74 protein-coding genes, 1 tRNA gene and 3 pseudogenes are annotated in these 94,720 nt (G+C 63.2%); 43 read left to right on the top strand and 35 right to left on the bottom strand.

Annotated features, from left to right (window positions below; all coding sequences use genetic code 11):
* Positions 1–385: 385 nt before the first annotated feature.
* Together QBJ89_RS14515 and QBJ89_RS14510 are read right to left on the bottom strand one after the other, a co-directional pair.
* Positions 386–1,102: an IS6 family transposase gene (locus tag QBJ89_RS14515; protein ID WP_277981190.1), complete on the bottom strand. Its 717-nt coding sequence runs from the start codon at positions 1,100–1,102 to the stop codon at positions 386–388.
* Positions 1,103–1,597: 495 nt separating this feature from the next.
* Positions 1,598–2,527, bottom strand: a complete 930-nt coding sequence (locus QBJ89_RS14510) for a hypothetical protein (RefSeq protein ID WP_277981189.1) — start codon at positions 2,525–2,527, stop codon at positions 1,598–1,600.
* A 1,146-nt stretch (positions 2,528–3,673) separates the two neighbouring features.
* On the opposite strand from QBJ89_RS14510, the gene QBJ89_RS14505 reads away from it, so the two are divergent.
* Positions 3,674–5,029, top strand: a complete 1,356-nt coding sequence (locus tag QBJ89_RS14505) for a PIN domain-containing protein (RefSeq protein WP_277981188.1) — start codon at positions 3,674–3,676, stop codon at positions 5,027–5,029.
* Between the two features lie 324 nt (positions 5,030–5,353).
* Positions 5,354–5,572, top strand: coding sequence for a hypothetical protein (locus QBJ89_RS14500; RefSeq protein WP_277981187.1), 219 nt, complete (start codon positions 5,354–5,356; stop codon positions 5,570–5,572).
* Positions 5,573–5,962: 390 nt separating this feature from the next.
* Here the strand turns inward: QBJ89_RS14500 and QBJ89_RS14495 are convergent, their stop codons facing one another.
* From QBJ89_RS14495 to add, 8 genes are all read right to left on the bottom strand, one after another.
* Complete coding sequence (locus QBJ89_RS14495; protein ID WP_277981186.1) at positions 5,963–7,003, bottom strand: hypothetical protein; 1,041 nt, start codon at positions 7,001–7,003, stop codon at positions 5,963–5,965.
* A 22-nt stretch (positions 7,004–7,025) separates the two neighbouring features.
* Positions 7,026–8,900: a hypothetical protein gene (locus QBJ89_RS14490; RefSeq protein WP_277981185.1), complete on the bottom strand. Its 1,875-nt coding sequence runs from the start codon at positions 8,898–8,900 to the stop codon at positions 7,026–7,028.
* On the bottom strand, positions 8,897–9,763 hold the full coding sequence (locus QBJ89_RS14485) for a hypothetical protein (protein ID WP_277981184.1): 867 nt from the start codon (positions 9,761–9,763) through the stop codon (positions 8,897–8,899). Before QBJ89_RS14485 ends, QBJ89_RS14490 begins: the two co-directional genes overlap by 4 nt.
* A gap of 523 nt (positions 9,764–10,286) precedes the next feature.
* Positions 10,287–11,879 carry a hypothetical protein gene (locus tag QBJ89_RS14480; RefSeq protein WP_277981183.1) on the bottom strand — a complete coding sequence of 531 codons (1,593 nt, stop codon included), beginning with the start codon at positions 11,877–11,879 and terminating at the stop codon, positions 10,287–10,289.
* Positions 11,880–12,454: 575 nt separating this feature from the next.
* Positions 12,455–12,964 carry a hypothetical protein gene (locus tag QBJ89_RS14475; RefSeq protein ID WP_277981182.1) on the bottom strand — a complete coding sequence of 170 codons (510 nt, stop codon included), beginning with the start codon at positions 12,962–12,964 and terminating at the stop codon, positions 12,455–12,457.
* Positions 12,965–13,367: 403 nt separating this feature from the next.
* On the bottom strand, positions 13,368–14,861 hold the full coding sequence (locus QBJ89_RS14470; protein WP_277981181.1) for a hypothetical protein: 1,494 nt from the start codon (positions 14,859–14,861) through the stop codon (positions 13,368–13,370).
* The gene (locus QBJ89_RS14465) at positions 14,858–17,422 is read right to left on the bottom strand and encodes an SIR2 family protein (RefSeq protein ID WP_277981180.1); all 2,565 of its coding nucleotides are present in this window, start codon (positions 17,420–17,422) and stop codon (positions 14,858–14,860) included. Before QBJ89_RS14465 ends, QBJ89_RS14470 begins: the two co-directional genes overlap by 4 nt.
* Before the next feature lie 427 nt (positions 17,423–17,849).
* Positions 17,850–18,824: an adenosine deaminase gene (add, locus tag QBJ89_RS14460; protein WP_277981179.1), complete on the bottom strand. Its 975-nt coding sequence runs from the start codon at positions 18,822–18,824 to the stop codon at positions 17,850–17,852.
* On the opposite strand from add, the gene QBJ89_RS14455 reads away from it, so the two are divergent.
* Entirely contained in the window at positions 18,823–19,425 is a 603-nt protein-coding gene (locus QBJ89_RS14455; protein WP_277981178.1) for a non-canonical purine NTP pyrophosphatase, read from the top strand. The genes add and QBJ89_RS14455 overlap by 2 nt on opposite strands.
* Positions 19,418–20,233, top strand: coding sequence for an SIR2 family protein (locus tag QBJ89_RS14450; protein WP_277981177.1), 816 nt, complete (start codon positions 19,418–19,420; stop codon positions 20,231–20,233). Before QBJ89_RS14455 ends, QBJ89_RS14450 begins: the two co-directional genes overlap by 8 nt.
* Positions 20,234–20,343: 110 nt before the next feature.
* Here the strand turns inward: QBJ89_RS14450 and QBJ89_RS14445 are convergent, their stop codons facing one another.
* The 4 genes from QBJ89_RS14445 to QBJ89_RS14430 form a co-directional block, all read right to left on the bottom strand.
* A complete protein-coding gene (locus QBJ89_RS14445; protein ID WP_277981176.1) occupies positions 20,344–21,567 on the bottom strand; it encodes a DUF3883 domain-containing protein in 1,224 nt (407 codons plus the stop codon).
* 939 nt (positions 21,568–22,506) lie between these two features.
* The gene (locus tag QBJ89_RS14440) at positions 22,507–22,686 is read right to left on the bottom strand and encodes a DUF3800 domain-containing protein (RefSeq protein ID WP_277981175.1); all 180 of its coding nucleotides are present in this window, start codon (positions 22,684–22,686) and stop codon (positions 22,507–22,509) included.
* Positions 22,687–22,762: 76 nt separating this feature from the next.
* Positions 22,763–23,593, bottom strand: a complete 831-nt coding sequence (locus tag QBJ89_RS14435; RefSeq protein WP_277981174.1) for a hypothetical protein — start codon at positions 23,591–23,593, stop codon at positions 22,763–22,765.
* A complete protein-coding gene (locus QBJ89_RS14430; protein WP_277981173.1) occupies positions 23,593–24,063 on the bottom strand; it encodes a hypothetical protein in 471 nt (156 codons plus the stop codon). Before QBJ89_RS14430 ends, QBJ89_RS14435 begins: the two co-directional genes overlap by 1 nt.
* Positions 24,064–25,307: 1,244 nt before the next feature.
* Between QBJ89_RS14430 and QBJ89_RS14425 the strand changes: the two genes are divergently transcribed.
* The 6 genes from QBJ89_RS14425 (at position 25,308) to QBJ89_RS14400 (ending at position 31,478) form a co-directional block, all read left to right on the top strand.
* Positions 25,308–26,492 (top strand): tyrosine-type recombinase/integrase, encoded by a 1,185-nt coding sequence (locus QBJ89_RS14425; RefSeq protein WP_277981172.1) that lies wholly within the window; start codon positions 25,308–25,310, stop codon positions 26,490–26,492.
* 5 nt (positions 26,493–26,497) lie between these two features.
* A complete protein-coding gene (locus tag QBJ89_RS14420) occupies positions 26,498–27,163 on the top strand; it encodes a hypothetical protein (protein WP_277981171.1) in 666 nt (221 codons plus the stop codon).
* 5 nt (positions 27,164–27,168) lie between these two features.
* Positions 27,169–27,462, top strand: coding sequence for a helix-turn-helix domain-containing protein (locus QBJ89_RS20130; protein WP_347342835.1), 294 nt, complete (start codon positions 27,169–27,171; stop codon positions 27,460–27,462).
* A 128-nt stretch (positions 27,463–27,590) separates the two neighbouring features.
* Positions 27,591–28,691 (top strand): hypothetical protein, encoded by a 1,101-nt coding sequence (locus QBJ89_RS14410; protein ID WP_277981169.1) that lies wholly within the window; start codon positions 27,591–27,593, stop codon positions 28,689–28,691.
* Positions 28,692–30,117: 1,426 nt separating this feature from the next.
* Positions 30,118–30,744, top strand: a complete 627-nt coding sequence (locus tag QBJ89_RS14405) for a hypothetical protein (protein WP_277981168.1) — start codon at positions 30,118–30,120, stop codon at positions 30,742–30,744.
* Positions 30,745–30,902: 158 nt separating this feature from the next.
* Positions 30,903–31,478 carry a YdeI/OmpD-associated family protein gene (locus tag QBJ89_RS14400; protein ID WP_277981167.1) on the top strand — a complete coding sequence of 192 codons (576 nt, stop codon included), beginning with the start codon at positions 30,903–30,905 and terminating at the stop codon, positions 31,476–31,478.
* A 290-nt stretch (positions 31,479–31,768) separates the two neighbouring features.
* Here QBJ89_RS14400 and QBJ89_RS14395 read toward each other — a convergent pair whose 3' ends face one another.
* The 4 genes from QBJ89_RS14395 to QBJ89_RS14380 form a co-directional block, all read right to left on the bottom strand.
* Positions 31,769–32,791, bottom strand: coding sequence for an IS110 family transposase (locus tag QBJ89_RS14395; RefSeq protein WP_277981166.1), 1,023 nt, complete (start codon positions 32,789–32,791; stop codon positions 31,769–31,771).
* A 185-nt stretch (positions 32,792–32,976) separates the two neighbouring features.
* The gene (locus tag QBJ89_RS14390; RefSeq protein ID WP_277981165.1) at positions 32,977–34,110 is read right to left on the bottom strand and encodes a glycoside hydrolase family 130 protein; all 1,134 of its coding nucleotides are present in this window, start codon (positions 34,108–34,110) and stop codon (positions 32,977–32,979) included.
* 37 nt (positions 34,111–34,147) lie between these two features.
* On the bottom strand, positions 34,148–35,026 hold the full coding sequence (locus tag QBJ89_RS14385) for a FecR family protein (RefSeq protein ID WP_277981164.1): 879 nt from the start codon (positions 35,024–35,026) through the stop codon (positions 34,148–34,150).
* An 11-nt stretch (positions 35,027–35,037) separates the two neighbouring features.
* Positions 35,038–35,565: a sigma-70 family RNA polymerase sigma factor gene (locus QBJ89_RS14380; RefSeq protein ID WP_277981163.1), complete on the bottom strand. Its 528-nt coding sequence runs from the start codon at positions 35,563–35,565 to the stop codon at positions 35,038–35,040.
* A 193-nt stretch (positions 35,566–35,758) separates the two neighbouring features.
* On the opposite strand from QBJ89_RS14380, the gene QBJ89_RS14375 reads away from it, so the two are divergent.
* From QBJ89_RS14375 to QBJ89_RS14365, 3 genes are all read left to right on the top strand, one after another.
* The gene (locus tag QBJ89_RS14375; RefSeq protein ID WP_277981162.1) at positions 35,759–39,154 is read left to right on the top strand and encodes a TonB-dependent receptor; all 3,396 of its coding nucleotides are present in this window, start codon (positions 35,759–35,761) and stop codon (positions 39,152–39,154) included.
* Between the two features lie 76 nt (positions 39,155–39,230).
* On the top strand, positions 39,231–40,061 hold the full coding sequence (locus QBJ89_RS14370; RefSeq protein ID WP_277981161.1) for a sugar phosphate isomerase/epimerase family protein: 831 nt from the start codon (positions 39,231–39,233) through the stop codon (positions 40,059–40,061).
* A gap of 1 nt (position 40,062) precedes the next feature.
* On the top strand, positions 40,063–41,742 hold the full coding sequence (locus QBJ89_RS14365; protein ID WP_277981160.1) for a GMC oxidoreductase: 1,680 nt from the start codon (positions 40,063–40,065) through the stop codon (positions 41,740–41,742).
* 637 nt (positions 41,743–42,379) lie between these two features.
* On the opposite strand, the gene QBJ89_RS14360 is transcribed toward QBJ89_RS14365, so the two are convergent.
* Positions 42,380–43,312 carry a hypothetical protein gene (locus tag QBJ89_RS14360; protein ID WP_277981159.1) on the bottom strand — a complete coding sequence of 311 codons (933 nt, stop codon included), beginning with the start codon at positions 43,310–43,312 and terminating at the stop codon, positions 42,380–42,382.
* 54 nt (positions 43,313–43,366) lie between these two features.
* Entirely contained in the window at positions 43,367–44,302 is a 936-nt protein-coding gene (gene tcmP, locus QBJ89_RS14355) for a three-Cys-motif partner protein TcmP (RefSeq protein ID WP_277981158.1), read from the bottom strand.
* A gap of 144 nt (positions 44,303–44,446) precedes the next feature.
* Between tcmP and QBJ89_RS14350 the strand changes: the two genes are divergently transcribed.
* From QBJ89_RS14350 to rpsU, 4 genes are all read left to right on the top strand, one after another.
* The gene (locus QBJ89_RS14350; RefSeq protein ID WP_277981157.1) at positions 44,447–45,178 is read left to right on the top strand and encodes a DUF5131 family protein; all 732 of its coding nucleotides are present in this window, start codon (positions 44,447–44,449) and stop codon (positions 45,176–45,178) included.
* Positions 45,179–45,411: 233 nt separating this feature from the next.
* Positions 45,412–45,846 (top strand): AlbA family DNA-binding domain-containing protein, encoded by a 435-nt coding sequence (locus QBJ89_RS14345; RefSeq protein ID WP_277981156.1) that lies wholly within the window; start codon positions 45,412–45,414, stop codon positions 45,844–45,846.
* A gap of 117 nt (positions 45,847–45,963) precedes the next feature.
* The gene (locus tag QBJ89_RS14340) at positions 45,964–46,137 is read left to right on the top strand and encodes a hypothetical protein (protein ID WP_277981155.1); all 174 of its coding nucleotides are present in this window, start codon (positions 45,964–45,966) and stop codon (positions 46,135–46,137) included.
* Positions 46,138–46,332: 195 nt separating this feature from the next.
* Positions 46,333–46,533: a 30S ribosomal protein S21 gene (gene rpsU / locus QBJ89_RS14335; RefSeq protein WP_277981154.1), complete on the top strand. Its 201-nt coding sequence runs from the start codon at positions 46,333–46,335 to the stop codon at positions 46,531–46,533.
* Between the two features lie 199 nt (positions 46,534–46,732).
* On the opposite strand, the pseudogene QBJ89_RS14330 reads toward rpsU, so the two are convergent.
* Together QBJ89_RS14330 and QBJ89_RS14325 are read right to left on the bottom strand one after the other, a co-directional pair.
* Positions 46,733–47,224 (bottom strand): annotated as a pseudogene (locus QBJ89_RS14330) (SDR family oxidoreductase); the annotation flags it as partial.
* A gap of 232 nt (positions 47,225–47,456) precedes the next feature.
* The gene (locus tag QBJ89_RS14325; protein WP_277981152.1) at positions 47,457–48,176 is read right to left on the bottom strand and encodes a Crp/Fnr family transcriptional regulator; all 720 of its coding nucleotides are present in this window, start codon (positions 48,174–48,176) and stop codon (positions 47,457–47,459) included.
* A 121-nt stretch (positions 48,177–48,297) separates the two neighbouring features.
* Between QBJ89_RS14325 and QBJ89_RS14320 the strand changes: the two genes are divergently transcribed.
* A complete protein-coding gene (locus tag QBJ89_RS14320; protein WP_277981151.1) occupies positions 48,298–48,633 on the top strand; it encodes a hypothetical protein in 336 nt (111 codons plus the stop codon).
* Positions 48,634–48,942: 309 nt separating this feature from the next.
* On the opposite strand, the gene QBJ89_RS14315 is transcribed toward QBJ89_RS14320, so the two are convergent.
* Positions 48,943–49,344: a BLUF domain-containing protein gene (locus tag QBJ89_RS14315; protein ID WP_277981150.1), complete on the bottom strand. Its 402-nt coding sequence runs from the start codon at positions 49,342–49,344 to the stop codon at positions 48,943–48,945.
* Positions 49,345–50,340: 996 nt separating this feature from the next.
* Here QBJ89_RS14315 and QBJ89_RS14310 point away from each other — a divergent pair.
* Complete coding sequence (locus QBJ89_RS14310) at positions 50,341–50,619, top strand: hypothetical protein (RefSeq protein ID WP_277981149.1); 279 nt, start codon at positions 50,341–50,343, stop codon at positions 50,617–50,619.
* Between the two features lie 908 nt (positions 50,620–51,527).
* Here QBJ89_RS14310 and QBJ89_RS20250 read toward each other — a convergent pair.
* Positions 51,528–51,726 (bottom strand): annotated as a pseudogene (locus tag QBJ89_RS20250) (IS6 family transposase); the annotation flags it as partial.
* An 828-nt stretch (positions 51,727–52,554) separates the two neighbouring features.
* Between QBJ89_RS20250 and QBJ89_RS14305 the strand changes: the two are divergent.
* Positions 52,555–52,842: a helix-turn-helix domain-containing protein gene (locus tag QBJ89_RS14305; protein ID WP_277981148.1), complete on the top strand. Its 288-nt coding sequence runs from the start codon at positions 52,555–52,557 to the stop codon at positions 52,840–52,842.
* Positions 52,843–53,099: 257 nt separating this feature from the next.
* Here QBJ89_RS14305 and QBJ89_RS14300 read toward each other — a convergent pair whose 3' ends face one another.
* The gene (locus tag QBJ89_RS14300) at positions 53,100–53,315 is read right to left on the bottom strand and encodes a hypothetical protein (RefSeq protein ID WP_277981147.1); all 216 of its coding nucleotides are present in this window, start codon (positions 53,313–53,315) and stop codon (positions 53,100–53,102) included.
* Between the two features lie 196 nt (positions 53,316–53,511).
* Between QBJ89_RS14300 and QBJ89_RS14295 the strand changes: the two genes are divergently transcribed.
* Positions 53,512–53,763: a hypothetical protein gene (locus QBJ89_RS14295; protein WP_277981146.1), complete on the top strand. Its 252-nt coding sequence runs from the start codon at positions 53,512–53,514 to the stop codon at positions 53,761–53,763.
* A 507-nt stretch (positions 53,764–54,270) separates the two neighbouring features.
* Here the strand turns inward: QBJ89_RS14295 and QBJ89_RS14290 are convergent.
* Positions 54,271–54,501 (bottom strand): hypothetical protein, encoded by a 231-nt coding sequence (locus tag QBJ89_RS14290; RefSeq protein WP_277981145.1) that lies wholly within the window; start codon positions 54,499–54,501, stop codon positions 54,271–54,273.
* A 163-nt stretch (positions 54,502–54,664) separates the two neighbouring features.
* Here QBJ89_RS14290 and QBJ89_RS14285 point away from each other — a divergent pair, with 163 nt between their 5' ends.
* The 6 genes from QBJ89_RS14285 to QBJ89_RS14260 all read left to right on the top strand — a co-directional run bounded on the left by QBJ89_RS14285 (position 54,665) and on the right by QBJ89_RS14260 (position 59,697).
* The gene (locus QBJ89_RS14285) at positions 54,665–54,820 is read left to right on the top strand and encodes a hypothetical protein (protein WP_277981144.1); all 156 of its coding nucleotides are present in this window, start codon (positions 54,665–54,667) and stop codon (positions 54,818–54,820) included.
* Positions 54,821–55,185: 365 nt separating this feature from the next.
* Entirely contained in the window at positions 55,186–56,208 is a 1,023-nt protein-coding gene (locus tag QBJ89_RS14280) for an IS110 family transposase (RefSeq protein ID WP_277981143.1), read from the top strand.
* 690 nt (positions 56,209–56,898) lie between these two features.
* Entirely contained in the window at positions 56,899–57,477 is a 579-nt protein-coding gene (locus QBJ89_RS14275; RefSeq protein WP_277981142.1) for a tyrosine-type recombinase/integrase, read from the top strand.
* Between the two features lie 93 nt (positions 57,478–57,570).
* Positions 57,571–57,879 (top strand): DUF3768 domain-containing protein, encoded by a 309-nt coding sequence (locus tag QBJ89_RS14270; protein ID WP_277981141.1) that lies wholly within the window; start codon positions 57,571–57,573, stop codon positions 57,877–57,879.
* A gap of 59 nt (positions 57,880–57,938) precedes the next feature.
* Positions 57,939–58,682: a hypothetical protein gene (locus QBJ89_RS14265; protein WP_277981140.1), complete on the top strand. Its 744-nt coding sequence runs from the start codon at positions 57,939–57,941 to the stop codon at positions 58,680–58,682.
* A 544-nt stretch (positions 58,683–59,226) separates the two neighbouring features.
* Positions 59,227–59,697 carry a hypothetical protein gene (locus QBJ89_RS14260; RefSeq protein ID WP_277981139.1) on the top strand — a complete coding sequence of 157 codons (471 nt, stop codon included), beginning with the start codon at positions 59,227–59,229 and terminating at the stop codon, positions 59,695–59,697.
* A gap of 83 nt (positions 59,698–59,780) precedes the next feature.
* Here QBJ89_RS14260 and QBJ89_RS14255 read toward each other — a convergent pair whose 3' ends face one another.
* Together QBJ89_RS14255 and QBJ89_RS20245 are read right to left on the bottom strand one after the other, a co-directional pair.
* Positions 59,781–60,668 carry a hypothetical protein gene (locus QBJ89_RS14255; protein WP_277981138.1) on the bottom strand — a complete coding sequence of 296 codons (888 nt, stop codon included), beginning with the start codon at positions 60,666–60,668 and terminating at the stop codon, positions 59,781–59,783.
* The gene (locus QBJ89_RS20245) at positions 60,562–61,359 is read right to left on the bottom strand and encodes a GGDEF domain-containing protein (RefSeq protein ID WP_431522544.1); all 798 of its coding nucleotides are present in this window, start codon (positions 61,357–61,359) and stop codon (positions 60,562–60,564) included. The genes QBJ89_RS14255 and QBJ89_RS20245 overlap by 107 nt, the downstream gene beginning before the upstream one ends.
* Positions 61,360–61,552: 193 nt before the next feature.
* On the opposite strand from QBJ89_RS20245, the gene QBJ89_RS14245 reads away from it, so the two are divergent.
* The 12 genes from QBJ89_RS14245 (at position 61,553) to QBJ89_RS14190 (ending at position 84,150) form a co-directional block, all read left to right on the top strand.
* Positions 61,553–62,107 carry an SOS response-associated peptidase family protein gene (locus QBJ89_RS14245; protein WP_277981136.1) on the top strand — a complete coding sequence of 185 codons (555 nt, stop codon included), beginning with the start codon at positions 61,553–61,555 and terminating at the stop codon, positions 62,105–62,107.
* Positions 62,108–63,013: 906 nt separating this feature from the next.
* Positions 63,014–65,656 carry an ATP-binding domain-containing protein gene (locus QBJ89_RS14240; RefSeq protein WP_277981135.1) on the top strand — a complete coding sequence of 881 codons (2,643 nt, stop codon included), beginning with the start codon at positions 63,014–63,016 and terminating at the stop codon, positions 65,654–65,656.
* Between the two features lie 28 nt (positions 65,657–65,684).
* On the top strand, positions 65,685–66,290 hold the full coding sequence (locus QBJ89_RS14235) for a hypothetical protein (protein WP_277981134.1): 606 nt from the start codon (positions 65,685–65,687) through the stop codon (positions 66,288–66,290).
* Between the two features lie 1,060 nt (positions 66,291–67,350).
* The gene (locus tag QBJ89_RS14230) at positions 67,351–68,562 is read left to right on the top strand and encodes a cysteine desulfurase family protein (protein ID WP_277981133.1); all 1,212 of its coding nucleotides are present in this window, start codon (positions 67,351–67,353) and stop codon (positions 68,560–68,562) included.
* Complete coding sequence (locus tag QBJ89_RS14225) at positions 68,559–69,464, top strand: DUF4007 family protein (RefSeq protein WP_277981132.1); 906 nt, start codon at positions 68,559–68,561, stop codon at positions 69,462–69,464. Before QBJ89_RS14230 ends, QBJ89_RS14225 begins: the two co-directional genes overlap by 4 nt.
* Positions 69,461–72,628 (top strand): hypothetical protein, encoded by a 3,168-nt coding sequence (locus tag QBJ89_RS14220; RefSeq protein WP_277981131.1) that lies wholly within the window; start codon positions 69,461–69,463, stop codon positions 72,626–72,628. Before QBJ89_RS14225 ends, QBJ89_RS14220 begins: the two co-directional genes overlap by 4 nt.
* On the top strand, positions 72,625–73,449 hold the full coding sequence (locus tag QBJ89_RS14215) for a phosphoadenosine phosphosulfate reductase family protein (RefSeq protein ID WP_277981130.1): 825 nt from the start codon (positions 72,625–72,627) through the stop codon (positions 73,447–73,449). Before QBJ89_RS14220 ends, QBJ89_RS14215 begins: the two co-directional genes overlap by 4 nt.
* The gene (locus QBJ89_RS14210; RefSeq protein WP_277981129.1) at positions 73,446–75,290 is read left to right on the top strand and encodes a hypothetical protein; all 1,845 of its coding nucleotides are present in this window, start codon (positions 73,446–73,448) and stop codon (positions 75,288–75,290) included. Before QBJ89_RS14215 ends, QBJ89_RS14210 begins: the two co-directional genes overlap by 4 nt.
* A gap of 4 nt (positions 75,291–75,294) precedes the next feature.
* Positions 75,295–76,926, top strand: coding sequence for a hypothetical protein (locus QBJ89_RS14205; protein ID WP_277981128.1), 1,632 nt, complete (start codon positions 75,295–75,297; stop codon positions 76,924–76,926).
* A complete protein-coding gene (locus QBJ89_RS14200; protein WP_277981127.1) occupies positions 76,907–82,246 on the top strand; it encodes an FtsK/SpoIIIE domain-containing protein in 5,340 nt (1,779 codons plus the stop codon). Before QBJ89_RS14205 ends, QBJ89_RS14200 begins: the two co-directional genes overlap by 20 nt.
* Before the next feature lie 3 nt (positions 82,247–82,249).
* Complete coding sequence (locus QBJ89_RS14195; RefSeq protein ID WP_277981126.1) at positions 82,250–82,714, top strand: hypothetical protein; 465 nt, start codon at positions 82,250–82,252, stop codon at positions 82,712–82,714.
* On the top strand, positions 82,711–84,150 hold the full coding sequence (locus QBJ89_RS14190; protein ID WP_277981125.1) for a DNA phosphorothioation-associated putative methyltransferase: 1,440 nt from the start codon (positions 82,711–82,713) through the stop codon (positions 84,148–84,150). The genes QBJ89_RS14195 and QBJ89_RS14190 overlap by 4 nt, the downstream gene beginning before the upstream one ends.
* Positions 84,151–84,282: 132 nt before the next feature.
* Here the strand turns inward: QBJ89_RS14190 and QBJ89_RS14185 are convergent.
* Positions 84,283–84,585: pseudogene (locus tag QBJ89_RS14185) on the bottom strand (recombinase family protein); the annotation flags it as partial.
* A 148-nt stretch (positions 84,586–84,733) separates the two neighbouring features.
* Between QBJ89_RS14185 and QBJ89_RS14180 the strand changes: the two are divergent.
* Together QBJ89_RS14180 and QBJ89_RS14175 are read left to right on the top strand one after the other, a co-directional pair.
* The gene (locus tag QBJ89_RS14180; protein WP_277981124.1) at positions 84,734–85,744 is read left to right on the top strand and encodes an ion channel; all 1,011 of its coding nucleotides are present in this window, start codon (positions 84,734–84,736) and stop codon (positions 85,742–85,744) included.
* The gene (locus tag QBJ89_RS14175; protein WP_277981123.1) at positions 85,741–87,075 is read left to right on the top strand and encodes a DUF6602 domain-containing protein; all 1,335 of its coding nucleotides are present in this window, start codon (positions 85,741–85,743) and stop codon (positions 87,073–87,075) included. Before QBJ89_RS14180 ends, QBJ89_RS14175 begins: the two co-directional genes overlap by 4 nt.
* 675 nt (positions 87,076–87,750) lie before the next feature.
* Here the strand turns inward: QBJ89_RS14175 and QBJ89_RS14170 are convergent.
* Positions 87,751–87,840 (bottom strand) — tRNA-Ser (locus QBJ89_RS14170).
* Between the two features lie 158 nt (positions 87,841–87,998).
* Here QBJ89_RS14170 and QBJ89_RS14165 point away from each other — a divergent pair.
* Positions 87,999–88,766, top strand: a complete 768-nt coding sequence (locus QBJ89_RS14165; RefSeq protein WP_431522543.1) for a DUF1134 domain-containing protein — start codon at positions 87,999–88,001, stop codon at positions 88,764–88,766.
* Between the two features lie 32 nt (positions 88,767–88,798).
* On the opposite strand, the gene QBJ89_RS14160 is transcribed toward QBJ89_RS14165, so the two are convergent.
* Positions 88,799–88,957 carry a hypothetical protein gene (locus QBJ89_RS14160; RefSeq protein ID WP_277981122.1) on the bottom strand — a complete coding sequence of 53 codons (159 nt, stop codon included), beginning with the start codon at positions 88,955–88,957 and terminating at the stop codon, positions 88,799–88,801.
* Between the two features lie 448 nt (positions 88,958–89,405).
* Positions 89,406–90,740 (bottom strand): dihydroorotase, encoded by a 1,335-nt coding sequence (locus tag QBJ89_RS14155; protein ID WP_277981121.1) that lies wholly within the window; start codon positions 90,738–90,740, stop codon positions 89,406–89,408.
* A 54-nt stretch (positions 90,741–90,794) separates the two neighbouring features.
* On the opposite strand from QBJ89_RS14155, the gene QBJ89_RS14150 reads away from it, so the two are divergent.
* Positions 90,795–91,520, top strand: a complete 726-nt coding sequence (locus tag QBJ89_RS14150; protein WP_277981120.1) for a YgfZ/GcvT domain-containing protein — start codon at positions 90,795–90,797, stop codon at positions 91,518–91,520.
* A 153-nt stretch (positions 91,521–91,673) separates the two neighbouring features.
* Here QBJ89_RS14150 and QBJ89_RS14145 read toward each other — a convergent pair whose 3' ends face one another.
* The 3 genes from QBJ89_RS14145 to hrcA all read right to left on the bottom strand — a co-directional run bounded on the left by QBJ89_RS14145 (position 91,674) and on the right by hrcA (position 94,719).
* Positions 91,674–92,897, bottom strand: a complete 1,224-nt coding sequence (locus QBJ89_RS14145) for a threonine synthase (protein WP_277981119.1) — start codon at positions 92,895–92,897, stop codon at positions 91,674–91,676.
* 210 nt (positions 92,898–93,107) lie between these two features.
* The gene (grpE, locus tag QBJ89_RS14140; protein ID WP_277981118.1) at positions 93,108–93,659 is read right to left on the bottom strand and encodes a nucleotide exchange factor GrpE; all 552 of its coding nucleotides are present in this window, start codon (positions 93,657–93,659) and stop codon (positions 93,108–93,110) included.
* A gap of 43 nt (positions 93,660–93,702) precedes the next feature.
* Positions 93,703–94,719: a heat-inducible transcriptional repressor HrcA gene (hrcA, locus tag QBJ89_RS14135; protein ID WP_277981117.1), complete on the bottom strand. Its 1,017-nt coding sequence runs from the start codon at positions 94,717–94,719 to the stop codon at positions 93,703–93,705.
* Position 94,720 lies beyond the last annotated feature (1 nt).

Raw genomic sequence — 94,720 nt, 5'->3', positions numbered from 1 at the left:
CTGCCTCTCGTTCATGCTCCTGATCGAGCCCGCCTCCTCAAGCACTCCGGTGACGAGGTGACCTCGCGCACGCGGAGCCTGGAGGAACAGCTTAGCTGAACCAGGCGGACGGGAGCGGTCGACGATCCTCGCCCGGGGCGCTTGAGCCGCAGGTCCGCTGCCAACGGGATCCTGGCCTCAGCCGGACATGATCTCCCTGATCTGCCGGTCGATCTCGGCCAACTCCATCTGGTCCGACTCATACAGCCGTATCTCGGCGGTTCCCGCGATCCGGCATCGTATCAGCAGGGCGTGACGGCTGTTCCCGAGATCCGTCACGCGGGTGCTGTCAGTCTAATGCGAACTCGTCTCCACACGATGCGCCTCGCCGCCGGCTCGCGTCGGATCAGCTGGCGAGCGCCCGCCACTCTGCAAGCGCCGCGGAGCGTCGTTGCTTGTAGGTCTGGCGATCGACGAGATGGCGTTCGTGGTTGAAGTGGTTGTGGACGTTGGCGTGAACCGAGGCGAACTTCTGTAACGTTCGCATATGCCGAAACCGCAGCATCGCCCGCTCTCGTCGCCTGAACGGCAGGTGCGAGTTCTCGACCCGGTTATTGGCCCAGCGACCCACCTCCTGCTTCCCTCGGTTGCCGAGCTCGCTCAGAGCAGCACCGTAGGAGCGCAGACCGTCGGTGGTGATCGCCTCAGGCGAGCCGTGACGCTTCAGCGCCTTCTTCATGAAGGCGAGCGCTGCTTTCTTGTCGCGCGTTCGAGTGACATAGCTCTCGAGGAGCTCACCCTCGTGGTCGACGGCGCGCCACAGGTAGACCATCTCGCCGTTCAGCTTCACGTACATTTCGTCCAGGTGCCAGCGCCAATGACGAAAGCCGCGCATGTGGCTCACTCGCTGGCGCCGCACCTCGCCCGCGAACAGCGGACCGAACCTGTTCCACCACAGCCTCACCGTCTCATGGCAGATGTCGATCCCACGCTCGAACAGCAGATCTTCCACGTTCCGCAGCGACAGCGGGAAGCGCACGTACATCAGCACCACCAGCCGGATCACCTCCGGCGACGAGTTGAAGTAGCGGAAGGGCGAGGCTGGCTTGCGCGGGCGGGGCATGGCCCTCCCCTACCCCGCCGGCTGCCGCAGGTGCATTAGCTTTGACAGAGCCAGAAGGAGGGTTCCCCAGCCTAAACAGGATGCTGCGCAAGGGCACAGCCGCGAGCGGGAACGCCCTCAACGGGCGCGGTGTCGAGGGCAGGTTTTAGCGCTTGCCGCCCTCTCCCCCTCGTGCCGAGGACCCACAATCGGTCATTGGGCGGTCGTTTCGCACTCCCCAACTTCGGACGCCCATTCAGCTTCACCCGACACTCCGTCGCGCGATGGTGGACATTGGCGAGAAGTGGGACTTTCCTGCCGTTCACCCGGTGGGTCGGGGCTGACCGCTGCTATCGAAAAGGCGACCTTACGCATAAGTGCGCCAGACGGCCTTGCCGATGATTGACCTTTTATACTACAAAGGTATTAGGCACCACTTTGATTATTTTGCGCCCCTTTATGCTCGAGATCATCACAAGGCAGATTTCCGGCTAAGGGCAACGGGGATTGATATCGCTAGTCCCGAGCGATCTTTACGCTCAAAATCTCTTTAGCGCGCTCTTCCATGGTTTTCTTGATTGACTCGGAAAAGTCAGACCACGAATCTGGATGGTAAATCTTCGCTAGCCTCTTTTTTTCCTTACGCCTTTCTTGCGCCGAAGCGTTAAATGCAACACCGAGCACGTCAAGCTCGCTTACTTTCATCCGGTGCTGAGCAATCTCGTCCGCAGAGATTTCATGACTACCCATCAGAGCCGTTGACACTGCTGCTGGATGTTTCACACTCAGAGTGAATTTGTGCCGAACTTTGAAACGGGTTGAGATCCTCTCTCCCATCTGATCGATCCAGGACAGAGTTTTTTCTCTGCTATGATATTTAAGATCTGCGTCCCCGATGAAGCACTCAACAAAGACGTCAGATAAAAATTCGCCTAATGGCGCCCCTTTGGCGACAGCTAGATTTCCCTTCGCGGCTAACACCTCGTCGATTGCCATGCCGGTAAAGCCGGCTTCACCATATGAGAAAACCGCAGAGGCTTCTCTCCAAGTTGACAATTTGGCACATTGCTCGACCAGCTCCCTCGCTCCTGATGAGCCTTCCATCTTTGACTGGAATAGCATGGACTTTTCCGATTTCCATCCACCGCGATCCACAATCAATTCAAAGACGCCGTCGGCTCCAAGTATCTTCTCGGTCGCCCTTGGACCGCGCCCTCGAAATTTATGATATCTTAGTGACCACGACCAAATACCTGGGGGATCGCCCTCGGGCACCGAAACTTGGCGGCCGGTTGTTGTCAGATTTGCGCCCAGATGTCCGGTGGCCACGTCCTCATCTTCATCAAACGAGTCAAATTCCTCAGTAGTCTTGTCGACTCTCCTCGTAAGTCTTTCTCGAATGTCCTGCCTCACCTCATCAGGAATGTAGAATCTCGTTCTTGCCATTTGATGGGTCCATTCGTGAGGTACGCTATCAAGCTCGCCCCGGTTTAGCTCCGCTTTATCTTCTCACAAGTGGATTGCACAGCTCACGCGGCTAGCTCGGTCGAATCGGGATAAGCTGCAACCCGATTCAATCGGTTGGCTCCTGACGGGGAGCACTTGCGAGCCGCTCGCAAGTGAGAGCTATCTTCTCGTCGGAGTGGACGTTTACACCCTAACCGCGGAACGGCTTTAATTAGTCGGGAGCTGCCCCGCCGCCCTCCTACCTGGGCGGAACCCAGAAGCCGTCACTCCCGGCGCTCTGGCCGGCTCCCAGCTTCGGACGCCCATTTATCTCCGCAGCCGACACGCTTGACGCGCCGCAAAACCGCTCGCCTGATCGGATCTAGGCCGGGTAGCCGACGCCCAACTCTCGCAAAAGCCGGCTACTGCCTAAACTATCGCCGAGCGACGCGGCGCGTAACAACGAACCCAATCGCGGCAACAGCCAAGCACGTGAAGGCGACTGCAAGCACCACCGCGGCCATCAGTAGGTCTGAGCAGGGATCAAGATCGGGGTGAAGGCGGTGGGACGGATTACAGCCCCAGAAAAGCGCGAAGAGGACCCACACTCCCGCCGTGCAAAACACTAGCAGGCCAGCAATGAGTCCGCAGGCCACGCCAATGACATAAGACCAAAGGATTGATGCCGCCTTCATCCCAGCAGTATGGCGTGATCGGCCGAGTCCGCAACAGGGAGGCAGTTCGACCTCAAACGCCCATGATCTGAGAAATGCGGCCTCGCCTCTTTTAAACGGCTTGCGATTCCCTCGCCTCTCGTGTCGAGGACCCACAAGTGGACATTCACGCCGGCTCGCAAACGCCTCAGCTGCGGCCATTCGATCATGCGGGCCGAAGCGTTGATAAAATTCCGTGCCGTTTTCGCCGACCGTGGCATTGCTAAAGCTGACCCGAACCCGAGCATAGCGCTTCATGGTTCCCCGACGGTTCTACCTCCTCGTTAGGCGCCCCATGGAGTCCTCACGGGGATCCGACACCCTTGCGCTCCGCCTTGTTTTTAGAGCTGCTGGAGCGCCCGGGCGGACTGCCTTGCCGCAGCTGATGGACGGGCATCTTGTTCAACGGCCTCACCACCCTCAGGTAAGGGCGATGCACAAGGTCCTCTACCTCGACACCAACAGCTTCCTGCAGTTGCGCGACCTGAAGGACCTCGCTTGGACTGAGCTGATACCCGGCGTGAAGGCCGTAGATCTCGTCGTAGCTCGGGCTGTGATAGATGAACTGGACAAGCACAAAGTAGGAACCAATCAGCGCCGACGTGATCGGTCCCGAGCTGCGCTACGGCTCATCGACGCCGCCTCCGAGGCCGAGTCCCGCTCGATCGTGCTGCGCGAGGCACCCGTACGAGTGGTCCTCTCAATCGCTCCGCGCCGGCGGGTCGATTACGAATCGCTCGGGCTAGATGCCGCTGAGCCGGATGACCGGCTTGTTGGTGCGGCCGCCACGCACGAAGGTGCCGAGATCATGTCGCACGACAGCGGCCCAAGGGTTACCGCCCGCGACTTAAGCATCCTCGCGCACTCGCCTCCCGAAGGGTGGTTGCTCCCACCCGAGCGGTCGGACGATCAGCGCAAGCTTGCGGAGGCGGAGCGGCGCATAAAGCAGCTACAGGATGCCAAGGCCGACGTAAGAATCGAGGTGCTCGGCGCCGAGGACGACGGAAAGGTGGTTGCGCGACGGCTGATCCCTCCTCCGCTACCACCTGCCGTTGCTAACCGGCTGACCGCCCGGTTGATTCGGCTGCATCCGCCTGTCGACTTGCCCTCAGCTGGAACCGGACTCAACGCCCAACTTAGGTTGGCTGGCGGGCAGGCGTTTGGTGAGCCGACGATCCGCCGCTACTACGAGGATCGGAACCAGTGGGAGCTTGAGGTTCAGCGCTGGACGTCGATCCTCGATAGGCACGTCGCGCGTCGTACGTCGGAGGTTAAGGTCCGCTTTGGTCTCGACAATGTGGGCGCGTCCTCCGCTGAAAACTTGATTGTAGAACTAGAGACGGACGAGGAGCTTTCGCTTCTGGCCGACGACGAGGACGCGGACGGGCTACTCGGCAGTCTTACGCCTCCTTCGCCGCCGGAGCCGCCAAAGGTCAGGCCCTCTTTCGACATCACCGATGTCGGCCTCAGCCTCGCTCAGCCGGTTCCGCGCAGGGATCCCACGGCCATGAGTTGGATTGATCGTCCCCGTTTCGGTGCAAGCCGCGCCTCTTATGGCTGCGAGGATTTTCGGCCGGGCAGGAAGTACGAGGACGTCGCACTCGCGTTTCGGTCTACAGAGGCAGGCGGCGGCTTGGTCAGAATTGAGGCTAGCGCCAACCACATGCCCGCGAGGGCCGTCGAGGTTCAAATCAGATTTGAGGACGCCAGCGTTGAGTGGACCGACGAGCGCGTCCTCGCCGCGCTTCCGCCGGACGTGGCTGAAGCCGTACGGGCCGAGTTCTCCTAAGCAGAATTCAATTCCGCACCGAAGTCACGGGGCGAACCTCGAACCTGACAAGCGACCCAGTTGCGGCCATTGCGACCTGTTTCTGCGGTTTCCAACTTCCGACATCCATTCATGTCCAGGTGGACGTCAATTGATGCGTGCAGACAGCCTCGTCGGCGCCGTTCAGTCGATGCCAATCTGGTGAGAAGGGCGGCGCGCTATTTTTGCGCGCGACCGAAAATTGCGAGAGGTCAGATCCGGGTGAGAGCCGCAGCCAAGCCTTGAATCGACGCGCTCACGCGCCTACCTCGTGCTCACGCGGGTTTGACCCGCAACAGGCTCACCATGAGTGGTGCAGCCCTTGGCTGGGAACTGATCGTCCATCACGTCGCCGTCCACGCCTGCTTTCACATCGCCCTCAGGTTCGTCCTGAAGATCGGAGGAGGGCTTATGGATAAGGTGATTAACATGGTAAAATCGATGAAGCTGGTGTCGGGTAAACTGGTTTGCGAGCTCAAAGAACTTTCTTTTCTGGCGCTGGTAACAGCGGCTGCAACGATATGAAGGCCCCGGCATCGCCCGGGGTCTTCTGCGTTCGCTCCTCTGCAATAGGCGGTGGGCAGCTGGCGTGACCCAATCCCGGCCATTCGACCGTGCCTCCCGCCGTCCCGAAAGCGGTCGCTCGTTCATCTGTCGGACGGGTAGGCGACGACGTCCGGGAGCGGAGGAGCGAGTAGGACGCAAACCATCCAATAAGACGCGTGCCCAGAGCCGATCGCCCGTTCGGGTGCGAGTCCGACTTACCGGCCGGCCTTGAGCCCGGAGAGGCACCATCCGCCTGCTTCCAAACGCGAACTCGGATTAGCCTTGTAGCACGCCTCGAGAACATGGACCTTGGATGGTCTCTCGGCTCCGGCGGTTCCCGATCGATCAAGAGCCGCGAGCGCGTCACTCCTAGGGACAAAGACCTTCGAGTTTCAGCGGCGCGAGGCCCTGGAAGTGCCGCCAGAGCACGACCGGGCGCAACATCAGATGACAGCGCCGTTGGTATGCGCTGGGCTTGTATTTGCGATATGCCGCCATCTGGCGACCGAGCCGTGCGGAAACCGAGGAGACGCGGGTCTCGAAAGCCTCGTTTGCCGCACGGCTCTCGGAATTTCTAATCCGCACGTTGACGAGCGCCTCCTCGACCGTCCCGTCGCCCGGGGGCACCTTAGCGATGGTCTTCGCCCAGTATCGCTGCAGCCAACGTGATGCCAACTGGCGCTGGATATCCGCGTCACGCAAGCCGATGCGGCTGAAGGTCCGGAACACGAGCCAGTCACGTGCCGCCAGTTTCGGATTTGCGTATTGCGCGCAGCTGGTTTTCTCGTCGCGATGGTGGAACGGTTCACCCAGGAGGTCCGCGGTGAACTGCTGCGACGAGCATTGGCCGGCGGCACGCAGCTCGTCGTAGCGCACGTAGTGGCGAAGGTAGCGAGCCGGATCGAGGGTCCGGCGAAGCGCGCCCTGGAAACGCAGAGGAACGAGACCACGGCCGATTACCCGATCGATGAAGTCTTGAAGCTCAGTGAGATCGGCGTGAAATAGACCTACGCCGCCTGTGGCGTAGCTCATAAAGTGCTTGCCGCGATTACCCGCCGACAGAGTCCGCCAGCCTTTGCCGGCTGGATCGGATGGCAGTCCGGCGGGATCGGAAATACCCCATTGGGCGATACCCATCGTGAGCGCGAGCAGGCCGATGGCACCGCTTCCATACGCCGTATCAAGGGTCTGTCCGGAAGACATGCGCCGCAGTAGGGCTTGCGGGATCGCCTCCCCGGGCGCGTCGTCGTCAGCCGAAGTCGTCCAATCCCCCTCACGCAGCAGATCGGCGAAGAGATCGTCGGGAAGCGCTGGTGCGGGAGCATTCAGCGCGAGCAGCGGGCTCCCCGCTCCCACAGCCATCGCCGCCAGGACAGAGACGGTGACGTTTCGACGCGACCACGTGTTCATCGTTGCACCCCGCTCGTTGCGATCAGCGTCGCCTCACGGTCAATTGGCGCGCAGAAGCGACACGCATCTTCTCCGGACATGGAACGTCGCTTCTGCCCGCCGCCCGAAACATGGACCAGCCGGAGAAGAAGGAGGGATCGTAGATCGACCAGCAGACGCCGTCGCACGAACTCGACGACTCGAGCATGAGCCAATCGTCGTTCGCACCGTCGAGCTTCAGCGCCGCGCCATACAGCATCACGTGGTGGACGCTGCTGGAGTTCAAGTTGATGGCATCGCCGGGCTGGAGATAGTCCGTGCTCGGCAGGTGTCGCTTGCACAGGAGGTCACTTTCGAAATTTTTAATCGAGTCCGTACTCAATCGGGCGTGTCCATCGCCGTGCCAGGCGAGCTGGACCAGACCGGAGCAGTCGATGCCGAGGTCGCCATCGAACTTGTCGGCGAGGTTGCCGGGCAGATCGACAGCGCGCTGTTTGACTCTCGCCAAAGACTGGCCAAGCTGAGCCGGCGTCAGCGTGGATAGCCGCTTCCATTCGGTGATGCTGTCGGTCTGTGCGTAGGGGACGCCGGCCCGCCTGAAGCTCGTCGGGGAAAGCCTGATACCGCGAATCGGGACGAAATGAGGGGCTTGGTGCCCCGATGGGCAGCCAGCAATGACGCGACACTCTATGGGCAGATCCTTGGTGATGACGTAGAAATCGAGGTCGACGGCGTCAGTCACGGCGGCGAAGATGCTGGCTGCAGTCAAGCCGGATAACGGGGCGGGATCGGCTGTATCGAACGCCTGGACCGCCGGAGCATCCTGACTAACCGGCGCGAGGTCGGCGTTCGAACGCGCGGCGATATCGTTGTCGGTCCGGTCACACACTTGCAAGCGATATTGAGTTTTGCCGACCAGGGTCCCGCAGGAAAAAACCTGAAAGATTGAGGTGTTGCCGGCGGCCGGCTGCTTCCCCATCACTAGAATCTCACCCGTCGAGAGCACCGCCACCGGCTTCAGGCCGAGCTTGCCTTTAATCGTCGCGGGATCGAACCGGAGTTCCGCCTTAGGTTTTCCGGTTGATACATCGAACGCTATGATCCGCTGCGTGATTGAGATCGTCCCGTCGGCCGTTTCCGCGCCCTCGGCAGTCTGGACGTAGCGCTCGCCGCCGGCCGGCTCGAGCTCTCTTGCGCTGATCATGCGCGTCTTGGTGTCGCTCGGCGTGCGTACGATCAACGCATTGGCGGGGGCAAGTGCTGCGGCGGTGTTGGTAAGGATGATGGTCCGGTTTGGATTGCTCTTCCCTCGAATGGCCCGTTCGAGCGCTGCACTATAGACCCGCGCCGGCGCCGACACGGCTCCGCACTGGAATGCCGCGGACGGGTTCCAGTCCTGCGTGTCGACGATCGCGCCGGCGGCCGCTAGGCGTGGACCCGCGATCGACGTGATCGTCCGAGCGAGCTGCAGGTTGGTCGTTCTGAGATCGGCGACCCTCACGCGGTAGCCTGCGGATCCGGGAGTGGGGACCGACTCGATGGTCACCGCATCTCTTGATGCATGCAGGCGCCACGGCCGAAAATCGACGGGAAGCGCGCACGCGCCGAGGGGTTGGATACGGTCGCGCAGCAGAGGAGCCAGCGCGTTCGCATCCTGCACGTCGTAGAAGCGAATGGCGGAAAGCAGCGGGTCGACGATCCCGATCACGTCTCCGGTCGATGCCGCATCGCGGGACAGCCGGAAGAGATGACTGGGCCCTGCGCCGTCCGAGTAGAGCCGGATGGTGTCGAAGCCGGGATGAGATGATGTCGGTTCGGGAGCCTGTTGTGCGCGAGCGGCGCAGACCGGCAGGAGTGCGGCTGAGAAGATCATGAGACTCGGCGCGATGCCAAGAGCCCACTTGCGCCGCACGGTCACAGTGACCTGGTTCGCGCAGGCGTTGCAGAAGCCGCCTTCGGCAGTCTGTAGACCGCCTTCTGCCCCACTAGCGCGCCGCCGTAGCAGACGATCTTCTGATCCGCCGGTGTGAGCGTTAGCTCTGGAATGGGGCTGAAGTTCCGGATCTGATCGATTGACTTCGTTTGGGCAGGCTCCGGAAGCGACGGGGCCTCGGATTTCCAGTAGGCGACCGCGTCTTCGGCGCTGATCCCGCAGAACTGCCGCAGAGCGACTGCCGCCGCAATACCTGAGGCGTGATATCCATTCCAGCAATGCACGAAGACGGGGCGGTGATCGGGGCCAGTGATCTGGTCGTGCAAGATCCGGAGAAACTCGCGGCGGTCGGAGCCCGGCGATTGTGGTCGTAGCCCTCGATAGCTGAGCACGTTCGATCCTCTGTCCCGCGCGCAATTCACCGTCTCATGCAGCGCTCGATTGCCATACGCGAAGAACGCATCGGCGAAGCCTTCCTTACAGAGGTTCTGGAGCGCCCGTGCCTGCAGGGGTCCCTGACGGCGCTTCTGGTCGGCGAGCCGGAAGTCGCCGTACGCGTTGTTGGCACCGCCGCGATAGAGAATGCCGCGCAGCACAACGCGGAAGTTGCGCGTGCCTGCGACGCCCGCGAATCCGGTCCCGCGGTCGTCCATGATCGAGTCGAAGGGCGTGGACAGGCCGGCATAGCGCCGGGAGTACGCATCGACCGATGTCGAGAGGCCGGGTGAAGCAGTTGCAGCCTCCTGCGCAGGCGCCCTTGCCGCAAGCGGCAAGCCGACGACGGCAGCGCCCGAGATTAGGGCGAATGCGGCGCAAATCAGGAAGGCTCGTTCAGCCGGCTTCATCACGATGGCGATCCCCTCGCCTATGACTCGAAAATACTACTACGATGTCCGTTGTTGATCAAGCTCAACCGCTTTCGAAACGGCCGTATTTTTAATGTGGGGACGCAGAAAGTCGAACCGACGGGTGCCGATCTCGCTGCCATTTTCAGTGAGATTGATCGCGACGCTCGGACTACTTCGACCAACGAACCCGTCACTCAGACGCCCCTCCCAGTCTCCCAACTCCGGACGCTCGTTCAGCTCGCCAAAGGAGCGTTCCGGACGTTCGCGCCGCCGTCGGGCTGGCCTGATTGGCAGGAAAGCGGACACCTCGCTGTCGCTCAGTAGCCCGCAGGATCCACCCCAATCATTCATCTCGGCGCTCAGGCAGCAGAAATTTCGCGCAACTATCTGCCTGTTCGAGTGTATGAGGAGAACAGATTTACGGCTCTGGAGCAGTCGACGCAGCTAATACTGCGCTCGAGTCGAGTTCCTGCTGCGGCGAGATCGACCGCATCCAGAAATCAAGCTGTCGCCGCTGCTCGCCTCATTTGACGAGCAGGCTAGAGCATGAGGCGCTGGCGGATGCCTTGGCCTGAGCCGCAGCAAGCCCAGTGGACGCGAGGTCGCCGGTTGAAGCGGCATCGATGTAGGCCTTCTCGAAAGAAGCTGCGTCCGCAAACGTTGTCTGACTTGCTCCGGTTGTCGACCACGGCATGAAATAGCCCGACGCAGCGCTGACCACGCGCTCGCGTTCATCCGACTTGAACTCCTGACCGGTGACCACACCCGCCTTATTCTTGCGCTCGGCGCCTGCGGCCGCCTGATACTCTGCGCGGTAGACCCGTATGGCGTCGCGAGCCTCGCGATCGGCTGCGTCGAGGCGACGCTGAAGCTCCATCGTGGTCACGGCGCAGCCGGTCATGTCGACCTTGGCGAAATCCGAAGCGTAGCGAGAGGAGTATAAGTCCAGACGATTGGTCACCGTGGCCCACTTTAGCAACAGACTATCTCGCCAGTCTGTTGACCGCCCGTCTTCCAACACCCCAACCAAACGCTCCGTGACCTTATCTAAAGGCGCAGCCTTCGCATCCGAAGCCGCTTGCAGCGCATCACGGAACGTCGACCATTCCTTTTGCACGTAGAACTCAGGCTTGGTGCCGTCAGGATAGCGTCTGACATTTAGGACCATGTAGAGGTCGTCCCTTACCTCCTGGTAGGCGCCGTCGGCGCCAGATGCGGCAGACTTTCGATATAGCCGACCTGTGTTGTGGTCGAGGCGGAGCGCGCCCCACCCCATATCGACATCACGCTTCTGCATTCGACGAATCACATAGCGCCCAGGAGCGAAAGTCGCTTGCATGGCACGGGTGTCCTCGCCGCCGGCAGACAGCACAAACCGATACTCGAGTAGCTTGTCGTCCTGGCTGCCCGACAAGAGGCTTTCGCCTAGGTCAAATAAGATGTCCTTCGCCTCGCCAGGGCCTGGCAGCGCCTGCTGGCCGAAGCGAGCAAGCGTTTTCAAAAGTGAGGACACTGGCCCGGCCTGAGCATCGACCTCCATGACGACGAGCTGGATACCGATCGAACCCCCGCCGTAGGCTGTGCGCGCCCGAAGCGGAATGTTGGAAAAGTTCATAGCCTGGTGCCGCTGAACATCGTCGCCAAAGTAGACAAGCTTTAGTTCGACGTCGCTCGGATCATCGGCCTTTCCCGCAAACTCTCCAGATTCAAGAAAGCGTTTGGCCGCTGCGTCTCCGGCTTCTGATGCGAACTCAAAAACGTTGGCAAGTACGGCGATTTCAGCCGTTTTCCCAAATTGCCTGCCCAACACCTTACCCTCGAGAATGTTATCACCTATAACCGCTTGCTCAATCTCGATGGAATAGATCTGGCCATTCTTGAGCGCGTCCCAACCAGTAGTCTTATCGGGCATGTACCGGCGTACCACCCTTGAAGGCAGAAGCGGATCGCATGGTTTTGCTTGATCGTCTGCGCAGCGATTGCCCGCGATCGGCACCATTGTCGCATTGCTAATCGCAGCCGGATTATCCGCCACACGATAGTCGACCTGTCCAGTGTCAACGTGGCTGCAAGCAGCGATGGTCGCAACGGCAGCCAGCAAAGCTAAACACTTCATCCGATCTCCCCCAAGGCTCGGCACGCGGCATACTAGCTCTAACCTTCTGGATGGCGAGTGCGTTCGATGTCAAGCGTCGATTCTTACGAATTATCGTCGCGAATGCGGCGATTAAGCCTCTGCCACTTCAGCCCCTAGCCTTCAGGTCTCGCCGATAATCCGCAACCGGCTGTTCGGTTGCAATTCGTTGACCCGGCTCCGATCCTTCACTCATTCGAGCGCATGGCAGTCTTGCTCGCACGTAAGCTGCTCGGCATGAATAACTGCTAAGTCAAGTAGGTGCTCAGTCGATAAGCTCTGTGCCGTCACCGACTTCCATGGTTGGCCTGTTCTTTGACTGGTCGTTCCGCCTTCAGCAGCGTTAGTCAGCCAGAAGCCCTCCAGGGACGCGCGGCCTTTTGCTGCAGGGATCTGAGCAGCTGAAAGGGCGTGCCGCTGGGTGCGAACCAGCTCGCCGTTGCGAGGTGGCGGCGGCTACCGAGCAGTCGCTGGATCAGCACCAGTGACGGTAGCGGCGATATGAAAAGCATGCGGCCGGTCGCGGTATGCGGCCGGTCTCCCCGGTTCGAGCCGTCTTAAGGCGTGGCGGGGATCGGATTTGGGCAGTTCCGCGACCTCGCCTGATTGTAGACAGGGTCACGCTTGATGCTCACGGTGCAGGCGTACTGGTACTGAGTGCAGTTGAATGGGCCACATGTGGAGCGGCTCTGCTCGCTGCTTGCCACCACCTGGAAGTTGACCGGAGCTGTGTAGCGGCCCTTCAGAGTCTCTTGGAACTCCGCGCAGTAGCGCTCGGGAGACCCGCCGCCACCCCGCCAATCAGACTGCCCGCGCTCGATCGTTTCGGTGCGCCAAGTCTCGACACCATTTTCCGGAATGCGACAGAGCCGGTCGGCGTTGCCCCCGCAATTGACGAATCCACGTCGCGCAACGTCGAGCGCCTGAAGACGGCTGGGGTGATCGGTAGCCTGCTCGTCGCGCAGTCTGTTCAGAAGCGCCTCGGCGGACTCGAACTGCTCCCCCTGCTTAGCCAGCGCGCAGCCGGCGAACTCGTCCGCGTCCGCTTCGCGCGTAACCACGGCCACGTTGATGCGGCTAGGGCCGAAATCGCGGTTCAGCAGGTGGCCGATCTCGTGCCCGAACAGCGCGATTGCCTGCCCCCGATCCTCACCGATGACCTGCCGCGTCGCTCACGGGTTGAAGCTGAACGAAGGTCTGGTTTCAGGCAAGTGGCTCCTGCCTCTGAACGGCTTGAGTTTGGGCGTGTGCGGCCCCCTGCCCGCTCGTGCCGAGGACCCAGGTGCGGACGCTCACAGCCGCTCGCCCGCTTCTCGAAAGCGGACGTCCATTCAGGCGCCCGGCCGAAACTGGGCCGTGGCCGGAATGGCGGATTTCGGATCGCTGGACGCGAAAAGCAGACCCCGGGCCTCGCGGCGCCATACGACCCAACGCCGGTGACGCAAACGGTAAGATGGTCATCGCATCTTATTATACGAAATAACGAAAGGACGTTTCCTCCGGATCTTGTTCGCCGTACTCATTAAGGATGCCGCCGACGCGTCGCGCGAACGAGAGGGTCACGGGCCACTTACCGCGCACGTCCGCCGTGTTCCAATTCATGCGGGTCAGGTGAAAAATGTCCGTCGCTGCGATAATCGGATCCTCTGGCCCCATCGCCTTAATTTCGAATGGCTGGGGCACATGCGGGCCGGGGTAAGTCTCGATCTCTGGGATAAGGCCGGAAGTGTATAGGAAGGTACGCGCGCCATTCACGCTGCAAACTGTGCCCACCTGAGGCGGGTAGAGACCGAAGCGCACAAGCCTGAAGGCACTGGGCACCATAGTGGCGAGCGTGACGATTGGGATGTCGGCGAGGGCCGCGTTGAAGCCGGCCGTCTCGGCAGCGTCGAAGTGACTGGTCTTGTGGATAACCAGCCTTAGCGGCGCACGGCCAGTGCGAAGCGCGTACTCATCCACAATCCTCTGCCCCAAGTCAAACGCCTGCTCCTCCGACAGATGTACGTTTAGGCGCTGACCGGGCGCGACGGGGACGCCCGTGCCGCGAATAGCGAACCCCTCGCCCTCGCTGGAGAATGCTTGGGCGAGGCTGGACTGAACAACGTGACGCTGCTTGGTCCGGAAGTGGTGGAAACTGATGCCCACGAAGCAGCTATCCGGACCCGGTGGCGTCAATCGCCAAGGGATCCCTCCCGCCTTGTAGTAGATACCAACGGAAAAATTCCACGCGCGCGTCGCCGGGTCCTCGCTCTTGGCGCTGTCGTGGACCAGACGGGTAGTGACGATCTGAGCCGGCAGCCTAGCGGCAAGCGCCCGCGCCTTGAGCGCTTGGCGCAGGTCGCGCTTTAGGAGGTCGTCCGCGCCTTCCTCGACGTCGTCCAAGAGATCGAAAAAGTCTCCCTGCCGGTTCGCGCGCGCATTTCGGATCGCTTTGGCGCGTTCCCGCTCCTCGGCCGTCGATTGCCGCTCGACCGTGCGACACCTCTCAACCACCGCGTCGGGTAGGCAGAGGAGCACAACATCGGGACGGTTAGCGTCGCGTCGGGCCAGCCGCTCCATAGCCTCGCCATAAAGATCGACGACCGCCTGGAACCGTTCAAACTCGTCAGCACGTGCCAGAGCGAGCTGTAGCGGATCAGGATTTCCCTCCAAATGGATCGCCATGGATGGAGAATGGACCAATCGCTTGCGGTAGACGGCCGAAAACGGTGGGAATGGCCTGCGCAAGGCTGTGGCGGCGAGCGTGGGGATGCCGGCGGCGACACGATCCAGCCACGCCCGCGTCGCATCGGCAAGGTCGGGAGGTCCGATAATGCCCAGGCCGATCGAGTCCTTTCGCGCTGCGCCGAACCGCAGGTCAAAAGGACCAGCCGCCTCCAGCCCGGCCTTAGGATCCGAAGTGCTTGCGGCACCGCCGAACTGGAGCGGCGGTGAGCGGAGTTCGAGGAGACTGAGCTTAGTCACCTAGTGGGCTCTCCGTCGTCATCGGCGACGTCTGCGTCAAATTCCTCCTGCTCGGCGAGGTGCGCGAGCTCACCTTCAAGTTCGACCATGTCCGCGTCTAGGGCCGCCTCGTCCGGATCGAAGTCGTCGAATGCGGCCGAATTGAGCGTCGCGCCGGCGAGCTGGTCGGAGAGCAGGAGATTGGGGGCGAACGGCTCAAGGTCGGAACCGACGTCTGGGATCAGCGAAAAGATGCCGCTTGCCCCCTCTGTCAGCATCGCAAGCCAGAACGTCAGGTCGTTGTGGACGTTGGCGTTGAAGTCCTTCGCCGCCCGTCGCGTCGACAGGCTGTTGATCTTTTCGCTCCCGATAAGCTTTCCGAAACCGTTACGAGTGAACGCGTAGCCGGGAATTAGCACGACACACCACTCGTCCCCTGCTGGCAGGATCGAAATCGAGACAGCCTTGTGCTCAAAGTAGAGGACATCCTCGCTGTCGCGGCGCGTTCGGACCTTCACAACGGTCCGCGTCGCCCGCTTATACTTGGCTTGGTATGTAACCCGGCGCTCATCTCCGTCTTCTAAGCGCGGGAAGTGCGCGCGTTTACGGCGGTGATCCACCTGCATGCCGAGCGCTTTGCAGTGGCCAAGCACTGCCTCCTGAAGAAGGTAGATGGCGATGTTGGTCCCGTTGGGGAGGTCGAGTAACTCGTCGAATGCCATCGCCTCGACGTCGCCGGGGTCGAACGGGATCGGAAAGTCGTCAGCCAATCCGTCAAGGTCGTAGAGCGTGTAGAAGCGCCCGTCCTGGACGAGCCCCGGTGGAACAAGGCCTTCGTCCGCACTTCGGTATAAGGCACGGTTGTTTGCCGCCGCGGTCCCGGCGTGCCAAACCTTTGCAGGGAGCGACACAACTGGCAGGAGGTTGGTGGTAAACCGGGAGGCATACGTTTCATCCGCGATGGCAGTGTTTGTGATCTCGTCAACTGCCTCGGGGCGCGCGTTCACGCTCACGGAAAACCACTCGTTGCCCTTGTCGGGTCCGAAGTTTACGTCGCCGTTGTTGTTGATGGTCTCGCGCCACATGTCTGAGAGCCCAGACCCTGTGTGGTCCATGTGGCCTCCGCCGTAGAATAAGTCTGCGATGACCGGGTTTCGATAGCCCTTGATGTTCCGGCGTCCGCTCTTGATCAACTTCTCGAGGCCCTCGCCGGAGATCTGGGCAGCTACGGCAGCGATCAGCCCTCCCGGACTTAGCGTCTCAATCCGCGCCGGGGTGACGAGGATCTCAACAAGCGCGTCGGTCTCGTAGTCGCGGTGGACGAGCGCGTTAACCGCCATCTCTTTGAGCGCGAGGGGACTGTAGGAGCGGACCTGGCGCGAAACCTCCTGCTTCAGGCGGAATTGGCGGTTGACGGACGATAGCAGCTCGGTGATCTGGTCCAATTGCGACCAGAGATTGCCGCTGACCTCGCTAAGCAAGGCGGCGTCCTCGCCCACGCCGGTGAGCTCAACGTCTTCGCCAAAACATTCCTTCAGCCACCGCACGGGCCCTTCTACCCTCAAGCTGATTCGGGCCGAGGGCAATGCGTGCGAGGGGTCGCGCGAAAATAGGAGCAGGCCGGCGGCCGTCGGCACCACCGCGCCTTCATTCGGCTGCGCGATCAGGTGAAATGACTTTGCAGTCTCTACCGTCCAGTCGCGGTCGTATGCGTCGGGCGCCCAGCTGCCCAGCACGCCCATGTACCCGACCAGTCGTGTGAACAGTAAAACAAGATCGATGTCGTTCAAGGATCTTTCAGTCACCGGACGCATGTCGAACGGCACCTCGGAGGAGGCCACCACCGCCGGGCGGTCGTCGCGCGGGCGCCTCTCTGCCGCGAGTGGCTTCCACAGCTCGGTCTCCATAAGTTCGTCGAAGTTGCGGATCGGAACCTTGCTGAAGTTGCCGCCGATGCGCATAGACAACTCCGCGACCATGGGCGGGAGCGGGAGTTCGGCCTCGCGTTCCAGCAAGCACCAGTAAACGCCGTTCTGGAAGCTGTTCGCGTAGTCCACGTTGTCGAGAAACAGGCCCCTCGTGATGGAGGGCTCCGCGCCTCGATAGCCGACGACTATGATCGGGTGGTCGCGCAGCATCGGCCGTAGCCTTTCTACCACGCTTGGATCGAGCGTCTGCACGTCAGCATCTAGATTTTTGTCGGTCAGGTGCTCCACGGATCCGTGCAGGTAGAGCAGTTGCGGGTAGGCAGGAGCCGATGAGAACCGAACGAGGTCGGACGGCGTCTTGACCGTGACGAGGTGGTGAGGCCTCGCTACGAGCTCCCGCGCTCGCTGAAGACATTCGTCAAAGTTCGTGGTCAGCAACGTCCTAATGTGGCCTGCGTGCAGGATGTTCGCGAGCGCCCGATAACCGGGACCAGGACCGACGGCCGGGTTGATCATATCCTCCAAAAATTCGCGACGGTCGCTCGCTACGTTGAGCAGGCTCTTGACCGCTGTGGGATAGAGGTCGGCGAGTGCCGCGTCCGGTGTGAACCATGGCAGCTTAGTCAGCCACGGCCTGTAGTCGGCGGGCCGCACGCTGGGATCGTTAGGCGACCGCCCGTTGTCTAAGCACCATCGCCACCTCGCCATGCGCTCAACGGCGGGCCCAGCCGCGGGAACACCAGACGAGACGGAGGCCCCGGCACCGATCAGCAGGATCGGATCGGGCTGTTTGATCAAGAGGGAACGCAACCTGCCCGGCACTGCCAGCGCTTCCGTGTTCACGCTAGCCCTCACCCGATCCGCCTCTCACCTTCCTCGCGAAAGAACGAAATTGGAACAGGGGCACGGGGCGGTCAACCCGCTTTCAGCGAGGCTAAAGTCCGTCGAGTTATCGTTGGTGTCGGCGCGATCCGCCGGACCGGCCGTTTTCCGCGCAAGCCGGCCGGACAAGCAGGCCTGAACGAGCGGCGGCTTTCAAGATCGAAGAAAAGCGCAGCGCGAGCGGCTGACATTGCGGCGTCTATGCGTCACCAAGCTGTCGGCGGGCGAGCATGTCGCCGAGCACAGCTTTGGTGGGTTCGCCACAAAAAGCTGCCGCTATAGCGGCACCTGAAACTCTTCCGATCCCAAGGCTTGGGTGGGCCTTGAGGGCGAGGCCATATTCCTCGGCGAGATCTGTATCAAAGAAGCCCGGATCGTCGGTGCCGAGCACGATGGTGCAGTCGGCATCCGCGAGTCGCCCGATAGGATGTTCGGCGATGGAGGCATAGAGGCCAAGCGCGAGGTTGCTGCGGAGACAGACTTCAAGGGGCATCTGCGCCTCCGCCAGTTGTCTTGTGACGTGGGGCGACTCGATGGCTCTGACACCGTGGCCGACGCGGTCAAGCCCAAGCGTCTCGATGGCCTCAAGCACCGTCTCGGCCGGCCTATGCTCGCCGGCGTGCGCAGTGGTACGGAGGCCCTCTGCCCGAGCGATGCGAAAAGCTTCAGCAAATTCGCCCACCTCGTACCGGTGCTCATCGCCGGTCAAGCCGAAGCCAACGATCATGTCGGAGCGGATCGAGGTAGCCATGTGGGCTGCCGCGATGGCGGCCTTTGGCCCAAGATGGCGGACGGCGGTGGCGATGAGGCGGGAGTGAATACCCCATTCTTCGGCGGCACGGTCGGCTGCGGCCTCCAAAGCCTTCAGTTGCTCGGGGAACGGCACTCCCGTGCGGGCGAGGTCAGGCGGCGAAAGCATGAACTCGACATAGCCGCCGCCCACCGCCGCGCACCGCTGGAGGTATGAGCTCGTCACAATTTCGAGGTCAGCGGCGGATCTCACGACCGACGTGATGAGGTCGTAGGCCTTCAGAAAGGACGCGAAATCGTACCAGCCATATCGCGCCTGGGAGAGAACAGAACTCGGTATCGAGATGGCGTTGCGATCGGCGAGGGCAAGAACGGCCTCACGGACCAGCGTTCCGCGAAGATGGACGTGGAGGTCGACCAGCATGGTCGTCGGCGATAGAGCTTACCGCACGGAAGTGGAAGGCGCGATGCGAATTAGATTCCTCTCGAAAAATGAACACAAAATCGCCGAGGCCCGGAAGATCCTAGAGCCGCTTGGCGCAGAAGTGGTGCCGATCAGCGTAGCGATCGACGAGATCCAGACGGCGGACGTGGAGGCGATCGTAAGGGACAAGGTGCTACGCGCCTTCGGACGAATCGGTCACCGGTTGTTCGTCGAGCAGACGTGTCTCCATCTCGACACGCTCAACGGATTTCCGGGTGGCCTCACGCAGCCGTTCTGGGACTCGCTAAAGGCGGACCGGTTCTGTGAGCTGTTCGGTCGTGGGGAGACGCGCGGCCTCGTGGCAAGGACTTGGATCGGCTACTGCGATGGCCGCCAGATTCATCAGTTTCAGGGGGAGATTCGCGGCACCATCGCGTCCGCGCCTCGCGGCGATCGGTCCTTCCAGTGGGATTGCGTGTTCGTGCCCGATGGCCATGAACGGACGTTCGCGGAGATGGGCGAGGAGAAGAACGACATATCGATGCGCCGGCTCGCCCTGAGCGCACTCGCGGACCATTTGAGGGAGGCGGCCGATGCTTGATATGCTTGCGCGCGAAATCCGCGATCGCAGAGTGATTTTGTTCGCAGGAGCTGGCCTGTCCCAGCCGCTCGGGCTCCCTTCATGGCAGCAGCTGATAAACCATATGGCTCGGGAGCTAGATTTCGACCCCGAAGTGCTCGTTGGACCCAGCGCGGACTATGCCCAAGTGGCGGAGTTCTACAAGCTACAGAAAGGAAGCATCGGCGAGCTCCGCAGCTGGATGGACAAGAGCTGGAACGTCTCCGACGAGAGGTTGCTCGCCTCTACGGTTCACCGCCAAATCGTCGAGCTCAGGTTTCCCCTTGTTTACACGACGAACTACGACAACAATCTCGAACGGGTGTTCAAGCTGCTTGGCCAAGACGTCTCTAAGATCGCGTCGGTTGTCGATATCGCGGATGCCAAGTCAGCCGAAACGCATGTGGTCAAGTTCCACGGCGACTTCTCGGACGACAACTCGCTTGTGATCACGGAATCAGACTATTTCGAGCGGTTGAACTTTGAATCCCCGCTGGACCTGAAACTTAGGTCAGATGTCTTGGGTCGCACGATACTTTTCGTGGGATACAGCCTCAAGGATCTCAACCTCCGGCTGCTTCTGTATAAGCTGAAGCGAACCTGGGATGCGACGGCCTACGCGGAGCGACGACCGCGGTCGTTTATCTTTCTGATCCGGCCCGACGTTGTGCAGGAGGAGGTGCTCGCGAGTCGCGGGGTCATCCCAGTCGTCTCCGACGCTTTGGACCCGAATGCAGCATTGCCAGAGCTCTTCGATCGCCTGTTGGAAATGGTGAGCGGAGCCAGATGAGCGTGCCTCCTTGATCGCCCTTCCGTTGAGTGAAGAAGTGACGGTTTTCGGGATCGCTAGATGGCAAATGCAACGACCGATTAGGGGCACAAAGCTGCCCTGTGCGAGTCTCAGGAGCAGGTCAGCACCGCTCCGGTTTTCTCCGTGATCTTCAGCGTTCTCCCGTCGGCGGTCCGCCAAACGTCACCTTTTTCATGGATAAAGACCGAGGGCAGCGGCGCATCCGGGGCGACGGCCAGCGCGTTGTTTACGACATAAACGATATAGCGAGGCCGGTTCACAAGGGCGCGCATAGCTTTATACTCGTTAGGCGTGAGTTCGCAGATGAGCTCACCGCGCAGCAGGCCCTTCACTTCCACCAGCAGCGGCTCGCCGCCACAGGCGATCTCGAGATCCCATCCTTTCGCTAGCACCTCCACGCTTTCGACCGCCTCCGGGCCGTAGAGCTGACGATAGTATGCCTTTGCGTGATTGATGGCGGCACGTTCGACCTCGCGTCGCAGCTCGGGATCCTGATTGCGCGGCGGGCGCTTGGGTTTGCCCGGCTTGGCTGAGGAAGTCGCTCCGAACTTACGAATATAGTTCCAGACGCGGCGATCGACATCGGGGTGTCCGTACCAGGTCGGTTTTTGACCGAAGCCGATCCCCGGCGCGGTGCGACTGCTCTGCACCCGAAAATCACGGGCGATTACAGGTACCAACACACTCTCGGCGACTCGGCCCTGCACTGACCAGGCGTGGCGTTCGCCGTTCAGTACATGATCGCTCGAGTGTGCGTTGCGCCAGACGCGCGCGTTCCGGTACCAGCCGACGATCACCGAGGTGCCGCTCGAGCGCTCACGCGCAATCCAAACGACGGTTACTCCGTCGATATAGTCATCGCCGGGTGCCGCACCGAGCCGATCAATATTCACGCGCTCGCGGCTACCCGGCGGCCGATAACCATAGAGCAACGCTCCCGGCTCAGGCGCAAAGTTATAGGCTTCGGCGCCATGGGCATGTGAACCAAGATAAGCATGATTGCCGATCGTCGGATCCGAAGCGTTTGGACCAGCATAGTTGCGCATCCAGCCGATATTGAAGTAGATCATCGGCGGCGGGACTGCAGATAGGCCACTAGGGGAACGCGACGGCACTGTGCCGGGCTGCGCATCTTCATCCTGCTCAAGTGCTGCCGCCTCGGTCGCGCCAGGAGTGATCGGCGACGGAGGCTGGAGGGACGTCAGAACATCGCAAATGCGCGCTGAGACGCCGCGACCGACATTCTTGGCGGGGACGTAGCCCGGCAGCGTCGGGCGGCCGAGTTCATCAAGTACGGCGCTGATGTTGCGCATGCGGTATTCTATTGCTTGTTCGCTGCGGGCCGGGAGGTGGCTCGCGATCAGTGCTCGCCGTACCTTCGCCTTAGAATATGGCCGACCGGAACGCGCGTCGCCCAACATCGCGAGATACGCCTCAGCCGTGCGGCGCAGTTCATCATCGGTCCACCCAGCCATCTGCCCTCCGCCGGTTCTGTCGCTAGGATCAGAGCCTAAACTGGGAACCATGATACCGCTACTGCGGCGCTAATGGATCGGTTTTGGATCCACGTTGACCTATAGAGAACGCGATCAGACGGTTCAAAGCTAGCACACCGGCTTGCCTGTCGGAGGAACTCGTTATGCCAACCGGCACCTTGGACCATTCGTGCCGGTTTGTTCGGAATTGCTGGCATTCCGAGCAAGCATAATCAACGTCCGTTTTCGAGCGATGGGCGACGGAGCTACAACGACCCTTATGGGGGCGCTTTGCCGACTGGCTGGTTGTGCCGGAGCGGTCCAGCGGATTTTGGGCCAGTTGCGGCCTCACGGCTTCCCGGATCGCAAGTCGGCAAGGCTGACATCGAGATGCGATTTTGCTGCTCTTGGGTGTCAAACGGTGCGAAACGTCGAGAACGCCGGTCCCTGACTTCTCCAAGCGAGATCTACCAGTCTTCGGCAGTATTCGGGCTGGTGACGACACCGGCGCCGAGCAAGTTTACAAAAGAAGTGCCCTAGCCTCGGTGGATTGACTGACGGGGAGACGAGCACTGCGGCGCCCCCTCTAAATGGTGACGCGAGGTCACAGCGCCGGCGAACTTTCTCTCGCATGGACGATCAGCGAGAGCCAGCGCTAGTCTCCGCTCCTGTCACCATCGAAATAGGGCGCCTGTCCACGATGAACAGGAAAGCCCGATCCGCTAGCGCGGGCAATTTGGCGGCGAATGCGCGAAGTCCGTCGCGGTGCACTTCACGTCAGCGCCAAAGCACCTTGAACTTGAATTCCGGCTCCCGTAAACAAGGAAAGCACCGTCGCATGATCGCTTCCGCCTCCTCGTCCGCGACGAGCGACGAGGCGAGCACGAAGTGCGGCTGCTGATCATGAAGCAGGTCGTCGCCAGTGAAGCAAGATCCATCCAGATAGATCGTCGTCATCACGTCAATATGGGACGACTTTCGGTGGCCGCCACCTTCACAGTCGATCCGCTGCCGTCCATCGGTAGCCGTTCGCTCAGGTCAGGACGTCGAGAATTTGCGTGAACCGTCCGAGAAGATCGCGCATCGATAACGACGTCGGTCGCTGGTAAACGTCGGAGTGGCGGGCGATGTTGTAGTGGTGTCCCACTTGCGATGCGCCGAGTCCGAAGCCGCTGGCACGCACTATCGCAAACTGGCCAGCGGCGAAGAACGGGCGATATTGCGGAACCCGGCCGCCCCAGCCCGCTACGCCCGCCTCGTCGAAGATGCGATGCGGCGCGCCGTCCCAGCTCTGCTGGATGCAGGCTAGATCGAACAGCCGCGCGAGCGTCTGTCGCATCTCGTCCGGGGGAGCGTCCGACGACTTGTCCTTGCACTCAATGGCAACGATAGGCAGCCCGCGAGGATAACCGCCTCCCGTTGTACCGCGGATTGCGATACCGATGTCCGCCGGGAGAAGGGAGATGTCGCACTCGTGCCGGGCGCCGCTGCGGCCTCGCCACTGGATTCCGCCATGCAGCTCAAACGTGTCGCTTGCTGAGGCCGTTGTCCCCATCTGGGATGAAGCGGGTGTTATCGTCGGGGCCGTTAAGGCGATGTAGCCGACCGCCGCAATGCTGGCCTCCTTGATGGGACCTGGCTGAGTGCGGAACAGGAAGTCCGCACCGGAAGGCAACGGATTGCCGTCACCGCCGTGTATACGGACGGTCCACCCATGAGCCGATGCCGCACCGGCCATGCGCATCATGACCCACGCTTCCAGCGCCTTGCCGGTGCCGGACGGCAGCACCGACCATGTATGGGCAGCGCGGAATTGCCGAAGCAGGTTCCTGAGCTCCCTCCGCTCCTTCGTTCCGAACGGCATCAGCCAACCTCCATCGGCGGCTCGTCGCTCAGAATGCGGCCGAGCAGATCATCGAGCTTGACGGCGAAGCGATCGTCCCCTGGGGCGACCAAGTCGCTTCGGGCGCTGATCACCTCGTCATCCTCAATCAGTGCGAAGCGCACCGGCTCGCCGATCGTCAGATCGCCCGCGAGCCGCTCCGCCTCCGCGAGCCTGCGCGCGGGCTCCACCAAGCGGAGCCGTAAAATTCCGATGGCCTCTGCCAGCTGCTCGTCCAGTGGGATAGGTTGGCGACGACAAGGTCGGTCTTCGCTTCTTCCGTCGGGAATGCGGTCGGTCTCGAAAGCCGCTTCCAGCGAAACACCTTCCCCAGCGTCATCGGAGGGCACCAAGCGCCCGCTATCCACCTCGCCTAGGATCTCGCCCGCGAGAAAGCCGTAGCCTTCCGCTTCGAGGATGAGGACTAGGCGTCGAACGTCTCGGCTAATCATCTCGTGGCTTTCACCGCGCTATTCCGTGCCTTTTGCCCGGTGGACGCCGACGATAGTGGATTTGGTCCCCTGCGCAAATTGGTCGCGGCATATCTGCGAACACGGCTCGGCGCACCGAGCGGAAACTCTACAATTAGCGGTCCCCCAGTGCCGAAATTGGCGACGGACGAATGACAGCGTTCGCGGTTGACGACCGACCTGGCGAACGTATCGAGTGGGGCGCTTAGCTGCCATTGCCCGGGGATGAACAAGCGGCCGCTTATCCCGTCTGAGCGCCCGTAAGCGGACAGGCTGCTTTCCACCCTCCACTGGCAATCGAGCCCGCTTCCGGCCCGCTGAACGAACGGTGTAAATCCTACTACCGTCTGCTCGGAGCAGGCAGTTCTCCACGCCGAGCCCGCGATTGCGCACTATCCCTGCGCCGTAAAGAGACTCGATTACGTCGCCAGTCGGAAACGACTAGGCGGTACTTCAGCGGTTTATGCCTAAATTCCCGCCGCTCCTCCACAAGCGGCCATGAAGGCCAAGCCGCGGACCGAAACAGCCGGGCAGCTTTCGCGGTCGCTGTGCGGGCGGCGTACCGGCGTAATTTGGGCCGAGCTCGATGACCGCGGATCACCTTTGTAGACGACAGCCCTAACCCGTGTGGGACGGGTACTCTCAAATCGGACCCGGGGGGCCCGACTGCATCAGGATGGAACCGCTCTAAGCGACGGCGGCTTCGGCCTCACCACGTCCCCGCCCCCCCCTGGAGGGTAGCCTTTTGACAGTCTTGTCAGTGAAGCGCGTAGCGCGTCATTGATGAAGCTATTACCGGAGCACGTGGACGAAATGGGATACAAAAAACGGCCATGCTGCACACAAAGGGCTTGCGACATCGCAAGCTCGGCCTTTCAGTTCAGCGTTCGTAGCGGTTCATCGCTGAACGCCCAAAACCGCATCGGAGTGTGGGAATAAATGTGGGAACAAGGCGACGGCCGTAGCAAAAGCACCAGCTTTCCTGCCGATTTTAGCAGCAGCATTGGCGGAGACGGAGTCTTTAGAACCATAATGACCGCTCACGATCGCACGTGACCGGCAAGGGTCACTTATCCTTGAGTTTCTGCCGGTTTTCGATCACGCCTTCGCCTACACGCTGCGCCCATGACCGCAAATGATCGTTGATGACCACGCCAAAAGTGGGCATCAAAGTGGGTAATAATGGGCACAGAGGCGTGTCCGGCGACCAAGCCCCAAGGAGTGCCATGGCCCGCGCGATCAACAAGCTGAACGTCAAGCAAGTCGCTAGCCTGAAAGAGGGTCGACATTCGGACGGCGGCGGCCTGTACCTGCGCGTGACATCGAGGGGCGCGCGCAGTTGGGTGTTTATGACCGCCGAGTGCGGCAAGCGGGTTGAGATTGGCTTAGGTGGGGCGCAGTCGGTATCGCTGGCGACAGCGAGGCGCCTCGCCGGTGAAATGCGGGAAGCCGTCGCCATGGGCCAGAACCCCCGCACGGTCATCACGCCCAACGAGGAACCACAGCCGAAGCGTGCGCCCGCGTTTGCCGAGTTTGCCGACGACTACATAACCAGTGTCGAGTCAGGTTGGCGAAACCCGGTGCATCGACAGCAATGGCGCAATAGCCTGCGCGATCATGCAGCATCGCTCAACGACAAGCCGGTGGACGAGATCGACACCGACGATGTTCTCGCGGTGCTCCGCCCGATCTGGACCGAGAAGGCCGAGACCGCGAAGCGCGTGCGCGGTCGCATCGAGAAGATCCTCGATGCTGCGAAGGCACGCGGCCACCGACCACGCGACGCCTCTAACCCTGCGATGCTGCGAGGGCACCTCGCGCTACTGCTGCCCAAGCAAGATCGACTGCAACGCGGGCATCACGCCGCACTCCCGTTCAAAGAGGCCCCTGCCTTCTTCGCCAAGTTGCGGCAGCGTGAAGCGGTGGCGGCCCGCTGCCTTGAGTTCGTCATCCTCACTGCCGCGCGTAGCGGGGAAGCGCTGGGCGCATCGTGGGGCGAGATCGACCTCACAGAGCGACTGTGGACGATACCGGCAGCCCGGATGAAGGCCAAAGCCGAACATGTCGTCCCGTTATCCGCCGGGGCGATAGATCTACTCCGTCGAATCGCTCCAGCCGTAGTCACCCCCAACATACCAATCTTTGCCGTCAACGGTGCCACGCGCAGCAACATGGCCATGTCGATGCTGCTGAGGCGAATGGGCTACGGCCATGTCACCACCCACGGCTTTCGGTCAACGTTTCGCGACTGGGCCGGAGACAAAACTGATTTTGCACGAGAAATTGTCGAACAAGCTCTCGCTCACACAATCCAGAACAAAGCGGAACGGGCATATAGGAGAGGAACAGCCGTTGATCGCCGGCGTGAACTGATGGAGAACTGGCTGCTGTTTTTGAACCAGGAAATCTAAAGATCGTGGATCACCAGGACGATAGCGACGGATCTGAGTGGATACTCGCCAACGACGCATACATGCACTTGATCGGGAAAAACGTTGATCCCATAACAGCCAAAAGTAGCATTGCTGACTTTTTAAGAGACGGGTATCTGCAAGCCAGAGCAAAGGGTGTGTGGATCTCCACCGACACAAAGCTGTCTGAAGCATGGCGCTCCCATGCCACGTGCAGCGAGGTCGAACGAGACATTGACGTTCCGACGAAATACTGGCGCAGCGACCTCAATGCGATTCCCGACAGGGCTCGCTGGAGATGGCCCTATAATCAATTCTTTTATACCTTGTCATTAAAGCCGCGAAGGCGTCGAATGTTTCGAGGTGTATCGCTCGAGCGCAAGGGATTGGAGAGGCTGTTCCCGGATATATTTCGCGAAATTCAGAAATCAAAAGTTGGGCGCAAGCACGACGTAAGTGCGCGAGATGCGGGCTGGCTGGTGATTGTGGAGCTATCGCAAGAGGGGCTCCTCGACAAAGACACCTATCCCACCGCCGAGTCTCTTAAGGTCGAAATGCAACACCGTCTTACCATGCCAGACGGGGACACCTTACGACTCGGGCAGAACCAAGTGGGGGAGATCGCAAGGCACACCTGGAGACGCCTGAAGCCTCGGAAGATTATTGTCTAGTTTCAATGGCTTATATTTCAGAACGATTTCCGAATACCGTTTTCGAACGAAGCCGCAGAAAATCATTCTCGTTTGCCGGCGATCACCAAAGGCGAACGAGGAAAAAAATCATGTATCGTAACGTTCTCTCAATCCGACAGGTTAGCTCTGTGCTTCCTGTCGGAAAGACCAAGGTGTATGAGCTGATCAACAGCGGCCACTTGCAATCCACGAAGATCGGCCGCCGCCGCTTCGTGTTTGTTGATAGCATCGATTCATTGATGCGGGCCGGGCAGGAAAATCTTTCCAGTCGCAGCTAGAATTCGTCGCGCGTTAGCAAGTCTCGCTCAAAGCGCTTTGTAATACCCACCACATCGCCACCATTCCCCTCTCGTACACGTCTACCACGTGTGCGGAGGGTAGCGTGCGGCAATTTCGAGCCAACCTTATGATCAAAAAGATTTTTAACTCACCCAGGTCCGTCCACGAAAATCAGCATCATCGCTTTGTTGAAATACGGAAAAAAGTTCGTGCAAGCGTGCGCACCGATGGCCTCTCTGATGATCAAAAAAGCTTCGTCCTCGCCCTAGCTGGGATCAACGGTCACCCTGGGCGCCTTCTCGCCAGCGACACCGAGGCGATCAAACGCGCAAGCCGCTTCTTCGCGGAGGCAATGGCCTCGCACCGGGCAAGCGACCCCAAACTAAAATTCTTTTTGCTTACCTTCACGGATGACGTCGGAATCGTTTCGGACCGCTCGCCCGTCGCGCCCTTGGCGACTCTCGAGGCGAAGGTGCGTCGTCAGCTTGCCAAGCTAAACCTCGACGCCGTCGCCGTGATCGAGGTGCATCCCCTCGTGAATTACCCAGGCGGCGGAGAGGGGCGCAGCCTGCTCTACCATGTTCATGTTCTTGCGTGGACGACGCAGCCTTTCGATCACAATGCGGCGGCAGCCAATCTCAATGCTTCACACGCTTGGAACTGCAAGCTCGGCGCACCGCCCGTCACCATCGAGCCTATTGGGGACAGTGAATTGGATGTGCGCCGAACGGCAGCATATATGATCAAGCCACCGCACTCCGCGAAGAACCGAATGGCATCGAAGACCGATCCCGCCCGGTTTTTGCTCATGGACACGATCGAGGGGTATCGGCCCGAACTCGCATTGCGTGTCATCGAGGGCCTTAGTCAGGTCGAATTCTGCAGTCTGGTGTTTGGCATCGGGGCTGGCCGGAAAATACGGCAGCAGCTTCGTGCCGAGATTGAGGCATGGCATCGGCAGCGACCCCGCACCGGCACGATCGTACCGAGCGCTACCGATGTATGGCAGTTCTGGTTGCAGCTTCGTCAGCAATTCGGCAGCAAGAATTTTCTGCCGTACAGATTCGACAGCGTCATCGTGCCGAAGCCACCGCGGGCGTCGCGCAAGGCTCGTGCCGGCGTCAACGGTAGTCATCCGAAAAAAGCGGTGCGGCGGGAGTCGCGTTGGCAATTAGGCAGTTCTCCACGTTCTCGGAAGACGAAGAAGCCTGGCCAGCGCCTGCTGTAAACATGGGTGCGTCAGGGAGGATCAAGGAGGCCACCCTGACGCATACCATTAAGCCACCCCCTCAGCACCCTCAACTCACTCATCTGGCCCTCCCCCTTTTTCCGGCCCTGTCCCGATGACACGCCGGCGCTCCCATTATGCACAGGGCCTCAACCCAGCGCTACACACACAAAATATCGAGTTGAGCATCATGCGCCTGCCGCTGGTCCCTGACGACACTGGTTACGATCCGATAAAGTGGCACCATCCCGATAGCCGAATGGCACGCTCAATCAGCGCATTTGCGCAATCACTCGACGCCATCATCGACAGCCGACGTATTCCCGGTAGCGCGCAGCGCTCTGCGTGTTGTTTTGGGGTTGAGCACTGACGGGCGGCCGTCGGAGACCCCTTCCCTCGCCAATCTAAAAATTCGAAAACGCGCGTACGAAATCTCATTCGAAGCGGTAAAGCCGCTGTGGAACCCGCCCGGCACGCGTCGCCGCTGGTTTTTCATCACCCCCATTGGGGATGTCGGCACCAGCCCTGAGTACCAGACCGTCATCGAGTTGGCGCGCTGCCGCGTGACTTCGCAAGGGTGCTAGGCCTCACCGGCTTGCATGCCGTTGGCCTGCTTGAGCTTCAGGCAGTCTCCAAGTACCCAGCGGCGGCCACGGTCGCATGATCGAGTTGCACGCTCACACTCTGGGCTACACAGATGACCCCAGCTTGAAGCCGGTCGCAGTTGCCCACCGCCTACGCAGTCGCAAAATACTGACCAGCTGGCTTGGTGCCCCCACCGTGACCATCAAGCCCGTCAACTCGCTGGCACGTTTGCGTGGTCAGTGCGCCTACCTCTTCAAGGCACCAGTAAAGTTCAGTCCGCCCATGAAAGACGGGTACGAGAAGAGCGGGCACCGGTGCGTTCGCGCGTTGATCGATCGCCCATCGCTTGCGCTGCGCTTGGCAGAGGTGCTGTGCGATATCGATTTTTTCTCACGCAGTGTTTTGCACCGGTTTGGGGGGGAAGGCCTTGAAGCGAGATCTGCTGCAGCGATTGCGGGCTTGGCAAGCACGAAGCCCCATTGCTCCTGATGCCAATCTGCGGAGGATAATTCCGAAGATTTGGGCCGGCGGCCGAACCTCATGTCTACGACACCCCGTCGACGTACGACGCGGCGTGGCAGCGGCAGACGATCCTCGGTGGGCACACGCCATCAGCGATTCTCGGGTTGAGCTCGTAGATCAGGGCTAGCTAAGAGCCTGCTGGCACCTACTTCGCCGGCGGCAAAGAAAGCGACATAGTTTGGTCCCGGATGCGAGCCGATCGGTGCTGAAGCTTGTAAATTTCGCATGCCGAGATTGACAGGCTTCAAAGCCACGATAGCCGTTTGATGGCAGTCATGATGGTGGATCTTGCCGCCAGCTGGTCAGCGAGGTTCATGCCGTGATACCTGAGCAACTTGTCAGCCTCTCTGAGCCGATCGAGACGGACCGCACCATTCGCGCAGAAATGCTGCAGGGTCACCGAGGGCGCATCGAAAATGCGCTCTGGGGCCGCTGGATTGAAGCAGCTGCACATCTCACCAATCGATGGTGGTGCGACCTTGAGGACGATCCCTTCGCCTACAATGAGACGGCCAGCGTCAGCCATCTCTGCTCGGCCGCCACAGCCAGCGGACTGCTTGGCTTGGCTGAGTATGCGTCTGTGAAAAAATGGAGCGGCAATCGCCGCTACTCCGCTGGCGGCAGGTGCGATCTCTGGCTATCGGACTCAAGCCGATCATGGGCGTTCGAATTCAAGCAATTATGTTGTGATCGCTACAATTTAGGTGCTCTCGCCGCATCAATGGATGCCGCTCGGGCATGCGCGCGATGCGTGCGGGAGAGCGAGGCCGATCTTCGAGTCGCTGGGCTCGTAGCTTCGATGTGGTGGCAGGATCCAGCTGCGCTGCAATCGGCACGCTCTACAATGCGCACATTCGCGCGGGATCGCGACTATGCCTGGAGGATTGGGGCAGAGGGAGTTGAAGAGCCTGAGACCTACGTGTTCTTTGATATCGTCTGCCGATAGCCGACAGACCCAAGACCGGCCATTTAGCGCCAGCTGCACGCCTCCCCAGAGCCGCCGTTTGTTCATACGACGTTCGCCTCCGTTAACCATTTGACGGCGACATCTGGGAAGGTGCCATGCCGCTTCTCAGCGACATACGCTTACGTTAGCTTCTGGTGATGACCAATCCTCAAGCCGATGCTCTCGCGTTCGAGAGCCCTAAGGATCTGGCGTGCTGGCTCGCTGAGCACCACGCGGACAGTGCGGAGCTCTGGGTCCGCATCTACAAGGCGGGATCGGGCCAGCGCTCGGTCACGTGGGCCGATTGCGTCGTAGAGGCGATCCGCTTCGGCTGGATCGACGGCTTAAAGCGGTCCGGCGACGAGCGCTCCTACCTCCAGCGTCTGACGCCGCGTCGGGCGGGATCGAGCTGGTCAACAAAAAATCGTGAACACGCTGATCGGCTGATCGCTGAAGGGCGCATCACCCCCGCCGGGCTCGCCCATGTCGAGGCCGCGCGCGCCGATGGACGTTGGGATGCCGCCTATGACGGCTCGGCCGAGATGGTCATTCCACAGGACTTTCTGGACGCGTTAGCGTCCTTGCCCGAGGCCGAAGCGTTTTTCCGGACGCTTGACCGCAAGAACCTGTACCCGATCTACTACCGCCTGCAGACGGCCAAACGGCCGGAGACACGCGCGCGCAGAATGGAGCAGATACTCGAGCAGCTCAGTCGAGGTGAACGCTTCCACTGAGACCCAATTTCGGTCACTCAGGGCCACCTGGCGCCGACCCAACATCGGACGCTTGTCGTCTAATCGCGTCGGGCGCAAGGGTCTTCTGAGATGCCGCTGCCGGGAGCATGGTCGTCTTCGCGGTCGGCATGTGCCGCCGCATGATGGGGCTTCGCGGGGCGACCCCTCCGAGGTTCATCACGCATTCTGCTGCCGTTGAGGCAACGGATGCAACAAGCGTCGCGGAGTGGGTCGGCCTACGTCCCGGCAGGACGTCTCGCAGCGCCTTGCGACGCGGACGAGCTCGGGTGTCAGGCTGAGGTGCGTGTCTCCTGGAAGGGTTCGCCGGTGACCAGCATCGCGTGCATGATGACGGCCAGCTTGCGCGCAACGGCGACCGCGGCGCGCTTGAAGCCGAGCCGCTCGCGGAGCTGCAGCCCCCATTTGCGCAGGTCGCACTCGGATCGGCTCCGCACCAGCAGTACGGTCGCAGCTTCGTAGAGCAGCCCGCGCAGATGGCTGTCGCCTCGCCGCGAAATATGGCCGTCATAGTCGATCTCGCCCGACTGGTAGCGCCGGGTGGTCAACCCGACCCAGGCGCCGACAGATCGCGATCGTTTAAAGTTGGTCGGATCCTCGATGGCGGTGATGAAGGAAGTGGCGGTCAAGACGCCGACACCGGGAATGGACATGAGCAGCTGGCAGGCATCGCTGCGCCGGGCGTCCGCCAGCAGTTTGCGTCCCAGCTCCGCGGCGCGAAGGCGAACGGCGTGCCAGGCCTCGAGTAGCGGCCGGATGATCCGGCCGAGGTCGGCGTTACCGGCGAGCAGAGCCTCAACCTGGCGCTCGAACTTGCTGCCCGACGCCGGCGGGACGACCAGCCCGAACGTCTTCATCAAGCCCCGGATCTGGTTCGACAGCTCGGTGCCGATCCGCACCAGGCGAGTCCGCGCCGCAACCAGCGTGCGCGCGAGCATGCTGTCGAAGCCCTTGACCCGTACCTCCTTGTAGAACCCGACCTCTGCCAGGTGAGCCAGGCCGTCGGCGTCGTTCGCATCCGTCTTGTTCGCCGCCATGTCGAGCGCCGCCTTGGCATGGCGCGCGTCGATGCAGATCGCCGGCAGCCCCTCCGCGCTCAGCGCATGAAAGAACCAGACCGACAGCGGTCCTGTCTCGAACACCACGCGCACCACCTCTCGGGCGTGCTTGCGGATCAGCGCGGCGAGCAGCTGCGGATCCGAGGCGCATTTGCCGCGCCACAAACGCTTGCCTTCACGCCGGATCGAAACCGCTGTCTCTTTCAACGATACGTCGAGCCCGATATACTCACCCATGGCTGTTCTCCGTTCCGATGTATGGGCCCGGCTGCCAGTCGTGAGCCCGCACCTTCATCTACCGGGGAACAGCCACCTTCCTCCACGTCATCGCTGATTGAGGTAGCTCGCTCCCGCGATTACCCCATGTTCATCTTGAGACTTGAGGCCCAACGGGCGTCGGCGCCATCAGGCAACGCGGCTGATCAAATCGCTCGTGCTCGTGCAACCCCCACCAGCGAGTCCGCCGAGCCGTAGTAGAGGAACCACTCGCCTCTGAACGGCACCAGACCCTCAATGAAGGTGGTGCCTGCCTGATACTGGCCGGTGCGCTCCCATGGCAAAGCGGGGCTAAAGAACGGCTCGTCGGCCCGCGACAGCACGTGTGTCAGGTCGGCGGGATCAAGCACCGCCATGCCTCCGGCGTACTCGAAGGGCGACCGGGATCGGTCGCCGCCCTCACGCGCGTTCCTGCCGTTGTAAAGCACGACGATGCCAGCCTCGGTGAGTATGGGCGGCGGCCCTACCTCGGCTAACGAACTGTCAAACCGTCCCTTGCGTGGCGCCATGACAATCTTCAGCACGCCTGGCGACGCCTCAAGCGGAGTCCAGCGGACGAGATCGTCGGAATGGGCGGCGTGGATCGCTCCCTCGCCAAACAGCATCCAGTATCGGCCGTTCAGACGCACAGCGACCATGCGGCCGTCCCGCACCTCGTGGACGACGGCGGCCGACTTGGTTCGGAAATCCTCGTACCTCGTGCCCGTGAAGGCAGACCCATGCTTGTGCCAGAACATAAGATCGCGCGACGTCGCGACGCCGATGCGCGTCGTTCGACGGTTGAACTGAGTATAGGTGCAGACGAAGGTGCCGTCGTCACGTGCCGCCAGCCGCGGATCCTCGCACCCGCCATCCCATTCGGCTTCGCGCTGATCGTCCTTCGTCGGAAATAGCACCGGGCTTGGCAGCGCCTCGAACGTCAGCCCATCTACGCTTCGCGCGAGACCCAGCCTTGAAGTGTGCCCTCCGACCTTCATGATACCTGTGTCGTCTTCCGCCCGGAAAATGACGTACACCGCATCATCCATTACGATCGCTGCAGGGTTGAAGGTGTGCAGCGCTCGCCATCGTATCGGGGCGTCGCGCATCGGACAGTGGAACACAGCCGACGGATCGGGACGGAGGATCGGCTGGGCCCCAGCGACGCGTTGGAAGTTGGGGCCGATACCCGCAGTCCCTCGTGACTCCGCGGCGAGGACGCGTGCAGAGGCCAGCAGTGGAAGCGAGGCCATCGCGGTCAGCACCGATCGGCGCCCTAGCCCGTCTGCCGTCAAGGTCATGCCCGCTCCTTTCTTGTTGAATCTGGCCGGCGCGGCGTCAGCTCGCGATTTGCTTGCCGCCGGCAACGGCGGCAGAGCGTCGGCCAAGGACCACCTGGCTCGCGTCGCGCCTGAGCACCTGCAGATCGAAGTAGGTGCTCAGCGCCGCGCTCACGGCGTCGACGTCTCCGGCGCGGAAGACGCCGCTGATCTGAGCGTGCTGCAGCTCGGGCTCTGCCACGACGATCTTGGTGGCCGAATAGCGGTTGACCTCGGCAAGCGCGTCGAAGAGCGTCAGCCCGCTCAGGTCGACGAGCCGGCGCTGCCACGCCAGCGCGGCATCCAGGCGCACGCGGACCGGCCTGCTCAGCGACCCTCCTGCGAGCCTGACCTGCTCCCCAGGAGCCGTAAGTCGCCTGTCCTGCTCGCGGCGGTCATCCGCAGCCTCGACGAGCACCTTCCCGTGCATCAGCGTAACGGCCGTTCGGCCAGGCAGGGCCACCACGTCGAACGCAGTGCCGAGCGCGGTCACGCTCATCCTGTGCGCCGTGACCCGGAACGGTCTGGACGCGTCATGCGCCACGCTGAACTGCGCCTCACCCCTGACCAGGTCCAGCTCGCGTCCGAACCAGCCGAGCCTAACGCGCACCGCGGTACCGGTATTCAGCCGCACCACGCTACCGTCGGCGAGTGCCACCTGGCGCATCTGTCCCACTTGGGTCTCGTACGTCTCGGTGCTCGGCTGCAGCATGAGGACCGCCACGGCAGCCGCTGCGGCAAGCGCGCCGCCCAGCGACCATCGGTTCACGGCAGCGTGTCGCCACCTTGCTGCACGGCGGAGCCTGATCTGCTCCGCAGCGGCGTACTCGCGTGCTTCACGGACGACCGCGCTCCCGCGCAGGCCTTCGAGCGCGTGCCAAATGGGTTCGTTGTCCACAGGTCCTGTGCTCATCGCTGGCCGCCATTCGCTTCGCGCATCCGTCGGCGGCAGTGCTCCAGAGCGGCCCGGATGTGCTTCTCAACCATAGAGACGGACAGGCCGAGCATTTCCGCAATCTCGGCGTGCGATCGGCCATCAAAGCGAAAGAGGACCAGTGCGGCCCTACGCTTCTCGGGCAGCTCCTTTAGCGCCTTCTCCAGCACAGCAAGCTGCTGACGGGAGGAGAGCACCTGCCATGCGTCGGGATCGTCGATGGCCACGTTCTCGTCCATGTCGCCGGCGTACATGGCCCTCGTGAGGGCGGCGCGCCCACGATCGCGCACGAGGTTTGTCGCGACGGTGTGCAGGAACGCGCCCTCGTCTCGGATCGGTGCACGTTCGCTCGCGCTGGCGAGCCGCACGTACGCGTCCTGGACGACGTCCTCCGCGTCCTGCGCGCCCATCTTTCGACGGACGGACGCGAGCAGGCGCTTGTACAGGCCGCGTTCCCCGAACGACGCCGTCGCCATCTCGCGTGCTGTCGGCGCCTTCGCCACAGACGTCCTCTCTCGTTGTGTTTTCGCGGACGGACCACGGCAATCCGCCGGCTGTCAACGGATATCGTAAGATCAATTATTTTTATGGCAGCGATTGCGGGTTGGCTCACGTGGCCCGTCAAACATGTCAGGCGCAACGGCGCACGGCCTGGTCGATCCGCAACCGCGGGAGGCCTGTGGGAGGGGATAGATCATGAGGCGCAATGCAGTGCGGTTGCTCGTAACCGCTTCGGCGATCGTCATTGCCGGAACGAACACGGTATCCGCACAGACGACCAGTACGTCGACTCAGTCTCTCGCTCCGCTCGGCATGATCCTGAAGCAGTTGGCACGGCAGAATGGCCTGCAGATCCTGTTCGCCGACGACGATGTCGCCGGCAAGATGTCACGGCTGCCGGCCTCGCCTGCTGCTCCTGCCGAGGCGCTTGAGCGAGTACTTGCCGGAAGCGGGCTGACCGCCACGTCGGCGGGGCATAACACCTTCGTCATTCGCGGCGCGCCGCGGCGCACCGTCGCCCTGCGCATCAGTCAGCAGGTACCTGCCGCCACGGCTTCCGCACCCGCAGCCCCGATTGCGGCGCCTGCGGAGCAGGTCGGTAGCGTCGTGGAGGACGAGCCCGTCGCCGACATCGTCGTCACCGGCATCCGCGCTTCGCAGGCTCGATCGATCGAGGTGAAGCGGAACGCTGACAGCGTCGTCGAGGCGATCAGCGCGCAGGACATCGGCAAGCTGCCGGACGTGACGATTTCCGACTCTCTCCAGCGCGTGCCGGGGGTCCAGATCAGGCGCGACGCCGGCGAGGGCGCCTCGGTCAACATCCGCGGACTTCCCCAGGTCACGACGCTGCTGAACGGCGAGCAGTTCCTCGGCGCTGCGTCGGTCACCACGGTGCAACCGAACTTCACCGACATCCCGTCGCAGCTCTTCTCGGGAGCGACCGTTTTCAAGTCGCCGACCGCCTCGCTTCAGCAGGCCGGTCTGTCCGGCACGGTCGACCTGCTGACGCGACGGCCGTTCGACCTGAAGAAGGGCCTGACGGTCGCTGCAGCAGCGGAAGGTCAGTATGGTGACCGGACCGAGCGGTGGAACCCGTCCTTCAACGGGCTCGTGTCGTACAACAGCGGCCGTTTCGGCTTCCTCGCATCGGCAGCCTACAGCGACCTGGATCTGTCGAATAGCCTGCAGGGCATCCGGGACGCGGGCGTCAACATACGCAACGAGTTCGGAAGGGACCCGGCCAACGGCTCGCCCGCTCTTCCCGGCGACTTCGCCGTGGGCAACAACGGCGTCAATCGGGGCACTCCGGTCCGCGACGCCAGCGGAGCGCTGCTCGGCTACGACCTGAACGGCGATGGCGATGCCAACGACACCTACCTGACGCCCGGATCGCACGCGTCCTGGACGCGCATCACCAGCCGCCAGCGGTTTGGCGCTAATGCGTCGTTCCAATACCAGTTCAACGACTCGCTGCGGCTGACCGCCGACGGCTTCTACACGCGGCAGCTACAGTATGATCGCACCTCGGGCACGCTGTTCGAGCCGGTGGACTCGCAGACCGCTCCCTTCGTGCCGACCGCCTCGCGCGACACCGGCGCGCAGGTCTCGCAGGTGGTCAACCTGGGCGGAGGCCAGACCGAGCGGCGGCTGTTTAACCTGAACACAATCCAGAGCTACCTCTACGACCAGCCCAACTTCGACAGCTACTCCGAGACGTTCCGCATCAAGACGGAATCGCAGAACTACAATCTCCAACTCGACTGGCAGGGCGACGGCATCAAGGCCACCGCGCGCGCCATCTACGGCAAGGCGACCCGTCGGCTCGATCAGTCCTACGCGCAGTTCAGCCTGACCGACGGCTTTCAGTGGGCGTATCAGGGAGTCGGCAACTACCCGGCGTCGGACGGTGGCGACCGGCGCTTCAACCCGACCGGCTACCGGGTCTACAGCCAGAAGGCGACGATCGACTACACCAGCGGGCTGCCGGTCTACACCTTCCCGCAGACGTTCCTGGATCAGACGCAGGACGCCTCCCGCTACGGCCTGAAGACGCTTACCTCGCAGAACAACCTTCGCCAGAACGGTGACCTGTGGGCACTCCGCGGTGATCTCGAGTGGGAGCCCAGCAGCGAGCTGCGGATCAAGGCCGGCGGTCGTTACGGGGAGCGGAGCGTCGACCAGTTCTCGTTCGAGCGGGTGTCGCCCCGCTACGCCGGGAACACCGACAATCCGCAGAACCCTGCCGCGGGCTGCCTGATCAAGTGGAAGGCGTTCGACGTCAACATGAACAACCCGGCGTGTCGGGTACTCGACGCGCAGGGCAATGCCTACACGGCCGGGCTGACGCGGCAGCTGAACGACCCCGCGTTCCGGGACAACCTCAAGCAGGTCAAGCTGCCGGCCAAGGGCACGCCCACGGTCTGGGTGCTTGACCCCAAGGCTATGGACGACGCAGCGGCCTTCCACGAGGCGCTCTACCCTGGGAGCCGCGAGAACGTGAACCCCGCGGACTCGTTCTCGATCGATCTGCGGCAGATCTCCGGGTACGTCGAAGTAGCCGGAGAGGGCGAGCTCGCCGGCCTGCCGTTCCGGGCGAACGGCGGCATCCGCGTCGTCAACACGCGCTTCAAGGTTCGGCAGAATATCGTCGGCGCACCGCAGCCCTATGGTGTCTCCGGCGTGGACGCCGGCGACATCTTCACGGACCGCGACTTCACCGACATCCTGCCCGCGTTCAACATCGCGCTGGACGTGACGGACAAGCTCCGTGCCCGCGCGGCGTTCGCGAAGACCATGACGCTGCTCGACTTCTCGCAATGGGGTGGCGGGCTCAACGTCAACTACGCGATCGATACGACCTTCAACCCGCCGATCTTCGCGGCAAACGGCGCTACCTCGCGGGGGAACCCGCAGCTCGACCCGTGGCGCGCCGACAATGTCGAGGCCAGCCTCGAATATTACACCGGTCGCTCTAGCCTTGTCGCCGCCGGCGCCTTCTACATCAGCGTGGATAGCTTCATCGCGAACGCCACCATCAACCGCGACGACCTGCCCGACAACGACGGCGTGATACGCCGCACGGTCCCGGTGAACACGGTCGTCCAGGGTGCGGGCGGAACGCTGAAGGGCATCGAGCTGTCCGCGCGCCAGTCGCTGGGCGACTATGGCGTGGACGGACCGCTCGGCGGCTTCGGCCTCGACGCCAACTACACGCTTTCGCTCGGAAGGACCGGCCGGGTCGATCTCGCGGGTGACGATCAGCCGTTCCAGGACAATTCGAAGCACCAGATCAACGCGGCGCTCTGGTACGAGAAGTACGGTTTCCAGGCGCGTCTCGCGTACAACTATCGCTCTAAGCGCCTCGTCTCGTCCGACTACAACGGCATCGTCGGCCTCGCGCTATACCAGCGCCCCACTCAGTACCTCGACGCGTCCGTCTCGTACGACGTGCTGCCCAACATCACGCTGTACGGCCAGGCCTCGAACCTGAGCGGAGAGACCGAGCGCTACTATCTGACCTTCCCGGACCAGGCGATGTACCAGAACATCTACGAGCGCCGCTTCACGGCGGGTGTCAGGGCTCGCTTCTGATGCGTCGGCTGCGAGAGCGACCATTGGCCGCATGCCGGCCCCTTCCAACCTCGACCGCGAGGACGATCGACCTATGATGGACAGACGCACCTTCATCGGCGCCGCGACCGCCCTTGCGGCCGCGCCGGCAGCCGCCCGGAGGGCCGAACATGCGATCGGCCTGCAGCTCTACACTCTGCGGACCCTCTTCGAGCCCGACCCCGTCGGTACGCTCGAGAAGGTTGCGCGGATCGGCTATCGCGAGGTCGAGTATGGCGGCGGCGGGTACGACCGCATGGACCACGCCATGCTTCGGCGGACCATGGACAGGCTGGGTCTGCGCGCGCCATCGATCCACGTCGGCATCGAGGGCATTCGGGAGAACTTCGCCGCCTCGGTGACAATGGCGCGTGCGCTCGGCGCCGACACGCTGATCCTTGCCAGCGTCGACGCCGCCTCCCGAACCGATGAGGGATGGAAGAAGGCGGTCGAACTCATGAACGGTCGCTCCAGTGAGCTGCAGGCGCAGGGGCTGAGCTTCGCCTACCACAACCACGACTGGGAGTTCACCGACCAGTCGGGCGGCATGCCTCTGTTCGACTACCTCGTCGCAAACGGCGACCCGTCGCTCGTCAAGCTGGAGCTCGATGTCTTCTGGGCGATCAAAGCGGGGCGCGAACCGGAGGCGATCGTCCGCCGCGTGCCAGGTCGAATCTACGCATACCACGTCAAGGACATGACCGCCGCAGGCGCGATGACCAGCGTCGGTCTCGGCAAGCTCGACTATGCGACGCTGTTCAGGCTTAATCGAGCGGCCGGCGTCCAGCACTTCTACGTCGAGAATGACCGCAGCCCTGCCCCCTACCTGCCTGACGTCACGACGAGCTACGGCACCGTTCGACGGCTGCTGCGGCAGGCCGGGGCCTGACGTGGCGGTGACCGATCGCTTCGACGCCATCGTCGTCGGATCCGGCGTCAGCGGTGGCTGGGCCGCAAAGGAGCTGACCGAGAAGGGTCTGCGCGTGCTCATGCTCGATCGCGGCCGGATGGTGGAGCATGGCACCGACTATACCTACGACGGCAAGCCGCCGTTCGAGATCCCGGCGCGCGATCACATGCCCGCGCCGCTCGTCGCGAGCGACTATTTCATCGCCACGCACGGCTATGTCTCGCCTGCCAACCAGCACCTCCACAACAACGATCGGCTGAACCCCTACGCCTTTGACGAAGGCGACAAGTTCTACTGGATCCGCCCCGGCGCGGTCGGCGGCAAGTCGCTAATCTGGGGACGCTGGACGTTCCGTTGGGCTCCGCACGACTTCGAGGCGAACAAGCGTGACGGTCACGGCATCGACTGGCCGATCCGCTACGACGACGTTGCGCCATGGTACAGCTATGTCGAGCGCTACATCGGCGTGTCGGGCTCCCGTGAGAACCTGCGCGAGCTGCCCGACAGCGAGTTCATGCCGCCACTATCGATGAACATCGCTGAGGAGTGGGTGAAGCCGCGGCTCGAGGCAGCCTTTCCCGGCCGCAAGCTGATCCACTCGCGCATGAGTAACATCACCGAGGACAAGCCCGACCAGAACCGGAGCAAGTGCCAGTACAGATGGCAATGCGCCCGCGGCTGCTCGTTCGGCGCCTATTTCTCCAGTCAGGCGGTGACGCTCCCCGCAGCACAGGCGACAGGCCGCTTTAGTCTTCGGTCGGATGCGGTGGTCACGAACCTCGAGTACGATCCAGCTGCGAAGCGCGTCACCGGTGTTCGGGTAGTCGACACCACGACGGGGAACGCCGAGGTAATTGCGGCGCGGCTCGTGTTTCTCTGCGCCTCCGCGATGGCCTCCGTCCAGATTCTGCTCAACAGTCGAGCAGCCGACGGCAGGAGCCATTTTGACCGGAGCGGGACACTCGGGCGGTACGTCATGGATCACATTTTCCGGGTCAACATCAGCGGCGATGTCCCCGGCATGACCGAGTACATCGAGTACGGGCGCCGGCCGGGGGGCGTCTACGTACCGCGTTTCCGGAACATCGCCGGCGACGACGGCGTCCCGTTCCGCCGAGGCTACGCCTATCAGGGGCGTGCCTCCCGCAACCCCGCGAAGCCAGTTGGCTTCGGCGCGTCGATGAAGCAGGGGATGCGGCAGTACGATGGTTGGCGTTTCGGGCTGAGCGGCTACGGGGAGTGCCTGCCGTACGAGGACAACAGGGCATCGCTGCACCCGGAAAAGGTCGATCGCTTCGGGGTTCCCCTCATGAAGTTCAACGTCACCTTCCGCGACAACGAGATGAAGATGATGACCGACGCACGCGAGCAGGGTGAGGCCATGCTGCGCGGTGCTGGCGTCCTGAACGTCAGGAGCGAGCGACTGGAGCACGTTCCGGGTGACGGCATCCACGAGATGGGAGGGGCGCGGATGGGGGCTGATCCACGAGCTTCCGTCCTGAACGGCTGGAGCCAGGCGCACGATGCGTCCAATCTCTTCGTCACTGACGGAGCGCAGATGGCCTCGTCGTCGTGCGTCAATCCGTCCCTCACGTTCATGGCGATGAGCGCGCGAGCTGCCGGTTTCGCCGTTAGACAGATGCGAGCCGGGGCACTCTGAGGAGCGCGAAAAGCAGCCCGCTTGCCGCGCAGAAAGGACTAGGAAGGAGCAATCGCCAGCTCGTCGCAGCAAGATCCGTTAGCCCGTCAACCATCAAGATGGCTGCTGACGGGCACAGCTGCAGCTTGGAGCTGCATCCTCCCGACTTGGCCCGGCAGTGTCCCCACGCCGGGCCAACTTTTCTCGCCGACGGAAGCCGTCCGGATAGGCGAGGCTAAGCCGCCAACGGCAAAAGCGGCTGCCGGCGTCGCTATTAGGGTTGGACTGCTGGTGTGCAGCGACCCAGAACTGGTCACTCAGGCCCATCCGCCGGCTGCCCAACTCCGGTCACTCGTTCATATCGGCCCGAGACATTCGACCGGTCCGCGCAGCTGTCTGGCTGGCGTAACCTCACAGAAGATCGGCACGCATTGCCAATATGCCGGAGCTGCGGGATCATCAGCGGACCAGCGGGGGGCCGGGGCGTTATGGCGAGCAGGCAGGGAATCACGCGAGCGTTCCGCGCTTGCTGGGCACCTGCGTCGGGACGCACTACTCCATGCGCTCGAGCCGGCGATCGTCGGCGTTCTTCATTATTTTAGTGGGCGCTGTCAAAGCTAATGAAGCTGCGGCGCTCCCCAGGGTAGAGATTGGCATCTCAGCCCCTTCGTAGAAACGCTAGCACCGCTGCTATCCCGAAGACGATGAGCACGATCGGAACAATGACCGCATTGATGGCCGCGGCCACAGAGAGCAGGAACAGGCCTACGAAACTCCAGAAAATCATCACCGCAGCAACGCCCCCGAGCATGCCAGTGACCTTGATCGTTTTGACGGCTTTCTCGGTCGCGGTCGGCACTGGAGCTGGCTTGGGGGCAACTCCCCAGGTTTGAAGCTGGGTCATGCACGCGCGGTTCACAGATTCGACTCGTGATTTTAGACCTCGCTGAAGAAGTTCTCGCGAGCGACGATACTGGTATCCCGAGTAGTCCGTGTCGTCCGCGCCCTGAGCGTAGAAGAGCGCGAGCGGCAGATAATCCCTGCTGGCGACCTGAGCCTCATCGTCGGCATACTGATCGACGATTTCCCGGTCCTGCACGGAGAGCTCGCGGATCGGGACATGTCGCACCAGATAGGATGCCGCCGACATGCGGGACAGCGATCGGACGCTCACATCCTTTGCCCCGCGCTCCAGTTTGCGAAGGATGCCCAGTGCTCGCTGCGGGTCGGGAGGGAGGACCGAGCGCATCGTGTCGCCATCGAGAAGGTAGGTGGCGAGATACCAGCGAGCGCTCTCGCTTCCACCAGCGACGGCGGCCTCAAGATGCCGAAGCGCGGTTGCCGGATCGGCATCGACAGCCCATCCGCGGCGATAGCAGTCGTGGAGTATCATTAGCGCGGTCGGGACGAACATCGGCCCATCGGCGATTTTTTGGATCGCAGGCAGATGGAAACGTGCCGTCTCTTCGTCAGCACGCATCCGATGCGAGATAATCTTCGTCTGCGTCTCGGTGGCCGAAGGATCACCGGTGCCTCTGGCCCAACCGTCCATTAGCTGCTGACGGAGGCGTTCCTCGTGCTGCATGTCCAACTTCAGATCTTTCGTCCGCGAGGATATTTCTGCTTCGACCAACGGTCGGCTTGATCACCGCCCACCATACTTCTTCACCTGCGCCGCGACGCCCTTCTCAATCAAGTCGATGGCCCGCTGGTTTTTGTTGCCGCTGAGCAGGAAGAGGGAGAACTGCTGGAGCTTGCGGTGGGTCAGGATAGGGATCGGGCGGGATACGAAGCTGAAGATCGTCCGGAGGCGTTCCCCCGCGAACTCCTCCACGCTCCCGGCATTGGCGATCCGCTTCGGACCGGCACGGTTGGCGGCCTCGAAGAGATCAGCTGGCGCCTCCTGCGGCTGCTGGTAGAAACGCTGCTCCCAATCGGCCGTGCCGAAGATCTCGCCGAGGGCCGCCCGCTTGCCGGGATCGAGCATGCGGTGGTCGTGGCTGAGTTGGCGAAGGGCGGCGTGAAGGGGAAAGAGATACCAGACGTCGGCGCGCTCGGTCTCGGCGAGGAAGCGTAGCGTCTCCCAGCGGACGGACATGCCGTAGGGATCGAGGAAGACGACCGCTCGCTGCAGGGTGGTTCGTCCACGCTGCTGCCACGGGCCGTTCTCGAAGATGCTCTTGAGCTCGCCGTTAGCGTCGCCGGGGACGCATCTGATGTCGCGGTGTGGAAATTCGGTTCTGAGGGCCTCCAGGGCGGCGAAGCGACCGGGATCCTTCTCGATGAAGACCAAGTGGCGGAATGGCGGATCGACGGCGATAGCCCGCCGTGCAGAGCCGTCGAGCCGCAACCGCTCGATGGTGGCGTCAGGTTGAGCGAACAACCCACCATCGTCGATCTCGATCGTGCGATCACCCGTTCCGGCGAAGGCGTCGACATACCAGGTCTCGAAGGGGTTGTCGGGCGAAGGTCTGGCCTTCAGCGCCTGGGTGTAGAAGTTGAGGTAGTCCGAGACGGCGTCAAGCTTGATTTCGGTCCATCCGCCTCCGAACTGGTGCTCGGCACGCTCGATCGTCGCCATGTCGCTGACCTCGGGTCGTCATCGACCGGTGAGTTCCAGCCGTCGAACAATAACTTGACTTCGGCGACGAGCCTTGTCCAGCGCCTTGCGATGTGATTCGCGATATGGCACCGTTTGTAGGCTGTTCCTGAGTGGGGATTTGAGATGGCGGACGGCAGTGCGATCGAATGGACGGACGCGACTTGGAACCCCGTGACGGGATGTACCAAGATCACGGCCGGCTGCGACAACTGCTACGCCTCCCGTTTCTCCGAGCGGTTCCGGGGCGTGCCCGGGCATCCCTTCGAGAGCGGCTTCGACCTGACGCTCCGATCCGAACGGCTTGAGCAGCCGCTGGCCTGGCGGCGGTCGCGCATGATCTTCGTCAACTCGATGAGCGACCTGTTCCACAAGCAGGTGCCGACGGCGTTCGTGGATCAGGTGTTCGACACCATGGAGCGGGCTGACTGGCACGTGTTCCAGGTGTTGACAAAGCGTTCTTCGCTGATGCGCGACTATCTGTTGCGCCGTTACGCGGAGCACTCTGCGCCGGCGCACATCTGGTTTGGGGTTTCGGTCGAGGAGGCCGCCGCCAGGTCGCGCATCGATCATCTGCGCCAGGCGCCGGCTGCCGTTCGCTTCCTGTCGCTCGAGCCGCTGATTGGGGCCGTCGGAGAGATGGACCTCGGCGGCATCCACTGGGTCATCGCTGGTGGTGAGAGTGGCCCGGGCGCCCGTCCGATGCATATCGACTGGGCTCGTGAGGTGAGGAACGAATGCGCCCGCCAGGCGGTCCCGTTCTTCTTCAAGCAGTGGGGCGGACCACGACCCAAGTCAGGTGGCCGCGAGCTCGATGGCCGGGAGTGGAATGAGATGCCCGTCAGTGCAGCGGCTTGATGATCGTGTTCGTCCCGCGCTTCCGCTGACGGTTGCATTCAGGATAAGGGTAGGCGCCGCAGTCAGCGAGCAATAGGCTCAAGCACACGCTGGAAGAGTAGGAGATCGTTCTCCACTACAGCCACAACAGACAGGAGATGGACGTGGCGGATGAAGAGAAGCCTATTCACGGGTTCAAGGAAGCCTTGGCCAACGTGTTTCAGGATCCCACGCGCGATAGTGTGAGGTAGCTGTTGAGGCAGAACACGGGCGAAGCCGCGAACCTCGACTTGAAGGTGGATTGGCCGTCGGACGATAAACTAGTCCGACACGTGCTGGCGCTCGGGAACAGTGGGGGCGGCTGCTTGGTCATAGGCGTTGGGGAGCGAGCGGACATGACCCTTGATCTGGTCGGCCTCGTCGCCATGAGGGATAAGGTCGACGTAACGAAGAAGCTGCACGCCCTCGTTCCTGACGCGCTTCGAAAGGATCTGGCGATCCATGATTTCGCCTACGACAGTTCGGACTACGGAGCCCTGCAGGGAAAGAAATTCCAGCTCGTTCTCGTATTGCCAGATTCCGAGCACATGCCGTTCGTTGCGGAGAGCGGCAGTGGGGAGGCCCGCCGAGGCGCCGTCTACGTCCGCCGTGGCACGGAGAGCGTTGAGGCCAGCCAGTCCGAGCTTTAACGCATCATCAATGATCGCCTGGAGACTGGCAGGTCCACTGCCGCGGCCCTGAGCCTCGCAGAACATCTCGATCAGCTCGAGGTTCTTGAAGACCGCATTCCGCGACACATCGCGACCATGAGCGCGTCTAGCATTCTAAAGACGCTTGCCAATCTCAACATGAGCGGCTTGCTCGGCACGGGCGGCAGCGCGCCGAACCCGAATTTCCCGAAAGAGGGCCTGAAGGCTTTTGTCACTCGCATGTTCGAGGCGAAAAAGAGACGTATAGAGCGCGAGCTGGATGTTGATTAGTTGCTGTAGGCTGCAAGGCGTCGCAAAGCCAGTCGCGGATCGGGATGACCGTGTCGCCTTCGCGGATGTGCGGTCCTGCCGAGCCGCTGCGCGGTGAAGACGCGCTCGACAACCGTCCGCCCTCTTGGCGGCCAGTCCGTCCCGGAGTAACGCACGACGCGAACAGCGCCGATCAGAGCTCAGGAAAGAGTCCGTATGCTAATTACCGTTCGGGACAACAACGTCGACCAAGCACTTCGCGCTTTAAAGAAGAAGCTTCAGCGCGAGGGCATATACCGTGAGATGAAGCTGCGCCGCCACTACGAGAAGCCATCTGAGAAGCGGGCGCGTGAGCATGCCGCCGCGATCAGCCGAGCTCGAAAGGCCGATAGGAAGCGCCAAGAGCGGGATCGCTGAGCGGATCCTTCGCCCCCGCGTGATCTAGGCTTACAGGCAGCTTCGGCGTTGGTTACGTAGCAGCGGTAGATGTGTCCCACGCGATGGACCCGGCCAGCCTCGAAGGCCGGCCAGGTCTCGGGACAGGTCCCACTCATGGTTGGGCCATGTGGCTGCGCACCTCGCCTGCGCCGATGATGCCGATGGTGGCCACGCGATCTCAGGCTCCGAACGCACCATCGATGGTGTGCATGGCGCCGGTGACGAAGCTAGCCGCTGGCCCGGCCAGCCATGCCACCAAGCCTGCGATCTCCTCGGGCCGCCCGTGGCGCTTGATCGCCATAAAGCCGTGCATCAGGTACTTCATTGGCCCGCTCTCTGGGTTCGCGTCGGTATTGATCGGGCCGGGTTGCACGACGTTGATCGTAATTCCGTGGGGGCCAAAATCGCGCGCCAGCCCGCGCGCCATGCCTTCCAACGCCGACTTGCTGAGCGCGTAGGAAGCCATGCCAGGCACGGGCATCCTGTCGCCGTTCACCGACCCGATCACGATCATCCGCCCGCCTTCAGGCATGTGCCGGGCTGCCTCGACCGAGGCATGATAGGGGGCGTGCACGTTGACCCTGAACAGGCGATCGACTTCGTCCGGATCTTGCTCAAGCGCATCGCCGGTGAGGGCAAAGCCAGAGTTCACGACCAGCACGGCTAGCGCATCGGCGCGTTGAAGTCCGACGCTCACCCCAGTGAACCCAGGCTGCTAGACATCATGACAATTTGCGGGGCGGCAGAGGCTTTCAGCAGGGGCAGGAAGGGCTGTGTCGCCCGGATCGCGCCAAACACGTTGACCTCGTAGATCGCCCGCATCAGCTTGGTTAGCGGGAACTTCTGAAGGACGTTGAGGGAAGCGAAGCCCGTGCCGAAATCGTCGAATGCGATTTGGGCCCCTAGGCGGGTGAGCGCGCGCGGCGGTGAAGATAATTTTCATCAAAGCCTGCGACTGAGGCGAGAGCTGACGGATTCATAACGGACATCGACCCGCGACGAAGGCTGATGATGTCACGCGTCCGTAGCTCGCGCAGCATGCGGTTTATATGCACCGGTGTCATGCCAAGCGCATCCGCGAGGATAATCTGAGAAAATGGAATTTCAAAGGTCGTTGAGGTAAGATCCCCGCCGCGCGCACGTACGAACAACTCACAGATTAGATGCGCCACACGCTCGATGCTAGAGCGACGTCCCATGCTGACGATCCAGGCACGCAGCGTTCCCTCGTCCGCAAGCTGAGCGATGTACATCGCTTTCGCAATACCGCGATATCTGTCCAGCAGCTCATCCATGTGCGTGCGCGATATGGTCGCGACCCGGGCGGGAGTGATCGTCTGGATGCTGTGATCCATCTGCGCAAGCAAGCCGATGTGCAGGTCGCAGGCGTCGCCCGGCATCAAGAACGCCATGATCTGACGAGAGCCGTTCGGCAGGACCTTGTACCGCATCGCCCAACCTTCGAGCATCACGAAGACGGGTCCGGGCCGATCCCCCTCGCGGATCAGATCGGTCTTCGTGGTTATTTTGCGAGACGTCGACGTCGCACGCGTCAGCGCGTCGACCTCCGCTTCGCTCAACGCGACGTAATGGCCAAGCTTGTCGATAAACCGATTCTGCATCAAGAAAGGCCTACTGGCATACCTAGCTGATGAATATTGCTAGATTTTATTGATTAGGATCAACAAAGGACTGGCTAAATAGGTCCATTCCTGCCATTATCGTTCCATCGTCGACACGTGCATGGGCGCCGACGGCTGGGAGCAGCTTACTCTCGCCTGCTTGCGGAGCGCGACGGACGTGATGGAAGAGGCGACACCAAGAGCCGATATCGTGAACCCGCATGCAGGCGACCAAGGCTTGGGCGAAGCCGCGTTGCTGCTCATTGAAAGCCTGCTTCACGGCCTTATCGCACGCGCCGTGCTCTCCACCGACGAGGCAATCAGGATTGTCGACATTGCCGCTGACACCAGGCGCGAGTTGGCGCACGAGCGCGACGATGATCTCAGCTTGAGCGAGCGATCGATAGGCGCCTTGCTGGCGATCGCCAGCAGCCTCCGCACTGATGTGCCAGATTGAGGCAAGCCAGCCACTGACTAGTACGTCAACAGAGCCACTGCGAAGTCCTTAGTGCGGCCCCAACGACTGCAGCCTTTGCTCAAGGACGTCAGCACGCTCGCTCAACTCACGATCCATGATCAGTAGAGCCATTTGCGCTGACCCATCGTCGATCGCACGTGCGATATTTCGACACTGTAGCGCCATGCGGCGGAGTAGCGCAACATCGCTGTCATCACCGATCTCAACCATGGTGCATCCCACAGCGGCGGCATCGCAGGAAAAGAACTACGTAGACGTCCTCCAACGAGAACGCCATGCTACAAACCATCATCTGAAAAGTTTTGCAAACCCGATGAAGTATGCCCTAGCCTTGATATCCGACAAGCCCGCGACAGAGGACTTCACTACCTCGACGGCGTTGGTGCTGCGTGGATCATCATTGGTCAACGGACAACTCATTGGTAATCGAGCAAACTCTCGATTTCGCACCTCCCTGCTGCTCAGAATCTCAATACCGAAATGTCGTTGATCAGACATGATCCGTGCGAAGGTGTTTTCCAATACCTTCACCTCACCTTCAAGAGCAGATAAAAACCGCGCTCCGTCATATAGGAAAAGTCCGGTAATCTCCTCTACTGCATTCCTGAGCGCCGCTTGATCACATAGGCGTGCCACGTCGTCGCTCGACAGGCTTCGGGCGGCCCTGCTAGTGAAAACGATCTGGTGCAACGCGCCCCGCCCTTTCCGATCCGGTGGGTAGATAGCACCACGCTCCTGCACTTATACGCCAGGATCTATATACTCGATCAATGTTGTAAAAAAGCGTTTCGCCGAGTGGCAGGCAGACGTCTTCCGCACGAAGCGCTGGTGTGAATGACGTTTGCCCGCTTCGGCAAACGTACAAGGTCGTACTAACCCACTTAGGATCAGTGATAGGTAACTACTGCCCGAAAACGGAAGTGCCCGCGACTGGGCCGAAGTAAACAGGAGGGTGTTGCCAAAGCAACCGCACCTGGCGCGAGGCGGACGAATTTTCAAGCCGTTCGCTTGCTCGATGGCAGGCGAACGTAGGCAATCTCGGAACCATCTCGAGTGAGTTCGCGGCACTGACGTCCTTAGCATAGTAGCTGAAGCACCTTAGGATGCACTTGCCTTTGACCGCTCTTGTAGCCGGTGCGTTTGGTCTGACCGAGCCTACGCCAGCGCGGCGCCTAGGCATGTCGCCTACCAGATCCTCACAGCTATCCGCATGAGCGACTTGGATGCCGCGGCGGGACGGGACGAGGTTTGCTAAGCGCTAGATCGCCGGCAGGCTGTCTAATTCGCTTCCATCCTGATGATTGGAGCGGGCATGGCCGCCCATCATCGGCCCCCGCCCGCTAGCTGTGCTATCTGGAGGACGTTATCACGCAGACCGGCGGCAATGCGATATCACGCAGACCGGCGGCAATGCGATCAGTGTGGTGCAGGCGGCCTAGCCGCTGCTCTGGTCCGGAAACGACGTGCAGCAACAAAGCGACTTGATCTCGCTCATACCGTTTGCTTATTATCACGGAGCAATGTTGCAGTAGGTGCGCTTACAATGGTGCGACCGCCAACGAAGCGGCGCTCCCCCGTGACCCGGCGTTCGCGCCCCCCCCCTGCTCGCGCCGGGTCACACCCTCGATGCGTCGCGATGCAGGTTCGCTCGTAGAGTGCTGACGTGCGGCGGCTGATTGGACGCCCATGCCCGAGTATCAATTCGTCATCTACGATCGCTCTGCTGAGATCGGCAGAAAGACCGAGGAGCTACCTGGCCCCGCAGAAGCGAAGTCGCTGGCAGTCGAGATCGCTGGTCAGGTGCTGAAGATCGTGGACGGCGCCTTCTGGGCGGACGGGCTTCTCAAGGTCGTTGTGATCAATCAGGCGGGTACCCTGATCTGCGCCATCCTCATCAACGGCGTCGACACCCCCGCCGTCGGCACATCGCAGCGGCACGCCAACGGAGGTGCAGCCGGCGATTAGGTCGAGGTTGCCGCCGCATGGAGCTAGGGCGGTTCATAAGCGGCGATCACGCTCCCTCAAGTCTTATAGAGAATTCGTTTTCCGCGCCTCATCTTCGTAGAGATCGCGTCCGAATACCTTTCGATCAGTAAGCCCACGCTGAGAGCGCTCGATGGCGAGTGCCCCCGCACCGGCAAGCGTCAGCTGTACGATCGCTTTGTCCTCGACCGTTATGTCGCCGCCTTCAGCGCGGCGACGAGTTCGCAGAAGGACTATGAGGCTGCTTGGCAGGCAGACGCCTGAGGATGCCTATGTCAAGTGGAAGGCGCAGGACCGCATCAATCAAGCCAAATGGTATTAATAATCTTGTGAAAAGGTTGGCCATCGCCGTTGCGCCGCCGCCAGGCTGAGCTATCCTCGCTCCGCCCTGATTATTAAAGTTTCCCAATATAAACGTGGTTTAAGATTAGCGTCCGTTTATTGTGCAACAGCCGTAGTGAGCTCGCCCCAGAGGCTGAGCCCTTTCGGCCGGGGTGCGTAAGCTATGAGTAGCGTAGTGGGGGGTGGCGTGCACACCTCGGCCGAACTGATTGTGCACCGGGCGTTTGCAGAAGGGGCACGAGCCCTTTTCGATGAGGCATATTTGTTCCTAACGCCGCCTCGCGCGCTTGAGCTTAGCGAGTGGTTGGATGAACTTGATGCGTGGGTCAATGGCTTCATGCCAGTGCCGCCTAGCGGTTGGCCGGCTGACGGATCTCGCGGATCGCAAACCTAACGCGGCAAGGCGCACGTTCTTGCTCTCGGGGTGAAGGCACCCGATACTGCCCGATGGGACGTAAATCAGCAACGCCAACCGGATCACCTACGGGCCCTATCAGGCTAACGCAATCGTATCGGCATGACGCACTTTGGCCTTGGTCGGTGGCGTATCAGCTAGCGAGTGTTTGCCACTCTTCCCGCGCCGCGGAGCGGCGCTGCTTGTAAGCTTGCCTCGACGAGATGGCGTTCGTGGTTGAAGTGGTTGCGGACGTTGGCATGGACCGAGGCGAACTTCTGTAAGGTGCGCGTCTGTCGAAATCGCAGCATCGCCCGGTCTCGTCGCCTGAACGGCAGGCGCGAGTTCTCGACCGGGCGTTAGCCCAGCGCATCGCCTACGTCACCGGTCGCGAGGCTGTCGTGAGGACAGCGCATAGCCAAGCGCGTGCCCCACTCAGTGCCTTCAACGAAAGCTAACGGGGACTCCTCCTGGAGATCAGCTCGTGGAAGCTCGACCAGCTCGCAGTGTCAGCGCAGCGGGCAGGTAGCTGACAGACAGGCATAACATCAAATTGTTCCCGAAAGAGATCACCATACCGAGCTGGCAGTCGCGATGCTCAAGCTGCGAATCTATTTTTGGCCAACTGCGCTTCCTGAATCACAATGACATGAAACGGAACGCCACGGCTCTTGCCGCACGGCACGGGCCCCGCGCGCGACGGCAGGTTGTTGACCAGATCACGGCCTCGCCCGCGCGCTCCTCCCTAGCAGCGAGCAGGTGGCCTTCCGCTTCCGCTGCTCAGGGTCGAATAGCTCCAGATTGCGTGTCATCGCGATCGTAGTGCCTATGGCGCTGCCGATGCCGACCACGATCATGCTTGGTATGACCATGCGGCGATCATAACCGGCTCGCTCGGAGAAGTCGCGTTCATCGAGGGTAAGCATGTCGGATGGTGGCTGGATCGTGCTGATGGTTGGCCGTGGCACCGCCGCTCACGAGCCGATGAGCCGGCCCGAGGCAATTTGGCGAATCCTTAAGCTGGTGGCATGCCGGCGCCGCGGTGATGGACGCCGCTGGTCTCAGCTTAGCTGTAGCGGATTAACTTGTAAGGAATGATCGGCACCTTCGTTGATACGGATCAATTCATGTTGCATTCGTGATTATAGCATCCAAGCCAAATCTAAGTTTCGGGGTGCGGCATGGCGGGCGAGAAGCACAACGTGCAGGGAACGCTGGCTTATGCGCAGCGCATAGCAATAGAAGAAGCCTTACGGGGATGCGGCTACAACCTTTCTCAGGCCGCCAAGCGTTTACAGATTGGCAGAACAACCCTTTATAAGTTGATGGAGAAGTACAAAATCGGTGGTGTGGAGCCGGGAAGAGGGCTGCACTGCCGTGGGCCGAAGACTGCCACCAATGATGGGCGCGAAGTGTACTACATAGACGGAAGTTGGTATCTGCGAAACCCATTGGTTAGTTCAACCTAGGTCTGATTAGCCATGTCCGGCCAGATGATTTAACTTATCTCCGCTAACCACAATCTGAACGGTGAACTCTCGTGTTGTTCCCGATTGTTCGTTTGTTACGACGCATTTGGCAACCAGGGGCGCCGTGCTGGATCGTCTCTCCAGCAGGATGTTTACGGCCGATCGTAGGGCTGATTTTCTTGCCTTGGAGTAGGTGGCGTGGCGCTCAACACCTTCACTCGTGGCTTCAGTGTCACCGATGACCACACGGAAGCCAGTCATTGGTCGAAGTCGCATGCCGGATCTTCAAAGGGCACGGGATTGAAGTCGCTCGATGATATCGCGTTGTCGGTCTCGTCAGCATCCATAGCCGCAGCTAGCAACCGCATCGCCAGGTCGATCGCTGCCGAGGGGACTAATCGCACACAGCGGGGGTCGGATGCGGTCACATTGAGGAGGACAAACCCGCCACGCAGGGCCACATCGAGAACCATGCGTGCTTCCTCGTCCCAGGTGTGATCCGACGCGACAGGGGACTGGAGCGCGCCGAATCACGGGGGCGCCGTCTGGGGAACGGCCCGTGCGGCTATACCCCGAACTCACTAGGATTGCTCTCGTATAATAACATTGCAGCTTTTTTTGGGGCACGACGATCTCGAGAGCCGGGCACGCTGATCGCCGGCGCTGCTGATGAACCTGGCGCTGGCGGTGCTTGACGATGCCAGCCGGCGTGCGCGAGACGAGGATGTCTGCGTACCCGCGACCCGCCTAGCCCTGCGCTTGCTGCACCCCTACCTGCCCAATCATGAGATGCTGGTGACCTTCTGGACCGCGGCGGAGACCGCACGCGGCAAGCCGCACGGGCTGGCGCTTAAGGCGATGCGGTGGATCGTCACGAAGCTGGTGGAGGCGGGGCGTTCGATGTGGACGGAGTTTCGGTAATTTAGGTCAGCGTTCCGCTGCGAGTGCCGATGCTGACCTCGACCGTGCCTGGTATGGCCATGCCAGCAAGATAGGAGGATGACGGACTGCGGTCCACAAGAGCTGATCACTTCAGACGTAGTGCTGTTCGCTGCGGACCAGCCGCAAGCGCACCAACATGCGATCTACGTTGTCCAGTGGTCGCTCCATCGAAGCGCTTATCTCTCCGGCTGAGGCGCCCCGCAGTACTAGCCCCCGCAATGCCGTGATGTCGGTTTGAGTCCACCTTCGATGGTGAGGAGGTGTATCGTGATCATTCACCATGGCTGGCCCACTTAGTACGCGAGATCTCGCCTCGCATGATACAACCCGAGAAGATGACACGCATCTGTTCGGCGTCGATCGCGCGCGAAAACACCACCCGAGTACCGCCGGACGGCAGGGGTTCTAACGCGCTGATCGATGCCTGATGATCGGCTGCCAGGCCGCGGACGGTCGCCTCTGTGAGGTTGACGTTTATGGCCCGGCTCACTTGACTTCACCAGATGCGCCATCGGCAGGGACCGGCGCTATTTTCACGACGAGCGGCAGGGTGTCCGGTTCTATAATCAGCTTGCGGTTCGGGAAGGATTGACCCGCAAGAAGGCGACCGTACCCCGCTGCCAGCCCTTCGTGCGCGATCCGCGCGGGCCCGTTTGTCGCGATGCTCGCATTGTAGAGAGACACCTGCTCGCGGGCGAGGATGTAATTGAGGTCCACGGTCATCTCCCACCAGAGCGGGAGCACATAGGTCTCTCAGCCGCCGACGCTTACATTTCAAAGCCGGCGATGGAACGTATGTAGGTACTGGATCCGGAAAAAACCAGCAGTACTCCGCCCCTTTGTTGTGGGTTAAGCAGCTGATGAAGCGTACTATCATCATGTGCCCGACGACTCGCCCCCGCTTACGCCCGAAGCGCTCGCCGAAATGAGCGATCAGGAGCTTATCACCGAGTGGTCGAACACGACCTGGGACGATGGAGATCCCGCGATGGACGCGCTTTCGGCTGAGGTCGAGCGGCGCGGGCTTGATTTTTAAAGAGGCTACGCCGAACGAAACGCACCATCTATCCTGGCGCCGGAGGCTTGCGCTTCGCTGGGCGGTTCAGCTATTATCGTAAGACTGTCAGATGCCGCGAACTCTCTCGAGTTGGTTTCGAGATCGACTTCGTTCGCCTGCTATCGAGCAAGCGAACGGGGAAGAAACTCGCCAGCGTCGGATCAGGTGCGGTTGCTTTGACAACACCTTCACCACCCGTTGGCCGGCGATCGACCCCCTCCCCTGCCTGCTGAACGATCGGCCGGTTTTCTCGACCTTCGCCCAAAAGCGTTGGGGTGGACGCCCCCTGACGGCATCGATGTGCCAGAAGTGGAGGTGTTGAAACACCACTGCAGGAGGCGTCCGTGAGTGAGGTTAGCACAGTCGGCATCGATCTGGCGAAGTCGGTTTTTCAGGTCCACGGCGCGGATGCGAGCGGCGGGGTCGTGTTTCGCAAGAAGCTACGACGGGATCAGGTACTGCCCTTCTTCTCGACCTTGCCGCGGTGCGTCGTCGCGATGGAGGCGTGCGCGAGTGCGCACTACTGGGCGCGGGAGCTCGCCGCGGTCGGGCACGACACCAGGCTGATCCCGCCGGCGTACGTGAAGCCGTTCGTCAAACGGCAGAAGAACGACATGGCCGACGCGGAGGCGATCTGCGAGGCAGCGCAACGACCGACGATGCGGTTTGTTCAAGGTAAGAGCGCTGAAGCGCAGGCTTCGGCGGTCGTGTTCCGCACGCGCGACCTGCTCGTGCGCCAGCGAACCCAGCTGATCAATGCCCTGCGCGGGCACCTCAACGAGTTTGGCTACATTGTCCGTCAGGGTGTCGGTCACGTCGCCAAGCTCGTCGAGATCGTCGCCGACCCGGCGTCCGACGTGCCGGCAGTGGCGCGGCCAGTGCTAGCCGTCATCGCGCAGGGCTTACAGGGGCTGCAGGCGCAGATCGCCCTCCTCGACCGTGAGATCGCGAGCCGGGCGAAGGCGAACCCGGTCGCGAAGCGGCTGATGACGATCCCCGGTGTCGGCCCCGTGACAGCGACCGCGCTGGTGGCGCTAGCGCCGGCCGCCAGCACCTTCCGGCGGGGACGCGACTTCGCAGCCTGGCTCGGCCTCGTTCCGCGGCAGCATTCGAGCGGCGGCAAGGAACGGCTGGGACGTACAACCAAGATGGGCGAGCGCAGCTTGCGACGCCTGCTGATCCTGGGGGCAAGCTCGGCAACCAAGGTCGCGGCGCGCGAGCCCGACAAGGCCAGCGCGTGGTTGGCAGGCATGCTCGCGCGCAAGCCGCGCATGCTGGTCACCGTCGCGTTCGCGAACAAGATGGCACGGATCGTCTGGGCGCTGATGGCGCACGGCGGCACCTACAGAGCTCCTGCCGCGGCGTAACCGCCAAGGCTTGAGGCGTCAGGGACGCAGGGAAGGTCAGCAGAGAGGAATGGCGCAACGGTCAGCAGACGGGGTCGGGATAACCAGTGCACTGTCCAAGCGCCTCGAGCGCGCGAAAGCGGTTTGGACCCGATCCGCGATCTCCATTCAGGCCAGCAGCCGTGATGAAGGCTGCATCAACAGGCCGGACACACGGAAGCAGCTGAACCCGCGCGCTAAAATCTCTCCGCCACCCCCTTGCATCCGGAGGGGCGTCCACACACGGACGGGCAGATATCCACCCTCGGCCGGCGATTGACCCCTGCCCTGCCCGCTAAACGAACGTCCGGTTCTCTCATCCGGCTGCTCGATATCGGACGGGCAGCTATCCACCCCAGCAGGCGATCAAGCCTGTTTCCTGCTTCTGAAACGGACGGCTGGCTTACCTGACCGTCCACCCGAAAGCAGAGAGGCCGCAATCGACCATTAAGTACCCTTGGAAGGAGCGAATCAAACGGTCGGGAGCATCTTGGCGGTCATTGATAATGACAAGCCTCTGAACTCCGATCAATTACTGACCGCATACAGGTAGTTCATCTCCCGAAGCTATGAGCAGCTTGCGATTAAGTCGCTGCTTTTGACCGATTGCCCGTGCTGTGGTATGTTAATGCTGCGGCGGCGGCGTCGTAATTACGAAAGTTGGAGGTTATCATGTCCCACCCTGCTCGGGTGCTGGAGCATGCTGACGTGCGTCGTCTAATCAGGCACGTACGAGCTCTTCGGCATGCGTCACGCAACCATGTCATCGTCCTGCTCAGTTTCAAGGCCGGCCTACGCGCCTGTGAGATCGCCGGGCTCGACTGGTCTATGGTGCTACAGCCAAACGGTCGCGTCGGCGACCAGTTGTTGATAGCTGGAAGCATCGCCAAGAACGGCACAGCACGCCATGTGCCGCTTAACGGTGAGCTGAAAGATGCGCTGCGCATCCTACATACCGAGCTACAGAGGCCACGAAGCGGGCCCGTGATACGATCTGAGCGGGGCACGCACATGCGCCCGCGCAGCATCGTCAACTGGTTTGCGGCCACGTACGCTCAGTTGGACCTCGCGGGCTGCTCCTCACACTCGGGGCGCCGCACCTTCATTACGCGATCGGCGCGGCTGCTGGCACGAAGCGGAGGATCCTTGCGCGACGTGCAGGAACTCGCCGGCCACCGCCACCTGACCACCACTGAGCGCTATATCCAAGGCGATCGCGACGCGCAGCGCCGCCTGGTCCGGCTGGTCTGAGCGCCAACGACCTTCACACCACTGACAAATGGGAGAATTCGCATGACTGCGAAGCCGATTACGCACGCTCCCGGCTCTGAGGCGCCAACGTCGATGGCGCGGCTCAATGATGCCTTTCGTCGCCGGCTGTCCACGGGAACAGTGGTTTGTACCGATGGCGTGTTCGCGTTTGGACAGGAGGCGCTGCCGTACATTCTGAAGCTGGTGCAAGCCTTTGCCGCGTTCACGCCCGACAATGATCCGCATGGCGAGCACGACTTTGGCGCCTTAAACTTCGGGGGCGAGCGCCTGTTCTGGAAAATCGACTACTTCGATCGCGAGATGCGCTTTGCCTCGCCGGATCCGCTCGATCCTTCAGTGACGATGCGGCTGCTGACCATCATGCTGGCAAGCGAGTATTGATGGTGCCCGCCCGTCGGCTCCAGCTCGGCACCCTCTCCTTTGCTCGATGTGGCCCGGACATGATGCTGCCGCCCGGCGACCGCGTTCGCCTCATCCTTGCCGCGGCCGACTGGTACCGCCCTGACGTGCTAGTCACTGCCGGCTACGCCGTGCACTCGCGTAAACAGCTTCACTGGCTAGCGCGGGAGGTGGCCGAAGATCCACGCCAAGGCGTGCTGGTGACCGAGGTGCACTACGATGGCCGCCGCCGCTACGAGCTTGGCCGTTCGCATGCCATGTACGCGATCCTCGGGGACGGCGCGTTGCACCGGTTCGGTCGACAGGCGTTCAGCACCAGCCTTGAAGCGTGTCATCGTGCCAGCCCCGGCCTGGTCGCGTTTCGCCGTAAGATCCCGCGACGCACACTGCGAAGTGAGCACGGCTCAATCTTCGCGTTGATCTGCGGCGAGCTCAACATCGTCCAGGGCCGCTTGCGGCCGGCCTTCGTCGACGAAGAGGCGCGAGCCGCGATGAAGGCGGCAGATATCATCGTCAATCCCACGCACGACCGCATGAGCAATGCCGGCACGCTCGATGCCAAGCGCCGCCTGTTGTCGCTACCACACGAGGATGGTCGCGGCCGCGCCTACGTGTCGGTGTCGAATTGGGAAGCTTGCGGGCTCAACGGCCGGGTACAGCAGCCCTCGCCTACCCTGCATACCGTCTATGTGGCGGGTAAGCCGATCGAGTATGAGGAGCTGGCAGACGGCGCTTTCGGCTTCGTTTACCGGCGCTGGCAGCTCGACCTGAGCGGACGCACGTAGCCGCCTCGCACCAGCTACTCAGTACAAAACGGGTATTTTGTACTGAGTCGAGAACCTGTCCGCCTTCACGAAGCCCGCACAGGTACGGCCTGCGTTGGCCGCATGACCGGAAGCGCTAAAGCAATCAGCAACCGCGACCCCGGCGCAGGTGGTCCAAGCGGGTGTAAGGTGTTGTTTTTTCTTGCTCCACGGGAACGGTGCGGCGTGGGCGAGGTTCTGAGAGTGACCGTAGCCGACCCCGATAGCCGCGGTTCGATTGGCGCCTCGCTGCTCTTCCTCCCCCCCAGATTGGCGGGGCGCCACTCACCCCGCCGTCTCGAGCACGGAGAGGGGATCGAGGGCGGCGAACACAAGGGACTAGACTCTACTCGCTCCCCATTTGTTCCGCTATTCAAGCGCGTCGGTCAAGGACCGAGCACCACGGTTCATCGATTCAGCTTCAACATACCTCAACGATCGCTGCAGCATAAGCTACCCTCATTCGCTGATCCTGTTAATCAGGTGCGTGAGATCAAGTGCAGCACTCTATGAGTGGAAGGTCGATATGCCGGTTGAATGGGGAAGTGTAGCAGACTGGTTTGGCGCAATCGGCGGCCTTTCCGGCGCGGGTACTGCGGCGGCATTCTATTATCTCGACCGTAGGCGCGCGCAGCGCACGCTTAAGGAAGGTCAGCAAGCCAGGTCTAGGTGGGAGGAAGATGTCACAACGCGCACCTACATGCTGATGCAGGACATCGTGGACGCGGCTAGGTATTACCGGTCTCGGGAGGTCGATGGCGGTGACACAAATAAGCTACGTGCGCAGTTTACGGCATACGCCACTACGGCGACGCGCCTTCTACAATTGCCTGGACTACCGATCGAGATTTTTATGGATCTTTCCGATGTTCTAGAGGCAGTCAGTGATCGGAGGCTAGAGGGACGAGACGCTTTGGCCATCAAAGAGGCCGCCGTTCAGGCGCAGGATGTGGCTACGCCTATCGCTGACAGGCTTGCGACTGTCCTTGGTATCTGAGCCTACAAATAGTACGAATGTTGATTTACAGCTAAGCGGCGAGATCTCGAAAGTCGATAGTGTGGGCTACGATGACAATGCTTTTATCTGAAAGCCCTATACTGGCAGCATTTTAGCCACGCTGGCAGAAAGGGTCCGAGCACAGTTGCGTAGTTTGCCGCATATTCCATCAGGTTTGCGAACGGCAGCTTAAACTCCGCCCTTCCCTCGCTTCTCTTCAGCTCCTCAACCAGAGCCAGCATGGCCTGCTGGTCACCTTTATCCGTGATTTCATTTTCGATCTTTCTTTTAAGGTCGTTGAGGACGCCATAGTTCTCTCTTGTCGAAAAATCAGAGCTTACGTTGGTTCGGTTGCCATCTCCTGTCACGTTCGCCTGATGTAACCCGCCGCTTAATGTGCCAATATTGATTGTCATAGCGGCCGTTGCGGCTTTCTCCTTTTCTGCGACTGAGAAGGTGATTCCTTCACCAAGGATCCCTTGTTGCTCGAGCGCTACGGCCCAGTCGAACGCCATATTGCGCAATCGATCGATGATGGAGACCAGTACGCTAGAGGTAAAATGGATATAGATTGGGAAGTGCCTGCCACCATTCGCTTGACCGATGCGGTGGATGACAGCCTCGTCAAGCTTAATCATCAAGGTGCTGGGTTCTTTAGCTGCTACTAAGTCTTCGAGCGAGGCGATCGGCTCACGAAGTTCCTGGGTAGATAGCTTTACGATTGTTTCTGGATCACCGGACAGCTCTCTCTGGCCATGATAGGGCGAATGGCTGAAGATGCTGCCTCGGATGACTCGATACTCGGGGATTTCCGCGTCATAGGCGCAGCCGTTCAGCTCCTGATCTACCCATCCAACTGCATCGCTAAGCTTCAGCTTTACAGCCGCGAGCTTTACCTTCCTCAGCAGGTCCGCAACCGATGCGTTTCGATCGATCGCGTGTGCTTGGATCTCCTCCACTAAGCCGGTCATCCGGAAAAAAGCCTCCGTTCGCTTTTGCAAAGGGTCTATCCCGCCGAGCAGGCAAGGCTCCGTCAATCGCTACGGCAACTAGAAGCTCGTGACATCCCCTTTCACGTAAGATCGGCGTTACAAAAGCCTCCGTTGCGATCCCACGGGGACCTGCCTGCTTGGCGCGTCGAAGCTGTTGCTGCGCCGCCTTAATCAGAGAAGGGGCGTCTCGGCCGCGAGCAGTGACCACGCCAGCTGAGAGCGAGATCCTGCCTAGCGGCTCGTCGCTCTCTCGCACCTTCATCTCGCGCGCTCCAATCATCTCGCATGCCGCGGTGACCATCTCACCCGCCGCGTGCAGGTCCATTCCCTCGCCGAGCAGCGCAACGGTGCCGCCTTCCCAGCGACTGACGAGGTGGCTGCGGCACTGATCAGCGAGCGCGCGCGCCACCACCTTCAAAAGGCGGTCACCGACTGCTGGCGATTGGCTCACGTTGATGCCGCGGAGACCATCTACATCGACGAGAGCGAGGCAGACTGGGCTCGTGAGGTCGCCGGCGAGGCGGTCCTCGAAGCCCTTCCTGTTTGTCAGGCCCGTCAGTGGGTCGTGCTGCCCTGCTGCCTGCAGAGCCGCCAGCTCGGCACGGATCTGGCGCGCGCGGGCCGCAGCCTGCGCTAAACCTGCTTCTGCGCTCTCCGCCCGGCGAAGCATGGTCGCGAGCAGCGGGCCAACCGTCGCTCCTGGTTCATCCAGCAGCGCCGCGGAAGCCGTCGCCAGCTCGCGGCTGAGATCGGTCGTGATCGTCATCGCGCCTCCGACGACGTCGAGCCCAACATACTGCAACATACCACCCTCCGCTCTGCCGGCCCCATGCCGGCCCAGATCACGGTGCGCGTCGAAGAGTGTGAACCGCAATCACCCCATCTATCGGCTCACGGCCAAGCAGGCCGAGGTGATGGCGACGTTTGGCATCCGGCCGCCCTATGAGCCCGACGAGACTTTCTCCGCCGACGGCATCTTTCCCACTTGCAAGAAGACGCCCTTCTATGGCGCTGTGATCGTGAAGGACGGCGACGATCGCCGGCTCGGGCGCATGGAGTGGGGCGTGCCAACCCAGGTGCCCAACAAGCGAGATCCATCGGTCAAGCTGACGAAGTACGTGACCAACGTGCGGAATCTCAGTCCCAGCTTCTGGCGATCAATGCTGACCACGCTGGCGCGTCGCTGCTTGGTGCCCGTTACCTCCTTCTCCGAGTACGGGATTGCTCCTGGCGAGGACGGCAAGAAGCCACTCCACTGGTTTGACGTACCAAGCCGGCCGATCTTCGCGTTCGCTCGCTTTTGGCGGCCGACGGAGCACGGCAACGCGTATGGACTTCTCACGACGGAGCCGAACGCGATCGTAGCTCCGGTTCATCCCAAAGCGATGCCTGTCATTCTCCATGATGACGACTACTAGCAATGGCTATCAAGTCCTTGGGATCAGCTGAGCGGCTTGGCCGCCCCGTACCCATCACAGCTGATGACGGTGTCACAAGACTGAGCTGCCCAAATCTGCTAACGAGTTGGAACTTAGACAGGGCCTTCGCATGATTGCGGCTGATTAGAGAGTAGAAGTTTATCCTTCTTCTTGGTGAAACCCGGAATTGCGCAGCAGCAGGGGGGGCGGTGTCGCGTTAGAGCAGATCCTTGCTGTAGCTGCCACGACCGGACCGGAAGGCTGCCGAGATCGAGGAAACCACGGACGCCAAGGATCCTGATGCAACTTCCGGCGCCTTCGGCATCGCGGTCGCTCGGGCGGCTGGTACCGTCACATCAGTGCGCGGGACAGACTGCTTCGGTGCGGAGCATCCGAAGGTCGTCGCATTAGGTCTGGCACTGTCGCACGACGGTGCTGCCGCCGCAGAACGCGTGGCGAGCGCGTTGCACGAGCCGCGCCCAAACGCCGTCAAGTACGGAGATCCTTTTCGATGGCGCCGATCGGGTCGCAATCTGCCAACTCGTGACGTCTGGTGACGCTGATCGCCCGCGGATGAAATTGAGGGAGAGCGGCGGCCCACTGGTCATCGCCCCTCGACGCGAGTCTTCAGCTCTAAGCCGATCGAACATGCCGTCGCCGCCTAGCTCGAGAGCGCACTCATCATGTACTTTCGTCCGGACGCCGCGGTGCCGGTCATCGAGGCGACGACCTCACAACCGGATCAGCTTGCAGGCACCCAGACGGCAACCGAACGGTTGAGATCGCCGCCAGACACGTAAGTTCTTGCGATCTACGACTGTCTGCGCTCAATTCGCTACAAGGCAACATTGGGGGGGCGGAATGGTGGCGACGAATCCTGCTGATAGAGCAGAGGCAAACCGATCCGTGATCCTGCGAGACCTCGCCGAGGACGCACTCGCGACGTTCGAGCGGATCGTCGGGGCGGCTCTCGCGCTGTCGGGGCAGAGAAGCGCCGGCGTCGAGGCCTTTGCGAGCATTAACGGGATGAACGCCGCCAAGGCCGTCGAGAACCTCGGCCGGGCGCAAGCAGAACTCGCTTCGGCGTACCGCCACCTTCGCGACGAACCCGCGATCGCCCGCGTAGTGGTCGCCGACGAGAACGATAGGCGGGAAACCCTGTACATATGTCGGGCAACGCCGGTGACCTGCCACGGCGTTCAGCTATGCAGCAGCCTTGGGCCCAAAGGCCGCTTGGCCGCACTGCCAGTGGGGGAGTTCGCTCGGATCCGGCTTCCATCCGGATTCGTCGATCTCGAGGTCGTCGAGAAGTCCGTCTTCAAGCCGGCGTGTACCGGGGGTCTATGGGACTCACGGCCTACGGTGTTTCAGTCCGAGGGGCGTGGCCCGCTCACCATTACCTCGTTGCGCGAACTCCTTGCGGCGGCCGGTTACGACGATGACGACCTCGACGCGCTCGAGCGCCAGCTAGCGGATGACGACGAGGCGGCAAACGTCGTGGAGGGCCTGCGTAGGGCCGTGCTCACGGCGATGCAGCTGCGTGACCAGCCAATCCTCGACAAGTTCCAAGACGAGATCTTTCGGCTTCCACTCGACAGCCGTCTTGCGATCCTCGGTCCGCCGGGGACCGGGAAGACCACGACCTTGGTGAGGCGCCTTCGCCAGAAGATCGATTTCGAGTTCCTATCGGAAGAGGAGCAGGAACTGGCGGACGCGGGCAGCAGCGGTGCCCCGCCGCACAATCAGTCCTGGCTCATGTTTACGCCGACGGAGCTGCTTAAGCAGTACGTCAAAGAGGCGTTCGCGCGTGAGGGCGTCGCCGCACCCGAACAGCGCATCCGCACGTGGAGCGATCACCGCCGGGATCTTGCTCGGCGCTCGCTGCCGATCCTGCGATCGGCCTCTGGCGGATCGCTTGTCATCAACGAGCGCGTCGAGGCGCTGCTGCCGGCGACGATCACCGACCAGATTGCGTGGTTCGAGGACTTCGATCTGTTCCAGGCGACCACCTTCCTTGAGCAGGTCCGCTCGCAAGCGGAGACGGTGGCGAGCGCGGCCGATCCGGCGATCGCAAGGATTGGCGGTCGAGCCCTCGCGCTTCTCTCCAGCGGCTCTTCACGCCCGGTGCTGGCCCTCGCCTCCGTCTCGACCGTGTTCGACGATCTGCGCAAGGCCGTCAGCGGGCTCAACGAGGAGGTCCGACAACGTCTGCGGCGCCCTCTCGCCAAGCTCGTCGCCTCCGATCAGACGCTCCTCGACGACCTAGCGCGCTTCATTTCGACCCTCTCACCGGATCTGGATGAGGATGATTCCGAGGACGAGGGCGATGACGAAGATGAGGTGCCACAGCAGGGACGCAGGGCGGCGCAGGACGCGTTCCTGAAGGCGCTCCGCGCCCGTGCGGTCAGCGAGGCAAGGAAAAGGCCTGTCGCACGGACAAGTCGCGCAGGTAAGATCCTGCAGTGGCTCGCCGAGCGAGGGGTAACCATCCCGAACATGGCCGAGGTCGGCGAATTGGTGGTCGTGCAGCGGGCGGCACGACTGCTTCTCGCCGGCCCCACCGCGCTGGTGAAGGGGGTTCCCGCACGCTATCGCGGGTTCCGCAGAGCTCGAATGGCTGAAGGTCGTTGGTACCGCGAGAGTCAGTTGAAGATCGGTGAAGTCACTCCCCTCGAGATCGACGTAATTTTGCTGGGCATGCTGCGCAATGCCGCTGCGATGCATAATGATACTAACCTCATGCGCCGTCTCGGAGATCAAACTCCACAGATCCTCGGAGACGTCACGCGCCTGCAACGCAACCAGATCCTCGTCGACGAAGCTACCGACTTTTCCCCGATACAGCTTGCCTGCATGGCGGCGCTGGGCAGCCCTTGGACCAACTCGTTCTTTGCGTGTGGCGACTTCAACCAGCGACTGACCGTCTGGGGGGCGAGATCGACCGACCATCTCCGCTGGATCTTTCCCGACATTGCGGTGCGAGAGATCGATGTCGCCTACCGCCAGAGCCGCAGGCTGAACGAACTCGCGGGTGCGCTCGCGGCAACGGACGGGAACGCCGCGACCCGAATGCCCGAGCATCTCGAAAATGAGGGCGTGAAGCCGGTCTTCGGGGCGAACCTCTGCGATATGCCGGAGCTGATCGACTGGTTGGCGGCGAGGATCTGCGAAATCGAGGACTTTTCCGGACAACTGCCCTCCATCGCCGTGCTGGTAAACGACCGCACGAGCATGGCCCCGCTCGCGGCTGGCCTGAGCGATGTTCTCGAGGAGCGCAACATCCGTGCGGTCGCATGTCCTGACGGCCAAGTCATGGGACAGGAGAACGACGTCCGAGTATTTGAGGTCGAGCACATCAAGGGACTTGAGTTCGAGGCCGTCTTCTTCATCGACATCGACCGGCTCGAGAAGCGCGAGCCCGACCTCTTCGACAAGTACATTTACGTCGGCGCGACCCGCGCGGCCACTTATCTGGGCATGACCTGCTCGGATCCTGTCGTGCCGGCCTCGCTTTCGCACGTGCAGCACCTCTTCGGAGAACGATGGTGATCTGAGAGGAACGTCGGTGCCCAGAGCTATGACGGTCTCACCAACGATCTACGTCGCGCGGCCACACCGCTTCGCTCTCGGCGACGACATCGATCACGACCAACTAGAGGAGGCTCTCAAGCGGGAGATCGTGAACGCGACAGAAGTCACCATGTTCGGCGACTTCTACAGCGTGGACCCCTTGGTGAAGTTGTGCACCGGCATTCCCAAGCGCTCGCGCAAGAACTGCCGCATCCGTTTCGTCATGGGCTTGGACGCGAAGACGTCGATCCCGAAGCCTTGGGACGACATGCGCCGGGTCCGCTCGCGCCTGCTTGCCGAAAAGTTCGTCGATTTGGTCGTCGCCATCGTCGATAGCAGCCCCGTCCACTTCCACACCAAGCTATTCCGGTTCGTCCATCGGACCCATCCGGTCTGGTTCGTCGGCTCCGCGAACCCCGGAAGCTCCAGGCACGAGCTGATGGTAAGGTTAGCCGGGCGTCATGATGCGCCCTCCGCTTACATACAGGCTGTGCTGGCGAAGGCAGTAGATGTCGGTGGGGTGGTGGTTAGGCACAAGATCGATACGTTCCGCGACTTTTTTTGCGGGGGTTCTCTGCCACCGGCCGCAGCCCCCACGACTCTTCACCTTTGACGCCTTCCAGATCCAACCCGCACATCGGGACCAGCTTTCCGCCGCTCTCGCCGGATCGGCGGGCGTGAGCCACGCCAGCCCGGAGACGAACGGTTTCGGCTTCAGCCTCCTCAGCGCTCTGGAGGGCTCCGTATCCGATCAATCGCGACCATCAAGTGCCAAAATTTATCGTACCTCCCTCTCACCATATTCGATCGACACGGTTTTCGGTCGATAAATGCCGAACGCCTATGCGGATCGCGTAAGGAGCCGCATCGTCAGCAGGGACGAGAAACGAGGCCGACAGCTATTGATGCTGGGTGGTCGGCTTCAAGGCCATGCCGGTCGTCGCGAGGTCCACCGCGCGATCTCGGATCATGTGGCGTCTATGGAGACGTTCCTGTCGACGCACCAATTTGACGCCAGGGAGATCCCGAACCGTACGCAGCGTTTCGAAGCCTTCATCGCCGCGCGCACTCGAAGCCTCACAAATCCTGAAGCGGTGGAGCGGTACCCCGCTCCGTAATGTTGACCGCGATGGCCGGACATATGGGCCGATGATAGCGCGGCTGAGGACTTCGAGACGTCGTTCTTCGACAATCTTGCATTTCGTGCTGACACTAAGAGCCGGCCCGCGATAATCTGAGCTATAGTCGACTGCTCGCCGATCCGATTATCGTTACGAACGAGGACTTTCAGGAGGCAATGAAAGCCAGCCTGATGGAGCCCCCCCCCCTGGACGGAAAGCGACTGGACGTGAGCGTACTGAGGTGACCAATCTCTTTTCCCTTCCAGAAGTCGATCAGGACTGAATCGACGAAACCTTCTCCTCAATCGCATGATTCCTTTGAGCGACTTCGCCTCTGCTCGTATCTTCCAGTCGCGCGTGAGCCGGCGCGGCAGCACAGCGGTAAAGCGGCCAAGCCTGCCGTTCACCCACGTCCAGCGCCGTCATCAGTCGGGCGCCCAGCTGGGCGTGAGGCGCCGCGTGAAACTGGCGGGAAAGCTGTTCATCGCTTGCGCCATATCGCTTGGCGGCCTGCCCCGGTCCAACCTATAAGCGGACCGCAAATGAGGTTTGATGTTCGGCAACGCCATGAGTGAGAAGAAGGGCTGCGCAAGCCCCATCTCTACGCGCCTCGCGGAGATGAAGGGCATCAACCTTGATGCGAACGCCAATGCGCCAGTCACCCGCCGGGTAGTCGACGCCGTGATGGCCGGACTCGCTGCCGGTACGAATCCTTCCAGCGCTCATGCCGGAGGCGCCGAGGCGCGCGAAACGATCACACGCGCGAGAGACGCGGTGGCCGCGTTGGCTGAGGGCGTGTTCGACGACGGCGTGGTGTTCACCTCAGGTTGCACGGAGGCCAACAACACCGTGCTGCACGCGGCCCGCGCATTGCGAGCTACGCTGATCACGACGGCAGTTGAGCATCCATCGGTGCTCTCTCCCTCGGCGGCTCTACAGCGCGACGGGATCTCTGTAATTCGGCTGCCGGTTGGTGGGGATGGCGTCGTCGCATTTGACGAGCTGGAGAGGCATCTCGGCGCGGTTCGCGGCGCAATCGTCCTTTCGGTCCAGACGGCGAACAGCGAGACGGGCGTCGTTCAACCCATACAGGAGATCGCGCGCCTGGTCGCCAACCGCGGTGACATCCTCTTCCATACGGACGCCGCACAATCATTCGGCAAGCTCCCGTTGGTCCTAGGCGACGGAGGCGCGCATGCGGCTAGCGTCTCCGCCCACAAGCTTCACGGCCCGATGGGAACTGGGGCAATCCTACTGTGCGATGGCGAAGACCGTATCCACCCGCTGCTCTATGGCGGCGATCAGGAAGGCCGCAGGCGCGCCGGAACCGAGGCCCTGCCACTGATCGCCGGGATGGGGGCCGCCTGCGCGGAGCGCGCCGATCAGCTGGACGCCGACGTCGGCAGGATGCGGATCCTTCGCGACCGCCTGGAAGCTTCCATTGTTAGCAGCGTGGACGGCGCCGCCGTGAATGGCGTCGGAGCCTCGCGGCTGCCGAACACGACAAGCATCCGCTTCGAGGGCCGGGACGCAATGGAGATCGTGGCGCGTCTGGACGCGCAGGGCATTCTCGTCTCGCAGGGCTCCGCCTGCTCCAGCATGCGCCCGACACCATCGCACGTGCTGGTCGCCATGGGGCTGACCGAAGCCCAGGCATTCTCGACGGTGCGCTTGTCCACCTCCCCGATGAACACCGAGGTCGAGATCGACCGGGCGATCGCCGCCATCGAGCGCGTCTGCCGAGAAGTGAGTAGAGCAGTATGAGCAAGCCCATCCGCTTCCAGTACGGAGGCCACGCCACGTTCCCGGTGCGATACGGGTGGTTCCCGAAAGGCGTTGGGCGGCTGGTGCGCGACGGCACGTTCGTCGCGAACACTGACACCGCGGACGAGCTAGGCCTCGGGTCGAAGATGGTCGACTCGCTCGGCTACTGGCTGGACATGACCGGCCTCGGGGAACAGAACGAGAACGCGCGTGGACCGATGGCCCCAAGCGAACTCGCGCTGTCGATCCAGCAGAACGACCCCTTTTTCGAATACCCAGGCACGTGGTGGTTCCTGCACCTGGCCATGGCGCGACGCGAGGGGACTGTCTGGTCGTGGTTCTTCAACGACTATCACGACCGGATCTTCGACCGCATCGCCTGCACCGACGCCTTCCTCCAGCACACCCGGAGCCACGCGATCCGCCCGGCGACACCGGCCGCGGCCCAGCGCGAAATCGCCTGCCTCATCAGCTCGTACGCGGCGCGCCCTGGCGTCGACGTGGTGGACCCGGATGACGTCGGCGCCTGCCCCCTGCGCGAACTCGGACTCGTCGTCCGCCATGATGCGGTCAACCGGTTCGAGCGGACCAGGAACCCCCACGCCGTCCCCGTGGAGGCGTTCCTGGCGTCGGCCAGCCTGCTGGCGGCCGACATGGAGAAGTCGGCGCTGACACTCAGGGATCTGGCGTCGGCCCGTGGCGGGCCTGGGCGGGTGCTATGCATGGGACTGGACGCCATCGAGGAGATGGTTGGAGAGATCGGGAGAAAGCGGTGGGTCGACGGGATCGGCGTGGAAACGTCCGCGGGCGAGCGGCAGCTGGTCCTCGCTCCGCACGCACCCGCATCCTGGCTCGGCGAGCTCTACGCGCGAATCGAAAAGTCGAAGGCGAAGGCGGCGTGATCGAGGACAGCTTCTTCCGATCGATGAGCCTTGCCGAGGATCTCGGCGACCCTACCCGCTTCAGTCATTACCGCCCGACCCGTCGCGCCGCGGCCGTCCTCGGCGCCGTGCTGCAGCCCAACGCCGCGACGATGGTCATCGCGCCGTATGGCAGCGGGAAAAGCCTTGCCGCAGGCGTCGCGGCTCTCGCCGTTCGCAACGGCGAGGGCGACAGGCAGGTTGTCGCCAGCATGGTCGATGCGGTCGACGAACTCGCGCCCGAGATCGGCCACCAGATCCGAGATAGACTGGACTCACGTCGCAGCGGCCTGGTGGTCGTGCTCTCGGGTTATGAACCCGATCCCTTGGCGGTGATCGCGCGGTCGGCGAGCATGGCCAAGGCACCGCAGACCGTGGAGGGCTTCGGGAAGGCGTTCCGCGAAGGCGGATGGGATCACGTCTCGATCATCTGGGACGAGTTCGGGCGCCATCTCGAGGGCCTGGTCGGCGAAGGCCGGCCTGACGAGCTCGACATCCTCCAGCGGTTGGCCGAGCGATGCGTCCGGGCGAACGGCCCGACGATGAGCCTGACGCTGCTGCTGCACCAGAACCTGCTGGCTTACGCGGCGCGCCTCAACGAGACAACGCGCAGCGAGTGGCGCAAGGTCGAGGGTCGCTTCGCCGCGGTTCGCATGGTCGAGGACAGCCAGGAGATCTACCAGCTGATCGCACATGTCGTTGGAGGTCTCCGCCCGGCGGCGTCGAAGGAGAAGACGCCGCCCGGCATCGTCGACAAGGTGCGCGCGGCGCGCTGGCTCGACGACATGGCCGACGACGCGAAGGTCGCACAGGTGCTCGCGGATGCGCGTCCGCTAACTCCGGGCGCCCTGCAGATCCTGCCCACGCTCGTCGCTCGCGTCGGCCAGAACGAGCGTAGCCTGTTCGCCTTCCTCCGCGAGACGGATCTCAACGAGGCGGTCGGGATCGAGGAAGTCTACACCGCTTTCGCTGACGCGCTGCGCAGCGATGTCGGCATCGGCGGCGTCTACAAACGGTGGTTGGAAACGGAGAGCGCGCGCTCCCGCGCGCATACCCCGCTCCAGCGTGAGGCCCTCGCCGCCGCATGCGTACTCCAGCTGGGGACAAGCGGCGAAAGGCGTCGGCTGCCCCGATCCGTGCTGGAGCTGGCGCTCCTGCGGCCTGGAACCGGGCCGGCAGAAATTTCGAAGGCGATCGACGACCTGCTGGAGGCCAACCTCCTCCTTTGGCGGCGTCACAACGACGACGTGGCGGTGTGGCATGGCGCCGACATCGACGTCTCGCTCCGCGTGAAGGAAGAGCGCGAGCGGCAGGCCATCGGCTTCGACCTCCAGAGCTTTCTTGAGGAGCGCTTCCCGGCGCCGAATCTGCGCACGCCTGGCCATAATGCTCGCTATGGCGTGAACCGCTTCTTTGCGGGTGGCTATGTCGCGGTGGCGGATATCGATGCGCTCCAGGAGAGCGCCGTGCCGCGGGTCGAGTACGTCCTCGCCCGGAACCGGACTGAAATCGGCATCGCAACCGCTGCGGCTCGCAAGATGGATCACGAGGGCACGATCCTCGTGATCCCGTCAAGGCCCGTCGAGATCGAGAGCGCGGCGGTCGAGGTGCTCGCACTGGAGGCGCTGCGCGCGGATCGGGACTTGCTCGCAAGCGACCCCATGGTCTCGACTGAACTGAACGAGCTGGAGTCTGTCGCCTTCGAGCAACTGGCTGCGCTGATGCGGTCGCTTCTCGACCCACGGGGCGGGAGCGCGACCTGGTGGTCGGCAGGCGAGCGGCTTCCTGTCTCCGGGGACCGCCCCGCATCGATGGCGGCCTCGCAGCTGCTGGACGACTGGTATGGCCTGACGCCCGCCATCGCGAACGAGCAGCTGATGCGCGAGCACGCCTCGCGCACGATGCAGACGGCCCGCGTCAGGGTGGTTGGCGCCATCCTGGAGCAGCATGCGCGGGAGCGGCTCGGCTATGGTCCGGACGACAAGAGTGCCGAGGGCTCGATTTACCGCACGGTGCTGGAGCGGACCGGGCTCCACCTGCAGGATGGTGCGAGCTGGCGCTTCGCCGATCCTGACGAGATCGAGGGACAAGGGCTGCACGCCGCTTGGCTGGAGATCGCCCACTTCTTCCGTGACCCCACCACGTCGCGCGGCAAGCCGCTCACCGGACTGATCACCACGCTGACCGGACGGCCGAACGGCGTGCCTAGGGCCGTGCTGCCGCTTCTCATCGCAGCGGGGTACAAGCGCTTCGCGCGGACGGTCGCCCTCTACCAGGACGGGGTCTACCTTCCCGACCTGTTGGGCTTCCAGTTCGACCAGCTCATCACCGCGCCGGATGCAATCGCCGTCCGCGTCGAACAGCCCGAACTGAAGTTGATCAACTACCTGCGCGAGCTGACCTACGCATTCAGCCACGAGCATCCCAACGCCGACGACGAACTCTTCCGCTCCGCCTTCGACGCGATCGCCCGCTGGCGAATGGGGGTTCCCGAAGGGTCCAAGCGCACCCAGAAGCTGGACGCGCCCGCGAAGGCGCTGCTGCGCGCCATCGACGGCAGCAAGGATCCGGTCGACCTACTGTTGACCGGCATTCCGGGGGCCTTCGGCGGCAAGGGGCCGGACGGCGCGATCATCGCAAACTTGGAGCTGGCCCGGAAGCGGATCGACGGTCTCGCCGACGAGTTCGCGGAGGAGGCAATGCAGACGGTCGAGGAGGCGTTTCGCGCCGGAGGTGACCAATCCACCCTGCTCGAGGCGGTACGCGGTTGGGCCGCCTGCTTCGACGCCAAGGCCATGGACGAGCGCGGCGATCTGAGGATCAGCGACAAGGCCGTGCTGCGCAAAGCAGTCGAGACGGCCAACGGCCGCTTCTCACCCAAGTCGTTCGCCGCGTTGCTGAGTTCGATCCTCCTTCAGCGCTCCCTAGACAAGTGGGACGACCGCACCGCCGTGCAGTTCCGCGCGGCGCTCCGGGAAACGCGGGAACGCATCGAGACCGCCGCGCTCGACACGGCGGAGCCGCAGGAGCACCTGCGTCCGATCATCTCGGCGAGGATCAACGAGTTGAGCCTGCTACTTGCCAAGATCGACCGGCTACCCGAGACATCGGGGCCGGGATTCAAGAAGCAGGGGGGAGCGCGATGACCATATCGATTGCCCACACCGACGAAGCCATCGCGGACAAGGACGCGAGGCACATCGTGCCCGTATCCGGAGGGAAGGACTCGTCCGCGCTCGCGGTCTACCTTCGTCAACGCAATCCCGAGGTGAAGTTCGAGTACGTCTTCTCCGACACTGGCGTCGAGCTTCCCGAGACCTACGACTATCTTGACCGGCTTGAGAACGTGCTCGGGATAGAGATCCACCGCGTGTCGGCGATGGATCTCTTCGACGTGCCGGAGAAACCCGGCCGGACTGCCTTCGACATCGCGCTTTTCGAGCACTTCGCCGGCTTCCTTCCCAGCCCGCGCGCGCGCTGGTGCACGCGGGTCATGAAAATCGCCCCGTTCGAGCGGTTCGTGGGGACGGATCGCGCCTATTCCTACATCGGCATCCGCGCCGACGAGAACCGGTCGGGATATCTCGGCACGGGGACGGCGGGCGCGAAGCCGGTGGTCATCTCGGAGCGGCCAAACATCACCCCCGTCTACCCGTATCGAGACGACGCGATCGACATCGCCGAGGTTAGCCGCATCCTGGACAGCGCCGGTATCGGGCTTCCGGACTATTACGAGTGGCGCAGCCGGTCGGGCTGTTACTTCTGCTTCTACCAACAAATCGGGGAATGGCAGGGTCTGAAGGAACGGCACCCGGAACTCTACGAGCGCGCCAAAAAGTACGAGACGTTAAAGCGCGGTCGCCAATACACCTGGGTGGACGGTCGGTCGCTTGATGACGTCGAACAGATGCCGCGCCGCACGGTCCGCGCCAAGAACGAGGACGGCTGCGCCGTGTGCCACCTGTGACTCAGACCGACAACCAGCTCGTCGACTTCCTGCGGACGTTCGGACCGGTCGCCACCTCTGACAGCCTCTGCGACGAGAACGTGCGCCAGGCGGAGCGAACCTACGGGGTCAAAGGCATCACGACGCCGGCGGCGCGGCTCGACGAAGTCAAGCGCACGCTGCTGGATGACGGACTGAACGTCATCCTCACCGGCACCGCTGGCGACGGCAAGACCTTCCACATCCGCCAGTTCTTCATGGAGCGGTTCCCCGGACGAGAGGCGGAATGGCCTGGCGAGGCCGGCGTGCTGTCCCTCGAACTCGCGCCGGGACGAGAGCTCCGCATCATCCGCGACCTCAGCGAGATATCCGATACCGAGAAGGAGGCGGAGCTGGAGGCGCTCTCCGCGGCGCTCCTTGGACAATCGCCCGAACGGCTCTACCTGGTCGCCGCGAACGACGGGCAGTTGCTGAAGTACTTTCGCGACGCCGCCCAGAGGCCGGGCGCAGCCGCGAGTTCACGACGTCTCCAACAGAGCGTCGCCAAGATGCTTCGCGAGGAGCGCGAGGACCTCGCCGAATTATCCTTGCGCCTATTCAACCTGAGCCGGACCTGGAGCGAGAAGGTGGTCGATGGCATCTTCGATGCCGTGCTAGACCATCCGGGCTGGGGAGCGTGCGATGCATGCCCGTCGTCCAACGGCGGCAATCCCTGCCCGATCCAGCTCAATCGCGCGCTGCTGCTCGACGGCGGGGATGCGCGATCACCGTTCAGGAACCGCATCCGCCAGTCGCTCAGGTTGGCCGCAGCGAACGACCAGCACGTGCCCATTCGGCAACTGCTGGTCCTCGTGGTCAACATACTGCTCGGTGACGCCCGGAACCCGGATCGGCCGCTTCTCGACTGCGCCACCGCGCGCAAGCGGGCGGCCAAGAGGGAATACGGGTGCACAAACCCCTACAACAACGCCGCGGGCCTGAACCTGCGTCCCGAGCGTCGGCGCGCGAACCGCGTGTTCAACGTTTTCGAGCTTCTCGGCGTCGGCTACGAGACGAACAACCTGATCGATGCGATGCTCGTGCAGGGGGAGCCCAAGGCGCTCCACGACATGATCTTCGAGCACGAGCCGACGTACGGGATCAACTTGTTCACGCCACAGCGGAAGGCGTACTTCGCGCTGGGCGGGGCCGAGACCGGTGTCGTCCGGGAGTTCCGTGCAGCCCTGGAGACGCAGCGTCGACGCGCGTTCTTCCGGTTGCCAGAGCACCCGCCGCTCGAGGCGGCCAGCCCTTGGAGGCTGACGATCTTCCAGCACGGCGGCGAGTACCTCGATCTGCTCGATGCCCTGATCAGCAAAAAGGGGAAGGAGGTCATCGACCCGTTCACCCGCCAGCTCGTCCGCGGGCTGAACCGGGCGTTCAGCGGCATGATGACGAATGACGAGGACCGGCTCTGGTTCGCGGGCACGATCGGCCGAACCGACGACCCCTCCGGCCGCGTGTCGACGATCAGCGGCGTCGACCGCGTCACCACGTCGGGGGTGAGCGTGCGGCTGACGCTCGATCCGGTGACCTGCCGTCCGACGCTAGGGATCGCGCTCCCGAAGTTCATGTCCGGGCCGCCGATTCGGTCGCTCGAGCTCCGTCCGTTGCTGTTCGAGTACCTCATGCGGGTCGCGAACGGCAGTCTTCCCGCCAGCTTCTCGCGGCAGTGCCAGCAGGAGATCCGGCACTTCGCCCTCAGCACCACATCATCGCTGCGCGCCATGTTCGACGAGGAGGACGAGAACGGGCGCGAGGCCGTGCGCATCCTCGGGCTCGGCAGCAACGGCGAGATCCAGCCCAGCGTGATCGAGGTCTGACGAGATGGCCGCCAAGAACCATCACCTGCAGCTCGCCGAGGGCGCCATGCGCGTTCCCGAGACCCAGAAGATGGGCAGCGTTAAGCTGTGGTGCGAGTACGCGATCTGGGGGCTGCTCTTCTACGACGACCAGTCGCCGTGGCTCACCCTAACCGAGTGCATGCACATCTGCTTTGACCGCAAGCGCCGAAGCCTTCCCATCTTCGAGGGCGTCAAGCAGGCCGAAGCTCCGCAGCACGAGACCGTCGCGTACGGGATCCCGCTCAACAACCAGCTGCGCCACCTGCTCTTCCGGGACAAGGAGATCTCCCGGATCGCCTCTGGCAAGGCCGCCGACGACAAGGCGAAGTGGGCGGCCTGGTTCGCCACCGTCGACCGCGACTACGAGGGTCTGGAACTGCGCAACCTGCAGGGCAGCTTCGACAGCTTCCAGGCGATGGCTCGAAGCGTGGAGCTTCTCCGCACGTCGGAAATCGAGGCGTTCACCAGCAAGCGTTGGACGTCGCGCCACGTGCTGCCGCTGGGCAGCGCCATGGTGTTCCCGGACGTCAACTCGGAGAACTCGCTCGACCGCAAGTTCATGCGTCGCACGGGCGAGATGCTCTACCTGATGCTCAACCGGTCGAGCCGGGCCGGAGAGGTCGAGGCGCTTCTAGATGCGCGGCTCCTCGGCACGAACAGCGTCTGGAACCGTCTCGCGGGACGGCTCGCCGGGCCGGACAGCGACGCGGACGCGAACACTACGATCGGCTACCTGCCGATGCCTACCCATCGCTCATACGACCGACTGGCCGACGACTGGGTCGCGCTGCTGTCGCTGTCGAGCATCCCGGTGGAGAACGTGCTCGATCCGCTGGAGCGGGTCAGCGGGCTGATCCAGGCGCTCTACATTCTCGAGCGCGCCCAGGACACGGTCAGAGATGGCGTGGCCCTGCCTCCCTTCTTCCTCGACGTGGTCGGGGCGACCGGCAACAACGCGATCCGGAAGCTGTCATCCAACCAATACAAGCGTCACCGCACGTTGCCGTTCGAGGCGGCGGAGAGCTTCATCGACGCGTTCGCGGCATCGGACGAGTGGAAGGCGGTGCTGGCCAGCGACGCAGGCCGCAAGGAGGCTGCGGACCTGCTCGCCAAGCGCTTCTTCTGGTCGCCGCAGCGAAACCCCAACCCGGACACCATGCCTTCGCCCGAGAACCAGCTCGCCGAGTTGAGGGCCGATACCCAGAGAGCCAAGGGGCACCACATCGGAGCCACCTTTCACAACCACGTCAAGCAGATCGGCCTGCTCCGCACGGCGCGCCGCGCGGGGACATGGTATGCGCCCAACGACGCATTCCTCGAGGCGCTCGTGCTCTCGAACGTAACCACACCGATGGAGTTCGGCGACTTTCTCGACCTGCTCATGCGTCGCTACAACATCGTGGTCGGTCCTGAGGAAACCCGCACGGCCTTTCAGATCACCTCGGGGGCGCTGCCGGCGCCGCTGGCGGACCTCAAGGAGAACGAGCGACGGCTGGAGGAGCGCCTCCGCGTCCTCGGGTTCGTCGACCGCAAGTCCGACGACTGCGCGTTCGTGGTCAATCCCTTCCACGACGTCGAACAAACGGCAGGAACCGATGAACTTGTCCACGCATGAACTGATTGGCCGCGTGGCGGCCCGACGCCTGCGAGAGGCGACGGAGGACGTGCAGGACCGGGCGTTCTTCTGCGTCGTGGGTCTCGAGAAGCCCGTCGTCAGCGCCATCGCGCGCCACGTGGCGACCTCGACCATGCCTGCTGGTCAGGTGCAGATGTTCATCCATCCGCGTTTGGTCGAGGGCGACGTGTCACCCGCGACCGTCTCCGACCAGACCGCGCCCTGGCACCGCAACCACGCCACGGAGGGCGTGCGGCTCACCGTGTGCACGGTCCCGGCCGACATGGTGAAGGCGACGGAGCCGACCCTCTCGCACAACTCGAAGATCGACGAGGCCTGGCTGCTCCAGGACCCGCTGGCCTGGGCGGTCGAGGGTCTGCCGATGGCGTCAGAGAAAATCCGCGAGCAGGTGGCCACGGCCTTGAAGGGAACGCTCGCCGCCGGCGCCGCGCACGACGTCGTCACGATCGCCGAGTTCATTGAGCGCCTCGGCGTGCAGATCGGCGGGATGCAGGGGCTCGCCCCGGAGAAGGCGGTCCGCGCGGCGCTGCCCGCGCTCCGCCTTCCCCGAAACGGCGGCGATCCCCGGCTCAAGCTCACGGACAGCATCGAGAACGCGACCAAGTTCTTCCGCGGAGCCTTGGACGAGGCGCAGCCCGCGCTGTACCTCAAGGCCCGTGACGGCGATCCGCTGAACAGGACCGAACTGAAGCGACGTCTGGAGCAGATGGAGGCGGAGAACGCCCTGCCATCAGACGTCGTGGTCAAGCTCGGCGCGCTGCTCGCCGACCGGGCGGTTCGCGATGGCGGCTGGACGACCACCCAGGCAGAGGTCGCCGAACTCGGCTGGGACGCGATCGAACCCTTCTTCACCGATGCCAAGCGCAAGGTGAAGCCGAACTTCGGCCTCGAGACGCAGCAATTCCTGGACGCGCAGTTTCCCAACGCCCTGAAGCCGTCGGAGCAGCAGTTGCTGACCGACTTGGTCAAGGATACGGCGAAGCCGTCCGACGACATCGACAGCTTCTTCGCCGACCACCGCGCCCGGCTCGCAACCGACCCAAAGCTGTACAAGCGCTGGGAGCGGCTCGTCTTCCGGGCGCCGGTCGAGGCGAGGGACCTCACCGAGGGTCTGCTGAAGCTGGCGCACAGGGCGGTGCCTGAAGGCGACGACGCCGATCAGGACGACGCCGACCGCGTTCTCGTCGTGCGCCTACGCGGCGGCGAGCAGATGGACTTCTGGCAGCGCGACAAGAACACGCGCGTCCTCCGGTTCCTACGCGATCGATACCGCGGGTTGAAGGAGATGTTGGAACCCGAGGCTATCCTGGACTTCGGCCGCTGCTGGACGGTCGACTGGGACACCGTGAAGGAGGACAACTCCTCGCGCAGTAAGGAGGCCGTCGAGCTCGAGTTCGAGGCCTTCCTCGTGTCCGCGGACAAGCTTAATTCAGTTCTAGGCAGCACCTCAGCCAAGCCGCAGGCGCAGCGCGCGCAACTCGTCTGGAAACCCGCGCCCGAGGCGCTGGGCCTTTCGTTCCCGCAGGATCTGCGCCGCATCCGGCCGCAGCCATCGGACGACGCGACGCGGCTCCTCACCGGGCACATTCAGCAAAACCGTTCGGCGCGCGGCACGATCGGAGCTTCTATTAACCTTGCCGAGCGCGCCAGCATCAATGACGCGTTCAATCAGAGCGATGGCCTTCTAGCCAACGACGGCCGCGCCGAGTTCCGGATCGACCAGACGTGGCCAGCTGCGCTCAACGAGATCCGGGGGAATGGCGTGCTCACCCCCGACCGGGCGGACAGGATCGCTCAGGCATTCGCCACCTTCCACGGCTCATACGGTGCCGCACTGGAGGATCTGCTTCGCGGCGCAGGGGTCGGCTCGGCCGAGCTGATCAGCCAGGCTCAGAGATACGGGGCCCTGCTCGACGCCGTGCTCGACAACGCACCCGAGGAGGTCTCGATCAGAAACCTCCTCGCCCCGCTCACGATCATCGGCGTCATCTCGATCGAAGGGGAACGGCCTGCAGCCCTGCTGACCGCCTGGCACCCGTTGCGCCTCGCCGAGATCGGCGCGAAAGCGCGCCAACTCGCCGATGCGATCAAACAGGTGGTGACCAGCTCGGGCGGCAAGCGCGCCAGCATCGAGGATTTCGTCAACGATCGTGCCGCGTCGCTGACGCGCACCTACTACGGCGACGTCGCCGTGCTGCAGGAACATGACGATCACCTCCTCGCCGAGACGGATTGCCTGGCCGACTGCTCGTTGCTGGAGACCGTGTCGGGCACCTCGCACCACGGCCTGACCGATGAGCCCGCCGACGGGGCCGTGACCGCGTTCGAACGGGTTGGCGACGAGTATCTGAAGCTTCGCCCGCACGAGCGGGCCAACTTCAGCGTCGTCATCTTGAACGCCGATTCCGAGAACCTGCCGCTGGCGATGGCCAATGGCCTGGCGCGCCGGATCGAGGACGATCCCGAGATCCGCTGCGAGCTCGTCGTGACCGACGACGATACGGAAAGGCTGCGCCAAGTCTACGAGCGCCAGAATCGCCGCATCAGCCACGAGATCGACACCAGCCTGGCGAGCGAGGCGGCCCGCAACTTCCTTTCGCGGCTCAGGGTCGGCATCTTCAGCCCGGACACGCTCACCCGGGAGAGCGGGCTCAAGGCCAATGACATCGTACTTCTGCAGGACGTGATCTCGCGAAGCAGCCGTGTGCGGTGGACGCGCGGAGAGACGCCCGACGATCGCATGACCCTCGACACCTATGTTCCTACCTCCCGATCGAAGCGCAGGCCTTTCAAGAAGGGGAACACCACCTCGGCGCTTTACCTCACCGCGCCACGCCAGCCAGCGGCGGGACGCGCGTACGTAGACGCGCTGCGCGCCATCGCTACCCGCGACGCCGTCCGGCATCCGGAGCCCTGGCTCCCGGTTCAGGAGGTCGAGTTCATGTCGGGCGACGTGGCCGATGTTCTCGCAAAGGCTCACGCGCTCGGTCACTGGGTTATGACCTTCGACCGGGTCGCGGATCGCCGCCTCGTGTCGAGTGACGAGCGGCGGATCATCAAGTATTTCAGCGTGCCTGGCTCCACGCACAACGTGATCGTCTCGGCCGAGATCTCCGAGCAGGAACTCGGCGACTGCCTGTCCAGCGGGCTGGATGTGATCCTCCCCGACGCGAACGAGGCGACCCTGGGAAAGCTGCGGAGGGAGATCTTCGTCCGGGCGTCGCGCCTGTCCGGCGGCGTCGTGATGCGCGGCGCGCAGTGGTCGAACTACGCGAGCGAGCTGATGGGGCTGGTGCTGACCCAGCGCGAGATCGAGCGCATGCTCGCGGTTGGACGGGAAAATCGCACCGGATGGTTCTTTCTCGACGACTATAGGGGCTGGCTGGACCTGAGCGGAGAGATTGCGGACATAATCGCCATCGACTTCTCCGTCGGCGGCTCGGGGCCCGAGATCCGGATCGTCGTCGCGGAAGCCAAGTATGTCGGTCAGGACGCCCTCATGGAGCAGCGGAAGAGGTCGGCCGGCCAGCTCGAATCGACCTTCACCGCGCTCAGCCACCGCCTGCTCGACACGGACGCGACGATCGATCCCGCCATCTGGCGCAACAGGCTCGCGGACATGGTCCTGGAGCACATGGACCCGTTCGACCAAGTGGGAGGCATCACGCAGGACCAGTGGCTCGAGGGCCTTCGTTCGGGCGACTATCCGATCACTGTTGACGGTCACTCGGTCGTGTTCAGCCACGAACTGGACGCCGTCTACGAGCAAATGCCCAAGCTGCCGGACGAGGACCGGCCGCAAGCCGACAGGCGCCGGCTCGCACAGTGGGTGTTCGCCCGCCCGACCACGGCATCGGCGCTGCGGAACCTGATGGAGCCCACCGCATCCCCGCTCCTGTCGGTTCCCGACGGATGGCCCAGCCCGAGCGTGAAGGAGCCCGAGTCAACCGAAGCCGGGCAGCAACTGCCCACGGACGACATCGGCGGCACCGAGAACGAGGACCCGGTCGCCGCGTCTGCCGATGATTCGGAGGAGCCGGCCGCCACCCAGACGGTCGAACCGGCGCGAACGGTCGATGCCGCTATTTCGCCGCCTGCCGCGGCGGGCCCCTGGAGCGCGGAGATCCACGCGGTGCTCGCCGCCCAGAGCCAGAGGCGGAACGAGGAGAAGGCGGAGGTCTGGCTTGCGGAGCAGATCGCCGCGCTCCGCAGCGCCCTGCAGGAGGAAGGGGTCGACGCGCCGATCCTCGAGCAGCGGCTGACGCCCAACACCGGCCTCATCTACGTCGGCGGCCGGACCCTCACCGTCGGCTGGCTGGAGCGGAAGCAGACGGATCTGCTGACGCGCTACGGGCTGGACATCATCCGGGTGACGCCAATGCCCGGGCGAATCGCCATCGGCCTTCGTCGCCCTTCGCGAGCAATTCTGCACCTCGCCGACGCATGGCTCAGGCGGGTGGATGCGCCGGGTGGGACCGGGCAGAAGGCAGCGCCGCTCCTGGGGGAAAAGGAGGATGACGGCAGTCTCTGCTATCTGCCGCTCGGCGCCGAATACGACGGCCAGGAACGGGCAGCCCCGCACAGTCTGATCTCGGGCACGACCGGCAGCGGCAAGGGCATCCTGGTCACGAACGTGCTGCTCGACCTCTGCGCCCTGAATGCGCCCGAGGACCTCGAGCTGTACCTGATCGATCCGAAGCGAGGGGTCGACTACGCTTGGGCGCGACGCCTGCCGCACCTGCGCGGCGGCATCATCGACAACCAGGAGGACGCCAAGGCGCTTCTCGCACGTCTCGTCACCGACATGGACGAGCGCTACGAGGAGATCAGCCGCGAGGGCGTCCGCAACATCGATCAATACAACCGGCGAGTCGGATCGAGCCGTCGCATGCCGCGCATCGTCATCTTTTTCGACGAGGTCGCGAACTGGATGCAGGACGACGACTTCAAGAACGTGGTCGATGGCTTGATCAACAAGATCGCGACGAAGTCGCGTGCCGCGGGCTTCCACCTCTTCATGATCTACCAGCGGGCCGACAACCAGGTCATGACAATGCAGCTGAGGACGAACCTAGGCAACAAGCTCATCCTCCGACTGGGTGACGAGGGCAGCTCGAAGATTGCGCTCAACGAGAAGGGTGCGGAGCGCCTACTCGGCAAGGGGCACCTCATCGCCAAGCTGGACACGGACGAGAAGACGTACCTACAGGTGCCCTACATCGGTGACGATGAGGTCGAGGACCTCGCCGAGGCGGTGATCGCGACCTGGTCGGAGCCCCGTCAAGAAGCCGCGGAGTAGCGGATGGTCGGCAAGCGGGTCCGGGGCGCTGTCTACATCCATCGAGAGGCGATCGGCCTTCTTCCGGTAAGCTCGGCCGCAACCCTGTCCGACGCCGTGGCGCTTGCAGCGGGCCAATCTTGGAACGTGGCGCGCCTTGAGCCCGAGGTGGTCGGGTTGATGCAGTACGAGGACTTCGACCGGTCGGCGTTCCCAGCGCTGCTGGAGGCGACCCGTATCGACCTCAAAACGGGGAAGGTCAGCAGCACCTCTTACAGGAGCAGCGTCAATCCCCTGATCCTTCACCGCAAGGAGCTGCTTGTGGATCCTGCGGACGTCCGTGTGAAACGCTGGGCCGCTACCACCCAGTCGCTGGTTGAGCGCGGAGCGTTCAGGGAAAATCACCGTATCGGCCGCGCGATGGAGTGGAGCAAGCGCTTGGCGGAATTCGGTCTCATCTCCGTCGATGATGAGGTACGTGCGGCATGAGCACCGCCCCGCTCGTGCATCGGCACAGGACGGCGATGGTGCGACACACCCTGTCACAGCCAATGTCCCTTGCTGTGCGGCACAGGCTCGTGCGCGAGGGTACCACCGTCTTCGACTATGGCTGTGGTCAGGGCGGCGACCTGCGCGCGCTGAGCTCGGCCGGGGTGGAGGCACGCGGATGGGATCCGCACTTTGCGCCGGACGAACAGATCTTTGAAGCCGAGATCGTTAACCTAGGTTTCGTTCTTAACGTCATCGAGAACACAGCGGAACGACAGGCTGCGCTTGAACGCGCGTGGTCGATCTCGCGAAAGGCGCTTGTCGTATCGGTCATGCTTGTCGGCGCTGTGCCGCTCGACGGACTGCGCCCGTTCGGTGACGGATTTCTCACGTCCCGCGGCACTTTCCAGAAATACTACCAGCACGCCGAGATCCGAGCCGTCGTGGCACAAGCCGTCGGGGCGGAGCCGGTTGCCCTAGCACCAGGAATATTTGTCGCGTTCCGCGCGCCCGAGGACGAGCAGGAGTTCCTTCTCGAACGCCGTCGCGGTCGACGGGCATCGACCTCAAGCTACGCAACCGGACGGAGTCGAAAGGCGGTCCTCGCCCGGCCGGAGCTGCATGAGCGCATCGAGGCCGCACTAACCGCCACGGCAGAGTTCGCGCTGCATCGCGGCCGTCTCCCGCACGCAGAGGAGATGCCGGCGACCGTCCACGATCTGCTGGCGAGTGAACGCGTTTCCTTTGCGAGAGCGGTCGACACCTGCGTCGCCTTGACCCTGGACCGGGACGCCTTTGAACAGGCACGTCGCGACTCCCGCGAGGACCTGCTGGTCCATTACGCGCTCGGCGCTCTTAACCGCACCAAGTCGGCGGCGAGACCTAGCCCATCCATGGTGCGGGACATACGTACGCATTTCGGCAGCCAGCAGCAGCTTGCCGAACAGGCGTTGGAGTATCTCCATGCGCTCGCTGAGCCGCAGCACACGGTCGCTGCTATGCGTGAATGTGCGGAACGAGGCTTAGGTATCCTTGATGAGGACCAGCGCCTGATCATCGACGGAGGTCGCATTGAACGCCTGAGCGGTCCCTTGAGGTGCTATACGGGTTGTGCATCGTACCTCGCTGGCGATGTCGAGGACGGAGATCTCGTGCGGCTCGATCCTTTGAGGAAGCGCCTCACCATTTTCCGCTTGGCTGACCGGAAGTCTCCCTTCCCGGCAATCACCTCATCAGTCGCCGTGGACCTCCGCCGGCAGGACGTGATCCTCCGCGCGGAGGATCGTACCCTCATCCGGAAGTCACACGTGTTCGGGCTCCCTCCCCGATCCAAGCAGCGGAAGCTGGAGGCGGAGATGGCGGACAGGCACGGCCTTGGACCCGACAAGGTCGTCGTCCGTAGCTTGATGGTATTGCCACCCAGCGCAAGCGGATGAGGAGCCAACGGCCGAGCGCCGAGGCTTATCCGGCTGAACCACGTGTCGTTGAATCGGCTGCACGCTTGGAAACGGGGGCGTCCGCTGGCCGCCTAGGTGTTCATGCTCGGCATCGGGTAGAGGAAGGCGTGCTCAGAACGGATCGGCATTCGTCCCCTTTCCTACACCTATTACGGGCGCCTCGCCTGCGCTCGATCGCCGCGGCGGTTGGCCTGGCATGAAGCGTTTGACGGTGCCGCGCGAGATGCCGAGCTGGCGCGCAATGTGTGACGGCCGGACGCCCTCGGCAGCCAGCTTGCGCACGGCCTCCGGATCGATGCGCGGCTTGCCTCCCTTGTAGGGGCCTCTCGCCTTCGCTGCCTGGATCCCCTCGGCCTGACGCTCCTTGCGTAGGTTCGTCTCGAACTCGGCAAAGACATCGAGCATGTCGAGGAAGGCTTTCCCAGCCGCCGGTCAATACCGGCGTCTTCTTCATTCCCCATCGGCCGCGATGCTGGTGAGAGGGTTCGGCGCGCTGGTCGCGGGACGGCGAACACCGTGGCGTTTTGGCTGGCTGCTCTGTCTACCGTAAGTCGGCAAACTGTTGCTGCTGATCCTGACCGTGGTTGCCTTCTGGCCCATGAACGCAGCGCTTTACTATCACGGGATCGGCTCGCCGACGGACAATAACACCGATGCGGACCCGGTTGCCATGGCGCGGCGCTGGGTAACACTCGACTGGGTTCGCGTCTTGGGCGCGATCGCGACCTTCGTCGAGCCGTTGCGTACGTTGACACTGCCCTGGCCGTCGGAGGTTGTGGAAGGCGCGGTGGACGCGGCTCGGGTTGTGCTTGACCTGGGCCAAGACGCCAGCCCAAGTGCCACTATGCGCGAACGAGCGACAACGGCCTGGAAAGTGGTGCAGACCATTCTCGGATGGATCGTCTCTCCAACGTGGATGTCGGCTAATCTGGCGAAGTTAGGCCTGCGTGGGGGCGAGCGATCGCGGCTAATTAGGCTCAGAAACCGGCGATATTTCAGGATATCACTGGCACTGGCCGCAGTCGCCGAAGTCGTTTCCCTGATCGACAGCGCGTTCGTCCAACGGCCCGAACTGATCCCTTTCAGGATCGTCCTCTTCGCTTACCTGATTTCGCGCTGCAACGAAGTGTTCTACGCATTCTACCGCGACGCAATCGAGAAGCTCGTCCCCCGACAAATGCCGAGAAGCAGCCTTTCGTGGGCACGTCGGTTGCGCCTCGCGCTTAACAGCTACGTGGAACTCGTACTTGATTTCGCGCTAATGTACCTGCTGCTGCCCATCGGCTCGCTCTCGCCGAAGCCGGATACCTTCACTGACCTCATTTTCTATAGCGCGAGCACGATTAGCACTAGCGGGGGCGGCGGGATCGTCCCTGTTGGCATGAAGGCGAGGCTGCTTACGGACTACGAGGTGTTCTGCGGACTCATCCTCGTAGTAGTCTGCTTCGCGGTCTACGTCGGCCGGGCGTTTGCCGATAAGGACCGGCGCGATCGATCGGGAAAGGCCGGTACACAGCTTGTCGCGCCTCCGCCTGAAGGTCCAGCCGATGACAATCTCGGAGCACGCCCTTGAGCAGAAAACCGACGACGCCGATCTTCCAGACTGGCGACCTGCTGATCCCTTTGGGCGATTCCCTGGATGCTCAGTCAACGATCTCCGTCTGGGACTTCGGAGCGCTCCGATTCTACCACAATAGTTCTGGCCGTCAGACGGCGCTCAAGAAGGCGCCGCCCCCTTCAAGCGTCTTCATTAGACCGAGGGAGGGCACGAGGGAGCGCAAGCTACTGCGTCAGGCCTCCGATGTGCTGACTGCGGCGCTCGCGGACGAACGGGGCGGATCCCTGACCATCGCCGAAATCAGTGCAACACTGTCGAGTCAAAGCTTGAGCCTCCAATTCGCGGATGGAGTCCTGCGAACCCTGATTGGCATTGGCACGCTCACTGCCTCGAAGGACAAGTCCGGCACGATCAGGATAAAGCTCTCCGAAGACGCCCGGTCGCGTGAACGCAGACGGGCCTACTCGGCATCGTTCGCGAACGATCTCGCGAGCCAGTCGGAGCAACTGGGGCGGCTCATCGGACATGGTGCGACCGTCGGCTCGGAGCGGGAGGAGCTTTTCCGGGCGCTCCTGGAGCGTCACGTGCCCCGGCGCTACCACGTCGCGACCGGCTTCGTTGATGGCCTGCCACAGCAGTTCGACATCATCATCTACGACCAGATCGACCACGCCGCCCTGCTCAGAACCGGCAATCTAGTCGTCGTTCCGTCGGAGTCAGTGCGCGCGGTCATCGAGATTAAGTCGACGCTTGACGCGACCACCCTTGCGGACGCACTCGAGCACCTGCAGGCAGCGATGTTTATAGCGGGTGACGGGCCGCCGGTGTTCCGAGGCGTCTTCGCCTATTCCGGCATCGGGGCGCGTGCGATATCGAAAGCCGTGCGGCGGTTCCACCGCCCTATCGAGGACGACACGCCCATCGACGACAATACGCCAGAGCCGGTGTTTTCGATTATTCAGATGGTCAACGCCGTATGCGTTCTCGGCAAGGCGATGGTCCGAACGACGTTCGCTGAGATGCCGCCCGGTTCGGACTTCCCGTGGGTGCCCGCGACGGTCACTATGGACAGTGCCGCGGGCCGGAGCTCGCAAGGTGGCGCTTTCTTTGATCTGCTCGACAGATACCTGCGCCACCCATACGTCGGACCTTTCGAGCGCAGCACCCTGATGGACGTCGTGAGGGGCGACATGCTCTCCTCGGAGGTGACCCCGTTCTACACGAACGAGGACTGGGCCACCCCATTCCTGATATTGGACGACGGCGCCGCCTTCGATGACCGGATTCGAGCGTTATCGGACTGGCTAGCTGGCGGCGCTTGGCGCGAAGAGGAGGTGAGTCCTTGATCGGGGGGAGAGCGGGCCGGGTAGGTTTGCTCGAGCTTGGTTCCTCTCGCGCGTGGGAGCGGCTTTCGGAAGATCAGCCTTCTGCTGGCCTCAAACTTGCGGTTAATTTTGACCAGCACCACCTTGCTGAAGTTGCGCGCCATGTTGAGGCGAAGGCGGTCGTCTTCGTTGAACGGGATGTTGATTCGACCTTACCATCGCTTGTCTATACCCGAGCAGGCTGCGACAGTTGCCGGCGCCGCCGGTAGCGGTCGACATCCGCTATTCGGGCACCAAGCTCAAGAGAGTTGCCAATCGGATTGGTAGGCGCGAAGCGGCGCCTCGGCAGAGGCTCGGCTCACATACGCGTCGATCCGCTCGCGATCGCCGGTCGCGAAAGCCGAGCTCTTCCTCAAGACGGTGATTAAATCGGCGCGCTGCCCGCCTACGGCCTACGCTTGCGACGAATGCAGCACATACCCGATCACCGCGTCGCACTGACGCGTCGATCTGCGGGACTTCTGCGCAAGGTAGCGCTCGGACAACGCAGGCATACCGCGATGTACCTGGGACCCTTCGCGAGCCGCATCGTTCGCGTATGTCCAGCGCCGGCCGCGAACGACCAACCTTTAAGTGGGCATCGAAGTGGGCAAAATCGCAAGCCTAATCGCTAAACAGCTATAAATAGGCACTTTTTGGCGGAGACGGAGGGATTCGAACCCTCGATACGGTTTCCCGTATGACGCTTTAGCAAAGCGTTGGTTTCAGCCACTCACCCACGTCTCCGGGCCGGCGTGAGGCGCGGCTATAGCGAGCGTCATCGGCGTGATCAATGGCCTGCGGCGATTCGGCGCGCCGCGTCACGGAGTCGGGTCGTCGCGGTGTTCATTGCCGCGACAGCACCGCTGTCGCTATGCTGGCGTACCGGTGTGGGGACAGTGACGATGCGGACGATATGGCGCGGCGCGCAGGGCGCGATGATGGCGGCGGGGCTCGTGCTTGCCGGAGCCGGGGACGCGGGCGCGCAGGTGCGCACGATCGATCCCAATGCCGCGATCGATCAGGACGTCGGCGGCCAACCGGCGGTGCGCACGCCACGCGCGCCACAGCCGGTCGAGCCGACCCAGCGCGCCGACGAGCCGCTGCCGCCGACCGAGGCGCCGCCCGCCACGCCGACTTCACCCACCCCGCAGGGCGACGCGCGCGCCAACGCCACCACCAACGCGGCGGAGACGTACAAGCGCGACGATCTGATCGCTGCGGGCGAGGGCGTGTTCGGCAAGGGCGCCGAAGGCTTCGCGCAGATCATCGAGAAGATCCTCAAGGACCAGGGCGAGCCCAACGCCTATATCGCGGGGCGCGAGGCCTCGGGCGCGTTCGTCGTCGGTCTGCGCTACGGCTCGGGGATCATGACGCACAAGGTCGAGGGCCAGCGCCCGGTCTATTGGACCGGCCCGTCGGTCGGCTTCGACGTCGGCGGCGACGCCAACAAGGTCTTCGTGCTGGTCTACAACCTCTATGACACGCACGACCTGTTCAACCGCTTCCCCGGCGCCGAGGGGCGGCTGTATTTCGTCGGCGGCTTCGCGGCGACCTATCTGCGCCGCGGCAATGTCGTGCTGATCCCGGTGCGACTGGGGGTCGGCTGGCGCGCCGGCGTCAACGTCGGCTATATGAAGTTCAGCGAGACCGCCAAATGGCTGCCGTTCTGATCGGGTGAGTCGGCACGTCCCGCGCGGCAGGCTCAGGCGACGCGGGTCGCCTCGTGATGGTCGTTGCCGCCCCCGTCGCGCGCGCTGCCCAGCAGGCGAAGCCCCGCGTCGGCGAGACGCGCAGCATAGGCGTCAACGCCGAGCGACACCGAGGCGCGCCCGATCAGCGAGTCGGCCCAGGCGGCCCGCACGCGCGGCGCGCTGAACAGGAAATGCCCACCCGACGCGAGCGCGCCGGCGACGCGGCCGAGCAGCGCCAGCTGGTCGGCCGCGGGTTTGCAGGAACAGCACGCCGACTGCGATCACACCGACGCAACGCCGGCCGAAGAAGTCGCTCGCCTGCGCCGGCTCGCAGGCCGCGGGCGTACCGGGCAGACGGCGCCGGAACGCGGCGATCATCCGTGGCGCAGCGTCGGCATCCCAGATCGTGAAGCCGTCCTCGGCGAGCGCGGCGGCGATCGGCACGCCCGAACCGCAGCCGATGTCGAGGATCGCCGCGCCGGGGGGGCAGCCGGTGCGCGGCCCAGGCCCGGACCAGCGCCGCGCCGACGCCTGAGCGCATCGCGATGAACGCATCCGCGACGGCGTCCCAGCCGCCCGAGCCATCGCCCGTCGCGGCGCCGTCACCGTCGCCCCGCGCTACCGTGCGCCGGGAAACTGCGTCGCCTCGAAGCGCAGCGGCTGGCCCTGCGGCGCGGTGCCGAGCTCGTCCTCCCACATCGCCACCTCGCCGCGGATGATGGTGCCGATCGGCTTGCCGGTCAGCTCCATGCCCGTGAACGGCGACCAGCCCGACCGCGACGCCAGCCACTTGTCCTCGATCGTCCAGCGCTTGCGCAGGTCCACCACGGTGAAGTCGGCGTCATAGCCGCGCGCGATCCGCCCCTTGCCGACCAGCCCGAAGATGCGCTGCGCGCCCGCGCTGGTCAGCTCGATCACACGCTGCAACGAAGTGCGGCCGTTGGCGGCATGGTCGAGCAGCAGCGGGAGCAAGGTCTGCACGCCGGGCATGCCGCTCGGGCTGGCAGGATACTCCTTGCCTTTCTCCTCGAGCGTATGCGGTGCGTGATCGGAGCCGATCACGTCGGGCACGCCCTGGTTGAGCCAGTGCCACAGCCCGTCGCGGTGCGCGCCCGAACGGATCGGCGGGTTCATCTGCGCCAGCGTGCCAAGCCGCGGATAGGCCTCCTCGCCTGCCAGCGTGAGATGCTGCGGCGTCACCTCGCACGTCGCGATGTCCTTGTTGCGCCCGAGCAGCTCGAGCTCGGCCGGCGTGGTGACGTGGAGCACATGGATGCGCCGCCGCGCCGCACGCGCCAGCCGCAGGATGCGCGTCGTCGCCAGCATCGCGCTCTCGTCGTCGCGCCACACCGGGTGCGACGAAGCGTCGCCCGCGACGCGCTCGCCGGCGCGCGCGTTCATCCGGTCCTCGTCCTCGGCGTGGATCGCGACGCGGCGGACGCCGTGCGCCAGCACCTCGGCGAGGCGCGCATCCTCGCTCACCAGCAGGTCGCCGGTGGAGGCGCCCATGAAGATCTTCACCCCCGCGGTGCCGGGCAGCCGCTCCAGCTCGGCGAGCTCGAGCGCATTGTGATTGGTGGCGCCGACGTAGAAGGCATGGTCGCACCACATCCGCCCCGCCGCGCGCGCCAGCTTGTCCGCGATCGCCTCGGCCGAGTCGGTGTTGGGCTTGGTGTTGGGCATCTCGAACACCGCCACCACGCCGCCGCGCACCGCGGCCTCGCTGCCGGTCGCGAGATCCTCCTTATGCTCCAGCCCCGGTTCGCGGAAATGCACCTGGCTGTCGATCACGCCGGGCAGGATGTCGAGCCCGGTGCAGTCGATCCGCCGCCCCGCGTCGCCGCTCGCGCCGATCGCGACGATGCGGCCGTCGCTTACCCCCACGTCGGCCAGCACCGGTCCGCCCGGGGTATGGACGGTGCCGCCGCTCAGCAGGAGATCGTAGCTCGCCATCGTGCGTCCTTTCCGGGTCTTTCACCTTGTGTGGCGCCTCCCTACCTTGCCGGCATGACCGATACCAGACCGGCCACCACGCTCGCCGACCGTGCGCTGCTGCGGCTCGCGGGTGACGACCCGCGCGGCTTCCTCCAGGGGCTCGTGACCAACGACATGGCGGGGCCGCTACCGTGCTGGGCGGGGCTGCTGTCGCCGCAAGGCAAGGCGCTGTTCGACTTCCTCGTCTGGGCGGACGGCGACGACCTTCTGCTCGACGTCGAGCGCGAGGCGCGCGACGCGCTGGCGCGGCGGCTGACGATGTACCGGCTGCGCCGCGCGATCACGATCGCGCCCGCGGACCCGCTCGCGGTCCATTGGTCGCCGGAGCGACCCGCGGACGCCGGGGCGGAGCCCGACCCGCGGCTCTCGGCGCTGGGCTGGCGCTGGCTCGCGCCGGCCGACGCGGGAGACGCATCGGCGCCGTGGCGCGCGCATCGCCTCTCGCTCGGCGTTGCAGAGGGACGCGGCGAGCTGGGCGACGGCGAGACCTTGTGGCTCGAGGCCAATGCGCGCGAGCTGGGCGGGGTAAGCTTCGCCAAGGGCTGCTACGTCGGCCAGGAGAATACCGCGCGGATGCACCACCGCAGCAAGGTCAACCGGCGGCTGGTGGTGGCGCCGCTCGCGCCCGACGAGGCCAAGGCGCGCGCGCTCTACCCCGAGCTCGGGCTGATGGTGGCGCTGCGCCGCGTCGAGGCGCTCGGCGACGCGCTGCGGCCGACGTGGCTACCGCCCGACTGACCCAGGACGCGATTTTGCTCCTGCGAACGCGGGGGGCCAGGGCCATGCTCGGCGAGCGTTGCGGCTCGAGGCCCCGGCGTGCGCCCAAGCACGGTCCAGCCGCAGCGCACCGTGCCCGCACTCGACGCGTATACCTGAGCACGCCGCCGGCGCTCACAGCAAATCGAAGTCGATCGCGCCGTGCCGATCGAGCCGCTGCTCGGCCGGTGGCAGCGGGTACTTTAGTCCGGTCGCGCAGTTGAACAGCACCACCGCCTCGTCCTCGTCGACCTCGCCGGCGCGCAGCGCCTGGTGGTACGCCGCCAGCGTCGCGCCACCCTCGGGGCAGAGCAGCAGACCGTCCTGCCGCGCGCAGGCGTCGACCGCGGCGAGGATCGCGGGATCGCCCACCGCCAGCGCCTTGCCGCCGCTCTCGCGCACCGCGCGCAGGATGAGGAAGTCGCCCACCGCGCGCGGCACGCGGATGCCCGCGGCGACGGTGTGTGCGTCCTCCCAGCGCTCGGCGTGTTCCTCGCCCGCCTCGAAGGCGCGAACGATCGGCGCGCAGCCCGACGCCTGCACCGCATACATGCGCGGCCGCTCGCTGCCGATCCAGCCGAGCCGCTCGAGCTCGTCGAACGCCTTCCACATGCCGATCAGCCCGGTGCCGCCGCCGGTCGGGTAGAAGATCGCCTTGGGCAGCCGCCAGCCGAACTGCGCGGCGAGCTCCAGCCCCATCGTCTTCTTGCCCTCGATCCGATACGGCTCCTTGAGCGTCGAGAAGTCGAACCAGCGTCCCTCGGCCGCCCCCTTGCCGACGATCGCGCCGCAATCGTCGATCAGCCCGTTGACGCGCCACACGCGCGCGCCCTGCGCCGCGATCTCGCGCACGTTCACCTCGGGCGTGTCCTCCGGGCAGAAGACGATCGACTCAATTCCCACGCGCGTGGCATAGGCCGCCAGCGCGGCACCGGCGTTGCCGTTGGTCGGCATCGCGATGCGCGTGACGCCGAGCTCCTTCGCCATCGCCACCGCCATCACCAGCCCGCGCGCCTTGAAGCTGCCGGTCGGCAAGCGGCCCTCGTCCTTGACCCAGACGTTGGCGCCACCGCTCGCGGCAATGGGGATCAGCGGCGTCTCGATCTCGCCGAGGCTGACGACGTTGGCGGTACGTCGCACCGGCAGCAGCTCGCGCCAGCGCCACAGGTCGGTGGGGCGCGCCGTTAGCGTCTCCCGCGGCAGCGCGGCGCGCACCGCGTCGAGGTCGTAGCGCACCAGCAGCGGACGGCCGGCACGCGAAAGATTGTGGAGCTGGTCCGCTTCGTAGCGCTCGCCGGTCAGCGAGCACTCGAGATGGGTCACGAAGGTGGCGCGCTCGGCGGTGAGATTATCGTTCATGTCATCAGCCTTAGCGGGTGGTACCGCGGCGTCCACCGGGGCGCTGTGGCGTACCGCTACGATGTGCGGCGCCTGGCCTGAGCTGACGTGGCGAGGGGCACCCCGTCCTTCCACACTCGCCCATCATCCCGGACCCTTCGGCAAGCTCAGGAGAGCCTTGGTCGGGGAGCCACCTTGCCGCCGGCAGCCGCCTCGCGCCCTCCCCTCACCTCACTCCGGCTTCTTGGCCACCCCGACGAGCGCAGGACGCAGCAGCCGGTCCTTGATCATCCAGCCCGACTGCATCTCCTGCACCACCGTGCCCGGCTCGGCGTCGCTCGGCATCTCCACCATCGCCTGGTGGCGGTTGGGATCGAGCGGCTGGCCCATCGCCTCGATCTTCGCCAGCCCGTGTCGCGAGAAGACGCTGGTGAGCTCGCGCCCGGTGGCCTCCAATCCGGTGACCAGCCCCTTGAACTTGTCGTCGGCGCGCAGCTCGGCCGGGATCGCGGCCAAAGCGCGCTCGAGATTGTCGTTCACCGACAGCACGTCGCGCGCGAAATTGGTGGCGGCATAGGCGCGCGCGTCGGCGGCGTCCTTCTCCGCGCGGCGGCGCACGTTCTGGATGTCGGCCTGCGCGTACAGCGTCTCCTGGCGCGCGGCGGCGAGCTGGTCCTCCAGGTTGGCGATGCGCTGGGCCTGCGCGTCATGCTCCGCCACCTCGGGCGCCGCCTCGGCGGTGGTCTCGCGCAGATCGTCGGCGGAAGTCGGTTGATCGCTCATTCTGTCCCTGTCTTGTCAAACGTCGTCGATGGCGCCGACCGCGTCACCCGAGCAGGCGGGCGAGCGTCGCCGCGGTGAAATCCACCATGGGCACGACCCGCGCATAGTTCAACCGCGTCGGGCCGATCACCCCGACCACGCCGACCACGCGCCCGTCGTGCCCGCGGAACGGCTTCGCGATCACCGAGGATCCCGACAAAGCGAACAGCTTGTTCTCCGCGCCGATGAAGATCCGCGTGGCATCCCCCGCGCGTGCCGAGTCGAGCAAGGCGGCGATCTCCTGCTTGCCCTCGAGATCGTCGAGCAGCCCGCGGACTCGCTCCAGGTCGGCGGTGGCGGCGTCGTCGAGCAGCCGCCCCTGCCCGCGCACGATCAGCACCGGGCGGCGCGCGCCGTCCTCGCTCCACACCGCCAGCCCGCGTTCGACCAGCGCGCGCGCCGCGGCGTCCAGCGCGCTGCGCCCGTCGGCCAGCTCGCGCTCCAGCCGCTGGCGCGCCTCGGCGAGCGTCAGCCCGCCGAGCGTCGCGGTCATGTAATTGCCCGCCTCGACCAAAGCGGAGGGGTCGAGCACGGCGGGCAGGTCGACGACGCGATTCTCCACCGCGCCATCCTCGCCGACCAGCACCGCCAGCGCCTGCGTCGGTCCGAGCGGAACGAAGCCGATCGAGCGCAGCACCGCCTCGCGCTTGGGTACCATCACCAGCCCGGCGCAGGCGGACAGCCCCGACAGCGCCGCGGTGGTGGCGGCAAGCGCTTCCTCGACCGGCCCGGCGGCGGCGGCACGCGCCTCGATCTGCGCGCGCTCCTCGATCGATGGTTCGCGCGCCTGCATCATGCCGTCGACGAACAGCCGCAGCCCGCGTTCGGTCGGCATCCGCCCTGCCGAGGTGTGCGGCGCCGCGAGCAGCCCCGCCGCCTCGAGCTGGGCGAGGACGTTGCGGATCGACGCGGGCGAGAGGTTGAGCCCCGCCTGCGCCAGCGCCTTTGACCCGACCGGCTGGCCGCTGTGGAGATAGCCGTCGACGACGCGGCGGAAGATGTCGCGCGCGCGGTCGGTCAGC

This window comes from Sphingomonas phyllosphaerae (assembly GCF_029623345.1).
GTDB classification, from domain to species: Bacteria; Pseudomonadota; Alphaproteobacteria; order Sphingomonadales; family Sphingomonadaceae; genus Sphingomonas; species Sphingomonas phyllosphaerae_C.
The sequence above is the reverse complement of the archived record's forward strand: the minus strand, read 5'-3'. Positions and strand labels throughout refer to the sequence as shown.

Bases quoted from the DNA above. Each gene is read 5' to 3' on its own strand.
- QBJ89_RS14445 (WP_277981176.1), bottom strand. From the start codon at position 21,567: ATGCGCAACATCAGCGCCGTACTTGATGAACTCGGCCGCCCGACGCTG.
- add (WP_277981179.1), bottom strand. From the start codon at position 18,824: ATGCTGGTCGACCTCCACGTCCATCTTCGCGGAACGCTGGTCCGTGAG.
- QBJ89_RS14300 (WP_277981147.1), bottom strand. From the start codon at position 53,315: ATGGTTCTCGATGTGGCCCTGCGTGGCGGGTTTGTCCTCCTCAATGTG.
- QBJ89_RS20130 (WP_347342835.1), top strand. From the start codon at position 27,169: ATGGCTTATATTTCAGAACGATTTCCGAATACCGTTTTCGAACGAAGC.
- QBJ89_RS14395 (WP_277981166.1), bottom strand. From the start codon at position 32,791: ATGGGTGAGTATATCGGGCTCGACGTATCGTTGAAAGAGACAGCGGTT.
- QBJ89_RS14450 (WP_277981177.1), top strand. From the start codon at position 19,418: ATGCTTGATATGCTTGCGCGCGAAATCCGCGATCGCAGAGTGATTTTG.
- QBJ89_RS14515 (WP_277981190.1), bottom strand. From the start codon at position 1,102: ATGCCCCGCCCGCGCAAGCCAGCCTCGCCCTTCCGCTACTTCAACTCG.
- QBJ89_RS14510 (WP_277981189.1), bottom strand. From the start codon at position 2,527: ATGGCAAGAACGAGATTCTACATTCCTGATGAGGTGAGGCAGGACATT.
- QBJ89_RS14195 (WP_277981126.1), top strand. From the start codon at position 82,250: ATGGTCGGCAAGCGGGTCCGGGGCGCTGTCTACATCCATCGAGAGGCG.
- rpsU (WP_277981154.1), top strand. From the start codon at position 46,333: ATGCTAATTACCGTTCGGGACAACAACGTCGACCAAGCACTTCGCGCT.
- QBJ89_RS14295 (WP_277981146.1), top strand. From the start codon at position 53,512: ATGAACCTGGCGCTGGCGGTGCTTGACGATGCCAGCCGGCGTGCGCGA.
- QBJ89_RS14190 (WP_277981125.1), top strand. From the start codon at position 82,711: ATGAGCACCGCCCCGCTCGTGCATCGGCACAGGACGGCGATGGTGCGA.
- QBJ89_RS14340 (WP_277981155.1), top strand. From the start codon at position 45,964: ATGAGCGCGTCTAGCATTCTAAAGACGCTTGCCAATCTCAACATGAGC.
- QBJ89_RS14425 (WP_277981172.1), top strand. From the start codon at position 25,308: ATGGCCCGCGCGATCAACAAGCTGAACGTCAAGCAAGTCGCTAGCCTG.
- QBJ89_RS14325 (WP_277981152.1), bottom strand. From the start codon at position 48,176: ATGCAGAATCGGTTTATCGACAAGCTTGGCCATTACGTCGCGTTGAGC.
- QBJ89_RS14200 (WP_277981127.1), top strand. From the start codon at position 76,907: ATGAACTTGTCCACGCATGAACTGATTGGCCGCGTGGCGGCCCGACGC.
- QBJ89_RS14505 (WP_277981188.1), top strand. From the start codon at position 3,674: ATGCACAAGGTCCTCTACCTCGACACCAACAGCTTCCTGCAGTTGCGC.
- QBJ89_RS14440 (WP_277981175.1), bottom strand. From the start codon at position 22,686: ATGACGACGATCTATCTGGATGGATCTTGCTTCACTGGCGACGACCTG.
- QBJ89_RS14495 (WP_277981186.1), bottom strand. From the start codon at position 7,003: ATGAACACGTGGTCGCGTCGAAACGTCACCGTCTCTGTCCTGGCGGCG.
- QBJ89_RS14500 (WP_277981187.1), top strand. From the start codon at position 5,354: ATGAGTGGTGCAGCCCTTGGCTGGGAACTGATCGTCCATCACGTCGCC.
- QBJ89_RS14155 (WP_277981121.1), bottom strand. From the start codon at position 90,740: ATGGCGAGCTACGATCTCCTGCTGAGCGGCGGCACCGTCCATACCCCG.
- QBJ89_RS14435 (WP_277981174.1), bottom strand. From the start codon at position 23,593: ATGCCGTTCGGAACGAAGGAGCGGAGGGAGCTCAGGAACCTGCTTCGG.
- QBJ89_RS14275 (WP_277981142.1), top strand. From the start codon at position 56,899: ATGTCCCACCCTGCTCGGGTGCTGGAGCATGCTGACGTGCGTCGTCTA.
- QBJ89_RS14230 (WP_277981133.1), top strand. From the start codon at position 67,351: ATGTTCGGCAACGCCATGAGTGAGAAGAAGGGCTGCGCAAGCCCCATC.
- QBJ89_RS14400 (WP_277981167.1), top strand. From the start codon at position 30,903: ATGACCAATCCTCAAGCCGATGCTCTCGCGTTCGAGAGCCCTAAGGAT.
- tcmP (WP_277981158.1), bottom strand. From the start codon at position 44,302: ATGGCGACGATCGAGCGTGCCGAGCACCAGTTCGGAGGCGGATGGACC.
- QBJ89_RS14480 (WP_277981183.1), bottom strand. From the start codon at position 11,879: ATGAAGTGTTTAGCTTTGCTGGCTGCCGTTGCGACCATCGCTGCTTGC.
- QBJ89_RS14410 (WP_277981169.1), top strand. From the start codon at position 27,591: ATGATCAAAAAGATTTTTAACTCACCCAGGTCCGTCCACGAAAATCAG.
- QBJ89_RS14305 (WP_277981148.1), top strand. From the start codon at position 52,555: ATGGCGGGCGAGAAGCACAACGTGCAGGGAACGCTGGCTTATGCGCAG.
- QBJ89_RS14375 (WP_277981162.1), top strand. From the start codon at position 35,759: ATGAGGCGCAATGCAGTGCGGTTGCTCGTAACCGCTTCGGCGATCGTC.
- QBJ89_RS20245 (WP_431522544.1), bottom strand. From the start codon at position 61,359: ATGCTTCGCCGGGCGGAGAGCGCAGAAGCAGGTTTAGCGCAGGCTGCG.
- QBJ89_RS14145 (WP_277981119.1), bottom strand. From the start codon at position 92,897: ATGAACGATAATCTCACCGCCGAGCGCGCCACCTTCGTGACCCATCTC.
- QBJ89_RS14370 (WP_277981161.1), top strand. From the start codon at position 39,231: ATGGACAGACGCACCTTCATCGGCGCCGCGACCGCCCTTGCGGCCGCG.
- QBJ89_RS14265 (WP_277981140.1), top strand. From the start codon at position 57,939: ATGATGCTGCCGCCCGGCGACCGCGTTCGCCTCATCCTTGCCGCGGCC.
- QBJ89_RS14390 (WP_277981165.1), bottom strand. From the start codon at position 34,110: ATGACCTTGACGGCAGACGGGCTAGGGCGCCGATCGGTGCTGACCGCG.
- QBJ89_RS14255 (WP_277981138.1), bottom strand. From the start codon at position 60,668: ATGACCGGCTTAGTGGAGGAGATCCAAGCACACGCGATCGATCGAAAC.
- QBJ89_RS14165 (WP_431522543.1), top strand. From the start codon at position 87,999: ATGCGGACGATATGGCGCGGCGCGCAGGGCGCGATGATGGCGGCGGGG.
- QBJ89_RS14430 (WP_277981173.1), bottom strand. From the start codon at position 24,063: ATGATTAGCCGAGACGTTCGACGCCTAGTCCTCATCCTCGAAGCGGAA.
- QBJ89_RS14150 (WP_277981120.1), top strand. From the start codon at position 90,795: ATGACCGATACCAGACCGGCCACCACGCTCGCCGACCGTGCGCTGCTG.
- grpE (WP_277981118.1), bottom strand. From the start codon at position 93,659: ATGAGCGATCAACCGACTTCCGCCGACGATCTGCGCGAGACCACCGCC.
- QBJ89_RS14320 (WP_277981151.1), top strand. From the start codon at position 48,298: ATGGGCGCCGACGGCTGGGAGCAGCTTACTCTCGCCTGCTTGCGGAGC.
- QBJ89_RS14455 (WP_277981178.1), top strand. From the start codon at position 18,823: ATGGTCGTCGGCGATAGAGCTTACCGCACGGAAGTGGAAGGCGCGATG.
- QBJ89_RS14260 (WP_277981139.1), top strand. From the start codon at position 59,227: ATGCCGGTTGAATGGGGAAGTGTAGCAGACTGGTTTGGCGCAATCGGC.
- QBJ89_RS14270 (WP_277981141.1), top strand. From the start codon at position 57,571: ATGGCGCGGCTCAATGATGCCTTTCGTCGCCGGCTGTCCACGGGAACA.
- QBJ89_RS14215 (WP_277981130.1), top strand. From the start codon at position 72,625: ATGACCATATCGATTGCCCACACCGACGAAGCCATCGCGGACAAGGAC.
- QBJ89_RS14225 (WP_277981132.1), top strand. From the start codon at position 68,559: ATGAGCAAGCCCATCCGCTTCCAGTACGGAGGCCACGCCACGTTCCCG.
- QBJ89_RS14350 (WP_277981157.1), top strand. From the start codon at position 44,447: ATGGCGGACGGCAGTGCGATCGAATGGACGGACGCGACTTGGAACCCC.
- QBJ89_RS14205 (WP_277981128.1), top strand. From the start codon at position 75,295: ATGGCCGCCAAGAACCATCACCTGCAGCTCGCCGAGGGCGCCATGCGC.
- QBJ89_RS14235 (WP_277981134.1), top strand. From the start codon at position 65,685: ATGACGGTCTCACCAACGATCTACGTCGCGCGGCCACACCGCTTCGCT.
- QBJ89_RS14310 (WP_277981149.1), top strand. From the start codon at position 50,341: ATGCCCGAGTATCAATTCGTCATCTACGATCGCTCTGCTGAGATCGGC.